Origin of the sequence: Flavobacterium sp. GSP6, assembly GCF_003984855.1 — a bacterium.
In the GTDB taxonomy this organism is placed as follows: domain Bacteria; phylum Bacteroidota; class Bacteroidia; order Flavobacteriales; family Flavobacteriaceae; genus Flavobacterium.
Genome location: NZ_RYDO01000001.1, coordinates 181,513 through 296,855 on the forward strand (window position 1 = coordinate 181,513; position 115,343 = coordinate 296,855).

The following is a 115,343-nucleotide window of genomic DNA, read 5'->3' on the forward strand; positions in this document are numbered from 1 at the left end:
ACCCTATATTTATTTAATTTTTCCTAAAAATTAGACATAAAAAAAACCTCCAAATTGCTTTGAAGGTTTTAGAGGCATTTCTCGAAGCTTCAGGACGGATTCGAACCCTATATTTATTTAATTTTTCCTAAAAATTAGACATAAAAAAAACCTCCAAATTGCTTTGAAGGTTTTAGAGGCATCGTCCGGATTCGAACCGGAGTAGGAGCTTTTGCAGAGCCCAGCCTAGCCACTCGGCCACGACGCCCTGTTGAATGGACGGCAAAAGTACTCAAAAAGTTTAAAGTTTAAAAGTTTAAAGTTTAAAAGTTTTAAAAAATATTTTTAATTTAGCTTCTATATTCTTCCAATTCAATAGTAACTGCTTCAACATCACCACCAATAGGGGGGTTTAGTTTAGAAACCGCCACAATAATTCTGGAAATTTCCGGAATTTTTTCAAAGATTCGCGTTAAGATTCGGTGTGCCACATGTTCTAATAAGTCTGAACGAATCGCCATTTCTTCTACAACGATATGATTTAAGAGCACATAATCCACCGTGTCTTTCAAATCATCTGTGACACTGGATTTTCTCAAATCAGTCTTAACTTCTAAATTTACAATATAGTCTGACCCAATTTTTCCTTCCTCGATCAAGCAACCGTGGTAGGAGTAGGTGCGGATATTTTTAAGTTTTATAATTCCCATTATTTTATTTTTGTGTGTAAAGCGTATAATGTAAAGAGGAATCGCTAATTTTTCAAAGGTTTCTATGGAAACTTTAAACCTTTAACCTCAAACTTTTTTTATCTTTGCTAAAATAAAACAAAAAAATGTCAACTGAAGAAAAATCGCTCCATTTTATAGAACAAATCATTGAAGACAGTTTATCTAACGGTTTTCCTAAAGATAAATTACGTTTTCGTTTTCCGCCGGAGCCTAATGGCTATTTACATATTGGTCATGCTAAATCAATTTGCTTGAATTTTGGTTTAGGATTAAAGTACAATGCACCGGTTAACTTGCGTTTTGATGATACCAATCCTGCTAAAGAAGAGCAGGAATATGTAGACGCCATCAAAGAAGATTTAAAATGGTTGGGATTTAACTGGACCGAGGAATTGTATTCTTCTGATTATTTTCAGCAATTGTATGACTGGGCAATTTTGATGATTAAAAAGGGAAAAGCATATATAGACAGCCAATCCTCGGAAAAGATGGCATTGCAAAAAGGAACGCCAACACAAGCAGGTGTAGATGGGCCTTTCAGAAACCGTACTATAGAAGAAAATCTCATTTTATTTGAAGGAATGAAAAATGGAGATTTTACGGAAGGAAGTCATGTTTTACGTGCGAAAATTGATATGGCATCTACTAATATGTTGATGCGTGATCCATTGATGTATCGTATTTTACACCGTCACCATCACAGGACAGGCAATCAATGGAATATTTATCCAATGTATGATTATGCACACGGAGAAAGCGATTATATCGAGCAAATTTCGCATTCTATTTGTACGCTTGAATTTGTAATGCACCGAGAACTATACAACTGGTTTTTAGCCCAAATTTATGATGATTCAAAAGTACGACCACAACAATATGAATTTGCCCGTTTGAACTTGAACTACACGGTAATGAGCAAACGAAAACTGTTGCAATTAGTACAGGAAAATATTGTAAACGGTTGGGATGATCCTAGAATGCCAACAATTTCAGGATTGCGAAGAAGAGGATATACCGCAGCTTCTATTCGTAAGTTTTGTGATAGTATTGGTGTTGCCAAAAGAGAAAATATAATTGATTTTTCACTTTTGGAATTTTGCCTGCGTGAAGATTTGAATAAAACGGCTCCAAGAGTTATGGCGGTTTTAGATCCTATAAAATTAGTCATCACAAATTATCCGGATGACAAAGAAGAATGGCTTGAAGCCGAAAACAATCAGGAAGATGAAAGTGCAGGATTTAGGAAAGTTCCTTTTTCAAGAGAATTATTTATTGAAAAAGAAGACTTTCTAGAAGAGGCTCCTGCCAAATTTTTCCGATTGAGTTTAGGCAGAGAAGTACGTCTTAAAAACGCCTATATTATTAAAGGAGAGCGTGTTGTAAAAGATGCTGCGGGTAATATTACTGAAATTCATGTAACGTATGATGAAGACAGCAGGAGCGGGAGCGGGAGCGAAGCCAGTCAACGAAAAGTGGCCGGAACCCTGCATTGGGTTTCTATACAACACGCTCTAGAGACGGAAGTTCGGCTCTACGATCGCTTGTTTATCGATGAAGCGCCAGACAGCCACAAAGAGAAAAATTTCTTGGAATTTATGAATCCTGGTTCGTTACAAATTGTAAAAGGATTTGTAGAACCAAGTTTGGCAACGGTACAATCCGGAGATAAATTTCAGTTTCAACGATTGGGTTACTTCAATGTGGATAAAGATTCAACTGAAGGCAAAATTGTTTTTAATAAAACCGTTGGATTAAAAGATGCTTGGGAAGAAAAGGGCAAAAAAGAAGAAAATTTATTGATGAACACGCAAAAAGAAATCAATAAATATGTAAAAGAAAAGGATGAAAACAATGCCAATTTGATTTTAAACAACATTGTGACTAATATAAAAAGTATAGATAATTACAGTTTAATTATTCAGACTATTGTCAAAAATATTAAGAATGATAATAACTCGTTATTGTTTTCTAATTTGATTTTACTGCATTCTGATAAGGTTAATATAAAAGATATTGACGAAGAGTCTTTAACAAAATTATATTCGATGTCATTGAAAAGCCAATTGGCAGCGGTTCGAATTTTAGTTATCGAAAACTTACAAAAGGACGGCGGTAATTTTAGTCTTTTTCAATCACAACTTTCAGAAATGAAAAATAATGAAAAAAACGATAAAGTGCTACAGGTATTAAATGATCTTACATTTTAAGAACATATTGCTAAAATAGATTTTACCAATCAAAAATCCTCTTTTTAGAGGATTTTTGATTGGTATAGTAATTTTTTATAGAAATACTTTTTTTAATATTTTTATCTAATCGGAAACAACATCCATATATTGATTTTAAACGTCTTTTATAGCATAAATAACATCTTTTATAGAATTTAAAAAAACACACAAGAGCTTGCTTTTATTTGCTTTTGGTCTTGTATAATTACACTTTAACGAGTTGTTAACGGGTTGTTGTTTATAAATATGTATCTTTATAAAACGAACGTATAAAAGTAAGAATCATGTCGAATAATACAGGAAATACAGTATTGGCTCTTTTAACAGGTGTAGCTATAGGTGCAGGAGTAGGAATTTTATTCGCTCCGGATAAAGGCTCTAGAACTAGAGAAAAATTTAAAGATGGTTTTGAGGATGCTAAAAATGAATTAAAAAACAGATTTGATAGTGTATCTTTAGAATTGAAAGATAAGTTTTCGCTTGCTAAATACGATCTGGAAGGAACTTATGAGGAGCTAGTGTCTAATATGAGTCACAAGACGGATGATGTCATTTCTTTCTTAGAAGAAAAATTGGCGGAATTAAAATCTCAAAACGCCAAACTTCAAAAGTAATTTTGATTTAATTTAGTATTAAAATCTAAAAATAAGTACATGGCTTTTGAAGAACTAAAAGAAAACACAGAAAACATTCAAGAACAGGCTAAAGAATATTTGGAAGCTACCGCTGCTTATTATAAATTAAGAGGCTTTAAGCTTGCAATGAAATCAACGACAATGATCATAAAAATGTCTTTGATTTTACTTTGCTTTAGTATGGTTTTATTGTTTTGTTCTGTTGCGGCAGCATTTGCTATTGGAATAGCTTTAGATAGTTATGCCTATGGGTTTTTAATAGTTGGTGGAATTTATCTTGTACTGACAATGCTTTTATTTACTATTAAAGATAGAATTATTGAAGGACCTATTTTAGAGAAATTTTCAGAAATCGTTTTTAACGACTAATTTATGGAAACCAAAAAATATTCATCCTATGCTCAAATTGAAAGAGAACTGGAAATTTTAAGGATTGAAAAAGAAATCAGTTATCAAAAATTAGCGTATGGTTTTCAAAAAACAAAAGAGAGTTTAACCCCCTCAAATATTGTGAGTGGTGTCATAGGATCATCCTTAAATGCATTTTCAGGTTCGTACGGATCGCTATTGACCATTGCATTACCATTTGTGATCAAGTGGATAAAAAAAATAAAAAGAGGCTGATGAGCCTCTTTTTTTATGATTTGAATTTAAATTATTCTTCCGTTTCCGGAGCTTCTGGTTTTTCAGGTAATTGATAATCCGTTTTATTTTCTTTTTTAGGATTTGGTTTTCTATTACCTTTTTTCATCATTTCACCCACTTGATTGGAAGCGCTGAAAGAGGCAATCATGTTATTCAGCATGTCACTTCCTGCTTGAGGTGAATTGGGTAATAAAATTAAATTAGAATTAGAATCTGCTCCAATCGCTTGTAGCGTATCATAATGTTGTGTAACCACTATCAATGCTGAAGCTTCTTGGGAGTTGATACCAACTCTGTTCAAAACATCTACACTCTCTACTAAACCTTTAGCAATTTCTCTTCTTTGGTTCGCAATACCTTGTCCTTGTAATCGTTTACTTTCTGCTTCTGCTTCGGCTTTAGCTACAATTCTAATTCTGGAGGCTTCGGCTTCAAATCCCGCAACAGTTTTTTCTCTATCAGCTGCATTAATTCTGTTCATCGCATTTTTCACTTGAATATCCGGATCGATATCTGTTACCAATGTATTGATAATCGTATAACCATACGTAGTCATGGCTTCATTTAATTCTCTTTTTACAGCAATGGCGATATCGTCTTTTCTTTCAAAAACATCATCCAGTTTTAGCTTTGGAACTTCGGCACGAACCACATCAAACACATAAGATGTTATTTGATCGTGTGGATATTCCAGTTTATAAAAAGCATCATAAACGGTTTCTTTGATAACCATAAATTGAACCGAAACTTTTAGTTTCACAAAAACATTGTCTTTGGTTTTTGTTTCAATTATAACGTCTAATTGCTGTATTTTAAGATTAACGCGACCGGCAATTCGGTCTATTAAAGGAATTTTTAGATGTAAACCTGATTGTCTAATGTTTAAAAACCTTCCAAATCGTTCTACTACTGCAGCTGTTTGCTGTTTGACAGTAAAAAAAGAGGAAAGTAAAATAAAAAATCCAACTACTAAGAGTACTATTAATGGAATGTTCATAATGTTTTTTTTAGTTAAATAAATATCCGACAATTTACAAAAAATCTTTAGGTTTGTTCTTGTAAATTTTAAATAATATGAGAAAGATTTTGTTTGCTTTAGCTTGTGTTTTTATTTCAATAAGCACTTTTACCCAATACAAATACCGGGATTCCAATAGAGTAGGTATTATTTTTGGAGAGAATCAATTTACCTTTAACACAAATAATTTTAAACTAAATAAGGACTGGGTTGGAATGCAGAATTTTCTATTCGAGGAAATTTTTATAATAATTGGGATATGGTGTATGTAATTCAGTTTAGCGAAAATAATTTTTCTGTAGCAACAAACAGTTTGTCTTCAGTTAATGAAGATGTAAATTATAAATTAGCATCAGCTCAAGTGTCTTTACAAATGTGTTACAGGCTTATTGAAAATCATTTGAGTATTGAGTTTGGACCCGTGTTACACGGTAAATAGAAAATTAAATACAAATAACACGGAGAAAAACAATGTTATTTGCGGAATAACTTTATTAGCTAAAGATATTAGGGAAATTTCAAATTTTAATTGTTATCCAACTGTTAGAATCACTTTTGGCGTTCGTCATTTTAGAGCTAATGTTTCCTATCAATATGGAGTCAATAATATGCTTTAAAAATGGAACAACAAGAATTTAGGAGTCAACTTCAAAGGAAATCCTGGAATACTAAACGGAAATATGATAATTTATTTGTAAAATTTTACTTGTGAATTGTATAAAATATAAAGCTTCTAGCCTACAAGAGACTAGAAGCTTTATTAGTTTTAAAGAGTAGCAATTGCTTTTTGAATTCTGTTAATCGTTTCGTCTTTTCCTATTACTTCAACGATATCAAATAGGTGAGGACCTTTCAGTGCGCCAACCAAGCTCAATCGAAACGGTTGCATTACTTTTCCCATTCCAATTTCATTTTTTGTCATCCAATCTTTGACAATTGTTTCTGTGTTCATCGAAGTGAAATCGGTGATTTCTTCTATAACAGAAATTAATTCTTGCATCAATGCCGGAGTTTCTGCTTTCCAATTTTTGCTTGCTTTTTCATCATAGGCTGTTGGAGCCACAAAAAAGAAATCGCTCATTTCCCAAAATTCTGAAACGAAATCCGCACGTTCTTTGATTAAAGAAACTATTTTGGTCAACTTTGTCATTTCGAGTGAAGTCGAGAAACCTTTTTCAGCTAAAATAGGAGTATAGGCTTTCGCCAAAGTTGCATCTTCCTGCTTGATTAAATACTGGTGATTGAACCATTTGTTTTTTTCTGGATCAAATTTAGCTCCAGCTTTATGAACTCTGTTCAAGTGAAATGCTTCCACTAATTCTTCCAGCGAGAATAATTCTTTATCTGTTCCATCGTTCCAACCTAATAATGCTAAAAAGTTGATTACGGCTTCCGGGAAAAATCCTTTTTCTCTGTAACCAGATGAAATGCCTTCTGTAGTTTTCCAATCTAATGGAAATACAGGAAATCCCATTTTATCACCGTCACGCTTGGATAATTTTCCGTTCCCAACAGGTTTCATAATCAATGGTAAATGTGCAAATTCCGGTGCTTCCCAACCAAATGCTCTGTACAACAAAACGTGCAAAGGCATTGATGGTAACCATTCTTCACCGCGAATTACATGTGATGTTTCCATTAAATGATCATCCACAATATTAGCCAAATGGTACGTTGGCATTCCGTCGCTTTTGAACAATACTTTATCGTCTAAAAGATTCGTTTCAAATTTCACATCGCCACGAATTATGTCATTCAGATGCAAGGTTTCATTCACTGGAGTTTTAAAACGGATGACATAATGTTCTCCATCAGCAATTCTTTTAGCAGTTTCATCTGCAGAAATCACTAAGGAGGTATCTAGTTTCTCTCTGTTAGTATGATTGTAAATAAAAGTTTTCCCTTGATCTTCTTCTAATTTTCTTGCTGAATCCAATGCTTCGGCTGTATCAAAAGCATAATACGCATTTTCAGAATTGATTAATTCAGCAGCATATTGTTGGTACAATTCTTTTCTTTCGCTTTGACGGTATGGACCAAATTTTTCGTTTTTACCAATAGTCTCATCGGGTGCAATTCCTAACCATTCTAGCGCTTCCATGATATATTCTTCGGCTCCGGGAACAAAACGATTTTGGTCCGTATCTTCAATTCTCAGGAAGAAGACACCATTGTTTTTTTTGGCAAACAAATAATTGAATAATGCGGTACGAACTCCGCCAATATGTAAAGGTCCCGTTGGACTTGGTGCAAAACGCACCCGAACTTGTCTAGACATTGCTGTATTTTTTTTGCAAAGATACAAATTCAAGTAGGCAAACACATCAGTTTTTAAAAGAACCGCAAATCCGCAAATTTATTTTTAGAAAAACTAAATTTTGTATTTTAGGATGTTAATTAGTGCAATTCTACATCAAGTGGTTTATTTAATATAGATTTTTTTATAAAAATTAGCGGATTAGCGGTAAAAACGTTGATTCTGTTTGCCAAGAGACTTCAATCTTTGATTCAGATATTTTGGAATTTGGATAATTGCCAGCATATAAATTATTACTTTTATTGGTTACAACAAACAAAGCATAAATTTTGGAAACTCAGCAATTTATTTATCTAAAATTAGAAGCTTTCATCAGGAAGTTTTATACCAACGAATTGATACGGGGAACTATTTTCTTTGTCGGTTTAGGATTGTTGTATTTCCTTTTTACGCTTTTTGTCGAATATTTTCTTTGGCTCAAGCCAATAGGAAGAACCATTTTATTTTGGACTTTCATTGGAGTAGAAGTCTATTTGCTGTTCCGTTTTATTTTGTTTCCCATTTTTAAATTATTCAAACTTCAAAAAGGAATCGATTACAATCAGGCTTCGGAAATTATTGGAAATCATTTTACGGAAGTGAGTGATAAGTTGACTAATTTCCTGCAATTGGCAGATTCGGATATTCATCAAAGTAAATCGGAGTTGTTAGCTGCTTCGATTGAACAAAAAGCCAATGCATTGCAACCAATCCCTTTTGGGAACGCCATAAATTATAATGTTAACAGGAAATATTTTCCTTTTGCTTTAATTCCAATTTTGTTATTTGCTTTCTTTTATTTTTCTGGAAACAGCAGCATGATTTCTCAAAGTTTGAATAGAGTAGTGCATTTCAATTCGGATTTTTTACCACCGGCTCCTTTTAAATTCGTTGTTTTAAATTCGAATTTACAAACCGAACAAGGAAAGGATTTTATCCTTCGCATTAAAACCGAAGGAAAGATAGCTCCGGAGAATGCAATGATTTTCATTGGCGATGAAAGTTATTTCATGGAATCATTGAAAGCTGGAGAATTTCAATTTAAGATGGCAAAGCCTTCAGGAAATATTTTGTTTCACGTGGAGGGAAATGCTATTTCTTCTCCGGATTATGAATTGAAAGTGATAACCGTTCCTTTGATTGCTAATTTCGAAATGCAATTGAACTTTCCTTCATATTTGAATAAAAAAGCAGAAACTATAAATGGAACTGGAAATGCTGTTTTTCCTGAAGGAACGCGTGTAACTTGGAAAATAGAAACTCAAGCGACCCAAAATATTGCGTGGATGAGCGGAATTTCCAAATCTTCTTTTTCGAAAACAGAAAACTCCTTTATTTTATCTAAAAATATACTTCAAAATACAGATTATCAAATATTTACTTCAAATGATAAGGTAAAAAACCACGAAAAACTCAATTATCAGCTTATGGTTATCAAAGATCAGTTCCCAACGATCAATGTGAACAATACACCGGACAGTTTGAAGATTGCTAAGAACTATGTTTTAGGCCAAATCACGGATGATTATGGTTTGTCTAGACTTCAGATTGTTTATTACGAAATAGAGAAACCACAAACCGCAAAACGTGGAACAATTGCTATTAAGAAAAGTTCTTTTGACCAATTCGTGTTTTCGTTTCCAAGTAATCTTCCGGTGGAGCAAGGGGTTTCTTATGAGTATTATTTTGAAGTTTTTGATAATGATGCGATTCACAATTTTAAAAGTACGAAGTCTTCGGTTTTCTCTAATCGTGTTTCCACAGATGAAGAAAAGGAAGATCAAATTTTGCAGCAGCAAAACGACAACATTAACAGTTTAGAGAAGTCTTTAAAAAACCAGGACAAGCAAATGGCCGATATAGAAAAGTTTCAAAAAACCGGAAAAGAGAAAGAAAATTTGGATTTCAAAGATCAGCAAAAAGTAAATGATTTTATCAAGCGTCAAATGAAACAGGATGAGATGATGAAAGAATTTACAAAAAAAATGAATGACAATTTGGAGCAATTCAAAACGGATAAAAAAGATGAATTAAAAGAAGTGCTTCAAAACCGAATGGACAAATCGGAAAAAGAATTGGAAAAAAACCAAAAGCTTTTAGATGAGTTGAAAGAACTTAACGATAAAATCCAGAATGAAGAGTTGTTGACCAAGTTGGATAATTTTAAACAAAACAGTAAAAACCAGACTAAGAATTTAGAACAGTTGGTAGAGTTGACTAAGAGATTTTATGTTGAAAAGAAAGCGGAACAGTTAGGTGAAAAACTGGACAAGCTTTCTAAAAAACTAGACAAATTATCTGATGATGAAAATGAAAATAAACTGGATAAACAGGAAGATATTAATGCGGAGTTTGATAAAATTCAATTAGATTTAAATGATTTGGAAAAAGAAAATAAGGAATTAAAATCACCATTGGATTTACCAAAAGATGATGCTAAAGAAAAAAGTATTGATGATGATTTAAAGAAAGCTTCTGAGGAATTGAATAAAGATAAAAAGGATAAAGCTAAACCAAACCAAAAAAGTGCTTCAAAAAAGATGAAAGAGATGGCGCAAAAAATGGCGCAAACTTTGGATAAAGGAGATATGGAACAGTTGCAGGAAGATGTTGTCATGTTGCGACAAATCGCAGACAATTTATTAGCTTTTTCTTTGTCACAGGAAGATTTGATGAATCAGTTCAAAAGGCATAAATCAGGGTCTCCAGCGTTCAATAAAAACATAAAACTTCAACAGGATTTAAAGCAACAGTTCAAGCATGTTGACGATAGTTTATTTGCGATGTCCTTGCGTAATCCTAAAATTGCGGAGGATATTACCAAAGAAATTGGTAATGTAGTTTACAACGTCGACAAATCGTTATCCAGTTTAACCGACGCTCAAGTTCCAAAAGGCTTGTCTCACCAACAATATTCGATTTCATCGGCTAACAAACTAGCAGATTTTCTCAGTGACATGCTTTACAATATGCAAATGCAAATGTCAGGAATGGGTTCTTGGAAACCGAAGCCAGGTCAAGGACAAGGAATGCAATTGCCGGATATTATTAAAAAACAAGAAGGTCTTGGCGAGAAAATGAAAGACGGAATTAAGAAAGGAGATAAGTATGGGGACGGTCCAAAAGGGCAAAATGGTAAACAAGGAAATCAAGGAAAACCGGAACAAAAGGGTGAGGGCGGAGAAGGTGATGCACAAGCTATAATGGAAATTTACAAAGAACAAAAGCAATTAAGGGAAGCATTGCAAAACGAATTAAATAAACAAGGATTGGTTGGTAATGGACAAAGCGCTTTGGAACAAATGAAGCAAATTGAAAAGCAATTATTAAACAAAGGTTTTAAGAACGAAACGCTTCAAAAGATATTGAATGTGAAACAGGAATTGTTGAAATTAAATTCCGCTATTCAGCAACAAGGTGAAGAAAACAAACGCCAATCTGAAACCAATAAAAAGGAGTTTAAAAACCCATCTAATGTGCTTCCGGCAGCTTTATTAGATTATTTGAATAGCATAGAAATATTAAATAGACAATCCTTACCTTTACGCTCGAATTTTAATCAAAAAGTTCAAGAATATTTTAATAAAAAATGATCAATTTTAATTACGAAACCGACTTTAATTTAGACAACGAAGAAGCTGTTGTAGCTTGGTTGGAAAATGTTATTACTTCAGAAAACAAGAAAGAAGGAGAGATTAATTACATCTTTTGTGATGATGAGTATCTACATAAAATCAATGTAGAATATTTGAATCATGATACGCTAACAGATATAATTAGTTTTGATTATTCTATGGGTAATGAGTTACACGGTGACATTTTTGTTTCTGTCGAAAGAGTGAAAGACAATGCCGCTGATTTCAATGTCTCTTTTGAGCAAGAATTAAAACGCGTTTTAGTTCACGGAATTTTACATTACTGTGGCTACAAAGACAAAGGAGAGTCGGAGGAGCTTTTAATGCGTAGTAAAGAAGATGAAAAAATCGCTATGTTTTAGGTCAAATAATAGTGTTTTCTTTATTTTAATCTAAAGTGTTTCACGTGGAACATTTAGTTTAGATTTGAAAATTGAGTATGTAATGTTTCACGTGGAACAATAAAATAGATTTCAAAATCACAATCCTTAATACGGATTAAATTATAAAAGATGATGTTTTTAAATGAATATGATGTGATAGTTGTGGGCGCAGGACATGCCGGTTCTGAGGCTGCTGCCGCTGCTGCAAATCTTGGTTCTAAAACCTTACTGGTAACAATGAGTTTGCAGAATATTGCCCAAATGTCATGCAACCCAGCAATGGGTGGAATTGCTAAAGGACAAATTGTACGCGAGATTGATGCGCTTGGGGGGTACTCTGGAATTGTTTCGGATAGAACTGCAATCCAGTTCAAGATGCTAAACAAATCCAAAGGCCCTGCAATGTGGTCTCCGCGTGTTCAAAGTGATCGAATGCGTTTTGCCGAGGAGTGGAGAATGATGCTTGAAGGAACTCCAAATCTTGACTTTTATCAGGAAATGGTGAAAGGTTTGATTATTGAAAACGGAAAAATAAAAGGAATCCGAACTTCGCTAGGAGTAGAGATTCGGTCTAAGTCGGTTGTGTTGACTAATGGAACTTTCCTGAATGGATTGATTCATATTGGCGAAAAACAATTTGGTGGTGGAAGAGCAGGCGAGAGTGCTGCACATGGAATTACTGAAGATTTAGTTGCTGCTGGGTTTCAATCAGGACGAATGAAAACAGGAACGCCTCCAAGAGTTGATGGACGATCTTTAGATTATTCAAAAATGAATGAAGAAAAAGGAGATGCGAAGCCGGATAAATTTTCCTATTCAGATGTGACCTCACCGTTGATTCATCAAAAATCGTGTCATATGACCTATACCTCTCTTGAAGTTCACGATATCTTGAGAGAAGGGTTTGATCGTTCGCCAATGTTTAACGGTAGAATAAAAAGTCTTGGGCCAAGATATTGTCCGTCGATTGAAGATAAAATTAATCGTTTTGCGGATAAAGAAAGACATCAACTGTTTGTAGAACCAGAAGGATGGAATACTTGTGAAGTTTATGTGAATGGATTTTCAACGTCGCTTCCTGAGGATATTCAATTCAAGGCATTGAGTTCTGTTGTAGGATTTGAAAAAGTAAAATTCTTTCGTCCGGGATATGCAATTGAATATGATTATTTCCCGCCGACACAATTGAAGCATACTTTGGAAACAAAACTTATTGAAGGATTGTATTTCGCTGGTCAAATAAACGGAACTACAGGATATGAAGAAGCAGCTTCTCAAGGACTGATGGCCGGAATAAATGCGCATTTGAAAGTGCATGAAAAAGCACCCTTAATTTTAAAAAGAGACGAAGCCTATATCGGAGTTTTAATTGATGATTTAATTACGAAAGGAACTGAAGAACCATACAGAATGTTTACGTCTCGAGCAGAATATAGAACGCTGTTGCGTCAGGACAATGCCGATTTTAGATTAACTCCCATGTCACATGAAATAGGTTTGGCCTCAGAAGCACGTTTGCGCAGAATGGAACACAAACTAAATGAATCCGAAAAAATGGTGGCTTTCTTCAAAGAAACGAGTGTTTCGATTGCGGAAGCAAATCCTGTTTTAGAAGCAAAAGAGACGGCGCTGATTTCGCAAGGGGATAAGATGTTCAAAGTGTTTTCACGTCCGCAAATTGATTTAGAGGACATGATGAAATTCGAGAAAGTAGTAGCTTATGTTGCCGCCAATGATGTGGATCAAGAAATTTTAGAACAAGCCGAAATCCAAGTGAAATATTCTGGTTACATAGAAAAAGAAAGAAATAATGCTGATAAGTTACTTCGTTTAGAAGATGTTAAAATCCCTGAAAATTTTGATTATGATAAAATTAAGTCCATGTCAATTGAGGCCAAACAAAAACTAAGCAAGATTCGTCCTGTTACCATTTCGCAAGCATCAAGAATCAGCGGTGTGTCACCAAGTGATGTTTCGGTGTTGTTGATTTATATGGGACGTTAGGAAGTGATCAGTATTCAGTTTATAGTGATCAGTTTAATTGTCGATTTATACTGAATACCGCCTCTGAACACGGAACACTAAAATTTGTTCCACGTGAAACTACGCTGTGAAGCCTTGGAATTATTAAAGAATCATAAAAATAAATAATTCAGCCCTGAAAGCATTCGTATGTGTTTTCAGGGTTTTGTTTAAAATTAAAAATATAAAAGACTATTAATTAATGAACATTTCAAACCAACAGCCTTTTTTAACCGTTAAAGATTATTCTGTTTCTCAGGAGGTTTTTGACTTGTATCATGACGCCAAATTAGATATGCTGATTACGTCTCCACAACCCAGTTTAGAAAATTTAGGGAAGTATTATGAAAGTGTGGATTACATTTCCCATACAGACGGTAAGCGATCCTTGTTTGAAAAAACGTATCATTTTGTAAAAAGCATCGCGCTAAAAAACAAACTGAATTTAATCAATTCATTGCAATCCAACAAAGGGAGTATTTTAGATATAGGTGCCGGAACAGGGGATTTTTTATATGTTGCCAAAGAAAACGGTTGGCATACCATAGGAGTAGAGCCAAGTGAAAAAGCAAAAGCAATTGCCAAAAAGAAAGGCGTTTCATTTGTTGGCGAAACCAGTGAGTTAGACAATCATTCTTTTGAAGTCATTTCGATGTGGCATGTTTTGGAGCACGTTCCTAATTTGGAAAACCAAATCAAAGAACTTAAACGATTATTAAAACCTAATGGAACTTTAATTATTGCTGTTCCAAATTTTAAATCCTTCGATGCAAAACATTACGGAACGTTTTGGGCCGCTTATGATGTGCCAATTCATTTTTGGCATTTTTCTAAAACGGCTATAAAAATGCTTTTCGAGAAAGAAGAAATGAAATTGGTACAAGTGCTTCCCATGAAATTTGATTCGTTTTATGTTGCTTTGCTTTCGGAAAAATACAAAACCGGAAAAATGAATTATATAAAAGCCTTTTTTGTTGGATTGCAATCAAATTGGGAAGCGAAGAAGAATTCTGAGTATTCCTCACACATTTACATCCTAAAAAACACCTAAAAATCATTTTAAGTGTATTTAAGCGTGTTTTTTAATGAAATCGAAGGTGATTATCGGATTTTTAAACTAATTCGTTTATTTAGAAGATATGAAGCTCGGTTTTAATAGTCATAGATTATGCATTTGTGAATCACAATAATAAAATCTTATATCATAAAAAAGTAGCATTTTTCAAACTTTATGTCAATACTATCTATTTTTTTATATTTTTGTCACCAATACTCAAAACTAGAAATTCATCAAAATGAAATCAAAGATTCACGACACGAGCGTTAGCGAACTGGCAACGCAATACCAAAAAATAAATATTAAAAACATGAGTAAAAAAGCATTAGTAATTATCGCATTATCAATTTCAATTGTTGCTTGTAACAAACCAGCAGAAGTTAAGGAAGTGAAAACTGCTTACGTAGATACTTCTGAATTAATGAAGGAATATACAGAGGCCAAAGATCTTGAAGCAAAATACAAGACAAAAGCAGAAGAAAAAGGAAGACAGCTAGAGGCTGAAATTAATCGATTCAAGCAAGAAGCAGCAGGTTTCCAAGCTCAGGCACAAGCTAACGGGCAGGCTTGGGCACAACAAAAAGGAGCTGAACTGCAAAAAAAAGAACAACAATTGAGCTACGCACAACAAGCGTTGTCTCAGGAATTGCAGCAAGAAAGCGGAAAAGAAATGGATTCTCTGGTGAGTGGTGTGAAAAAATTTATTAAATCCTACGGTAAGGAAAAAGGATATGCCTACATCTATGGAACCGGTGACGCTGCCTCAATTTTATACGCAGAAGATAAATTTGATATCACAAAAGAAATTATCAAAGCCTTGAACGATAAATATAAAGCTCCTGCAAAAACGGAAGAAACAGCAGCGGCTAAAAAATAAATTTTTACTATTAATTCAAAAGATTGCCTTCGTCTATAGTTAGATTGAAGGCTTTTTTTTTGAAGCCATACCCGGTTATCCGCTATAAACGTAGTTCACTGAACTCCAATTGAAATAAAAGTATAGTGAAGTAATCTCTCGTGTAGCAAGTGTTTTTTCTAAATTTCGAGGATTTTCGCTGCTATCCGGGCTAAAAAACAGTCGAATTATAATCGTAAATATTTTCCAATTATTCCAATAGTGTTTTTAATTTTCAATACTTTAGCTTTATATATACACGCCTAATGCAAACCATTTCAGAAGCCGCCGCTTATACAATACGATTCATCAATCAAACTCATCGATCCATTTTCCTGACCGGTAAAGCAGGAACGGGAAAAACCACACTTTTACGGGAAATTATCCAAACCACGCACAAAAATACCGTTGTGGTGGCGCCAACAGGAATTGCCGCGTTAAATGCAGGAGGCGTTACGATTCACTCCATGTTTCAGTTGCCGTTTGGAGGATTTATTCCAGATAATTCATCACCTCAATTTTCCGAAAGTACTAAATTTGAAACCAAAGCTACCTTGCGCAGGCATTTCAAAATGAGTGGTTTGAAGAAATCGGTGATTCGCAATATGGAATTATTGATTATCGATGAAGTCAGTATGCTTCGTGCGGATTTGCTGGATGCGATGGATTATATGATGCAAACAGTACGCAAGCGCAACACTGCTTTTGGAGGTGTTCAAGTCTTATATATTGGTGATTTGTTGCAGTTGCCGCCGGTCATTCGGGACGAAGAATGGCGTACGCTGAAAACCTATTACAAAGGAAAATTCTTTTTTCATTCGCACGTCGTGCAACAAAATCCGCCTTTATACATTGAATTGTCCAAGATTTTTCGCCAGACTGACGATACATTTATTTCGGTTTTGAATAACCTGCGCAACAATGAGATTTCACAGCAGGACATTCAAACCTTAAACCAATATGTAAAACCCGATTTCGATTTAAAAGCAAATAAAGGATACATCACATTAACCACGCACAACAACAAAGCCGATACGATGAACGCGCAGGCTTTACAAGATCTGGAGGGAAAGCTGGTGGTTTATAAACCGGAGATTACCGGAGATTTTCCGGATAAGATATTTCCCGTGGAACAACAATTGCAGTTAAAAGTGGGCGCGCAAATCATGTTTGTAAAAAATGATTTATCCTTTGATAAACACTATTTCAACGGAAAAATGGGCGTTATCAAATCCCTTTCGAGTAAAGAAATTCTGGTTCATTTTCCGGAAGAAAATAAAACTATAGAAGTTGAAAGATATGAATGGCAAAACATTCGATACAAAGTAGACGAAACCACTAAAGAAATTGATGAAGAGGTTTTGGGAACTTTTGTGCACTATCCCATCAAATTAGCATGGGCGATTACGGTGCATAAAAGCCAGGGACTAACCTTTGATAAAGCAGCACTTGATGTTTCGCAAGTTTTTCTACCCGGACAGGCTTATGTGGCATTATCTCGTTTGCGCTCACTAGAAGGGCTTATTTTGCTATCTCCGTTGCGTATGAATGGCATTTCAAACGATCAGGATGTCATGGATTACTCATTAAACAAAGCTTCGGATTCGTTTTTAGAGAATGCCTTGCATTTTGAAACCAAAAATTTCATCCATAACTATCTGACAAACACCTTTGATTGGAACGATTTGGCTCAGGAATGGCGCAATCATAAATTCAGTTATAACGAAAAATCAGAAATTTCAGAGAAATCCAAACACGCTGTTTGGGCCAAAAAGCAAACAGAAATCATTGAACAGCTTTTAGATCCATCCAAAAAATTCATTTCGCAGTTGAATACCCTTTTTGGTCAGGAAACGGTCGATTTGAATCACGTATCGGAACGCATTCAAGCCGCTTTCAGTTATTTCCTAAAACCAATGGACGAGCTGGTTTTTGAAATTCTTTGGAAAATTGAAGAAGTAAAGCGCATCAAAAAAGTAAAAACGTTTTATGATGAATTAATCGTGCTAGAAGAATTGCAAACCAAAGCCGTTTTACGCTTAATGAAGGCCAAATTATTGATAGAAACCGTTGTGGCAGGAGAAGCCATTTCGAAAGAAAAATTGACCTCTTCAGAAATAAAAAATTACATCATCCGCAAGACAGAAGCCATACAAAATCAATTCAAGGAATTAAATATAACCTTGATTGCCGATGATAAAGACATAGAGCGTTATACTTCGAAAAAAGCAAAAACAACGGTACCTAAAAAAACAACGGTGCAGGAAACCTATGAATTGTGGGTCGAAAAGAAATCAATTGCGGATATTGCAACTATCAGAGTGCTGACCAAACAAACGATTTACACCCATTTTGTAAAGCTGATACAAACCAAAGCAGTTTCAATTTCAGAGGTTTTATCGGAGGATAAAATGCAGGATTTAGCAGCTGCTTTTGCAGGATATAAAGAAGAATCACTGAATGCGTTGATGGAGAAATACGGTCATAAATTTTCTTGGGAAGAAGCGAGAATGTACAAAGCGAGTTTGAATTAAATAATAAGAAAGTATTAAAACTAAAAAACCCTATTCGGTACGAATAGGGTTTTTGTTTTATAGTGACTGAATTAATATCCAAGCTTCTGGATTGTGCTTTTCATTGATTTCTTTTTTTGCTTTTTCTGCTTCAGCAAATGTGGCGTAACTGCCATACAAAACCGGAAAATAACCGTTTCGGTTAGGAGCGATTCGCTTGGCATCATATCCTAAGCGATTTAAAATCCGCAGTGTTTTATCCGCATTTTTTTCTTCCCTGTACACTCCGGCCATAATGTGATACGGCATTTTTGCTTCGATAGTCGATTTTACGGATAGTGTAACAGCAGGAACCGGACTTTCGATGAAGAATGTGGCTTGCTGAATTTTATTTTGAACTTGTTTTTGAACGGCAGTTTCTACAAGAATCGTTTCTGAGGCAATTTGATTTTGATACATTGGATAACCAACACTTCCCGCAAGTCCTAATCCTAACACAAAAATAGCGGCGTATTTTAAATATGGATTCGCTGTTCTGGTTTCAGGAACCATAGTGATGGTTGCTTTTTCTTCAATTGCTTCTACTTCTTTTTCGAAGATTGCTCTTTTTACAAGTGGTGAAACAAAGGGAGCCAACCCAAAAGAGCTGGTTAAGTAATTCGTTTGGTCGTATGGAGTGAAAACTATATTTTTATCCGCGTTCAAATGAAGATCACCTAGATTTTTGATAGAAAAAAGTTCGTTTTCTTCTAATGTTTTTTTCCAAGTAAAAACTTCATATTGAATGGCACTAACGGCATATTCATAAGACGTTTTCTCTGCTAAAGCGATATGATTGGCTAATAAACCATCATTGTTTTTCAAATTAGCATTGAAAGCGATCATTTTTTTGGGAGGAGAAAACGAGTTCGTGCTTTCGTTCCGTTTAGCCGATTGAATTTCGGTCAAAAAAGCTCCGAAACCCGGAACGGTTACACATTGATAACGGTATAAAAGCTGCGCGATGTATAGTTCGATTTTCATACTCACAAAGTTATACAACGAAAACAGGTATCAAAATTTTATTTACAATTTTTATTAACAATCCGCATAAAAATTTATACATTTCACCCTCAAATAATTAGCATGAAAGAGCAGGATTTATTTTATTTATTGGCATTGCAAAGAATAGAGGGCGTGGGCGACATCATAGCCAAAAAACTGCTTACCCATTTTGGAACAGCAGAAGCGGTTTTTAATACAAAAGCATCGCAACTCGCTGCTATTGATGGAGTAGGATCTGTTTTGCTGAAAAATTTAAAAGATAAATCAGTTTTCGAAAAAGCGACTCAGGAACTGGAGTTTATAAAAGCAAATGAAATCAATGCGGTTTATTTTCAGGACGAAGAATATCCAGATCGGTTGAAACATTGTATTGACGGACCACTTTTATTATTCACATCTGGAAATATCAATTTAAAAAACAGAAGAATAATCAGCATTGTAGGAACGCGCCAAATTACCTCGTACGGTACTGAATTTTGTAGAAAACTGATCGAAGATTTGGCTCCACTCGATCCTATAATCGTAAGTGGTTTTGCCTACGGTGTCGATATTGTGGCGCATCAATTGGCAATGGAAAATAACCTACAAACCATTGGTGTTGTTGCTCATGGTTTAAACCAAATTTACCCGAAAACCCATAAAAAATATGTGTCGAAAGTCGAACAAAACGGTGGTTTTATGACTGAGTTTTGGAGTTCCTCCAATCCGGATAAAGAAAATTTCGTGCGAAGAAACCGGATCGTTGCAGGAATGTCTGAAGCGACGATTGTAATTGAATCTGCCGATAGAGGCGGATCGTTAATCACTGCAAACATGGCGAATGATTACAATCGTGATGTTTTTGCGGTTCCGGGACGTGTTACAGATAAGTATAGCCAAGGCTGCAACAACCTCATAAAGACTCAAAAAGCAAATGTATTGACTAGTGCCGCTGATTTGGTTTATATTTTGAATTGGGACATTCAGAAGGAATCCAAACCCATACAAAAACAATTGTTTGTAAGCTTAGAGGAAGACGAACAAAAAGTATACGACTACCTCCTTAAAACAGGGAAAGAACTAATGGATATTATTGCTTTGCGCTGTGATTTTCCTATTTATAAAATTTCGGGAATGCTGTTGAATATGGAATTGAAAGGCGTGATACGACCTTTGCCGGGGAAATTGTTTGAGGCGATTTGATTTTAACATATAAGTCATGAAAGCTTTAATAAAATAGTATTAAACTTAAAAAAACTTATATGTTTTAAAAATTGATTGTTTAAACCTCAAATCCTAATTTCTCTCTCACTCTTGCCAAAACTCCATTGGCAACAACAGCTGCTTTTTGAGCACCAATTTTCAGTAAAGCATCTACTTCAGGAAGGTTATTCATGTAATACTTGTATTTTTCTCTTTCGGTTTTGAAAGTTTCTACAATCAACTCAAACAACGCTTGTTTGGCGTGACCGTAACCGTAATTTCCATTTAAGTAATTGGCAGTCATTGTGGCTATTTGTTGTTGATTTGCCAATAATTTATAAATGGCAAACGCATTGCACGTATCCGGATTTTTAGGATCTTCCAGCGGCGTGCTGTCGGTTTCAATGCTCATAACTTGTTTGCGTAAGGACTTATCATCCAAGAATATATTGATAATATTATTAGCTGATTTACTCATTTTTCCGCCGTTAGTTCCGGGAATCAGCATGCTGTCTTCCTGAATTTTTGCTACGGGAAGTACGAAAGTCTCTCCCATTTGGTGGTTGAAACGGGACGCTACATCACGCGTGATTTCAACGTGCTGCAATTGGTCTTTTCCTACGGGTACAAACTCGGCGTCATATAATAAAATATCTGCCGCCATCAACATTGGATACGAAAATAAACCAGCATTGACATCTTCCAGTCTATCCGCTTTGTCTTTGAAAGAATGCGCTAATGTCAAGCGTTGAAAAGGGAAAAAACAACTCAAATACCATGACAATTCGGCTGTTTGCGGCACATCTGATTGTCTGTAGAAAACGACTTTATCTACATTCAAACCACAGGCAAGCCAAGCAGCAGCAGTACTGTAAGTATTTGTTCTTAAAGTTTCGCCGTTTTTTATTTGCGTGATTGAATGCAAATCAGCAATGAAAAGAAACGATTCGTTTTCCGGTTTATTTGATAGTGCTATTGCGGGAATGATTGCACCAAGTAAGTTTCCTAAATGCGGAGTTCCGGTACTTTGAACGCCTGTAAGTATTTTTGCCATTATGATTTTTAACTATTACCGCAAAGTTCGCAAAGTTTTTTATTTTTTACCGCAAATTTGCAAATTATAAAAATCAAGTTACTTTAAATCGTGTTAGTAATTTCTTTTAACCATATCAGACATTTAAGTCAATAAAACCTTGATGGTTAAAGGAAGATATTATAATTGAGCAGTAAATTAGAACTTATAATACTTATATGTTGAAAAACGCAAGAATATTTTTTGAGTATCATAACATCTGATTTCTTACTTTTGAACTTATGAGAGCATTAAAAATTATTTTCTGGGCGCTATGGCGTATATGGTTTTATATTTTGATGACCATTCCTATATTGGTGATGTTTCCTTTTCTGGTGCTGTCTATTTTGACGGAAAACGGGTATCCTTATTTTTTTAAGATGGCTCGTATTTGGGCAAAATTCATTCTTTTTGGCATGGGTTTTCATTATAAAATAGATAGAACACAAGCAATGGAGTACCAAAAAAGTTACATGATTGTTGCGAATCATACCTCCATGGCTGATATTATGCTGATGCTTGTCCTGACAAGAAATCCGTTTGTTTTTGTAGGTAAAAAAGAACTTTCAAAAATTCCGTTGTTTGGCTTTTTCTATAAAAGAACCTGTATTTTGGTGGATAGAAATTCTTCAAAAAGTAAAATGGAAGTCTTTAATCGCGCTCAAAAAAGAATTAATCAAGGACTGAGTATCTGTATTTTTCCAGAAGGTGGCGTTCCATGTGATGAATCAGTCTTGCTGGACACTTTCAAAGATGGTGCTTTCCGATTGGCAATTGAGCATCAAATACCCATTGTTCCCATTACTTTTGGAGACAATAAAAAAAGATTTCCATATGCTTTTTGGGGAGGAAGTCCAGGATTTATGCGGGTAAAAATACATTCTCATGTGGAAACTTTTGGAAAAACAGGGGCAGACAGGAAACAAATTCGCGAAGAAGTACGCGAAATCATTTACGAGCAATTAGTTGCTTTCGACTCTAAATAAATTTTAAAAACTGTAACTGATCCCGGAATACAACTCAATAAATAGCGGTTTAAAGTCTCTAGAGTTGTTTGAAAAAGTATTTATTTGATACTTTACCATAGGTTCAAAATTAATCTGAAATGATTTTACAATTCGGTATTTAAAGCCGGTACTCACATTAGTGCTAAAATGGATTTGCTTCAAATCTGTAAATTTTCTTCGGCATCCGGATAACTACTCGAATGTATCAAGTAAGCTCCTAATAGCTTTTTACAGTCAATAATTTATTGGTCTAACCGCACAATTTTATTCAAGAATTAATTAATAACGACAGGAACTTCTACTTCTTCAAAGATATTTTCTCCATTAGCATTCTCTCCTTTATAAAATTTAAAAATATAAGAACCGGTATTGGTTACATAAAAATTAAAAGAAACCTCTGATGGTGAAGGTATTTGTTGCGTACAAACTTGACTAGTATTCACTGCCGTTTGAATGCCTATGGTTCTTACATTCAAATTTTTGTCATAATAAATCCCTTGAAATAAATGACATTCGGTTGGTCTTGTATATTTTAATTTTATCTCATAGGTATTTCCCAATATGAATTTTTCGGGTAATGTATAGCTATCTATAGGCAGCACTTCAAAGCTATAAGAATCTTGATTGTCATTATCAATGGAACATCCGGTCAAGGTTGTAATGAACAGAATAAAAAGCACAATTTTTTTCATTTATTAATTTTTTAAATTTATACAATTCAGTTTCTTAATTGAATTCTAAGCTGTTTTGCAAAAGATCAAAATTTCAACAAAAGGTTGCGTGTAAAAATAAAAAAATCCGTCTCGTTTTTTAGGTACGAGACGGGTTTTACTTTTTATGCTTCTGCCAATTCTTTTATTCTGGCTTTAATCTTTTCTTCTAATTCATCCGCTAATTCCGGATTGTCTTTAATCAAAGACTTAACAGCATCCCGACCTTGTCCTAATTTAGTTTCACCGTAACTGAACCAAGATCCTGCTTTTTTGATGATTTCAAACTCAACAGCAAGATCAAGAATCTCTCCTGTTTTTGAAATTCCTTCCCCATACATGATGTCAAATTCTGCGATTTTAAATGGCGGAGCGACTTTGTTTTTCACCACTTTTACTTTGGTTCTGTTCCCAAGGACGTTATCTCCATCTTTAATTTGAGTAGAACGACGAATATCCAAACGAATCGAAGCATAAAACTTCAATGCATTTCCTCCCGTTGTAGTTTCTGGATTACCAAACATCACACCAATTTTCTCTCTTAATTGATTAATAAAGAAAACTGTACAGTTTGTTTTACTGATGGTTCCTGTTAATTTACGCAATGCTTGAGACATTAAACGGGCGTGTAATCCCATTTTAGAATCTCCCATTTCGCCTTCAATTTCACTTTTTGGAGTCAAAGCTGCAACCGAGTCAATGACAACAATGTCAATTGCTCCGGAACGAATCAAGTTCTCCGCAATTTCTAACGCTTGTTCTCCATTATCAGGTTGTGATATGATTAAGTTTTCAATATCTACGCCTAATTTCTCCGCATAGTTTCTGTCGAAAGCATGTTCTGCATCAATAAAAGCTGCAATTCCACCTGCTTTTTGAGCTTCAGCAATAGCATGAAGCGTCAATGTGGTTTTTCCAGAAGATTCCGGACCGTATATTTCAATAATTCTACCTCTTGGATAGCCTCCAACTCCTAATGCCAAATCGATTCCTAAAGACCCGGAAGAAATAGTTTCTACTTCTTCAATGGCTTTGTCGCCCATTTTCATTACTGTCCCTTTCCCGTAGGTTTTGTCTAATTTATCAAGCGTAAGTTGTAGCGCTTTTAATTTAGATTCTTTCTCTGAACTCATCTTCTCTTTTACCTTTTCTTTCATCTATTTGTATTGGTTTATAACTGTAAGAAACTGACAGGATGATTACTTATCCCATAATTTCATTTGTATATTGAATATATGTTTTGTAAAAATACTTCTTTTTTGATTTAAAATTTTCTCTTTCAAGAATATTTTAAATCTATTTATCAATTAAAAATAGTCAGTTGTATTTTGCTTCTTACACGAACAATGCTTTTAATTCGGTTGCATCATGGGGGTTCATTTTTCCGGCTAAAACTAAACTCAGCTGTTTGCGTCGCAATGCAGCTTCAAAACGTTGTTTTTCTATTTCGGTTTCCGGAACAATTTGGGGTACTTCAACGGGTCTTCCCGTATCGTCTACTGCTACAAAAGTATAGATCGCTTCATTGGCTTTGGTTTTATTACCGGATTCTCTGTCTTCAACCCAAATGTCAATGAATATTTCCATTGAACTTTTGAAAGCTCTGGAAACTTTAGCCTCAACAGTAACGACACTTCCCAACGGAATGGCTCTGTTGAATGCAACGTGATTTACGGATGCTGTAACTACAATTCTTCGGGAATGTCTGCGTGCCGCTATACTTGCTGCGCGATCCATACGGGCTAATAATTCGCCACCAAAAAGATTGTTCAAAGGATTGGTCTCGCTTGGTAAAACCAAATCAGTTAATATCGTCAGGGATTCTGAAGGGTGTTTTGGTGTCATTTTTTTATTTAAAAAGGAGTTGTTCAAAATAATAAGTTGTAAAGTCTAGTTTAACCAATAAACGGCCAATATTGCAGGGATAAAATAAATAACAATTGTTCTGGCTCCATCATAATCTTTGGCCAATCGCTGTCCGAAAAGCAACATCAACAACGTGATACAAGAGAAAACGGCTCCGTAAAAACCAAAAATCCTTCCGTTATTCACGAACAGTTCCACACAGCCTACTACACATAAAATACCGGAAATTAATTCTAGAATCAAGATATTTAGCAGTGCTAAAGGTACATGGTTTTTTAATGGTGTTTTATCGAAATGACCTTTTAACCATTCGACATTATCTTTCCAATAAAACAATTTGTCGTATCCGGACTGTAGGAAAGTGATGGCCAGGAAAATTAAAATTAAAATAGAAGTAATATTGTTCATTTTTTTATTTTTTGTGAATTAAACGAGTAAGTTTTATTGATAAATCGGTTAAAATAATTTTAGCGTTTCCGTTGCGTTCAATGTGATACATTGCCTCTGAAAGTTCTTTAAAAATATCATTTATGTTGTTGCCATTTACAAAAGGTGCAAAATTCTCCAGTTTGAATTTTTCCACTTGTGGTTCCATGTAGACTAAACTTGGCGTTTGGTAATTGAGCAACAAGGCCTGACGAAACATATCAATACAAAAATGTAAAAACTTTTTTTGGGTTTCTCTTCCCAAACCAGCAATTTGCTCGCTCCACTGGATCAAATCCTGAATGGCAGCGGCGTTTCCTTTTGCTCTAAAAGCCGCACGAACCCAATCGACAAACCATTTTTCAAAAAAAACTGATTCGCTGTCCGGTTGTATTAATTGCAATGCTTTATTGAAATTTCCTTGTGCTTGATGCGCTATTTTTAAAGCTATTTTAGAATCCGTATTTTCTTTTGAAACCAAAGCCTCCGCAATGACAGTTTCACTCAAACCATTAAAATGTAGTACTTGGCAACGGGAACGAATCGTTTGAATAATATCTTCTTCATTTTCTGAAATCAGGATAAAAACCGTTCTGTCTGTAGGTTCTTCCAATAATTTCAGTAATTTATTAGAAGCAGCGATATTCAATTTATCAGCCATCCAAATAATCATTATTTTGTATCCGCCTTCATAAGATTTTAAAGCCAGCGATTTCAAGATTTCCTGCGCATCATCGACCCTAATTTCTCCTTGCTTGTTTTTAACACCTAGCATTTGGTACCAATCAAACAAACTTCCGTACGGATTTTGTTCTATAAACTGTCGCCATTCCGTTATGAAATCAATGCTTTTGGGTTTTGTTTTTACTTCTTCAGTACTGACAGTCGGGTAAATAAAATGCAAATCAGGATGGGAAGTTTTCTGAAATTTCAGGTTGCACGCTTCATTTGAACCGGAATTCTCTCCGTTTTGATTGCTGCAAATGATGTATTGTGCATACGCAATCGCCATGGGTAAAGTGCCACTGCCTTCCGGACCTACGAACAGTTGTGCGTGGGGAATTCTGCCCAAATCAGCACTTTTTGTCAAATGACTTTTGATGTGTTCTTGTCCTAAAATTTCTGAAAATTGCATGAAGCAAAGATAGCAGAAAATGGTGTAGTCTAAAATTTTAGCAGGCAAAGTTTCAGCAGAAGCTAGTTTATAGAAGTGTCAATTTATGTTTTATTTTTAAAATTTAACAGGCCTTTATCTAAAATAATATCTAGATAAATTGATAAATAAAAGCATTATTTATTAATTTACATCGATTTCGTTGCTAAAAATTGATTTTATATGATTTTCTCTAATTTATTAATAATTTAAAAGTTCTATATTTGTTACTCTTTCAAAAAAAATAAACTAAAAAACAGACTGATGAAAACCATAATTGATTTCAATTTTGCAAATAAAAAAGCCATAATTCGGGTTGATTTTAATGTGCCTTTGGACGAAAAGTTCAATGTAACGGATGCCACGCGTATTGAAGCTGCAAAACCTACTATTGACGCGATTCTTGCGCAAGGCGGAAGCGTGATTTTGATGTCGCATTTAGGTCGGCCAAAAGGAGTGGAAGAAAAATACTCTTTGAAACACATTTTGAAAACAACTGCTGAAATTCTTGGAGTTTCGGTTCAGTTCGCTTCAAACTGTATTGGTTCAGAGGCGAAAGCTGCAGCTGAAAAATTGCAGGCTGGAGAAGTTTTATTGTTAGAAAATTTACGTTTTCACAGCGAAGAAGAAGCGGGTGATGTTGCTTTTGCAAAAGAACTGGCGTCACTTGGTGATATTTTTGTAAACGACGCTTTTGGTACAGCGCATAGAGCGCACGCATCGACTACAATTATTGCGCAGTTTTTTCCAAGCGAAAAATGTTTTGGATTATTATTGGCCAAAGAAATAGAAAGCTTGAACAAAGTTTTAAAAAACAGCGAAAAACCAGTAACAGCAGTCCTTGGTGGATCAAAAGTATCTTCTAAAATTACCGTAATCGAGAATATTCTGGATAAAGTAGACCACATGATTATTGGTGGCGGAATGACTTTTACTTTTGTGAAAGCATTAGGCGGTAAAATTGGAGATTCAATTTGTGAAGATGACAAACAAGAATTGGCTTTGGAAATCTTGAGATTAGCCAAAGAAAAAGGAGTTCAAATCCATATTCCGGTTGATGTTGTAGCGGCAAATGCTTTTTCAAATGATGCTCAAACCCAGATTGTGGATGTCAAAGCAATTCCTGACGGGTGGCAAGGATTGGATGCTGGACCAAAATCATTGGAAAACTTCAAAAAAGTAATCATGGATTCTAAAACGATTCTTTGGAACGGTCCATTGGGTGTTTTTGAAATGGAAAATTTTGCTAACGGAACAATTACATTGGGCAACTTTATTGCAGAATCTACTGCAAACGGAGCATTCTCTCTTGTAGGTGGAGGGGATTCAGTGGCAGCTGTAAAACAATTTGGGCTGGAAGATAAAGTGAGTTATGTTTCTACAGGCGGAGGAGCAATGCTGGAAATGCTTGAAGGCAGAGTGTTACCCGGAATTGCAGCTATTTTAGACTAATAAATGCAGTAAAATTAAAATAAAAGCCGTTTGATATCTAAATAGCATTCAAATCAAACAGCTGTTTTATCACATGTATAAAAACCTTAGCGATACCTTATGTATCGCTGAGGTTTTTTTTAAGTTTCACAATTGGATCTTTAAAGTAATTTTACCCACAAACGATTAGAAATTCAGTACCAAGGACTGAAAAATTATATTTTTAACAATATTTAAAGAAAATTTTAGTTTTAACCTCTTAAGTTTGTAAAAATAAGACTTCTAATCATTTGGATTATAGGTCTTTGATCTTTTAAATATGACTATAAAAAATACCACATTATCGTTTTTTCTGTTGCTATCAATTCATTTATTTTCGCAGAAAGCAACTGAAAACAAAGCATTTGAAAAAATTGATGCAAAATTATCCTATTTAGATTCCATTAAGAATTCCTTTGTTGAATATGATCTGGCATCTTGTGTAGACAGTTTATGGATGAATGAAATGACCAACTTAGATTTATATAATGATCTTACAGAAGACATCGAAAATATAAATATAGATGAAAAAGTAGATTATGAGTTACCAACAGCACTGCTGAAAGAAAGATTGGCGGCAATGAATGCAAAATCGCCGTTTAATATTGCGTACAATCAAGGTCTGGAAAACATTATTAAATCATTTTTAAAATACCGAAAAAAATCTTTTGAACGATTAATGGCCACTTCGGAATATTATTTCCCCATGTTTGAGGAGGCTTTGGCCAAACAAAATATTCCCTTGGAGATAAAATATTTAGCCGTTGTGGAATCTGCTTTAAATCCAAAAGCAGTTTCAAAAATGGGAGCAACTGGACTGTGGCAATTTATGTATCAAACCGGAAAACAATATGGGTTGAAAATTGATTCGTATGTGGATGAACGAAGCGATCCCTTAAAAGCTACCGAGGCAGCAGCGCAATATATGACCAATATGTACAAAATATTTGGAGATTGGGATTTGGTTTTGGCCTCTTATAACTCTGGTCCGGGAAATGTTTCCAAAGCTATCAGACGTTCCGGTGGTCAGCAAAATTATTGGAATATCAGGAAAAATCTTCCCAGAGAAACCCAAGGATATGTACCTGCTTTCTTAGCAACCATGTATCTTTATGAATACCATAAGGAACACGGAATCGTGCCCCAGCGGGCTACCATAAAGCATTTTACTACGGATACTATCCTGATCAAGAAGCAAATTACATTCAAGCAAATATCAGATTTACTTGATGTTCCAGTAGTTCAATTGCAGGTTTTAAATCCCTCCTACAAGCTTGATATAATTCCTTTTTATCATGATCAAAATCATTATTTGAGATTGCCACAAGAAAAAATTGCTGTTTTTGCCTCTAATGAAGGTCCGATTTATGCCTATACAGAATACGAATCCAGCAAACGAGAGAAGCCCTATTTTGCCACAAAAACAACACCCAAAAAAGAACGTGAAGATACTGGCAATCAAAGAATAGCGCAATCCCAGACAACCCAGTATTACAAGGTAAAAAAAGGAGATAATCTGGGAGCTATTGCCAGTAAATACAATGTTAGCATTGCTGATTTAAGACAATGGAATGCGCTAAGCAGCAATGTTATCGCGTATGGTAAAAACCTAAAAATTAGTAGCAACGAAGCGGTTGTTTCTAATGAAGTAATAAAGAATTCAGATCCAATACAAGCCCTTTCTGAGAAGCAAGTTGCCGCGTCATTAGAGGCAAACGCAGCTGTAGCATCTACTGAAAGCAAGGCGTATTATATAGTTCAAAAAGGAGATAATTTAGAGCGCATTGCTAAGAAATTTGGCACCTCTCCGTCTACTCTGAAACAATGGAATAAAATTTCCGGGCAGACAATTATTTTAGGGAGTTCTTTGATTGTCGCCAAAGAGGAACCTGTAATAAATACAAATAAAGCAACGATAAGTTACTTTAATAAAAAAATAAATGGTTCCGGATTATCCCAGAAAGAAACCGTTGATTACTATGTAAAAAAAGGGGATTCGTTGTATAGTATATCAAAAAAATATCCAGGCGTAACCATTTCTGACCTGAAAAAATGGAACGGTATTCGCGGGGAAGTACTCAAACCAGGAATGAAACTTAAAATTAACGGATAATAGAATAATCTTATCTAAATTTGGGTTTTATTTTATAATTGAAATACAATGAATAAAGCCCTTCTTTTATTGCTTCTTACTGCCATTTTGCTGGGTTCTTGCAACCAAAAAAAGGATCCCCAACCGCGTGCTACAACAGGAAAAATTAATACTATTTCAGTTATCATAGACGACCAGTTGTGGAATGGTGAGATTGGCGACAGTATTCGAAATAAATTTGCCTCCGCCGTTATAGGATTGCCTGAGGAGGAACCTCTTTTTACGATAAATCAATATCCTACTAAAATTTTAGAAGGATTTATGACGGACAGCCGTACGATTATCGTAGTCAAAAAAGAAGAGCAAAATAAATTTGAAATTAAAAAAAATCAATACGCATCACCCCAAAATGTGTTTCATATTTCCGGAAAAACAAGTGTAGATATTCTAGAAATAATAGCGAAAAATTCGCCAAAAATAATTGAAATTATTAAGGAAACTGAAATTTCCGAAAACCAACGCATTATAAAACAGTCTATTCTTAATCCAAAAATCATCAAGAATAAATTTCAAATTTCGATTAATATTCCTTCTTCATATCAATACGTCCTTCATAAACCGCATTTTATATGGTTAAAAAATGAAATTATAAGCGGCAACACGAGTTTGTTGATTTATCAAGTTCCTATAAATGTCATCACTAAAAAGGATACAGATCTGATCACGAATATTATTAAAATGAGGGATTCTATTGGCAATCTTTACATCAGCGGAAAAGAGAATAATACTGTAATGATTACCGGAGAAAGCTATTCGCCTTATTTTTTTAAGATCAGTCTGGACGGAAAGGAAACGTATGAAACAAAAGGAACTTGGGAATTGAAAAACGATTTTATGTCAGGCCCTTTTATTAATTATGCTATTCTGGATACAGAGCACAACAGGATTTTAGTTTTGGAAGGCTTTTGTTATGCGCCCTCCAAAGAAAAAAGAGACTTAATGCATGAGTTAGAAGCCATCATAAAATCAGTTGAGGTTTTGAAAAAATAGTTTTATTTTCTTTTATTTGCAGTCTAATAAAAACTAAAAAAAATAAAATGTTAAAATGGAGTATAAAGTCGTTTAAGGAACTTTCTGTGGATGAGTTATACGATCTGCTGAGATTGAGAAGCGAGATTTTCGTGGTGGAGCAAAACTGTGTATATCTCGATCTAGATGGAAAGGACAAACTAGCTCTGCATCTTATTGGGGAATTTGAAGGTAAAATTGTAGCGCATTCCAGACTTTTCAAACCAGGAATCAGTTTTGACAATGCCTCAATTGGCCGAGTAACAGTTGATTCAAATTACCGTGACAGAAAATGGGGTCATGACTTAATGCGGGAATCTATTGCAGGAATAGCGCATTATTTTGGCGAAAGCCACATCACTATTGGAGCGCAATTGTACCTAAAGAAATTCTATGAGAGTCATGGTTTTGTGCAAACCAGTGAAATGTATCTCGAAGACGATATTCCGCATATTGAGATGAAAAGTGGGGAACTAAATTTTTAGAATCAGAAACTCAACTCTGCGGTCTAATGCTTCTCCTTGACCTAAGGGAAATTTGTTTCCGTTTCCTATATAATGCATCCTAAGGCTGTTTACGCCTTTATTTATCAAGTATTTATAGACGTTTTTTGCACGGTTCAAGGAAAGCTTGCGTTCTCGGGTTCCCTTATCTATGGCATCCAGGTAATAACTGGGCGTGCAACAAACGTGGCCTCTGATTTCGAATTCCAACGTTTTTTGTTGCTGCAAAAGAACCACAATCTTGTCTAATTCTTTCTTAGATTTCTCCGTTAATGTGCTGCTGCCAAGTGGAAAAAGGATATTTTCCAGATAAATACGGTCGCCTACTTTATGCTTCTTCTGAAACGAATTGTAAATGCCGTTTCCAAAACTGTTTTTCTTGACAAGAAACAAGTCGACTCGCCTGTTTTTAGAACGGGTTTCGGATAGGTTTTCTATCATATCTTTTTTCAGAATCACGCGGCCTTTGCCTTCAATAATGACAATTTTGTTTTTACTGAAACCATTTTGGATAAGTATATTTTGTACCGTAATTACTCTGTTTTTTGATAATTCATAATTATAATCGTTAGCACCCCGGTCATCACAATACCCATAAATTTGTATCGATTCTACTTTTGAGGTATCTGTGTTTTTTATAAAATCGACTATCGTTTGTATTTGGTCGTTATAAAGTGTGAATTTGTCAAATTCAAAATAAACCGTTTCTATAGGTTGCCACTGAGCTGATACGTAGCTCGAAAAAAGTAATAGCACTATGGAGAACGATTTTTTCATTTTAAGATAGACTGATACTCCATATTGGAATTCAAAATAGTAATGGCCCGTTTGATTTCAGAATTATTTTTGATGTAATACTGATACAGCCCTTCCTGATATTGATAGCGTTTAATGATTTCATCGACCATCAGGTTTTTGATTTCTTTTTGGTTTTTGTCCAATAAGGCATTTTCGCTTTTTTGAAGCGCAACACTTAATTGTTGATATTCTACCAGAATAGATTCCTCTAGTTTTTCTTTTTTGGCCATAGCCAAAGTGTTTTTCAAGGCCAATTCCGTTTCCGTGTCAAAGGAGAATTTTTGTGTTTTTAGGAACTGTTTGAACTCTAAATACTCCACATCAGAAATAACAGGAATGCGATTTCCTAAATTTGGATTTTTATAATAATACGTCGTGGCATAGTTAAAAATCCCGTCGTTGTGAAGCAAAGCATTTGCTATCGGACTTAATTTAGTTTCTTCCAGTTCTACATCCGGCTGAATTCCTCCGCCGTCATAAACGGTTCTGCCTTTTCTGGTTTTAAAGGCATTATAGTTTTTCTCCTCTGTTTTTAGAACCATTCCGTTTTTGTTTTTTCGTGAATAATCTAAAGCTTGAATGCATCTTCCGGATGGCGTGTAATAACGAGAAATGGTTACTTTTAGTTGTGTACCGTACGTTAAATCTACCGGTCTTTGCACGAGTCCTTTCCCAAAACTGCGGCTACCCACCACTACAGCACGATCTAAATCTTGAAGTGCGCCAGCCACGATTTCGGATGCTGAAGCGCTGTGACCGTTAACAAGTATTATCAAAGGAATGTCAGTATCTACAGGGTCTTTGGTTGTTTTATATGTGCTGTTGTGTTGCTCTATTTTTGATTTTGTAGTAACAATAATTTCGTTTTTTGGAACAAATAAATTACAAATATTCACGGCTTCATTCAAGAGTCCGCCCGGATTGTCTCGGACATCCAGTATAATGCGTTCGGCACCTTCTTTTTTGAGTTGTTCTAAGGCTTCTTTGGTTTCCAAGGACGCTTTTTTATTAAAATGCGATAATACGATATAGCCGGTCTTGTCGTCTATTTTTGCAAAAAAGGGCACCGATTTGATTTCGACTTCGTCCAGGATAATCTGGGTACTTTGTACTTTTCCTTGTCGGATGTATTTGAGGTCTATTTTGGTGTTTTTGGTACCTTTGAAAAGCTGAGAGGCCTCGTCTTTAAAATCAGACAAAAGGACATCTCCCACTTGAATAATTTCGTCACCGGCTTTAAGGCCAGCTTTGTCGGCGGGAAAATTTTTATAGGGCTCTTTAACGATCAATTTATCTTCTTTTCGAGTCAGTAAAGCGCCTATTCCGGTATATTCTCCAGTGTTGTTTATCTTGAATCGCACTACATCCTGCTCGTTGAAATATACGGTGTATGGGTCTAAATTAACCAGCATTCCTTTGATGGCCTTGTCCATTAATTCTCCAGGATTCGTTTCATCGACATAATTTCGGTTTAATTCCTTGAAAAGGGTCGTGAATATCTCGATTTGCTTGGCGATTTCAAAAAAATCATCTTTGAAGCTGGTTCCAATAAACAGAAATACCGAAGCGACAAGGGGAATTAAGAATTTTTTTTTGAGGAAGCTCATAGGTTTAATTAACTAAATTTGAGACCACTAAAATAACAATAAATCACGAAATAATGATGCAGGACTGAATCTAAAGGTGATTTTGTTTAATTGGGATAGGTGAATTGTTTATATTTCAGAAATAGAATCGCTTTCGGATACTGGTTTTTTAATGTTTTGAGCAACAAATTTCTCAAACAATTGAATGGTTTTGGTATTAATTTCGGCGTACGTCAATCTGTCTTTAGTTTGATAAAAAAACATAAAGGAATAGGGTTGGTCCAGATGGTCAATCAAAAGGTGTTTGTTCAGCCGGTAGGTTTCGCGCAGGACGCGTTTGAAATAATTGCGGTCTACGGCTTTCTTGAAATTCTTTTTGGAAACCGAAACTCCCATTTTTATTTTTTCTCCCGTCCCGAAGTTTCGGGATTCGGGATCGCCAAAAGAGCTGGCTTTATACACCAATCGCAACGGATATTTTGATACTGATTTCCCTTCGGTAAACAATAATCCAATAGTGGTCTTGCTTTTTAGTTTTTCGTTTTTTGAGTAAGTAAAATTCATTTTAATAGAAAAAAGGACATGGATTTTGACTGGCAAAGTTACGATTAAAGGTTGAGTCCATATATTGTTTGGGATTTAAAATCGGGCTAAAAATATATTTCTTACTTTTACGGCAAATTTTTAAAGCATGGAAAAACTAATTTCGTATCCCATATCCGTAATCTATTATTTATGTTTTGGTCTTACCTTGGTTATTTTTCACCCAATTCAATGGGTTTGCTTTCACGTTTTTGGGTATCAAGCTCATAAAATAAGTGTCGATTATTTAAATTTTTTTCTGATTTTGTGCACAAGACTGTTAGGAACATCGTACCGGTTTGAAAATGTGGAAAGCATCCCAAAAAATGTTCCGTTAATTTTCGTGTCCAATCATCAAAGTATGTACGATATTATTGCTATGATTTGGTTTTTTCGCCGATTTCATTGTAAATTTGTCAGTAAAAAAGAATTGGGAAGTGGGATTCCCAGTGTGTCGTTTAATTTACGACATGGTGGTTCTGCTCTTATTGATCGTAGAGACCCCAAGCAAGCCATTCCTGCGATCAAAAATTTGTCTGAATATATTGAAAAACACAATCGTTGCGCAGTTATTTTTCCGGAAGGAACACGAAGCAAGACTGGGAAGCCAAAGGAATTTGCGCAAAGCGGATTCAAAATTTTATGCAAATACGCGCCTTCGGCTTATGTAGTTCCGATAAGCATAAACAATTCTTGGATAATTGTTAAATATGGATTTTTCCCTTTAGGTTTAGGAAATCGCCTTACCTTTGTAGTTCATAAGCCATTAGCGGTTAAAGATTATAATTTTTCTGATTTGATCGAAAAAACAGAAAAAGCAGTTGTTCAAGGAATAAAAATTTAATTTATATATAATGTCAATAAAAAACATTCGATTAGAAGTAATGCAGTTTTTGGAAAAAAACGTAGATAGCTTTGTCGATCAGTATCTGATACCAGTAGAAAAAATATGGCAACCAACGGATTTTTTGCCTAATTCTCAAAGTGATACTTTTTTTGATGAGGTCAAAGAATTGCGTGAAATTGCAAAAGAATTACCCTATGATTTTTGGGTAACTTTAGTAGGTGACACGATTACTGAAGAAGCCTTACCGACCTACGAATCTTGGTTAATGGACGTAGACGGAATAGATAATGTAGAGCGAAACGGTTGGTCCAAATGGATCCGACAATGGACTGGAGAGGAAAATCGTCATGGCGACATGCTCAACAAATATCTGTATTTATCAGGTCGCGTGAATATGCGTGAAGTAGAAATGACTACCCAACACCTCATCAACGATGGTTTTGACATAGGAACCGGAAGAGACCCTTATAAAAACTTTGTTTATACTAGTTTTCAAGAGTTGGCAACCTATGTTTCCCATAACCGAGTAGCGCAAATGGCTAAGAAATATGGGGATAACAAATTGTCTAAAATGTGCAAAATGATTGCGGGTGATGAGATGCGCCACCATCATGCTTACAGTGAGTTTGTAACTCGTATTTTTCAGGTGGATCCTAGCGAAATGATGCTTGCGTTTCAATATATGATGAAAGCAAAAATCGTTATGCCAGCACATTTCTTAAGAGAATCCGGTGAAAAAATAAGTACTGCTTTCGAACAGTTTTCGGATTCGGCACAACGAATCGGGGTGTACACTGCAGCGGATTATGTAGACATTATGCAAAAATTAATTGACAAATGGGAAATTGATAAAATTACAGGCTTAACTGACGAAGCAGAAAAAGCCCGGGATTATTTGATGAAATTACCCGGAAGAATGGCACGAATTTCTGAGCGATTGGTCATTCCGAAAGAATCCCATATTTTCAAATGGGTAGAACCCGCTTTAGTACGATAGCTTTTTGAATGCAAAAATAAAGAATAAAAAAGTTGAATTTTGAAGTTACAGAACTTTGAAATTCAACTTTTTTTTTAAAAGTATATAAAGAATGATAAATGCAGATTTAATTCGAAAAACGATTCTTTTTGTAAAGGAAAAACTAAAAAATGCCGAAGGCGGACACGATTGGTTTCATATTGAAAGAGTGTTTAAAAATTCCGTTTTGATTGCTAGAAAAGAAGCTTGTGATCCCACGGTGGTTCAATTGGGTGCTTTGCTGCATGATATTGCCGATAGTAAGTTTCATGACGGTGACGAAACTGTAGGGCCAAAACTAGCGAGATCATTTTTAGAATCAGAAAATGTTGACGCAGATACCATTATACATGTGGTCAAGATCATTGAAAACATCTCATACAAAGGCGGTAATTTCGAAAAGAAATTCTCCTCAATAGAATTAGATGTGGTTCAGGATGCGGACCGATTAGATGCGATTGGCGCCATTGGAATTGCCAGAACATTCAATTATGGTGGATTTAAAAACAGAGCGATCTACGACCCTAAAATTGCTCCAAATTTCAACATGACCAAGGAAGAATACAAGAAGAATGATTCTCCAACGTTAAATCATTTCTATGAAAAGTTATTGCTTTTGAAAGATAAGATGAATACCGAGACCGGTAAACAAATTGCACAAGAAAGACATCGTTACATGGAAGGATTTCTGGCGCAGTTTTATGCGGAATGGGAAGGGGAGAAGTAAGTAAACAGTGTTCAGTTTTTAGTATTCAGTTTGTTGACGTCCAAATACTGCAACTTTAATTAAAAAAGATCGATTTCAGTCTTGCTTTACACCCAAGCCATGAACTGATTACTAAATTCTGGTCCCTAACCACTATTTTTAAATTTCAGATATTTTTTGGATTACTGGTTTTTTAAATCAAAAATCAGTCCCGATAGTTATCGGGATTAATCAAAAATCTTAAATCGAAATCCCTTTTGCTTTCATTTCCAAGATCACATCCGAAGCATTTTTAAAAGTGGGCGCTTGCTCAATAATAGTTCCTACTCTTTTTTTATTGAGTTTAAAAGTGATGTCGTTCTCCGTTGTAAACAGTAAGGCAGTTAAAAATGGATTGTTCATAAAAGGCGCTAATACCATAAAAGCTTCGTCAATTGTATGAAAACTTTCTATTTCTTCGGTTTTATAACGCGCCGTAACGGAAAGGCTGAATAGGTCACTTTCTGACAAAACGGGACGAACGTAGATGTTTTTCAGTTCGGTGTCACCAATGGTTTTGGCAAGTGTTAGTTTGGCGTAAGTGCCATTTTGGATGCTTTCTTTTACATTTTCCCAGAAAAGTGCAAATACAGGTTGGAAGGACATTGGTTTAATTTTAGATGGTTATATTCCGAAAGAGGATTGCAAAATTAAGTCTTGTCAAGCAGATAATCTGTTTTTTGAGCAAAGATTATTTTAAAGGAACATCATTTATAAACTAAAAAGAGAACCAACGTGGTTCTCTTTTGTTATTATTTCCCCGTAAACACTGCTTTTCTTTTCTCTAAAAATGCAGCTGTTCCTTCTTTAAAATCTTCGGTTCCAAAACATTTTCCAAAAGCTTTTATTTCGGTTTCATAGCCATTTTTTCCTTCTTTAAAATTAGCATTGACGGCTTTTATGGCTTTGCCAATAGCATACGGAGAATTTTTTATTATTTTATGGGCTACACTCACACAGTAATCTAAAAGTTCAGCTTCAGGGACTACGTGATTCACCAGTCCCGTTCTGTAAGCATCTTGCGCTGTTACCATTCCTGCGGTCATAATCATTTCCATTGCGCGTCCTTTTCCTATCAATTGCGGCAAACGTTGCGTTCCTCCGTAACCCGGAATTACACCCAGCGAAACTTCAGGTAATCCCATTTTTGCATTTTCTGAAGCTACTCTGAAATGACACGCCATGGCTAATTCTAATCCGCCGCCCAATGCAAAACCATTAACGGCTGCGATTACGGGTTTTTTTAAATTTTCTATGAAATCAAATAATTTTTCTTGTCCTTCAGCGGCCAATTGCGTTCCTTCTTCAACTGAAAAAGCAGCAAATTCAGAGATATCCGCTCCCGCCACAAAAGCTTTTTCACCGCTTCCCGTTAAAATAATAACACGAATTTCATCATTTTTCCCTAATGTTTTGAAAGCTTTATTCAAATCAGAAATCGTGGCAACATTCAACGCATTTAGTTTTGTAGCACGATTAATGGTAATCGTTGCAATGTTATTTTCGGTTGCAATTAAAAGATTTTCGTAGTTCATAATTGTATTTTTAGGTGTTAATTATTGGAAGCGAAACCGTAAAAGTAGTTCCTTTTCCATATTCAGTTTCAAAGGTAATCGTTCCTTTATAATTTTCGATAATGTTTTTTATAATTCCAAGACCAAGACCCATTCCGCTACTTTTAGTGGTAAATTTTGGTTCGAATATACGGTCAATATCTTTGAGTTGAATCCCAATTCCATTATCGGTAACAGTAATTAATACGTTGTTTGCTGCTTTATGGATACGGAGAACTACTGATTTTTTTTCTTGTTGTTCCGGAATAGACTGAATAGCATTTTTAGCCAGGTTCGTGATAATCCGGATCAGTTGGGTACGGTCAATTTTCGAAATAATTTCAGGAGAATCGCTTTGAAATTCAATGTAGTCTTCATTGAAAATGTCCATCGCAAGTTCTACTACGGCAACAACATTCAAGGTTTCGTTTTGCTGTGCCGGCATTGATGCAAAATTTGAAAACGCAGAGGCAACGGCACTCATGGTGTCAATTTGTTGAATTAAAGTTTCGGAGTAATCGTTCATTTTTTGTTTTACATTGGCATCGTTTGGATCAAATTTTCGTTGAAAACTTTGTACTGTTAATCGCATTGGCGTAAGCGGATTTTTGATTTCATGGGCGACCTGTTTGGCCATTTCGCGCCACGCTTCTTCTCGTTCGCTTTGGGCCAGTTTAATGGCGCTTTTCTCCAGTTTGTCCACCATTCCGTTGTAGGCATTGATCAATAAGTTGATTTCCTTACTGTTTGCTTCCAGAACAATTTTTTCATTTTTTTGATTTAAACTCGTTCCACTTAACTTATCTGATATTGTTTTTAATGATTTTGTAATGTAAGAGGAAAGGAAATAAGCGACAGCAAAAGCAATAATAAGCATAAAAGCATACACCTGTCCCAGACGAATTAGGAAACTTTTTAATTCGTTTTCATAATATCCATCATCTTCTACATAAGGTAAGTTCAATATCCCCAGTGGTTTGAATTTATGATCTTTGATTTGGCTGAAAGCGGAACGGTTCTTTTTGCCATCTATAGTTTTAATATCAACGTATCTTTTTTCGATAGAAGAACGAACTAGTTTTAAAATGTATTTTGGAATAGGAGGCGCCACTATATCCACAGAAAAAGACTCTTTAGAAGACTTTAGTAATTTTCCGTCCAGACCATAGATGTTTATTTCCGCATTATGAATGTGGGCTAATTCATGGATTTTATCTTTAAAAATCAAACTTAAATTGGCAGAATTTAAAGGATATGTAGTGGTAGAGAGTACATAATTGATGTGCTCTTTTACAGAATTCTCATTGCGTTCTAAGCGTTCTTGGTGGTACTCTTTGGCTTCGTTTTTAAATTGAATGATGGATATAGAAGCTAATAAAACAGACGCTATTAATATCAACACAATCATCGAAAGGAAGATTCTGATTCGTAACGAGAGCATTGCTGTTTTGAAGCTTTTGAACATAATTAAGATTGATTTCTTTGTCGAATCCGTTTGTAAAATTTAAAACCCAACATAATTAAAATGGAAAACAAAAAGATTCCAATTACACCATAAATCCAGTTCACTGCATCTTTGACAATGATTAAAAAAACGACTGCAAATAAAATTATGGTCGCACCTTCATTCCACAACCGCATAAAGTTTGAACTGTATTTTATTTCATCATTTTGCAAATGATTGTAAATTTGTTGGCATTTTCCATGGTATAAATAAAGTGCAAAAACAAAGCCAAATTTTACTTGCATATAATCTAACTGAATTAAACTTGGATTCAGATAAAGTAATGAAAAGGCAAATATACTCGCTAAAACAGCCGAAGGCCAAGTGATAATATACCACAAGCGATAGGTCATTATTTTGTATTGTTTTTGCAGAATTTCTTTCTCTGGCGATTGTTTTTGTGCCGCTTCAATTTGGTACACGAATAAGCGTACAATATAAAACAATCCTGCAAACCATGTAATTACAAAGATGAGGTGCAGAGATTTAAGGTAATTATAGTATTCCATCGTTAGTTTGAATCAGTTTTGTATTCATTTCTTTTTTTAGAAAATAGCCAGTTAGTATTGTTGATAAGATATCTGCAATTGGGAATGCAAACCACACTCCAAAAATACCTAAAAAATTTGGTAGAATTAGCACTAACGGAATCAGGAAAAATCCTTGTTTGCTTAAGGTCAAAAGCAATGCTTTTTTTGCCTTTCCCGCCGCTTGAAAATAAGCCGCGCCAATTAACTGAACGGCTATGATTGGCGAAGCCGCAAAAACCCAACGCAACGCTTCCGGAGTTTGATCAATCACGAGTGGATCTGTAGTAAAAACAGCAACGATAGGTTTGGCAAAAATTAGAATAACCACAAAAATAACGGTGGCTAAAAAGGCGGCGTATTTTATCGAAAGCAGCACACTTTCTTTGACTCTTTCATAATTTCCGGCACCGTAATTAAAACCGGCAATTGGCAGAAATCCTTGCGTAATTCCCAGGATAGGAAACAAGGAAAACATCAGCATTCGACTGATAATTCCATAAATAGCAACAGAATGTTCGCCGCCATACGTATATAAAGTATGATTCAGGATGATGGCTAAAATGCTCACAACTCCTTGTCTTGAAAAAGTCACAAAACTCAACTCAGCGATTTCTTTGACAATGGGCATTTTAAATTTAAAATGCTTCATTTTCAGTTGAAGTTCACTTTTGAAAACAAAAAACCAAAGTACAAACAAGAAACAGGTAAAATAGGATATGGCAGTAGCCAAAGCAGCGCCAAACATACCTAAATCTAAGTATTTGATAAAAATAATATCCAATGCAATATTGACAAATGCAGGAATAATCATGGAGACCATCGCAAACTTGGCCTTGCCTTCGGCGCGAATCACGTTGTTTCCCATCATGCAAAGTGCCAAAAACGGAACGCTTATAATTATGGGGATAAAAAATTCTTTTGCGGGTTCCATTATGGCTCCTTTCGCGCCAAAAAGCATTAGCATTTCGTCACTAAAAAAAAGACCAAATACCACAAAAACAGAAGCCAATAAAAAAGTCATCATGATTTGGTTGCCAAATGTTTGAAGTGCTTTTTCCTTGTGACTGGCTCCCAATGCTCTGGAAAGTACAGATCCTCCGCCCACACCAATCGCCATTCCCAGAGAAGAAATCAAAAAGGTGATGGGCAGAACTACGGTTACCGCAGCAATGGCCAAAGAACCAATCCATTGTCCAACAAATATGGTATCAATCAAGATATTAACCGACATGAATAAAATCCCAATAGAAGACGGAACTGCCTGTTTTATCAAGAGTTTTTTAATGTCTTGTGTTCCTAGTTCATCGGCGGTAACAGTCATTTAAGCGTTAATTTTTTCGGAGTCAAGTTTAAGTGATGATGAAGCATTGGACCAGCTTGAAATCCAATTACTTACGGTTTTACACCAGTCGTCACCATCATTTAAACAAGGAATTGCTTTAAAATTTTCTCCTCCGTGAGCCTTAAATTCATGATTGGCTTCCATGGCAATTTCTTCCAAAGTTTCCAAGCAATCCGATACAAAAGCAGGCGTTACAACAGCCAGGTTTTTGATTCCTTTCTCTGGCATTTTGTTTACTTCAACGTCTGTATATGGTGTCAACCATTTGTCTCCGGCTAAGCGCGATTGAAAAGTCTGGCTGTATTTTCCTTCTGGAATTCCCAGCAATTTTACAACTTGTTTGGTCGTTTCATAACATTGATGGCGGTAACAAAACTCATGTGCCGGCGACGGGGTGTTGCAGCATGAACCGTCAATTTTACAATGTGATTTTGTGATATCCGTTTTGCGAATATGACGCTCCGGAATTCCATGGTAGGAGAATAATAAATGATCATAGTCAAAACCTTCTAGATGACCTTTAATGGAATCAGCCAAGTTTTTGAGATAATCTGGTTTGTTGTAAAACGCAGGAACTATCGTGAATTTCATACCCGGAAAATACTTTTTACGGTACTCTTCGGCCAGTTCTATTATTGTGGTGGTAGATGCCATTGCATGTTGCGGGTACAAAGGAAAAAACAACACCTCGGTCACGCCTTTATCATGTAACTCTTGTAAGCCGGACAATAAGGATGGGTTTCCGTAACGCATTGCTAGGGAAACGGGTACATCAACTAATTTTTGTACTTTTTCGTGCATTCTTTTGGAAATAACCACCAGAGGAGACCCTTCGTCCCACCATATTTTTGCGTAAGCGGCAGCAGATTTTTTAGGTCTTGTTTGCAAAATTATACCACGAACTAATAATGCTCGTAACAAAAACGGAACGTCAATTACGTATTTGTCCATTAAAAATTCATCTAAATACGATTTTACATCCTTTGGAGTTGGACTTTCCGGAGAACCTAAATTAACTAATAATACACCTTTCATGTTATCTTTTTTTGTTGGTACAAAAGTAAATAAACTTACTTTTTTATAAATTGCGATTAACTATTTTTTATTTATTGTTTAATATATGAAATCAATTGTTTAGGACATATTTGGATTGATCGACATCAAGTATTTTTTGGGCGTAGTGGCAAATTTTTTCTTAAATGCCGCTATGAAATGGCTTCCGGTGCTGTAGCCAATTTTCAATCCTACTTCGTTTACATTATAGGAGCCGCTATCGAGTAATTTTCGAGCAAAATCCATTTTGTAGTCAAACAGAAAACCATAAACGGTATCGCCATAAATTTGTTTGAAACCCATTTTTAGTTTCTTTAGATTCAGCCCTATTTCATCCGCCAATTCCTGTAATCCGGGTGGTTCAGCCATATTGGCTATGATGATTTCTTTGGCTTTTTTAATTTTCATGACATTGTCCTCATCAATTAGAAACGGACATTGTTCTGCGTTTGGATCTTCAGTTCTATTGAAATACAAACTCAATAATTCGTATCCTTTGCCTTTGTAATACAAGTTTTTTATGGAGGGATGCAAGTTATAATGAAATAATTGCGATAAAACAATCGCCATCGAGGGACTGATATTACCTTCGTTATAATATTTTTTGTCCTTATTATCTGCGCTTAAAAAAGTAATATAATCGGCTTCGGTCGAAAATAAAGCATGGAATTTTTTGATAGAAATAATCACAGAGATTACCCAAGAATTAGGTGCTAACTCCAGATTTAAAGGCAGTTCTTTTTGTGGGTTGTACAGCAACAATGATTTTTCCTCTTTCAGTTCCAAAGCATAATTGCCTTGGTTGAAAATGAATTTCGCTTTTCCTTTGATTCCAAAATGAAACTGAATCAAACCGCTGCCCACTTCCCGTTGCGCATTAAAAGAATCGTTGCTGTCATTCTGAAAGCGAATGAGTGTGAAATCATCCTCAATTTTTATAATTTCCTGAGAACCCATAGCGATATTTTTTTTAAATGAAAATGATATTCATCAAGTTATTTTATTTAGAACCACTTTAAATAAAGTAATTCAAACAACTTGAATTCATTACAAAAGTAGCCTTTTTTGCAGTATTCTGACCATTTGGAATTAAAAAATCACTGAGCGATACAAAAAGAACTTCTAGCGTTACTTTTATAAATACTATAGTGATAATTTTGCCTCACTTTTAGGAAAAGTGCAAATATGGAAAACAATAACACATCAAAGCATCATTATTTTTACTCCGTAGGATTAAGCTATAAAAAAGCAGATGCTGAGATTAGAGGAAAGTTTAGTTTAGATGCCGCAGCAAAAACGCGGGTTTTGGAACAAGCTAAGAATGAAGGAATAGAGAGTTTAATAGTTACTTCTACCTGTAACCGTACAGAGATTTACGGTTATGCGGAACATCCGTTTCAATTGATCAAATTAATCTGCGAGAACAGTCAAGGCTCAGTTGAAGCTTTTCAAAAAGTGGGTTTTGTCTATAAAAATCAAGAAGCCGTCAGCCACATGTTTCGTGTGGGAACGGGTTTAGACAGTCAGATTCTGGGTGATTTTGAAATTATTGCCCAAATAAGAAACTCATTTTCACAATCAAAATCATTGGGCTTAGCCAATGCTTTTATGGAACGATTGGTGAATGCGGTGATTCAAGCCAGTAAAAAAATAAAAACCGATACCGAAATTAGTTCTGGAGCTACTTCGGTTTCTTTTGCTGCGGTTCGTTATATTATTAACAATGTGCAAGACATTGGGAACAAAAATATTCTATTGTTTGGTACTGGAAAAATTGGTAGAAATACGTGTGAAAATTTAGTAAAACACACTAAAAACGAACACATTACACTTATCAACAGAACCAAAGAAAAAGCAGAGAAACTAGCCGGAAAACTGAATCTAATTGTGAAAGATTATTCGGAACTGCATTTGGAACTGCAAAAAGCAGATGTTGTTGTGGTAGCTACCGGCGCACAGAATCCTACTATTGACAAAGCGATTCTGAATTTGAAAAAACCAATATTGATTTTGGATCTATCAATTCCTAAAAATGTAAATGAAAATGTCGAGGAATTAGAAGGTGTTACGCTGATTCACATGGATTATTTGTCACAATTAACAGATGAAACTTTAGAAAATAGAAAAAAACACATTCCCGCTGCTGAAGCCATCATTGAAGAAATCAAAGAAGAATTTACTACGTGGACCAAAGGCAGAAAATTTGCCCCTACTATCAATGCTTTGAAAGCAAAATTGAATGCGATAAAAACATCCGAATTGGATTTTCAAAGCAAGAAAATTTCAAATTTCAACGAAGAACAAGCAGAGATTATCAGCAACAGAATTATCCAAAAAATAACTACACATTTTGCCAACCATTTGAAAGATGATGATACGATGGTGGATGAAAGCATCGATTGGATTGAGAAAGTTTTCAAAATAGGAGCGACTACAAAATAAAATTTACACCATTAAGGAATTAAATTTCATTAAAATAAACCTTTAATTCCTCTTGGTTTGAAAAAATAAAAATGGCAAACAAAACAATACGCATAGGAACCCGAGACAGTGAACTCGCACTCTGGCAAGCCCATACCGTCGAAAAAAAACTAAATGATTTAGGCTATAAAACCGAAATTATAGCGGTAAAATCGCAAGGAGATATTATCCTTGACAAACCACTTTACGAATTAGGAATCACAGGCATTTTTACTAAAACACTTGATATTGCCATGATCAACGGTCAGGTTGATATTGCGGTGCATTCCATGAAAGATGTTCCTACGGCTTTGCCAATAGGAATTGTACAAGCAGCAGTTTTGGAAAGAGCCAATACGTTAGATATCCTAGTGTACAAAGGAACCCTTGATTTTCGTAATGGAGCAGGAACAATTGCCACAGGCAGTTTGCGTCGTCAGGCACAATGGCTCAATAAATACCCCAACCATAAAGTAGTTGATTTACGTGGAAACGTCAATACGAGAATGCAGAAATTGCAGGAAAGCGGTTGGAACGGAGCCGTTTTTGCGGCAGCAGGTTTGGAAAGAATCAACTTGAAACCTTCTAATTATATCGACTTGGATTGGATGATTCCGGCGCCAGCTCAAGGCGCAATGGTGATTGTTGCGATGGCAAAAGATGAATTTTGCAGAGAGGCCGTTTCTGAGTTAAATGATATTGATGCCGAGGTATGTACACACATTGAAAGACAGTTTCTGAAAACACTCGAAGGCGGTTGTACGGCACCAATTGGCGCTTTGGCAGTATTTACAGAAGAGGAAATAGTATTCAAAGGCGTTTTGTTTTCAATTGATGGGAAACAAAAAATCGAAATAGAAAAAATCGTTCCGATGCAGGAATGGAAGAAATTAGGCTTTTATTGTGCCAAAGAAATTTTAGAAAATGGCGGAGCAGAATTGATGACAGCAATTAAAATTAATTTGAAGAAATAATGAGCCAAACAAGCATTTTATCCACCAAAACATTATCGGCAGAACAAAGGCAAGTATTTATTGATGCTAATTTTGATCTTTTGGAACAAGATTTCATCGAAATAAAAAACAACCTTTTCGAACTCAGTACCATCAACAACAACTTAATTTTTAGCAGCCAAAATGCTGTTTTAAGTTTGATAGAACAAAACGGTTGGGAAGTTTTAAAGACTAAACCTGTTTTTTGTGTAGGTATTAAAACCAAAGAATTACTGGAATTGCATGGCTTTACAGTTGATGTGTATTTGGATTATGCCTCTGAATTAGCCGAAATAATCACTTTAATTTACAATAAAGAAAGCTATACTTTTTTGAGCGGAAATTTGCGTAAAGAAACGTTGCCTGAAGCATTAAAAAGTGCCGGAATAATTTTTAATGAAATCGAAGTGTATCAAACAACACCAGCGCCTTTTAAAATATCAGACCAAGAAAATTTTGACGGAATTCTGTTTTTTAGCCCATCTGCCGTTGAAAGTTATTTGACAAATAATAAAATCAAGAATGAAGTTTGTTTTTGCGTAGGCACTACTACAGCAGCAGCATTAGAAACAAAGAAAATTAAAAACATAGTAATTCCCGAAACACCAACTATCGAAGCCGTGATTTTGGAAGTTATTGAATATTATACACCGGAAAGCATCTAGCAATCCGCTAAAATTTAAATACATGATCAAAAACGACCTATTTTTAAGAGCACTAAAAGGAGAAACAGTACAACGTCCGCCAGTTTGGATGATGCGTCAAGCCGGACGGTTTTTGCCGGAATTTATCGCATTGCGTGATAAATATGATTTTTTTACCCGTTGTCAGACTCCGGAATTAGCAGCCGAAATAACGATGATGCCGATTCGCAGAATTGCTCCGGATGCTGCCATTTTGTTTTCAGATATCTTGGTAATTCCGCAAGCCATGGGAATTGAAGTGTTGATGAAAGAAAATTTCGGTCCATTTTTACCAAATCCAATTCGTACGATTCAAGATGTGGAGAAAGTAATTGTACCAGATGTTCATGAAACATTAGGGTACGTTTTTGACGCTATCAAATTGACTAAGGAAATGTTGAATGATGAGGTGCCGTTAATTGGTTTTGCAGGTTCTCCTTGGACAATTATGTGTTATGCTGTTGAAGGGAAAGGTTCTAAAAGTTTTGATATGGCCAAAGGATTTTGTTTCCAACACCCAGAAGCTGCGCATGTTTTATTGCAAAAAATCACTGATACCACGATTTTATATTTGAAAGAAAAAGTGAAATCAGGAGTGGATGCTGTTCAAATTTTTGACTCTTGGGGCGGAATGTTATCTCCAGTTGATTATCAGGAATTCTCTTGGAAATATATCAATCAAATCATTGAAGCTTTGGCTGATGATGCACCGGTTATCGTTTTCGGAAAAGGATGTTGGTTTGCATTGAATGAAATGGGAAAAAGTAGGGCTTCGGCACTTGGTGTAGATTGGACGTGTTCTCCAAGAAATGCAAGATACTTGTCTGGCGGAAACATCACATTACAAGGAAATTTTGATCCTTCCAGATTGTTATCTCCAATTCCGGTTATCAAGAAAATGGTACATGAAATGATTGACGAATTCGGAAAAGACAAATACATCGTGAATTTAGGTCACGGAATTTTACCAAATATTCCTGTGGATCACGCGAAAGCGTTTATTGATGCGGTGAAGGAGTACGGGAAATAGTATACAGTAATTAGTGTTCAGTTTGCAGTCTTTACTACAAGGTTTTTTTAACCTTGTAGGGGTGTTTTGGAAGATAAAGTGTACACCTGGGTATTATTGGGAATTAATTTAGATACTTTTAGTCGCTTTTTAGTCACTTTTATTTTTAAAGCATTATTATTTAGTGGTTTAAAAAAACTAAAAAATAATTTAAACACTTTTAACTTAAAATGAAACAACAATTTTACACCTACATACAAAACCTTCAAGACCAAATCTGTGAAGGATTGGAAGCGGTTGAAGGTCAAGCCAAATTCCGTGAAGACCTTTGGGAACGGCCGGAAGGAGGAGGAGGAAGAACCCGCGTGATCGAAAACGGAAAAGTTTTCGAAAAAGGTGGCGTGAATATTTCGGCAGTTCACGGGAAGTTACCCGAAGCCATGCAAAAAATGTTTAATGTGGGCGAAGCTGATTTTTTTGCCTGTGGATTAAGTTTGGTAATGCATCCAAAAAATCCAATGGTTCCTGCGGTTCATGCCAACTGGCGCTATTTCGAAATGTACGATGATAACGGAAATGTAATTCAGCAATGGTTTGGTGGCGGACAAGATTTAACACCCTATTATCTGTTTGAAGAAGATGCAATTCATTTTCATCAAACCTGTAAAACTGCTTGCGACAAACACAATCCGGAGTTTTATCCAAAATATAAGAAACAATGTGATGCCTATTTCTGGAATGCGCATCGCAATGAAGCACGAGGAATTGGCGGCTTGTTTTTCGATTATTGCAAAGTAACTCCAGAGATGAGTATGCAAGATTGGTTCAATTACGTTTCAGAAGTCGGCAATAGTTTCCTCGAAGCCTATGTTCCAATTGTAGAAAAAAGAAAAGATTTACCCTATACGCCAGAAAATAGAACGTGGCAAGAAATACGCCGCGGTCGTTATGTCGAGTTTAATTTGGTTCATGACAAAGGCACTTTATTTGGACTAAAAACCAACGGAAGAATCGAAAGTATCCTGATGAGTTTGCCACCAAATGTACAATGGGTGTACGATCATCATCCGGAAGCGGGAAGCGAAGAAGAAAAATTAGTTCACGTATTAGAAAACCCAAGAGATTGGCTTTAGATTTATTTTAAATTCTGAATTTTAAATTTTAAATGGGTTTAACTTTAAACTTTTAAACCTGAAACTTTAAACGAAAATATATGTTCCCATTACACAGAGGCAGAAGATTAAGAACAAACGAATCCATAAGGAGTTTAGTTCGTGAAACGAGTTTAAGTCCATCGGATTTTATGTTTCCTATGTTTATAGCTGAAGGCGAAAATGTACAAGTAGAAATTTCTTCCATGCCGGGTATATTCCGTCGTTCGATAGATTTAACTGTAGAAGAAGTCAAAGAAATATTTGCATTGGGCATTCGTGCAGTAAATATTTATGTAAAAGTAAGTGAAAATTTAAAAGACAATACGGGACTGGAAGCGTGGAATCCAAACGGATTGATGCAAAATGCCATACGTGCCATCAAAGCTGCTTGTCCGGAAATGATTGTAATGCCTGATGTGGCTTTGGATCCTTATTCTATTTATGGACATGACGGAATCATTGCAAAAGGTGATATAGAAAACGATTCGACGAATGATGCTTTGGTAAAAATGGCTGTTTCTCATGCGCAGGCCGGAGCCGATTTTGTAGCGCCATCGGACATGATGGACGGACGTGTATTGCGTTTGCGCGAGGGTCTGGATACTGCCGGTTTTCATAACGTAGGCATCATGAGTTATTCGGCTAAATACGCGTCGGCATTTTACGGGCCGTTCCGTGACGCGTTAGACAGCGCTCCTGTTGACGCCACTGAAATTCCAAAAGATAAAAAAACATACCAAATGGATTATGCCAATCGCATTGAAGCCATAAAAGAAGCCTTGTGGGACGTAGAGGAAGGTGCTGATATGGTGATGGTAAAACCGGGAATTGCGTATTTAGATATCGTTCGCGAAGTTAAAAATGCGGTAAATGTGCCGGTAACAGTCTACCACGTTTCGGGTGAATATGCAATGATCAAAGCCGCTGCCGAAAGAGGTTGGCTCGATCACGATAAAATTATGATGGAGCAATTAATGTGTATCAAACGAGCGGGAGCCAGTTTGATTTCGACCTATTTTGCGAAAGAGGCTGCAATACTTCTTAACAAATAGAAATGAAAAAATGTTTAATAATAGTGGTTTTATTGCTTTCCAATAGCATTTTTGCACAAGCGGAAGTAGTTTCTACTTTCATAGAGAAATGGGATAATTCCAAAGATTATTTAGTGGCCGTTGCAGAAGCTATGCCGGAAGATAAATATGATTATAAACCCGCTGAACGTGAAATGTCCTTTAAAGAACAATTATTTCACATACAAGATAACATGAATTGGTTGGGCACAACTTATTTTTCGGAAGAGAAATATGTGAAAAAAGAAGCCGTAAAAGGGCTTTCAAAAGCACAAATAATCCAAGAGATAAAAACCTCTTTTGATGCAGCAAAAAGAGTTGTCCAAAAAACCAATGATGCTGAATTATCCCAAAAAGTTACTTTTTTTGCGGGTCAAAAATCAAAATTGCAAATACTTAATTTGATGCAAGACCATGTTACCCATCACAGAGCACAAATTTTAGTATATTTGAATCTGAATCAAATTCAGCCACCCAAGTATATTGGATGGTAATTCTAGCCACTGAGCCACCTATAATTAAAGAAATTAACATGAGAAAGACATTGTTTTTATTTGCCGTTTTAGCCTTAGCTTCTTGTAAAAAAGAAGAAGCCAAAAAAGAACCTTTATACCCAACCACTACCGAAGAAATTGCTCAAACACCAGAGCAATTGGGAGAAGAAATTTTCAAAGGGAAAGGAAATTGTGTGGCCTGCCATCAGGTTGACAAAAAGGTTATAGGGCCTAGCCTGCAGGATATTGCTAAGATTTATAAAGATAAAAACGCAAGTATCGTAACGTTTTTGAAAGGCGAAGGCGAGCCTATTGTTGATCCTAGCCAGTATGAAGTGATGAAAACAAACTTCGTGGTTACCAAAGCCATGTCTGATGACGAATTGAAAGCCTTGGAAGCATACGTATATTCCAATTTGAAATAATCCTGGCGTTTTTTAGGAGCTACTCCCGCTATCCGCTGTATTCCCGATAAATAAAAACTACGGATAAAAAGCCTTGTTTTTCTAAATCGCGAGATGCCGCTGCTATCGGGGTTAAAATACAAGAACCATTCGTCTCTGCGAATGGTTTTTTTATGCTCAAAACACTTTAAGTGCATTTATTTCTGAACTTTATTACTTCTTTAGGAACAATGTGGGTATTTTTTTTATCTTTAAAATATGGAAACCGCATACATCAAAACGCCATTGGGAATTGCCAAAATCATAGGCGATGAAAGTGGAATATCACGAATTTCAGTCACCGAAGAAGGGTTGTGTTCAAATACAATTCAGGCTGTTTTACAACAAGCCGTTGTACAACTCAACGAATATTTTGAAGGCAAGAGAACCGATTTCGATTTTAAATTAAATCCAAAAGGGACTGAATTCCAACAAAAAGTCTGGAAATCTTTACTGGACATTCCTTATGGGAAAACGAGAACATATCTCGAACAATCCAAAATTTTGGGTGATGTCAAAGCCATTAGAGCCGTTGCATCTGCTAACGGGAAAAATCCGCTTTGGATTGTCGTGCCCTGTCACAGAGTCATTGGAACAGATGGTTCACTAACAGGATATGCAGGCGGATTATGGCGAAAAAAATGGTTATTGGAACATGAGAATCCAACGACGCAACAAAGTTTGTTTTAGTTGTTGATGAATAAATTTGGTATATTCGTTTAAGAAAATCTGTAAAAATCTGTAAAAATCCACGTAAGCTGCGTGCCATCAAATGATAGAAAAAATAAACCTCAATAACATTCTGTTTCTGGACATCGAAACCGTTCCGGAAGCCGAAGATTTCAATGCATTAGATGCTGAAATGCAAGATCTTTGGGAACATAAAACCCAATACCAGCGCAAAGACGAATATACTCCCGAGGATTTCTACGATCGTGCGGGAATTTGGGCCGAGTTTGGGAAAATCGTTTGTATTTCGGTGGGTTATTTTACCATCAAAGGCGATATTCGGAATTTTAGGGTGACTTCTTTTTTTGGTGAAGAAAAGAAACTATTGTTAGATTTTAATACTTTGCTGAATACTCATTTCAACCAGCCGCAACATGTTTTGTGTGGGCACAATGCCAAGGAATTCGATATTCCGTTCCTTGCCCGACGCATGATTATCAACCAAATCGCCATTCCAAACAAACTGAATTTATTTGGAAAAAAACCATGGGAAATCCCCCATTTGGATACCTTGGAATTGTGGAAATTTGGCGATTACAAGCATTTTACTTCTTTGAAATTGATGTGTAAAGTCCTTGGAATCCCTTCTCCAAAAGGCGATATCGACGGTAGCCAGGTAGGACATGTATTTTATGTAGACAAAGATATTGATCGTATTGTAACCTATTGTGAGAAAGACACGATCGCCGTGGCGCAGATTTTCTTGAGATTAAGACGGGAAGAATTATTGATTGAGGACGAAATAATTCATGTGTGATAATTTACCGCCAATTCGCAAATTGGATATTTTGCGAATCGAAATGTTTATTCCTGGTTTATTTTTATTAGCGAATTTACGGTTAAACTTTTTAAATTTTTACATTTACAAAAATTATAGATTATGGTATTGAGTAGATTTTGGTTAGTCATTTTTATTTCAGCAATTGTATTTGTAGTGTTTAGTTTGTTTTCGGGAGACAGTTATACTATTGACCACGTTTTGAATGGAAAGAAAGATGATCCAATTCTGGTTTCGGAGAAATTTGTCGAAGAACTTCCTGCTTTTATTAAAGACAGCATCAAAAAAGCACCAGAACAAACCATGATAATTAATCGTGATACGCTAAATGCGGATACGACTTATGTTTATAAAAACAAAACCGTAAAAATATACAGTGGCGTTCAAAAATCAGATGGTTTACTGCCAACGTGCAAAAGTACTTTGCTTGATTTAGTCCTTCCGTTGATGGCTTACTTGGCCTTTTTCTGTGGATTAATGGAGCTTTTAATCATCTCCGGAGCTTCTGGAAAGTTAGCGAAAGCATTGAGTCCAGTTTTTGTAAAAGTGTTTCCTAGTATTCCTAAAAATCATCCTTCCATTTCCTATATGACCTTAAATTTTGCTGCTAATTTCTTAGGATTAGATTCTGCTGCAACTCCTTTTGGTCTAAAAGCCATGGAGAGTTTACAAGAGATAAATCCTGAGAAAGATAAGGCTAGTGATGCACAAATTATGTTCATGTGTTTGCATGCTTCAGGTCTTACTTTGATTGCAACCTCTATTATAGGGTATCGTGCTGCGGCTAATGCCAGCAATCCGGCGGATGTGATGTTACCTTGTATTATCACTTCTTTTATAGGAACTATTGCAGCATTTCTAATTGTTGGAGTGAAGCAAAAAATCAATTTCAAAAGTGCTTCTCTAGTGATTGTATTGATGGTTTTAATAGCTGCAATTGTTGGTTTGTTGATGTATGTGAACCATTTAGATTTAATCGGGAAAAACTATTTTACGGCTAATCTTTCTGCTTTAATATTAATTGGAATTATTGCTTTTACCCTGATTTTCTCCTTTATAAATGAGAAGAAGTTTACGGTCGCAAGTACTACAGTTTTTGATTCTTTTGTAGTAGGAGCAAACAATGGTGTGAAAACTGGAGTAACTATTTTTCCTTATGTATTGGGAATGTTGGTTGCCATTTCTTTATTTAGAAACAGTGGTTTATTTGAAATTATTAGCAATTGGATCGCTTTTATTTTCTCAAATATGGGTGTTAGCAAGCAAATCACGGATGCCTTACCAGTTGCGTTGCTTCGTCCCTTTAGTTCTGCAGGATCAAGAGGATTTTTGATTGACTCAATGAATACTTTTGGTGCTGATTCCTTAACGGCAAGATTGAGTAGTATTTTTCAATGTAGTGCCGAAAGTACTTTCTATGTGATAGCCGTTTATTTTGGTTCCGTAAATATTAAAAATACGCGTTATGCATTAGGAACGATGCTTATAGTCGATTTGATTTGTGTGATTACGGCTATTTTTGTGGCGACTTGGTTTTTCTAAAAGCTGAATTAAAAGCTGAATTTCCCTGTAAAAATCAAAAACAACTGATTATTTGAGATTTTTGTTTTGAGATTGAAATTACGACAAATGCTATTTTAAAAGTAAGTAAAAACGAATCTTTCTCTTTAATCACCTCTTACAAAAAAACAAAGTGAATTTTGGTTTTAAAATTGATTTTAAAATTGATATAATTAAAAATCATAATACTCAATTTAATTTAAAAACTAGATCCTTTATCTATTCACTATTAGATACTCCATGTTTTTTTTTGAAGTATCTATTTTAAACAAAATTAATTACACAAACATGAAAATAATAATAATCGTAATGGTTTGTATTTACTCTTTGTCGGGATTTTCCCAAACTAAAAAAGACATTATAAATTCAATAGGATTAGATGAAGTAGTTGTAAGTACACAACGATTTGCAAAACCAAAAAGAAAAATTACGCAACAAATTGAAAGTATTTCTAAAAAAGAAATCGAGTTTAATAACTTCCAGTCCAGTGCCGATGTGTTAGGGAATTCGGGGACTTTAGCAGTTCAAAAATCGCAACAGGGCGGCGGAAGCCCTGTTATTAGGGGTTTTGAATCCAGTAGAATTTTATTACTCGTTGATGGAATCCGAATGAATAACTTAATTTACAGAGCTGGACATTTGCAAAACATAATTACTGTTGATAAAAATATGCTTGAAAATGTAGACGTGCTTTTTGGACCATCATCTACTATTCACGGAAGTGATGCGCTTGGCGGAGCCATTTATTTACAAACTAAAATTGCAAAATTGCTTTCCGATACGGAAAACCAAAAGGTTAGCGGAACTGCTTTAACAAATTATAACTCTGCAAACCAAGGAAAATCAGGTCATTTAGATTTCAACTTTGCGGGTCAAAAATGGGGTTACTTAACTTCATTCTCCTATAATGATTATGGGGATTTAAAAATGGGAAAACATAAAAATGGTAGCAATGATTTTTTTGGAGAAAGACCTTTTTATGTGGTAACCAAAGATGGTATTGACATTAAAGTTGCTAATGATGATAAATATGTGCAAAAATTTTCTGGATATAAACAATATGATTTTATGCAAAAAATTATTTTTCAGCAGAATATCAGCACACGACATAGTATAAATTTACAATTTTCTACCACATCAAACATTCCCAGATATGACAGGCTAACTGATTTGAGTTCAAACGGAAAATTTAAATCTGCAGTTTGGAATTATGGTCCACAAAAAAGGTTAATTTCTTCTTATAAATTAGACAAAAAGAAGGTATTCTTAAACAGTGATATGAATTTGGTTGCCAGTTATCAAAACATCGAAGAAAGTAGAATTACCCGTAATTTCGGCAATCCAACGCAAAGTTCAAGGATTGAAAAAGTTTCGATATTTGCCATCAATTCTGATTTTAAAACAAAAATAGGTAATGGTGATTTTATTTATGGCGCCGATGTTTATTATGATAATTTAAATTCTTTAGGAAATAAAAAAAATATTTTAACTAATGCTGAAAGCATTACTGATTCGCGTTATCCAGATGGAAAAAACAATACTTTTAGAGCCGAAGGTTTTGCATCCTACAGCAATGACATTAACAAAACAGCCTCGTGTAATGTAAGTGCTAGGGCTGGTTACACGACTTTGAATAGCGAAATTTTAACCAATTTTCTGAATTTACCTTATACTAGCGTATCACAAAAAAACTTTACCTATAGCGGTGCCGTTGGAATTGTAAATAATGCCAGCGAAAACACAAAAATAGGTTTTAATTTAGCTTCTGCATTTCGAGTTGCAAACATTGATGATTTAGCAAAAATATTCGAATCGGCAGCAGGAACTTTAATTGTACCAAACAAAGATTTGAGGCCTGAAAAATCAGTAACGGCTGATTTGAGCATTACTTTTTGGGAAGGTAAACGTTTTCAGTTTGAAAATATTTTTTATTACACAAGACTGTATGATGCAATAATAACGGGTTCTTTTACGTTAAACGGACAATCTTCGATTGTTTATGAAGGAAAAAACAGTCTCATTCTTGCCAATCAAAATCAAGGAAAAGGAAATATTAGCGGAATTTCCTCTACCTTAAGAAGTTATATCACAAAATCATTCTTGTTTTATGGCACTTTCAATTTTACTCACGGTAGAGTCCAAAATGCGGTGGGTAATTTTCCTTTAGACCATGTTGCTCCATTTTATGGAAAAACAGGTTTTAAATATGAAAGTAAACTAGTAAATTTGGATTTATATATGTTGTATAATGGAAAAAAAGAGTTGAGCAATTACTCGCCTAGTGGAGAAGATAATTTGCAATATGCTCCAAAAAATGGAATGCCTTCTTGGGAAACCTATAATTTGAAAGGATCATTATCTTTAACGGAACAGTTCACTGTTTATTCCGGTATTGAAAATGTTTTAGATATACAATACAGGACTTTTGCCTCTGGAATTAATGCTAGCGGAAGGAGTATTTACCTTGGAGGGAAATACAATTTTTAGAACCTAAATCACTAAATACAAAAAGCCCTAAATTTCATTAAATTGTGGTTTTTTTGTATTTTTAAGACTCGGGCTACTCAATAACCATTTCCGGAATTTCACCTTCTATGATCAAATCCGCCTCAGTAGAAGCAATAATATGCGCTACAGTTACACCCGGTGCGCGTTCCAATAATTTGAAGCCTTGTGGGGCTATTTCTAAAACGGCTAGTTCAGTAACGACTTTTTTAACGCAACCTACCCCCGTTAAAGGCAAGGTACATTTTTTAAGTATTTTAGATTCGCCAGCTTTGTTGACATGCATCATGGCTACAATAATATTCTCGGCAGAAGCCACTAAATCCATTGCCCCACCCATTCCTTTGACCATTTTACCAGGAATTTTCCAGTTGGCAATATCACCATTTTCGGAAACTTCCATTGCACCAAGGATTGTTAAGTCAACATGTTGTCCCCGAATCATTCCAAAACTGAATGCGGAGTCGAAGAAACTGGCTCCAGGCAAAGTAGTTATGGTTTGTTTTCCGGCGTTGATTAAATCAGCGTCTTCATCGCCTTCTAAAGGGAATGGACCCATGCCGAGAATTCCGTTTTCACTTTGAAATTCGACGTCAATTCCTTCTGGGACATAATTAGCAACTAATGTTGGAATCCCGATTCCGAGATTCACATAGTAGTTGTGTTTTAATTCTTTTGCAATGCGTTTTGCAATTTGATTTTTATCTAAAGCCATAATCAGAAAATTTTTCTCACGGTTCTTTGTTCAATTCTTTTTTCATATTTCACACCTTGAAAAATTCTATTTACAAGTATTCCTGGAATATGAATTTCGTTTGGATCTAAACTACCTACAGGCAATAATTCTTCTACTTCGGCGATAGTTATTTTTGCCGCTCCGGCCATACAAGGATTAAAGTTTCGTGCTGTTCCTTTGAAAACTAGGTTGCCGGCTTCATCACCTTTCCATGCTTTTACGATGGCAAAATCAGCTTTGAAAGCGTATTCCATAAGATGCATTTTTCCGTTGAATTCCCGTGCTTCCTTCCCTTCGGCTACTTCAGTTCCATAACCGGCAGGGGTAAAAAAAGCTGGAATTCCTGCTTGTGCCGCACGACATCGTTCTGCAAGAGTTCCTTGCGGGATTAATTCTACATCGAGTTCTCCAGATAGCATTTGACTCTCAAATTCGGCATTTTCACCTACGTAAGAAGAAATCATTTTTTTGATTTGGCGTTTTTGCAAAAGCAATCCAAGGCCAAAATTATCTACTCCTGCATTGTTTGAGATACAGGTTAAATCCGTAGTTTCTTTTTTTACTAATTCGGCGATGGAATTTTCTGGAATACCGCATAATCCGAAACCGCCCAGCATGATGGTCATCCCGTTTTCAATTCCTTGAAGGGCTTTATGTACGTTATTTACTTTTTTGTTAATCATAAAATTGAATGCTAGTTGACGAATTTTAATTTAAAGAAGAACCCAATCTGTTTGTAGTATTAATAACAACAAGATTTAATTTTAAGAACGAATTGCCTAGCCCAGATAGAAGCGACATCCTTTTAGTCTTCTTTTTTAAGGAGACTAAAAGATATAGCGGATGGCTGGATTAGCTCCAGATGAAAATTTTACAATTCAAATTCATCGGTATTTTGTTCAATATTAGTGGTGTCTATTACTTTTGGAGCGGTGTAGCAGTCTACTTTTATGGATAGATTTGCGGGTCTTTCAAAGGATGCTTTGGATACTTTTAGGGCGGGATCTTCGTAACAAAGTTTCATAAAATAACCCCAAACCGGCAGTGCTGCTGTGGCACCTTGTCCGTAAGTTATGCTTTTGAAACGGGCAGAACGGTCCTCGCAACCCACCCAGACTCCAGTTACAAGATTAGGAACCATTCCCATAAACCATCCGTCAGATTGGTTTTGTGTAGTTCCTGTTTTACCTGCAATAGGATTTTTAAATTGATAGGGATATCCTGTCCAGCGTTTGTCTCCGTTTCCGCCGCCGGTGGTGCGCAGACGATCTCCGGACCCGCCTTCCGTAACGCCTTCTAATAATTTGATCACGGCATACGCGATGTCTTTGTTTAAAACATCATGTGATTCAGGGATGGGTTCGTAAATAATTACGCCACCTTTATCTTCGATTCGAGATATAAATTGGGGTTTCATATACACGCCTTGATTGGCAAAGGTGCTGTAAGCAGCAACCATATCTTCGACGGTTATTTCAACGGCTCCCAAAGCAATGGAAGGCTGAAGCGGAATCTCTGATTTGACGCCTAATTTATGGGCTAAATCGACTACAGCTGCCGGACCTACTCGGTCTATTAATTTTGCGGATATAATATTGATGGAATTTGCCAATCCTCGTTTTAGGGTTACCATTCCGCTGTATCTGTTGTTGGAGTTTTTTGGTTCCCAATCTTCGGTAACATTATGACGTCCTTTTCTAATCATAAAAGGGGAATCAATAATGGAATCACAAGGTGACATATTCAATTGCTCTATGGCTGTAGCATAAACAAAAGGCTTGAAAGTGGAACCAACTTGTCTGGCACCTTGCCCTACGTGATCGTATTGAAAATATTTATAATCGATACCCCCAACCCACGCTTTTATATTTCCCGTTTGAGGTTCCATCGCCATGAGTCCGGATTGTAAAAAATGTTTGTAATACCGAATGGAATCCAATGGCGTCATAATAGTGTCTTTTTCTCCCTTCCAAGAGAAGACTCTCATTTTAGTTTTTATGCTAAAGGATGCTATAATTTCTTCGTCCGTTTTTTCCAGTGATTTTAATACCGCCCATCTGTTCGATGATTTCATGGCTTGGCTTAAAATGCGTTGTGTTTCTACAGAAGAGATGTTGACAAATGGCGCATTTTTATTTGTTTTGGATTGCTCGAAAAATTCTTCTTGAAGATTGGCCATGTGCTCCGTTACTGCTTTTTCAGCGTGCAGTTGCATTCTGGAATCAATGGTAGTATAGATTTTTAGACCATCTTTGTAGATGTCATAATCTGAACCATCCGGTTTTTTATTTTCCTCCGCCCATTTTTTTAGGTAGTCTCTTAAATATTCTCTGAAATAGGTTGCTGTTCCGTCTTTGTGCGTTTCTAATTTGAACTTTAATGTGATTGGTAAAGCTTGCAGTCTTTCTTTTTCTTCTTTTGAAATTATTTTTCCTTTTTCTAATTGCAGAAGCACTACATTTCTTCGGTTTATCACTCCTTGTGGATTTCTCACAGGATTGTAAAGACCAGAATTTTTAAACATTCCCACTAATATTGCCGACTCGCTGATGGTTAAGTCCTTTGGTTCTTTAGAAAAATACGTTTTTGCGGCTGAACTAACTCCGACAGAATTGTTTCCAAAATCGTATACATTACAATACATGGCAATAATTTCATTTTTAGTGTATTGTCTTTCTAATCGGATGGCAATAATCCATTCTTTTATTTTTTGTACAATTCTAAAAGGCAGGAATTTAGATCCTTCTCCGTGAAATAATTGTTTGGCTAATTGCTGCGTCAAGGTACTGGCTCCTCCGCTGGTTCCTAAGCTCGAGATGGCTCTCAAAGTACCTCTTCCGTCAATGCCGGAATGCTCATAAAAACGAGCATCTTCCGTTGCGATTAGTGCTTGAACCAAATTTTTTGGCAAGTCAGAATACTTTAATTGAGATCTGTTTTTTTCGAAATATTTCCCTAAAACCACTCCGTCAGCGGATATGATCTCAGTCGCTAAATTAGAATCGGGATTTTCTAAATCTTCAAAAGAGGGCATCGAACCGAAGATTCCCCAGGAAGCAAACAGGAAAAATAAAGCAAGACTTCCTAACCCTACAAAGAATATTTTCCAAAAAATATTTTTGTAATGAGCCATGTCTTTGTCATTATCTTTAGCGGGACTGTTGTTTTTTTTGATAGCCATAATACTATTTTATTCTTTTTTTTCTATTCTAAAACCTACATCTGTAACTCCGTCTAAAGCCGTCACGCCGGGAACTTTGCCGTTTTCTCTGACTGCTTGCTTAATATGAACGGTGTATTTGGATCGAAACCGTACATTTTCCTTATAAAAAAGTTTGCTTTCTTTTATGTCTGAAAATCCATTCCCTAATAGTAATCCCTCCGGATCAGCCATTTGGTATTCGAGCGTGTCTACTTTTGTAAAACCATTAGGTAGTTCTAAAGCTACAATTAAGAACAAATTGTTGTATTGATACGCATTATTCGCTCTCAAATTCACAAACAAATTATAGCGTTTTGTGGAATCTAGTTCTGGTAAATGGAACGTTACAATGCTGTCTTTATGCCACGCACTACCCACAGATTGATAGTCATCAAAAACCCTTTTTTTATCACACGACCAGAATAGAATTACTACCAAAAGAAGTAAAGCGCTATTTTTTATCCACATTTTTAGTAATAATTATAGGTTTTCTTGGCTCCACAGGCTTTTTGTCATTTGGAGTTTGACGGGTATTGTTTGCAGGTTTGTTGCTGTTTGCTACAATTGCATTTTCACCGCCTGGTTTTCGTTTTTTATTTGGTTTTTTCTTCGTTTTGGGTTGATCAAAACGAGTTAAACTTTCTTGTCCCATTGCATTATTGAAGTTTTTCTCTGGTTCTGCAATGATTTCTATTGCAAAATCTTCTAGCGAAGAAACTTTATTTTTCAGTTTGTTTTCAGCGATGATTTCTCGGACTTGATCAATTTTCAATACGTGCCAATTTGCAAAATTATTGGTGTAGGCAAACCACATTAATCCTTTGAAAATATCTTGTTTCTGGCAAATGGCATCTCCTTTTTCCGTTACCAATTTTGTTTCAAAATCCGGGAAGTCTTTCAAAGCATCCATGTACGTATCCAGTTCATAATTCAAACAGCATTTCAATTTTCCGCATTGTCCGGCTAGTTTTTGTGGATTCAAAGATAGTTGTTGGTACCGTGCCGCTGAGGTATTTACACTTCTAAAATCCGTCAGCCAAGTCGAACAACACAATTCTCTTCCGCAAGAACCTATTCCGCCTAAACGAGCTGCTTCCTGACGGAAACCTACTTGTTTCATTTCTATTCGGGTACTGAATTCTTTAGCAAAATCTTTAATTAATGCTCGAAAATCAATTCGGTCATTTGCCGTGTAATAAAACGTAGCTTTTGATCCGTCCCCTTGAAATTCGATATCTGAAATCTTCATTTCCAGTTTTTGAGCAATCGCCAGTTCCCGTGCGCGCACCTTCATTGGCTCTTCTTTTTCCCGTGCCGCAGACCAAATATCAATATCTTTTTGGGATGCTTTTCTATAAATTTTCGGAATTTCGTTGCCCAGGTGATTGGCTCCTTTTTTCTTCATTTGAATTTTAACTAATTCTCCTGTCAAAGTAACAATTCCTATGTCGTGTCCCGGAGAAGCAACAGTAGCCACGATATCGCCCATGCTTAACGTTAATTTCTCTGTATTGCGGTAAAATTCTTTTCTGCCGTTTTTGAAGCGTACTTCCACACAGTCAAAAGGGGCGTCACCATTAGGCAGACTCATATTAGAAAGCCAATCAAAAACCGTCAATTTATTGCAGCTGTCGGTGCCGCAAGTCCCATTATTTTTACAACCTTTAGGTGATCCACCATCAGAAGTTGAACAACTTGTACATGCCATAATTTTATATATAGTGTTGCGACGAGCACAACTTATGTTTTTAAAACGTTTAATGTGTAAAGATAGTATTTTTTAATTTTACGTCACAACGCATAAAAGCACGAATGCCTCATAAATTTTCAATAAAAAAACCCATTACAAATTAGTTTGTAATGGGTTAGTTTTGAATCCCTTCTTATAAAGATATGATGTGTTTTATATCTATTTTGATTTCAAAGATTGCCCCATGAATGTCTTCAACTGTTGAAACGGTTGGCTATAGTTTAATGGCTGTGTGTGTTTAGAACATAGCCTACGGTTTCAACCGTAGGCAACGTAAAGAACAATACATTGTTTTTCAAAGCTTGTCCTATGAATTTCTCCAACCGTTGAAACGGTTGGTTGTAGTTTAATGGTTGTTTGTTTTTTGAACATAGCCCACGGTTTCAACCGCTGGTAACATAAAGAACAACACATTATTTTTCAAAGATTGTCTCATGAATGTCTCCAACCGTTGAAACGGTTGGCTATAGTTTAATAGTTGTGTGTGTTTTGAAGATAGCCACGGTTTTAACCGTTGGCAACGTAAAGAACAATACATTATTTTTCAAAGGTTTTCTCATGAATGTCTCCAACCGTTGAAACGGTTGGCTATAGTTTAATGGCTGTGTGTTTTTTGAACATCGCCTACGGTTTCAACCGTTGGCAACGTAAAGAACAATACATTATTTTTCAAAGATTGTCTCATGAATGTCTCCAACCGTTGAAACGTTTGGCTATAGTTTAATGGTTGTGTGTGTTTAGAATATAGCCCACGGTTTCAACCGTTGGCAACGTAAAGAATAACACATTATTTTTCAAAGATTGTCTCATGAATTTCTCCAACCGTTGAAACGGTTGGCTATAGTTTAATGGTTGTGTGTGTTTTGAAGATAGCCACGGTTTCAAATTTGGCTTAACCCATGTAATTTTATAAATTCGTCAAATTCATCTTGAGAATTTTTCTTTAAATGATGTTGCTTTTGATTCTTTATGTAATTATAAACGGATTCTAATTGAGATTCACTAACGGAATAAGCGGCATAACCTGTTTGCCAAGCAAATTTTTCAATCATTAAATTTTCTCCATTTATAGAATGTGACGAGCTCCCTTTAATTTGTTTTATTACATCTGCAATTGATTTTTGTGGATTTAATAAAAATAAGGCGTGAATATGATCTGGCATTCCATTAATGATTCGTACGGGACATCCCAATTCAATTAATTCTTGTCTGATATAGTCGTATACTTGTTTCTCTATTGAAAAGTCAATTAATTCACCTCTGTTTTTGGTTGCCCAAACAGCATGAATCCATAATTTATTAAAGGAATGTGGCATACAATTAGTTTTAAATTTCCACTAATCTACAACTTTATATAATTTATCTGACAATCGAATCCGGAATGGCAATTTAAAAGTACAAGTATCTCCAGAAACTGCTTTTTCTTGTGCTAAATCGTTCACCAGCATTTCTTCAATAATTACTATTTGTTCTCCGGTTGTAGCTCCTTTAATCAGAATCGTATCACCAATTTTGATTTCGTTTTCTTCAATTAGAAACTGACCAATACTTGGTTTTGGATAAAAGTGAGTTCCTTTTCCAATGTATTGTTTTTTGATCTTTATTTCTTTTTTGAGAACGGTAGCTACTCTGCGAGCAATTTTTGACTCAGCCAATTCACTAAGATTCGGAACTCCTGCTAATGGATCTTGATTATTTTTGAAAGTCAAAACGTCTGATTTCCCTTTTTTGAAGATCTTATTTCCGTTTTTAATTCCTCGTCTAATAGCTTTCTGTTCTTCTTCCGGCAAATGAATTATAGTTACACATTCAGCAGAACAACAGTTTTCCATTTTTCCCTTGCAAGAGTCACATTGAATAAAAAGTAAATGACAACCTTCGTTCACGCAATTGGTATGTACGTCACAAGGTGCGCCACATTGATGGCATTGCGAAACAATATCGTCTGTAATTCTTTCGCCCAAGCGATGATCAAACACGAAGTTTTTTCCAATGAATTTACTTTCTAAACCTTCTGCTTTTACCTGGCGGGTGTATTCAATAATTCCGCCTTCAAGTTGGTACACGTTTTCAAAACCTTTATGTTTGAAATAAGCACTGGCTTTTTCGCAGCGAATTCCTCCGGTGCAATACATCAATAGTTTTTTGTCTTGTTTGTGTTCCGTAAGCTGCTCTTCGATAATGGGTAATGATTCCCGAAAAGTATCCACATCTGGTTTGATAGCTTTGGTGAAATGTCCAATTTCACTTTCGTAATGATTTCGCATATCGACTACAATCGTGTTTGGATCTTCGAGAAGTTCGTTGAATTCCCTTGCTTTTAGGTGAATTCCAATATTCGTCACATCAAAAGTTTCATCGACTAAACCGTCAGCCACAATCTTATCACGGACTTTTACGGTGAGTTTCAAGAACGAATGATCGTCTTGTTCTACGGCAATATTTAATCGGATTCCTTTCATAAAATCGTAGACCTCGATGGAATCTTTGAATGCATAGAAATGATCCGCAGGCAATGATAATTGGGCGTTGATTCCCTCACTGGCTACATAAATCCGACCCAAAACTTCAAGTGAGTTCCACGCCAGAAATAATTCGTTACGAAATTGTGTTGGATTTGAGATTTGCGCATAAGCATAGAAAGACAAAGTAAGACGTTGTTTTCCGGCATCATCAATCATGATGGCTCTTTCCTCTGCGCTTAATGTGTTATACAGTTGCATGCTATAAACAGTTTTAAGTTGAGAAATATATTTTTTGCAAAAGTAAACAAAAAGGTTAAGAGAGGCAAAGTTTTGAAGGGACTAAGGTTCATAATCAATAACAAGGCATACTTAATTTACGGTAATGTCTTGATTATTTAATTTTTTAGGAGCTCTTCCTGCTGTTCACTATATCTGTTGTGGCGAACCCCGCCACAACAGGATGCCGTTTCCATCTGGGCTAGGACATTAGTGACAAATAGAATGTTTAGTTTTCCAAAATCGTAATTATCGCTATGAGCCAAACGAAAGGATTCGTGCGGGTGCGGGGAATCGATTATTTTTCAATTAATTTTTTGGAAGGCTATATTTTTGGTCTTTCAGTATTGCTATAATCGCATCTGATATTTCAAAAACTTTTCCGTTAAAGTTGTTGTTTAATAGAATTACTGTAAATTTCTCATCAATATCCGAAACTAAAATTGCTTCATAATTCCCGGATCTTCCATCATGTAAATGCTCAATTAAATTTTCGCCTTTAAATTTTGCTTTTCCCAAAGCGGATTGAGTTTCTTGCAAATCAAATTGTTGACCTATTTCGTAAAGTGATTTTTTATTGATTATTTTTTTTGAATGAAGACAATTTGCCCATTTCAGTAAATCAAAGGTTGTTAAGTAAGTACCACCGGTTATTGGTAAGTCGGTTTTGTCCGAAACTAAATTATTATTAAATCCTTTAGCTATGTTTTCTACATTTTCAAAAGGTGTCATAATAGAAAAATTCATTTTACAAGGTTTGAAGATGAATTTTTCTACATAAGTTTTATAAGACATTCCAGTTAATCGTTCAACAATAAAGTGTCTTAAAAAAACATTATTGTTGTTATAATCGTAATTTGTTCTTGGTTTAAAGTCAAGTGAGTTGATTAATTTTAAACCATCAAAAATATCTTTATCATTTTTAATCCCCGCCCATTTGACATTAGGTATCCCACTTGTATATTGCAATAAATCTATAATTGAAACTTCATTTGCCCATTTTTGTAATTCCGGAATGAATTTAGAAATCTTATCGGTCAATTTTAATTTGCCTTGTTCTTGTAACTGCAGTAAAGCAACTGCACTAAATTCTTTTGTGATAGAGCCAATATTGAATCTATAATTGGTAGTTAATTTATTGGTTTTTGTTGCATCAGTAAATCCGAATGAAGCGTTGTATAATATTTTATTATTTTTTGAAACAAGTACATTTCCATTAAAAACTCCAATTTGGTTTGACCATTTCATTAGAGAGTCAATTTTAACTATTTTTCTTTTTTGAGAAAATGCATTATTTGTCAAAAGTAAGAGAATAGTGAAAATTGAGAATAGCTGTTTGTAATATTTCATAATTTATTTTTTGTCGTTTTTTAATATTATTGATTAACATTGGCCTAACTATTTAATCTTATCAAAGATACACCTCTTTTTCTATCCTAAATTTTTCTAGCCCAGATAGTAGTAAAAATCCTTTTTTATCCGCTTTTTAGCGGAAAAAAAGATTGTAACTAATAGCTGGAAAAAGCTCCAAATAAAAAAATCGTACAAAGTTCATCTAATTTATAAATAAAAAACCCTTTCAGAGTTTAAAACTCTGAAAGGGTTAATGTATTCTATAATAGAATTTTTAGCAATACTCGTTAAATGCGTCTTTCAAGTTTTCAGCAATTAGTTCTGCTGGGCGACCTTCAATGTGGTGACGCTCTAGCATGTGCACTAATTCTCCGTTTTTGAACAAAGCCATACTTGGCGATGATGGAGGAAAAGGGAACATGTGTTGTCTTGCGGCATCAACTGCATCTTTGTCAACTCCTGCGAAAACAGTGATTAAATGGTTTGGTTTCTTAGCGCCATCCAAACTCATTTTTGCCCCGGGACGTGCGTTTCTGGCAGCACAACCACAAACCGAATTTACAACTACAAGCGTTGTTCCTTCTAATTTCATTGCGTTTTCTACTGCTTCAGCACTATGTAAATCTTGAAAACCTGCAGCGGTTAATTCCTCTTGCATTGGTTTTACCATTTCTTGTGGATACATATTTTTTTTATTTTAAATCAATACTAATTTTGAATTGCAAAGTTACAAAGTTTACAATCAAGTATAGGAGTTGAATTATAAAGTTTTGTTATAGTTTGATTTCTATTTAGTTGCTTTTGAAGCCACATGAAAAATAGCTTTTATAAATAGCATTTTGGGACATTTTAGAATAACGGTAATGTCCTCAATAAAAGAAGTTTCCTCATCCAGAAATTTAAAAATCAAAGTTGGATTTCCTTTTTTGAACATCGAAGAAAAGATAGAAGAACCCAATTCATTTTTTCGGTCTAAGATGTCTAACAGAAGTAAATCGTAAAACCAGAATTTAGTGCTTTTATGAAACTTAGTAAAGTCGGTTTCCCTTTGTAGAAAGGCAACCAATTCTGTTGATTTTTTATCCGAATTTTTGAAAGTATAGCCCGTACTAGCTTTCGTCCAACCACCAGAAGTTCCTATATTGATTACGTTTTTAGTATTCGCTTTCCAAAAAGGATAACACGTCATAGGAATGCTACCTTGCTCTTTTTCGACGATTTCATAGTTTGTAATCCCAAGTTTTTCGATGTATTGCTGGATTTCGTTTTCGTATTCTTCGGTCTTCAAATGGTGGTGCGAAAACAAGGTGTATTCCAGTAAAGCTTCAGTTTTGGAAGTGGGCAACACATACATAAAACGGGTATTCCCTTTTTGTTCCACTGAAAAATCCATGAAAGTAGCTTGATCGGGATTGAAAACAGGCTGTTCACTTTTGATAAACCAACCAATAAAATGCTGCTGCAGCAAAGGATATTTGGTCTGGCTTGCTGCTTTTTGTTTGTTGTAAATACTATTAAACAATTTCGAGCATGAAAAGGATTCGCTTTCGGTTTGTACCATAATTATGGTTTCGGATTCTTTGATTTCCAAAACTTTCTGGTTGATGAACGTGATGTTTTCTTGTTTTGAAAGCAGATCAAATACCCGATTATAGAAATCCAGCCCTTTAACCATATTGTAGCGGTAGGGTTTCAGGTCTAAATCCCGGTGAAAATCTGCATTGGCAAACAAAGCCGAATCCCATTTCTTGGAAATGGATTGTTCCCAAACCGAATCACTAGTTTTCCAAAAACACCAGGTTCTGTCGTTGGTTTTTTTGGTATTTTCATCCAATAACAAAATACTTTTATCTCGGAATTTACCAGATTGGACCATTTTATACACGGTCATCAAAGCCGATAATCCTGCGCCGGTAAAGATGTAATCGAAGTGTTTCATTTGAGAATTTGACATTTCCATCAAAAATAGACAATTTTATTCTTTTAGTTTGGCTAAAATCAGCTTAAATTCTTTTGGGTTTAAGTAGCCGTAGTGCTGAAAAATAATCTCATTTTCACTGTTCAAAACACACAAAACAGGAAAGTTCAGTTGCTTGTTGACTGTTCCTAATGCGAGGGCCAGTTCATGTATTCCGGAGTTGTTTCCCGTGGGTCGGAATTGAAAACTAGTTTTGTTAAAAATAACCGTTCGCTTTTCCTCGGCATTAAAATCAATAAAATAGAAATTAGAATTGAGCTGGGTAATAATTTCCTTGTTTTTAAAAGTGGTGTTTTTCATGGCATGACAAAATTGGCACCAATCGGTTTGAATAAAAACTATCGTTTTTCTCTTTTTGTTATTTTGCAAACTGTCAATTTGTTCAAACGAAACCGAATGCAACTGCGCAAATCCAGCGGGAATCGCACAGCATAAAAGCAACAGTATGAAAAGTTTTTTTCTCATTATCTCAAGGTATATCGGATTCCGAAAAAACTTCTGATTCCTTGGTTCGGTCCATATACATACGTCGTGTCAAAGGTTAGTCCATAGGGATTTTGGGGAGTGGCCTGCGCTTGTCCGCTTGTGTCGTACGTTACATTTTTATCAAATGGATCATTTGTTCGTGCAATTAAAAACGGATTATTTTGTTTAGGCAAAAAGTTCAACAGGTTTTTAATTCCGGCATAGAATTCAAAAGCTTTTAAACCAGAATACGTGCATTGAATGTTTTGCAAACTGTACCAAGGTGATTCTGGAGCACGGGGATCTAAAGCGCTTAAAAGTGGGAGTCGCATAGGGCTGTATAGATTTCCGGTGTAATCAATATTTAAATCGATAGCTTGAATTTTATAGGAAACACTCCAAGTTGCTGTAAATTTTTCGGTTAGAAAAGGTGTTTCTTTTAGGCCATTTTGAACGTTTTTGTTGTCTAACAAAGAAGCACCGGTGATAATTTTTAATCCATTAGGAAAATTGAAATCGACATTCATACTGATTCCTTGACTTATCGCATAACCATTGATGTTGTCATAAATGATTTGGTTGGGATCAGTAACATAATCCGAAACAATTTTATTACTGAATCTGGTATGGAAAAAGGAAGTTTCAATGCCAATAAAGGTTCCGTTATCAAAATTTATTTTCTTAATATAATTCAAATTGGCGTTTATCGATTGCTCGGGCTTTAGGTTGTTTGCAATTATAACTTCGCGAGCGCCAGTCAAGGCAGCATGATCTTCGGTGAATAGATTTACGACTCTAAAACCGGTTCCGGCGTTCAGTCGAATAATATTATTATCGTTCAATTTCCATTTATAGGCAATTCTTGGCGTCAAGATACTTCCGTGAAACGAGTTGTAATCGTAACGCAGTCCCAAGAGTATCTTGTGTTTTTCGGTAAATGTAATTTCGTCCTGAACAAAAATTCCCGGCAGCCAGGTTTTCTCGGGATTGTTATTTCCCTGTTTTAATGTTGCCGGTGTATTGTCATCGTAATAATTGTATCGGGTAGCAATTCCGGTTAGTAAATCATTCCTCCCTGTTTTCTTGTCCCAAGTTAGTTGTACAAAACCAATTTTTTGATTGGCAATATAACTGGTTGTCCCGTAGCGACTGTCTTGAAAATGTACATTTCCTGAAAAGGAAAGCATTAGTTTTTCCTGAAAAGGCAATTGGTAACTTCCTATTAGTTCCGCTCGTTTTGTATAAATGCTTTCGCCATAGATCTCGTCTCCGCCACGGTGTTTTTTCTCCCAACGCACATCGCCGCCAAAACGGTCTTCATAAACCCCACGCGCCGCAATAGTGAACAAACGGTTTTCTTTTCTGTTGAAAGTCCATTTTTGAAAAAGGGAAATTCGGTCTGAAAGGGTAACATCGGTAAAATTGTCGCCATCGTTGTCTATTTTTTGATTGTAGCTAAAATAATTTAAACCTAGAAGTGCCGTAGCTTTCTGTCCAACATTGAGTTTTACTCCTAAATCAACATTAGTTTCCAACCAAGAAGTAGAAAACACATCTGCGGAGAATAGGGGAGCGTTTGTTGGATTTTTGGTAATAATATTAATCAAACCTCCAACCGCCTCACTACCGTATAAAGACGAAGCGGGACCTTTTACGATTTCAATTCGTTCGACCAGTGAATTCGGAATTCCAGATAATCCGTACACCGTGGATAAACTGCTCACGATGGGCATTCCGTCAATTAGAACTAAAGTATACGGACCTTCAAGCCCATTAATATGAATGTCGCCCGTATTGCAAACGCCACAATTAAGCTGTGGTCTAACACCATTTACATTCTGTAATGCTTCATAAATACTGGCCGTTGGATTTTTCTTGAAAAATATTGGGGAATAAACCTCGACAGGAACGGGACTTTCCAGTCTTTTTACGGGTTTTAAAGTTCCGGAAACCACAACTTCGTTAAGTTGGTTTTCATTATTTGAAAGTTCCAAATCCAGAATAGTGTTTTCATTAATTTTGACCGTTATATTCTTTTTTAAAGTTTGAAAACCTTCTGCAACAATTTGTATTTTGTAATTCCCTTCAGCAATATTCGCTATACTGTAATTTCCTAAACTATCCGTTTGGGTGGCGTATTTTGTTCCAATTAAAAAAACTCGAGCCTCCGAAACCCCTTTTTTTTCTGATGAAATAAATCCAGAAAGATTTGTTTTTTCTTGGCTGTAGCCAAAGTGAAACATAAGGAAAACTAATAATGAACATAATTTTTTCACAATGCTTAAATTAAATTTAGGCAAAACTAAAAATTATATTTTGCAAAACCAATTTTTTAATTACATTTGTATCAATAACTTAATTGGTTTAGTGAGAAGTCTTCAAGAAGAAATCAATAAATTGATTTGTATTAAAATTTAAAAAGAGTATTCAAAAAACATAGCATGACCTTTTCAGAAGAAAATTATCTCAAGACCATTTACCACCTTACGGCTGTTTCAGAGGTGGATATCAGCACCAATGCGATTGCCGAAAAAATAGAAATCAAGGCGTCATCCGTTACCGATATGCTCAAGAAACTCGCCGAAAAAGAGTTAGTCAACTACATCAAATACCAAGGTGTTTCCCTTACTGATCAGGGACAATTAGCCGCTAAAATGATTGTTCGAAAGCACCGGCTTTGGGAAACTTTTTTAGTTGAAAAATTAGATTTTTCATGGGATGAAGTGCATGATCTTGCGGAACAATTGGAACACATCAAATCTGAAAAACTCATCAATAAGTTAGATGATTTTCTGGGAAATCCCACTGAAGATCCACATGGAGATCCGATTCCGGATGCTAACGGAAGAATTATAAAAGTAGACAAACAACTGCTTTCTGAATTCGAGAAAAACCAAATCGGGATTTGTGTGGGTGTCAAAGATACATCTTCTGATTTTTTAAAATATTTAGACAAACAAGAAATCGCTTTGGGTTCCCAAATTGAAATTATCGAAAAGGAAAGTTTTGATTCCTCTTTGAGAATTCGGGTTGGAACAAAAGAAATAACGGTTTCAAATAAAATAGCCAGTAATATATACATCAAATAATTATGTTTCAATCTGTAGTAGATTATTTTACGAGTATCGACCCAATATTAGCCGCTTTGTATGCGAGTTTATTCACTTGGTTTCTTACGGCTTTAGGAGCCTCGTTTGTTTTTTTGTTTAAAACCATGAACCGGACGGTACTGGACGGAATGCTCGGATTTACCGGGGGCGTAATGGTTGCTGCAAGTTTTTGGAGTTTATTGGCTCCAGCTATAGAAATGACCGGCGGCGAAGGTTTTCAAAAAGTGATTCCCGCAGCTTTTGGTTTTTTTCTTGGTGCCTTGTTTATTTTTGGGATTGATAAAGTATTGCCACATCTTCACATTAATTTTAAAGTTACGGAGGGAATTAAATCGCCTTGGCAGCGTACTACATTACTGGTTTCGGCAATTACACTGCACAATATACCTGAAGGATTGGCCGTAGGGGTTCTTTTTGGGGGAGTGGCTGCCGGGATTCCGGAGGCTTCCATTGCGGGAGCTGTTACCTTGGCCATTGGTATTGGAATTCAGAATTTCCCCGAAGGTATTGCCGTGGCCATGCCGTTGCGGCGTATGGGAATGAGTAGAAGAAAAAGCTTTATGTACGGACAATCATCAGCTTTGGTAGAACCTGTTGCTGCTGTTTTAGGCGCTTTTGCAGTCACGTTTTTTACCCCAATTTTACCGTACGCTTTGGCTTTTGCAGCAGGCGCAATGATTTTTGTAGTTGTGGAAGAAGTGATACCGGAAACGCAACAGGATAAAAATACCGATATTGCCACACTGGGATTTGTTGGCGGATTTATAGTGATGATGGTTCTGGATGTGGCTTTGGGATAGGGTTTTTAATTTTTGCCATTTGTTATTAAAAAGAAGCGTAGCTTTATCTTTTAAACCGCGTTTATGAAAAAGTCAGTAGTATTCCTTTGTATGATTATCAGCAGTGCAGTTTTGGCGCAAATCCCAAAATCCCAAAAGGTCAAATACAGTACAATACATCAGAAAATATGCCCCAATCAAAAAGGATTTCAGTTGGTTCTAAAATCGATTTCTTCTGATTCCCGTTGTCCGGAAGGGGTTACTTGTATTTGGGAAGGGGAAGTTTCGGGAGTCGTTTCTGTTTACAAAGATTCAAAATTAATTGAAAACAAGATATTGGTTTTTTCGATGAAAAACGAAAAAGAAAATAAAGAGTGGTTTTCTAAATATTTGCCTAAAAAGCAAAAAAACATAAAAAACTATAGTGTTCTTCCGTATCCAAAAGAAGGTGTCAAAATCAACCCGAGTGAATACTATGTGAAAATTGGGTATTTAAAATAACTTTTTATATCACTACTGAATGACTGCATATCACTATAGCAAAATGAAAAATATTTTCATTGGGATTAAATATATATAACTTAAATATCAGATTTTTGTTAAAATTATGATGGTCTAATCGCATACGGATTACTAATTCATAATAGTACCATAATTTCAATTTTTGTAGGGATAAAACTAAAATCATGTTCAAAGTCAAATTAGATACAAGTTCAAATTTGAAAACATTTTCTAAAACATACAAACGTAAACAGTTGATATTGAGTCTAAAAATTCATTCTATTAAAGTATCGTACTTTTTTTATATTTTAAAGAAAGCACAGACTTATTGTTTTTTAAGATAGTTCAGACTACTACCAAACATTTTACATGGGCTCTTTTTTAACGTTTAAATACGAAATAAAATTTTAATGGCAGCCGCAATCACCACCACTGCCACAATTTTTATCTGATTTTTTCTTTTTGAGGAAGAATTTTTTAATCAAAAAAGCAAGTGCTATTCCAAGGGCAAAAAAAGCTAAAATTTCTTGAATATCCATATTGTAAAAATAAGAAAAAGCAACCAAAAGAGGTTGCTTTTTTGAGTTAAACTAATGAGAAAGTTTTTTACAACTGTGCCATAATTCCAAAATTGATGTTAAAAGGCATTCCGGGTCTTAATCCTGCAGGAACTCTTGAAACGGCATACTTTTCATTCATTAAATTAATGATATTCGACATCAGGCTCACTTTTTGACTAAGGTGGTATCTTGCTGAGAAATCTACAATAAAATTATTGTTTACTTTGTTTTGGGACGGAATAGTTCCCGTTCCTGCCAATGTTCTAAACGCATCTACATATTTTCCACTGATGGCCAAATTGAATTTTTCTGTTTCGAAAGCGGCAGTCAGAGCAAATTGATTTTTGGCGATGTACGGAATCTCATCTCCACGTGTTACATTTCCCCATATTGGGCTGTTAAAGTCACTATTTAATTTCGTATCCGTCAAAGTATAGGAAAAGCTAAGCGGTAGTTTATATCCTTTTTCTGAATTTTTCAGGATTTCATACGTGGCCAAAAATTCAATTCCCTTTACGATTGCTGCACCTGCATTGAATAAATCTCCAGTTCCAGTTCCGCCACCGGACATGTTATCCGAACCTTGTAAATTAGAAAAATCATTGTAATAGCCAATCAATTCTCCGTAAAAGGCATTTTTTTGAAAGCGAAAACCCAGTTCTGAGTTGATACTGTTTTCGGCATCTTCTCCAACTTTAGCGCCCGGAGGAGAAAACCCTTTGTGAACACTCGTAAACACATTGTAATCTTCATTTATTTTATACAGAATTCCCATTCCCGGTATCCAAACATCAGAACGGTTATTTGCATTTACGATATTTGTACCGGTTCTTGTAATATCGTTGCTCCCGTAATTAATCGATTCTAAATTGATATTTTCATATCGGACTCCTGGCGAGAACGTAAATTTGTCATAGGTAATCGTATAAAGCACATGAGCGGCAATTGCTTCGGCGTAGGTAATCCTATTTGCATCTGTGCCTGGAGTTCCGTTTGAAGTTCTATTCATCACTCCATTTTGTATGGCGTATCCGTCAACCCATTGAAAGCGATCTTCATAATCTTCGTGGTAGCGAAATCCAAAATCAAAATCGTGTTTCAGCGCTCCTGTTGCAAAATTATAATTGGCTACTGATTGGATTCCTTTGGCCTCGTACATCCGATTGTTGGCTTTAACTAATAAAGCATTATCAGCAGTGTTATTAGCTCCTGTTAAAGCTAAATATTCCGCATTATACTTTATTGGATCAATTAATATAGAATTGATTCCTACTTTTGTAGTTCCAAGTTTTAAGGCATCAAGTTTATACCAATTTCTGGCAAAATCATTCTTGTAGGCCTTTGTGGTGATGTTGAAATTTTTTGAGGGTTGAATAAAATGGGTCAACATGATTTGTTTGTGCTCCGTATCAAGATAATCTTCATTTGATCCGGCATACCTTCTGTAAGGACTCTTGTTGTAATCGTCTTCGGTCAAACCAAGGTAAGTTTCATTGGCAAAATCTTCGCCAAACTGGACTTTAGCGGTTAAGGATTGAAAGATTTTGGCATCGAGATCCGTATTAATTCTAAATTTAGCAACATAATCATTTCCCTGAAAACCGGTGTTTTTAGAACTGTTGTCTATTTTTTTAAATCCGTCTGAATTTCGGTTGTTGTATTCTAAAACGTAACCAAAATTTTTGCGTTCATCTCCAATATTTACGTATGTTTTTTTGGTATTGAAACTACCAATGCTGGCTACAACTCGGGCTTTGAAACGATTTGGGATTTGAGTAGAAACCATATTGATGGCGCCGCCGGTAGTATAAGGACCGTATTGTATTTGACTTCCTCCTTTTACAATTTCGAAAGACTGCATTCTGTTTACTGTTGGGAAATAATACGCGGCAGGAGCGGCATAAGGAGCAGGTGCTATTAGAACGCCATCCTCCATTAGTGTAATTTTACTCGAACGATCTGGGCTGGTTCCTCTCATACCAATATTTGGGCGGAGTCCAAACCCTTCTTCTTCCTGAATATTGATGCCGGGAACGGTTCTTAGAATCCTGGAAACATCATCATAATTAAAGGTTTTTAATTCTTTTGGAGAGATAAAATATGTTGATCCGGCTTTATTTTTGGCTTTAAATTTACTTCCAATGATCGCATCGGTGGTAATAATAACTTCGTTTAAACTTTCAATACTATCTTTTTGAGTTTTTGTAAGTTCCTTTTCTTGTGCAAACAAAACGGACGTAATTAATAGCGAGCCGATAATTATAATATTTTTCATTTTTATTTAGATTAATTCTACACTGCAAATGTAGAACCTAAATCTTATTTAGACAAATTAAAAATAATAAAAATTTGACATTTTAACTTTTGTTGACATATAAGTAATGAGATTAAAATAATGTCGTATTTGTTTTTAACTCAACCTCAGTCTTTATTGAAGGTTTGACATTATAATATGTGACAATATATCGTTCCTATTACTTAGTTCTCATAAAGGAATTAAATTTATGAGTCTTAAAAGCATGTATAACCAAGTGCTTTATCCTATTTTGCTTGATCTTCTTAATTTCTTTTGCTGCTAATTCGCAAATTGTTTGTCCAACTTGGAGTTATTTAATAAGTAATCAAATCGCACGGTAAAAGGCTAAGATCTGCATTTTAATTTTTTTAAATTTTAGCTTTTTTCACTCACACTCATACGAGTGATTTTAAAACCATTGTAGTGTGTGATTACTTTAAAATTTGGTATGCAATTAAAGCAACAACATACGCAAATCCGGACATAAAGATCAATTGTCCTGCCGGCCATTTCCAGGAATTGGTTTCTTTTTTAGTAACGGCGAGTGTACTGGCGCATTGCAAAGCAAAAGCATAAAAAAGTAATAGTGATATTCCGGAAGCAAAATTAAAAACCTTTTCTCCGGTAACCGGATTAATCTCGGCAGCCATTTTATTTTTAATAGTGACTTCATTATCGCTACCACCCACACTGTAAATAGTGGCTAATGTTCCCACAAAAACCTCCCTGGCGGCAAAGGAACTGATGATGGCAATTCCTATTTTCCAGTCGTAACCCAGAGGAGAAATAGCAGGTTCAATGGCTTTTCCCATGATTCCGATATAAGAGTTTTCCAGTTTTTGGGAGGCCACTGCATTCTCAAATTCAGCTTCAGGCAACGGATTATTTTTGGTGTTTTCAGTGACAATGGTTTCTGCATCATTGAATTTTTCTCCTGGTCCGTACGAAGCTAAGAACCATAAAACTATAGAAATAGCCAGTATGATTTTTCCGGCACCAAAAACAAAGGCTTTTGTTTTTTCGATCACATTAATACCTACGTTTTTGAAAAGCGGTAATTTATAATTGGGCATTTCTACCACAAAGTATGTTTTTCCTTTTATTTTAAGGATTTTATTCAAAATGTACGCTGAAAAAATAGCCGTTCCAAAACCCAAAAGATACAACAGCATCAAGGTCATTCCTTGCATGTTCAGAAAACCCAAAACACGAGTATCCGGAATTACCAGAGCAATGATTATGGCATAAACAGGTAATCTGGCGGAGCAGGTCGTGAATGGGGTGACCAGGATGGTGATCAATCGTTCTTTCCAGTTTTCAATGTTTCGGGTTGCCATAATTGCCGGAATCGCACAGGCCGTACCGGAAATAAGTGGGACTACACTTTTCCCTGATAATCCAAATTTACGCATAATTTTATCCATCAGGAAAACAACTCGGCTCATGTAACCGCTTTCTTCAAGAATTGAAATAAACATAAATAGGAAAGCAATTTGAGGGATGAAGATCAAAATACCTCCAATTCCAGGAATTATTCCCTGCGAAATTAGATTGGTTAAAACGCCGGCCGGTAATTGCTCGGCAGCAAGAGCGCTTATTGTAGCAAAGGTACCGTCAATGAAATCCATTGGAATTTTAGACCATTCGAAAATAGATTGAAAAATAACAAACAAAATCATGAAGAAAATCACATAACCCCAAATCTTGTGAGTCAGGACGCGATCCAGTTTGCTGCGAAAATCTTTAGCAATTGTCTCATCGACTTTTAATCCTGTTTTCAAGACGTCATTGATGAATTGGTAGCGTTTTATGGTTTCTTTTTGTTGCAAACGCTTTAGATCCGAATGCGATTTAGTAAATGAATTTCGGATTTCATTTCGGTCTAAATTCAGGAAATTGACGTCTTGAGTAATGACCAGCCATAATTTATACAAGAGCTGGTTGGGAAATGTTTTTCTTAAAGTATTAAAATATTCCGGATCAATGCTTGAGGCATTCAAGCAGGGTTCATTCGAAAGGGATTTGTAGTTGACTATCAATTTTTTTAGTTCATCAATTCCAAAACCTTTTCTCGAACTGATCAGCGCAATTTTTGTTTTTAAGTGCGCTTCAAGATACGGAATATCCAGCGTAATTCCTTTGAATTTCATTCTATCGGCCATGTTGATGACTAATATGGTTGGAATTTCAAGGTCTTTTATTTGGGTAAAAAGTAATAAATTTCGTTTTAGATTCTCCACATCCGTAACTACAAGGGCTACATCAGGGTATAATTTATCGTTTTTATTCAGTAATAATTCAATGACAACGTTTTCATCAATCGAACTGGCATTTAGGCTGTAGGTTCCCGGTAAATCCAAGATATTAGCCTTGATGTTATTGGGTAATTTGCAAAAACCCATCTTTTTTTCAACGGTAATTCCAGGGTAATTCCCTACTTGTTGATTCAAACCCGTCAATTGATTAAAAACAGAGGTTTTTCCGGTGTTAGGATTTCCAATTAAAGCAACATTGATATTTTGATTGGTCATTATAAATTGGTTTTTAGTATTTCAACTTCAATCTCACGGGCAGTTTCCAATCGGATAGCAACGTGTGAACCATTGATGTTTAAATATAAAGGATCGCCAAAAGGAGCAATTTGAAGTAATTCTACCAGATTGCCCGGTAAGCAACCCATTTCCAATAATTTTAATGGAACTGTATCAATGTCAAAGTCTTTTATAATGGCCTTTTCGCCTTTTTTGAGAGAATTTATCGTTGTTTGCAAATCTTATTTAGATTGAATTAAGATTGCAAAAATACACATTTTAATACAAATAAAAATGATAAATATCACATTTAAACCTTAATTAAGACAAAAAAAATGCATGGATTGGGATGGGATTTATCAGAAAAGGCGAAGAAATTAAAGGTCAATTAATCTTATTCGGCACTCAAAAAACGAATGTCGTCGATTAATCGTTTCATGTCTTCTTTGTTAGTACCGTCATAAAACCCACGAACTCTTTTTTTAGTATCTACCAATACAAAATTTTCCGTGTGAACCATGTCGTATAATTCGCTTGGTTCTCCCAGTTTAACGGCCAAATACGATTTTCTGGCCATCTCATAAATTTCTTTTTTATCGCCGGTGACTAAATTCCATTTTGAGGCATCTACCTTATATTTTTTGGCGTAAGCCTTCAAAACCGGAACGCTGTCCGTCTCTGGAAAAACAGTATGCGACAATAACTTCACCTTGGGATCATTGGCAAAAACTTTCTGGATATCCGATAAATTGGTGCTCATTTTTGGACAAATGGAGCCGCAAGTGGTAAAGAAAAAATCAGCCACATATATTTTTCCTTCATAGTCTTTTTGGGTGATGGTTTTTCCGTTTTGGTTGACAAACGAAAAATCAGCAATGGTATGGTATTTACTTTTATACTGAATCGTACTGTCTACTAATTCCGGATTTACATCAGAAGGATTAAAAATAGGAAGTGTTTTTTTTGGCTTTAAGGCCGAATAAAATAAGGATAAAACGACTGCAGAAAAAACCAGGAAGACGCCTAAAAAGATTCGGTATTTTTTTAAAATTCGTAACATAATGTTATTTTAATACAAAAATACGAAAACGAAATTTGTTTTTAATTCAAATTAACACAATCTTATTGGGATAAAATTTAACAAGAAGTTAAAAGTTTTATTGATAGCTTTGTAAAACTAACTAAATATATATTAAAAATGAAAAAGAACATCAATAAGCAGTTGCTTTTTGTGATTCCTGCAATCATGGGTTTTACGGTAAGTCAAGCCCAGAACACAGCCGTGGCGAAAGAGCCAGGAATCAATGTGAACCACATGGACAAGAATGTACAACCCAACAATGATTTTTTTCGCTATGTGAATGGAACATGGTTGGATAATACAGAAATTCCAGCTGATAGAACCCGTTGGGGAAGTTTTGATGAATTGCGTCAAAAAACAGATGCCGATGCTTTGGCAATCTTGAAGGAAGCCACTAAGAATCCGAGTTATAAATCAAATACTGATCAAGGGAAAGCCGTTAATTTATACCAGTCGATATTAGATACCATAGGAAGAAATAAGCTTGGGATAGCGCCTTTAAGGCCGTATTTGACAAAAATAAACGCAGTTAAAAATGCGAAAGACCTAGAGGCATTATTAATTGAAATGGAGCCAATTGGCGGTATTGGATTTGTGGGAGCCAGTGTAGGCACTGATGCAAAGAACAGCAATAGAAATGTAATTAATGTAGGATTGGGTAGCGTAGGTTTGCCAGACAGAGATTATTATGTTTCTGAAGATGCCGACTCTAAAGAAAAACGAGCTAAATACGTGCTTCACGTTGCTAAAATGTTACAGTACCTTGGTGATACTCCGGTAGTTGCTAAAGCGAATGCCGAAAAAATCCTGGCACTTGAAATCGCCATGTCTAAACCAAGATTGGATAGAGTAGAAAGAAGAGACCGTCGTAAATCATACAACCCAATGACGGTTAAAGATTTACAAAAACTGACGCCTTCAATCAACTGGGATAATTATTTCACAAAAATAGGATTGCCTAAAGTGGATTCCTTGATAGTGTCGCAGCCTAAATATATGACTGCTTTAGAAACAATTTTCAAAGAAAATAAAGTAGAAGACTGGAAAGCATACATGCGTTGGACTTTATTAAACAGAGCATCAAGTCAATTGTCAACTACTATTGAAGACGCAAACTGGGAGTTTTACGGAAAAACCCTGACGGGCGCTGTAAGTCAAAGACCACGTGACGAAAGAGCACTTCAAACCATCAACGGAACGGTTGGAGAAGCGTTAGGAAAATTATATGTAGAGAAAATGTTTCCGGCTGAAGCCAAAGCCAAAGCGGAAAAAATGATCAAAAATATATTTCTTGCTTTCGAAAACCGAATCAATAATTTGCCTTGGATGTCTACAGAAACTAAGGTAAGTGCACTTGCTAAACTGCATAAATCAAGAATAAAAATTGGATATCCAGACAAATGGAAAGATTATTCAGCCTTGACCATTAAAAGTCCAAAAGAAGGCGGAACGTATTTTGATAATGTTAAAAACTTGGCAAAATGGCGTTTTGAAGAAAACATAGCTGAATTGAACAAGCCAGTCGATAAAGAAAAATGGGGCATGTCTCCACAAACGGTGAACGCCTATTTCAACCCATCAAATAATGAAATTGTATTTCCAGCAGCTATTTTGCAACCGCCTTTTTATAATTATCAAGCAGATGAAGCCGTAAATTATGGTGGAATTGGAGCCGTTATCGGGCATGAAATTTCACATGGGTTTGATGATTCGGGATCGCGTTACAATGCTGACGGAAACTTAGTAGATTGGTGGACCGCTGAAGATTTGAAACAATTCTCTGCTTTAACAGGAGCGCTTGCAGCTCAATACAGCGCTTTGCAACCTATTCCAGGAACTTTTGTAGATGGTAAATTCACGCTTGGTGAAAACATTGGAGATTTAGGAGGCGTAAATGCCGCTTATGATGGTTTGCAATTGTACCTGAAAGCAAACGGAAACCCGGGATTAATCGATGGATATACTCCGGAACAACGGTTCTTTATTTCCTGGTCAACGATCTGGCGTTCCAAAATGCGTGATGAAGCCTTGAAAAACCAAGTGAAAACAGATCCGCATTCTCCAGGAATGTACCGTGCGTATGTGCCTTTGCAAAATATTGATACGTTTTATCAAGCCTTTGATATTAAAGAAAATGATGGAATGTACATTGCTCCAGAAAAGAGAGTAAAAATCTGGTAGAAATTATTCACGAGAGTATGATCCTGATGTGATTTCTCCTTAGTCGAATGACACAGATACGTAGCTTCAGTCCAGAAAAAAATACAGGTATAAAAATTATCTTGTAGTATGAAAAAGTCCCATTTGCCTGAGCAAATGGGACTTTTTTTATTCTGTTTTGATACTGTTTTTTCGGGTTCTTCTCAGCGAATAATTCACCAGATACAAGCCAAATAAGGTGACGCCACCTCCTACGGCTATGGCAGTATTGAGGGTTTCCCCAAAGATTATTGCGCCTAAAATCACGGCAATAATTGGGTTGATATAGGAATACACACTACTGATCTCCGCAGGAAGATTTTGAAGAGCATAAATAAAGGCAATGAAAGTAAGTATGGAACCAAAAACAACTAAATAAGCGATAGACCACCAGGAAGCAGCAGGAATTTCACTTAATTTGACGGAAATTCCAGTTGCGCCAGTGTAGGCGAAAACTAAAATACTAGAAATAAACATTTGCAGTCCCAAACTAAAATACGGATTAAAAGTGGCTGCTTTTTTCTTCGTGTACAAGGTGCCAAAAGCCCAAGTTAAAGTAGAAATTATGGAAATGATTATTCCAAATCTGAAACTAGGAATCAAAAAATCACTCAGGTGGTCGTAAAAAATCACACAAACCCCACTGAAACTGATAATCAAACCCACAACTGATACTCTGGATAATCGTTCGCCTCTAAAAAAAGTAATGATCACAATCCATAAAGGGACGCAAGCACCAATAATTGCGCCTAGACCACTACTGATATACTTGACGCCCCAAGTGCTTAATCCGTTGCTTAAAACAAAATTAAGAATGCTTAGAATGATGATCGTTTTCCATTGTTTTCCCTTTGGCCAAGGCGCCTTTTTAAATAAAAAATAGGAAATATACAGGAATCCTCCTAAAAATTGTCTGATGGCGACAAGTTGTAAGGCGGGCATGTGTTTCACGCCCTCTTTAGAAGCAATCCAGGTAGTTCCCCAAAAAAAACTGACCCAACACAAAGCCAAAATTGGCAGTCCAATAGTGTCTATTTTGGACGAAACGGCATTCTTAATTTTAGTTCTCACATTACAAATTTGGTTTCGTAAAAGTATACTTTAAAACCGTTTCTATGCGAGCACTCAAAATTATTTTTCCAGTTGAATTTTCTTCAGAATTAAATTTTGGCAAAGCTAAATCCAGATCCTTCGCTTTTTGGGTGTAGTACTGTTCTCGAGAAGGATGAAATGGAGCCACTGCATTGAAGGTTTCATTCCATGAATCCGTTTCAATAATTTTTTCAATGATTCCAATACAATCGTCTTGATGAATTAAGTTAATGGTTGCATTAGGGTTGTCAAGATTTTCTCTGCCGGCCAAGAATTTTACAGGATGGCGGTCCTGGCCAATTAATCCGCCAAAACGCAATACCGTCGTTTTAAAATGACTGTTGTTTTGCAAAAGCTGTTCTGTTTCCAGTAATTGTTTGCCGCTTTCCGTATCCGGTTTTGGGATAGTTTCTTCAGTAACAAAAATAGCTTCATCATTATAAACAGATGTCGAACTGATGAAAAGTACGTTTTCAATAGAAGATTTTTCGATAGATGGAATCATATTTCTAATCTTGGCAACAAAGTTTTCTTGCGCTAAACCACGAAGTTTTGGTGGGACATCAATGATTAAAATTTTAGAATTTTCCAGAAAATCAGAAAGGTTTCCTTTGGTTTTATTTTCTGAAAGCGCAATTAAGAAAGGAGCGATTCCGGCATTTTTCAATACGTCTAATTTCGCTGTAGAAGTCGTCGAGCCCTTCACGGAAAATCCTTTTGAAAGGAAGGCTTTCGCCAAAGGCAAACCCAGCCATCCGCAACCCAGAACACTAATTTTTGTCATTTTCGTTTTTTGTAATCAATCGTAATTTTCAAATTTATATGCGGTTACAATTGGTGGCCGTGCATTCTCATAAATTTAAATTTATTCAAGGTCATAAAATGTGACCTTAAAGAAATTCCATCATAATTTTTTCAAACTGTCTTTCACTACTGCTAAACTATCTTTTACAACAGGATTTGTTACAGTAGTATTCAAAGTATTCACAACAACCGGACTCGCTTTTATTTTTTGCCTAATGACAACCGCATCGTTCAAAACAAAAGGGGTTGGCATCATCCAGTTTTCTCTTTTCGTGATTTCAAATAAAGGATTTGAAAGTAGGTCAAAAGAACTTTCTAACAGTTCCATGTTGAACGCAGTTGCAGCATTAAAACTAAACTGCAATTCTAAAGGGGCGTTTCCTACCACATAATAACTCAATATCTTCTTTCCTTTTCGCTGGTAAATTGAATTTTTCCGACCTAGTGTAGTCACGCCATTCGCTTTTAAATTATGAAGTATCATTTTTTCATTGGCAAAAATGTCATAGCGATTAACGTTTCTGTTCGGGGAAATTTTTATTTTGACATGTCTTTGATTTCCTATAATTCGGTCTTCCAGAAATGCGATAGTTGGTTTCGGAATCGCTTTTTTAGGAGCTTTGGCAGCATAGGTAAAACCAGAATTGTATTTGCTAAACAACGGAATTTCGTTCAAATTGGTTGCCTTTTTCGGGTTTACACCCAAATAGCCTGTGGTCCAGGAATCGAGATTAGTGTCATACGTGGCCCAATTGGCTTGATCTGTGTCCGCATTATAGAGGTATAATAAACTATTTGACTTCGCTTTTCCGGGTTTGTATCCCGACTCTAAATGCGCTTTCGCAAAAAAGCCAATGGAAAGCAAAAGCAGGAGTATAGACCAGATTCCCTTTTTGGCGAAAGCCCCAAAAATAGGCAGCAATAATCCGAATAGCAATACGGTAAGAAGGGCACTTCCAAACAATACCTTTAGTCCCAAACCGATAGGAAACATTTGGATAAAAGGAGCTATAATGATCAAAGCAGGAATGCTAAAAATAAGATTTAATGTTTCGCTTGATTTTTGAGTCACAATGAAAACCCCAAAAAGGAATAGACCAAAGTACACCGGAATAATCAAGAATCCAGCTCCCGGTAACATAAAAGCTATGATGGCATTAATCACAATCCAAATAAATAATGGCGCTACATAATGATTGATGTTGACTTTACGACATGAAAATAAATGATAAAAGACCATGCTTATTGCTAAAGCCAGCAGTACGAAAGCAGCTATGTAAGCATGTCCGTTATAGGTAAATCCGTTCAGCAAATCCGTGTATTGAGGATAGACGAGCAGCAATCCTTTCCATCCAAAAAAGGTAATTATTCCCGTTGCCGTCAGGGAACCAAACAGCGGAATGAATCCTTTTACAATTTCTCGGGCTGATATAAGGCGTTTGGCTCTTCCTATAAATAATAGCGAAAGAAACAACGCTAAAGCGAGTAGAACCATAGGCAAAACCCAACTGAAAGGATAGCTTATAAAAGTGTATGGAATGGTAAAATAGACATACTCTTCACTGGATTGCACCGCATTTAAATCCGTATTGGAAAAATAATTTAACAACGGCATTAAATATGAACCCTGATGAGCCAGCGTATTTTTGTTTAAATGCTGGATGTCATCCTGAGCGGTATGGTAGTTAAAATGGTCGTCAATAAATGCAAAGTTATAGCCCTGAATATCGCCTTGTTCCCTAAAAACGGTCAAATCAGTGTCGTTGGGTAACATTTTATAAATACTGTACATCAAGGAATTAGATACTGGAAAAGTCGCTTTTGCAGCAGCAAACTCTTTTACTAATCCTGCATTTCCATTGTTAGTTTCCATCAGCATGTAGCTGGGGCCGGAAGAACCACGGGCTTCAAAGTTGAGTACCAGTCCCACTTGTTTTGCCCATTGATGTTGGGTTACAAAAAGTGCAGCACCATTAAGTCCTAACTCTTCTGCATCCGAAAACAGAATAATAATATCGTTTTTATGCGGGGTTTTATTGTATAAAAAAGCCCGAACACTTTCCAGAATTGTAGCTACACCGGAACCCGCATCACTAGCTCCGGGCGAGTAGGAATGGGGTGCGCTGTCATAGTGTGAAAGCAACAACAAGGCTTTGGAACTATTAGAACCTTTGATACGAGCCAAGATGTTTTTTGATTGTACAAGATTTCCCCAGTCACTTAGCGTATAGCCGGTTTGAACAGAAGTCTGCAGTCCTAACTTTTTTAGCTCTTTCAGGAGGTAATTTGCGACCACATCATGATTGTCGGAGCCTACATAATGAGGTTTTTTTGAAATGGATTTGATGTGATTCAAAGCCCTTTGGGTCGAAAACTCAGTAAGGGACCCTTGATCATTGGAAGTCCATTGCGGCATCATCGTAAAGTAGATTAACGCTAGGGTTACTGAAATAAACAAACCGGCAAAAATGGAGAAATAATCTTTTTTCATGGTAAGTAAGTGGATTTGGATGCGGTGTTAAATGTCTTTTTTGACTAGCATGTAATACTCATTGTCTAAAACTAAATACCCCTGATCGTACAGGAAATAGTAAGTATTTCCTGTTTTGGTTCGCAGAATATTAGTAAAAAATTCAAAATCAAAACCTTTGCTTAATAATTTTGCGCGGGTGGTTTTTGATTTTCCATCGGGATTAAGTTCAATTAGAATGCGGTAATTTTTACGCAACTTATTGTTGATGTTGCGCATAAAATTAGTGCTGTCTTTGTTCATTTTATTGTTGTAGGCGTTGCGACATCCGTCACTGCAAAACTTTTTATCTTCACGGCCTACAATTTTCTCTTCACATTCTAAGCAGGTTTTTGTCATGGATTTATTTTTTTGATATCGTATAAATCAGTTCTACGGTCTTTTAGAATGCGTACGCTACCGTGCTCGTGAAGCTCTTTCAGTAAATCTAAATCTACGTCAACAATGAGTGTCATCTCGGTATTTGGGGTTGCTTCGGCTTTGATTCCATTACTTGGAAAAGCAAAATCAGAAGGTGTAAATACTGCTGATTGCGCATATTGAATATCCATGTTGTTTACCTTTGGTAGATTTCCTACACATCCTGCTATGGCTACATAACATTCGTTTTCAATCGCTCTGGCTTGTGCGCAATGTTTGACTCTGGTATAGGCGTTTTGAGTATCTGTTAAGAACGGTACAAATAAAATATTCATGCCTTCATCTGCCATTAATCTAGAGAGTTCCGGAAATTCAACATCATAACAAATCATGATGCCTATTTTACCACAATCGGTATCAAAGGTCTTAATTTGTGATCCTCCGGTCATCCCCCAGTGCTGTACTTCGTTTGGAGTAACATGAATTTTGGCATACATTTCTGAAGTTCCGTCTCTCTTGCACAGAAAACCCACATTGTAAAGCGTGCCATTTTCTAAATGAGGCATACTTCCTGTAATAATGTTGATGTTGTACGAAATGGCTAGCTCCTGAAAGCGTTTGCGAACAGGCTCTGAATGTTTGGCTAATTCCCGTATGGCTTCTGCCTCGGACAAATGATTGTAATCCGCCATCAACGGAGCGGTAAAGAGTTCTGGAAAGAGTGCAAAATCACTGCCATACCCGGAAACGACATCAACAAAAAATTCACATTGTTCAAACAAAGCTTCCAGATTGTTCAGTTGGCGCATCTGCCACTGAACGAGTCCCAGGCGGATGCCACTTTTCTTGAGGTTTATTAATTTAGGGCTTTCGTCGTAATAAATATTATTCCATTCTAGTAAAACGGCAAATTCTTTAGAATCGGTATCGCCTTCCAGATAGTTTTTCATGACCCGGATTACGTGAAAATCATTGCTCAGCTGAAAAGAAAGCACAGGGTCGTGTAGCTCTTTTCTTTTTACTTTTTCGATATAATTTTTAGGAGTGAGGGTTTTGGCGTGTTGCCCATAATTTGGAATCCTGCCGGCAAAAACAATTGCTTTCAAATTCAATTGTTCACATAGTTCTTTACGGGCGTCATACAAACGTCTTCCCAAGCGGAGTCCTCTGTAGTTTGGATGAATAAACACATCTATTCCATACAAGACATCCCCTTGTGGATTGTGGGTCGAAAAGGTATATTTTCCTGTTATATCAGAATAATTATGGTTTTTGTCTACTAAGCTTTCATCCACAATTAGCGATAATGCAGAGCCTACAACTTTGCCGTCTACTAAGATTACGAGTTGGCCTTCCGGAAAAATGCTCAATAATTTTTCAATATGATGTTCTCTCCAATAGGAACCAACCATTTCCGGATACGATTCTACCATTGATTTTTTGAGCTCTTTATAGTCTTCAATCGCTAGATTTCGTAACTCTACTTTGTTTATTTTGGCTTGCATGAAATAATGATTTTATCAAATATAGCTAAAATTTACCAATTACAAACGGTTACAAATAGTTACAACCGAAAGTAAATAGTTAACAACCGATTACCTTTTAACAATGATCGCATCTTTGCCCTGTTGATTTGAAAGACCAATTCAACAAACATACACTAACATTTAAATAGTATACGCCATGAGCACATTAAGAAACAAAGTACAGTTAATTGGACATGTAGGAAATGATCCGGAAATTAAATCATTTGACGGAGGAAAAAAACTAGCTAATTTTTCGTTAGCTACAAATGAAAGCTACAAAAACGACAAAGGAGAAAAAGTAGAAGAAACCCAATGGCACAAACTCGTTGCTTGGGGAAAAACGGCTGAAATCATAGAGAAATATGTTACCAAAGGAAAAGAAATTGCCATTGAAGGAAAATTAACCCATAGAAGTTATGACGATAAAAATGGAGAAAAACGTTACATCACTGAAGTTGTCGTTGATGATGTTTTGCTTTTAGGGAAATAGGTTTTTCAAGACTAAGCAATAAAATAATGCCCTCTGTATCAGAGGGCATTTATGTTTTGAATCAGGATACTTTTTTTAATAAATCAAACAACGGACACCGCTTACAGCGATTGTCTTCCCCTTTTTTGAATTTTTTGCAACATTTAGATTTGCAGTTTTCTGCAATCTTAATGGTTTTAAGGATTTCTTTTTGATTTTTTTTCTTTTCCTTTTTTTTCTTTTCCAATTTTTATAAAGAATTAAAAACTAAGGCAAATGTATGTTATTTTTATCTGTTCTAAATAAATTTTAACATTTAAATAGCAGGTTTGACAAGCGCCACTTGTTGTAAGTCTCTGTCAAATAAGTATAAACCGCCTTTGTCATCTCCTATTAAGTTGATTTTGTCCAAAATAGATTTTGCGGTCGCTTCTTCCTCAATTTGCTCGGCAACATACCATTGCAGAAAGTTATGTGTGGCATAATCTTTTTCAGAGAAAGTGATGTGTACCAACTCATTTATCGAATCCGAAACAAAAATTTCATGTTTATAAAGTTCCTCAAACATATCTTTGAAGGTTTCATAAGTAGTTTTTGGGGCTTTTAAGTCCGTTATTTTTGCATGGCTACCACGTTCATTTACATACTTGATTAATTTGAGCATGTGCAGGCGCTCTTCGTCAGATTGGGCAAACATGAATTGAGCAATTCCTTCCAGTCCGCTCACTTCAGCCCAACACGCCATAGAAAGGTAGGTTTGCGAGGATTCTGCTTCAATGCGAATCTGTTTGTTTAGGGCAATTTCAATATTTTTAGATAGCATAATTTTAGTTTTTAGTAAAGTTAAAAAAAATAAGTCACTACTGATTCATCAATTCCTGAAAACAATCCACAAATTGTCCCAGATGAAAACCGTCCATTAATCCATGATGTACATGAACAGACATGGGCATGGTTCTTTTGCCACTAGGGGAGACTTTCATTTTGCCAAAAGATATTTTTGGACAGCTGTCCGGAAAGGAAAAACTTCTAGCATGGGATAAAGAGGAAAAATCCAGCCACGGAATTGCTGAAAAATGGATCACGTCATCCTCCTCAAAGGTTCGGGTAAAAAGTCCTGTTGTGGTTTGAATGCGGGCAATCTCTGTAGCGGAGGTCGTTTTGAAAACTGCAAAATCAGCATTGTATTCGATTAAAGAAAATCCGAAAGTGCCGTCCTCCCGACCAATTGTAGCTGAAGCATTAATTTGGTCACAAATATATATTTGGTCCTCTGAAACTCGATACTTAAAAGATTCAATGGTATTTACCGCTACTAATGTTTGGTGTAAATAATAATTAAAAAAAGAAGAATTTAGTGCTTTTGCAGCTGCATAAGCTTTCGTACAATCAATTTTGACTGTGGCTCCAAAAAAAGGTTCTTCAAATTGTCTAAAAAAATGAAAATGTTCTTTTCTGGGCCAATTTTCTATATCTAAAAGGGTTCTCAAAATGAAGGGATTTTATTTAAAGTTCAAAAGTACAGCTATTCTTTGTGAATAGTTAGGAGTTAGTTGATTCTCTATTCTAAAATGGAACAGTTAGATAAGGTGTAGTTCTAAAAAAAGCCCTAAAGAAATTTTCCTTTAGGGCTTTTTTATAAGTAAGTATGAAGCTTATTTTACGGAGAACGTAACTCTTCTAACTAATTTTCTTGCATTTACTGAATTTTTATCTACAGAGGTATCTTCACCGTTTGCAACAACATTCAATCTTGATGCATCAATGTTAGCTTTTACCAATGTAGTTTTAACATGGTTAGCTCTTGCTGTAGATAATTTATCATTGTAAGCAGATCCTCCTAATTCATCAGCATGACCAATAATGTCTACTGAAGCAGAAGGATTGTCTCTCAAGTATGTTAAAATAAAACTAGTAGCTTCTGTAGATACGTCAGTTGGTCTTGATTGATCAAAGTTAAAATAAACAGCAACATAACCACCATTAATTAAACTTTTGATCAATTCATTATCGTAAATAACAGTACTGTCACCTGTTTTGCTCGCATAATTTTTCATTATAAAAGCTTCTGTTTCATCAGGAACATTGTTGTTATTTTTATCAATTGATCTTCCTTTTGTGTCAACCAAAGCTCCTGCAGGGGTATTTTCTTCTTGATCTAAATAATTAGCTACGCCATCTCCATCCGTATCCAGCATTTTATTTTCGATAGCCATAAATCTTGTATCAATTGCATCAAATTTACCTTCGTGATCGATAACCCAGTCCGCATGTTTTTCGTTTTTACCTAAGTAAACTGTTAAACCTACTGTACCATTAAAAAGAATCCCTGAGAAACCTCTGGCATCACGAGTACTTGCACCATCAAAAGCGGCATCTTGCGCAGCATTAAGAATAGTTGTGAAATCTCCCGTTAGAGCAATTCTGTTTGATAGTTTAATTTGACCTGTAACACCGGCCATAAAGTTACCCATTCTGTCTTTCAACGCCGAATTTTGGTCTTCTAATTGTGCTAAACCAAAACCTGCATGACCCAATAAACCAAGAGTGTTTGTCCATGTTTCAAAATTCATGATTCTTCCTAAATTAGCGACGGCTTGAATATCTGCTCTGTAATATTTAGTGTCAAAATCAATTGAATTGTTTTTGCCTTGGAAGCTGTTGTATCCAATGTCAGCCTTTAAACCAAATTTGTTGTTGAACATATATCGAACTCCAAGATCAGCAACAAAAGGACTAGGTGTAGAGGTGAAATAACCAGCAGTCATTGGTCTTTGTGTTTTATTAACACCGCCTGCTAATTCAACAGACCATTTGTTGTAATCGTTTTCAGTATTTTTCTGAGGTTCTGTTTGAGCGCTTAAAGTTGTAATCGCTGAAGCAAAAACTAACGTAAGTATGATTTTTTTCATCATATAAAAATTTAAAGTTTTTACAAACCTACAGTACAAAAATGGAGGATAGCCGGTAAAGAGTAAATTATATAAGGATTCGTTCCAATTGTAATAAACAATGTACTAAAACGGGCGTTTTTTAAATGTTTTAAAGCATTTTTGATGCCTCAAAATAGGTATTTATATGCTGAATTTGTATCTTTTTTACTTAAAAAAGAGGTTTAGAGGGGCTAAATTTAAGCCAGAACAGATCCGACAAATGCACTCGCATACTCTAATTTGAGCCAATTGGATTGGTGGATTTATCGTAATTCCAATCGTTTTAAAACGTCTGTTATTTTTTTGAAAGCAATGAAATTTTCGTGTTCTATTTTATGGTCAATTTTTTCATGTGCCCAAGTGGTATGAAACGGAATGTGAACGGCATGTCCGCCAATGGCTAAAACCGGAAGTATATCTGATTTTAAGGAATTGCCAATCATAAAAAATTCCGAAGGTTGTATTTCCAATCGTTTGATGAGATCGGAATAATCTTTTTCCTGTTTGTCTGACATCACTTCTATATGGTGAAAATAATGTCCCAAACCAGAATTGTGCAATTTTCGGCGTTGGTCTAATAAATCGCCTTTGGTAGCTACAACCAATTTGTATTTTCCGTTCAATGCGTCTAAAGTTTCTTGAACACCATCCAATAAAACGATAGGTTTCTCCAGCAATTCTTTTCCATATTGAATAATTTTTTCGATTATTTCAATAGGAATGGTATTATTCGAAATATTCATCGCGGCTTCAATCATCGAAAGAATATAGCCTTTGATTCCGTAGCCGTATAATTTCAGATTGTCAATTTCGACCTTGAAAAGTTCTTTAGAAATTCCCTGATGCGATAAATAATCTTCCATCAAACCGCAGAATTTTTTCTCCGTTTCATCAAAATAGGTTTCGTTGATCCATAAGGTATCATCGGCATCGAAGGCAATTACTTTTAAGCTCATATTTTTTTATTTACCGCGAATTCGCTAATTAAGTAAGTCGAAAGTTTAAAAGTCGTAAAGTCAAAAGAATTAACTTTAAGTAAAACAGCTTAAAATCAGATTGTTACATAATTTCATCCTGATTTTAAAATACGACATTATACCATGGTTATTACTTAATATATTTAAGATTACATATTAATTAGCAAATTTGCGGTTGTTTTTTCTTAATTTATAGTCTCTCCATTGGCAACGCCATCGGTATCCGGGTTTACAAAAACCAGTTTCCCTTCGGCATTAGTGGTCATCAATATCATGCCCTGACTTTCTACGCCACGAAGGTTTCTTGGAGCCAAATTCACTAAAACAGTAACTTTTTTCCCTATTATATCTTCGGGCTTAAAACTCTCCGCAATTCCTGAAACAATGGTGCGTACGTCAATTCCGGTATCTATTTTCAAAATCAAAAGCTTGTTCGCTTTTGGCATTTTTTCTGCTTCCAAGATTGTTCCCGTACGGATATCCATTTTGGCAAAATCCTCAAATTGAATTGTTTCTTTCTGTGGTTCGGCTACTTTATTCTCTGCTTTGTTAGCCGTTTTAGTCGCCTCTAATTTGTCAATTTGTTTCTGTATTTCCTCGTCTTCAATTTTGGCAAACAATAATTCCGCTTCTCCAATTTGGTGACCAGCTGGAATCAAATCAGAGTTTTGAGCAACAGTATTCCAATTCAAAGGACTTTTTATTTTTAGAATTCTTGATAATTTTGTAGCTGTAAACGGCAAGAAGGGTTCGCAAAGTGAACTCAACGCAGCCGCAATTTGCAACGCAACGTACATTTGTGTCTGCACGCGCTCCGGATTGTCTTTGATTACTTTCCAGGGTTCTTCGTCGGCTAAATATTTATTTCCTAAACGAGCCACATTCATCAACTCGCTCAACGCTTCCCGGAATCTGTAACGCTCCAGAGAACTTGAAATCACCGCTGGATACGCTTTCAATTCCGTCAAAGTAGCTTCGTCCACTTCCGAAAGTTCATTTGGAGTAGGTACAATTCCGTTGTAATATTTATTGGTTAAAACTACCACGCGATTAATGAAATTTCCGTAAATCGCCACCAATTCATTATTGTTTCTCGCCTGAAAATCTTTCCAGGTAAAATCATTGTCTTTTGTTTCCGGTGCATTTGAGGTCAACGCATAACGCAACACGTCTTGCTGATTCGGGAATTCTTCCAAATATTCGTGCAGCCAAACCGCCCAGTTTTTTGAAGTCGATAATTTATTTCCTTCCAAATTTAAGAACTCATTTGCAGGCACATTGTCCGGCAAAATATAGCTTCCTTCGGCTTTCAACATCGCTGGGAAAATAATGCAATGGAAAACAATATTGTCTTTCCCTATAAAATGAACTAGTTTCGTGTCTTTATCTTTCCAGTATGGTTCCCAATCTTTTCCTTCGCGCAAAGCCCATTCTTTTGTAGAAGAAATGTAGCCAATAGGCGCATCAAACCACACGTATAATTTTTTTCCTTCGGCACCTTCAACAGGAACGTCAATTCCCCAGTCCAAGTCACGAGTTACTGCACGAGGCTCTAAACCACCGTCAATCCATGATTTTACTTGTCCGTAAACATTCGGTTTCCAGTCGTTTTTATGTCCAACAAGAATCCATTCTTTCAGGAAATCTTCATAACGATCCAAAGGCAAAAACCAGTGTTTCGTTGCTTTCATAATTGGCGTTTCGCCTGTAATGGTCGATTTTGGATTAATCAAATCCGTAGCATTCAACGTAGAGCCACATTTTTCGCATTGATCGCCGTAGGCTTCTTCGTTGCCACATTTTGGACACGTTCCCACCACAAAACGGTCTGCCAAAAATTGATCCGCTTTTGCATCATACAATTGCTCGGTCACTTCCTCAATAAAATCACCTTTATCATACAGCTTTTTAAAAAATTCCGAAGCCGTATCATGATGGATTTTAGCCGAAGTTCTGGAATAATTATCAAATGAAATTCCAAAATCAGAGAATGATTTACGTATAATTCCGTCATATTTATCGATTACTTCCTGTGGTGTAATACCTTCTTTTTTAGCTTTCATCGAAATCGCCACGCCGTGCTCGTCACTTCCGCAAACAAACAAAACGTCTCTCCCCTGCAATCTTAAATATCTGGAATATATGTCCGAAGGTACGTAGACACCCGCCAAATGGCCAATGTGAATTGGGCCGTTCGTATAAGGCAATGCCGCTGTAATTGTATATCTTTTTGGATTCTGTATCATGATTCTATTTTATTGAGCACAAAAATAAGCAATCCAATTTTTATTTGGAGCTATTTCCCACTATCCCTTGCAAATATATTCACGGAACGTCGCAGGAAATAAAAGTTAAGATAAGTAATTGTTCTGTTTTTAAGATAAAATAGAATAGATTTACAACTATAGGGGATTAAAACTATAGTGTGTATCCGATTTTATTTTGCCTACCGATAACAAGGAACCTCAAAAGAAGATCATTTGGATAGAATTCTGAGATCTATAAAAGGGTTTGTTTTATAAAAAACAGATTTTGGATCCAAAGAACAAAATAAAAGTAGCAATGTTTAGTATTTGACGTTAAATCAATATATTTGTAAATAATATAACAATTTTTAATAAAAAAGTTACAATGATAACAATAGCAGATCAATTCGGAATCAAAGACGCCCTAAAGCAATTAGGGATTGAGGAGGTAAATGAAGGAACATCAACAGGAGCAGCTAATTTTGCCAATGGAAAAATCATCGAAAGTTATTCACCAGCAGATGGGACTTTAATTGGAAAAGTAAAAACGTCTTCTAAGGAAGACTATGAAAAAGCAATGCAAAAAGCTTCGGAAGCATTTTTAGAATGGCGTATGGTTCCAGCTCCTAAAAGAGGGGATATCGTTCGCCAGATGGGAGATGAATTAAGAAAATTCAAAGAGCCTTTAGGAAAACTAGTTTCTTATGAAATGGGAAAAAGTCTTCAAGAAGGATATGGCGAAGTACAGGAAATGATTGATATCTGTGATTTTGCGGTGGGATTATCCCGTCAATTGTACGGATTAACCATGCACTCTGAAAGACCTTTGCACCGGATGTATGAGCAATACCATCCAATAGGAACGGTTGGAATCATTTCAGCGTTTAACTTTCCGGTAGCAGTTTGGAGTTGGAACGCTATGATTGCTTGGGTTTGCGGTGATGTTGCCATCTGGAAGCCAAGTTCAAAAGTACCTTTATGTGGAATTGCTTGTCAGAACATCATTAAAACAGTGTTAAAAAGAAATAACGTTCCTGAAGGCGTTAGTTGTTTAGTAACAGGAAATGAATCCGGAGACTTAATCAATAATGATAAGAGAATTTCGCTGGTTTCTTTTACAGGATCAACTAGAATAGGTCGTCACGTATCAAAAACTGTTGCCGAACGTTTTGGAAATACTATCCTTGAATTAGGAGGGAACAATGCTATTATCGTTTCGGAACACGCGGATATCAGTATGGTATTAGTCGGAGCGGTTTTTGGAGCGGTAGGAACAGCAGGACAGCGTTGTACCTCAACCAGACGTTTAATCATTCACGAAAGTGTATATGACAAAACGATCAGCGTGTTGAAAAATGCGTACGGACAATTGCAAATAGGAAATCCATTGGATGAGAATAATCACGTAGGACCGCTGATCGATAAAGGTGCTGTTCAGGAATATTTGAATGCGATTGAAAGCGCTAAAAAAGAAGGTGGAAAAATTATTGTTGAAGGTGGTTTGGTTGAAGGCGAAGGATATGAAAGTGGTTGTTATGTAAGACCATGTATCATTGAAGCTGAAAACCATTTTAACATTGTGCAAACAGAAACTTTTGCTCCTATTTTATATGTAATGAAATACAGCACGATTGAAGAAGCGATTGCGTTGCAAAACGGAGTTCCACAAGGACTTTCTTCTTCTATTTTTACAAACAGCATGAGAGAAATGGAATTGTTCCTTTCTCAATCGGGTTCTGATTGTGGAATTGCCAACGTAAATATTGGTACTTCAGGAGCTGAAATTGGTGGTGCTTTTGGAGGGGAAAAAGAAACTGGCGGCGGACGTGAATCGGGTTCTGATGCATGGAAAGCCTACATGAGAAGACAAACTAATACTATCAATTACGGAACCCAATTGCCATTGGCACAAGGAATAAAATTTGACTTGTAACCCCAAAATAGAATTAACTAAAAAAGGCAATTTGAATATTTCAAATTGCCTTTTTTAGTATTACAAATTCCTTGTAAACTTATTAAAAAACACGCACAATAATCTTTGTGATGTAATCTAACCCGTCATACACATCGAAAAAAACAAACCCTTTTCTACAGCAATAATAAAATCCAAAGTGCCCAGACAAATATATTTGACTTAGACGATTTTTTTTTGTTTTTTAAAGCTTGTGCAAGTGTTAATGTGGCAGTAATAGATCACTTTTAAACACAGGTTTAAAAAAATAGGACATCTAATTTCTTCCTTTTTCGTCAAAATACAATTGGTTCAAAGGTTCACTTTGCCAAAACTCCTTGGTGTCAACATCCATAATAGTCAATGGTCCTTTGAAGGCTGCTCCGGTATCTACATTCCAAACATTTGCCTTTTGAACGGGAGTCGTTTCACCTATTCGGGTGACAGGCGTGTGACCAATATAGATTTCATTATATAAAGTAAAGCGTTTTGGGTAAAACGCATGGTCGGTTTTCATTGTCGTGTCTAATGCCAAGGCCGTTTCCCATAAGGTTCTGTCCCAATAGAAAAGCCCGGGAAAATATTCAAAGTCAACACCATTCATATTCGTAAAACCGGCATGGACAAAAAGCCGTTGTTGCTCGTCCAGATGAAAATTTTCTAATGATTTCAGGAATTCAATGTGTTTTTTCTTGGTTTCTAAGCCAACCGTTTCGTAGGCTAAAACAGTTGCTTCTCCACCATGTTTGTGCCAAAGCAGATTGTCTTTGCTTTCGCCGAGCCATTCCAGCAATAAATCATCATGGTTCCCACGGATGCAGATGCAGTTTTGTTTGGTTTTCAGAGCAATGATAAAATCTAGTACTTGAGGCGATTGACTCCAGCCATCGACGTAATCTCCCAGAAAAATCAGGGTGTCGTTTTTAGTAACATTGGCTCTTTCCATAATTTGGTGCAATGCTCGCAAACCACCGTGGATATCGCCTATAACAAGTGTTCTCATGTACGGGTTGTTCATTTATTAGTCTAAAAACAGCAAGAAATACGAGCTGTCTTTCAAGGTATAAAATTAAGTAAAAGAGTGGTGAAGTACTACTTTTTAACTTATTTTTTTAACTAAAGTTAAAGGAGCTCTTTTTTAAAAATTCTGATTTTTATTGCAAATAACAGGGCTAAATTCCTCAAATCTCATTTTAAAGTAAAACTTAAAATATCACTACTTTAGGGGTTTATTTTACTTTTCAGGACATTTTAAAAATAAATAAATCAACAAAAAATTACTGCACATCATATTTCATCTTTCTCAAAATTCGCAACGCTTCCTTAAACGATAAATACACGTGGTTGAAAGGTTTCAACAGTACTTTGGCATCTATTAGCTTTTGTTTGGCTTCTTCAAAACCGTTGAGGTAGCAAATCATAAATGTTGAGGGTAAATTCTCTAAATCTTTTTCTTCTCGTTTGCTTAATGAAAGTCCTTTTTGGAGTTTGTTCAGCAAAGTAATATTGGCATTATAAATATGGAACAGCATTTTCTTGTTGAATTCCGGTGGTTGAAAAAGCATCTCTCTCTCAATTTTATAATAGCCATTGTCGTGAAAATGAATCGTTTGTTTTTCTAAAGGATAATAACTCGTTTTATCATTCAGACCCAAAGGAACATACTCAATAATGGTAAAAGTATCTTCGTCAAAAGTGATTTCGACCACATCCTGAGCCGAATAAAACAGCTTGATTTGTTCGTTGATCAATTCAATATCCACGCGGGATAAATACGTTTTATCACGGGATTTTTTTGCAATTCCTGCCCAGCAAATCACAAATAACTCCTTGAATACTTTATACTTTGGCGACATGTCTTTGTGGCGTAAATTCATAAAATCAATCACGCCATCAAGTGTGTATTCAATGCTGTTTCGGGAGTTGTTTTCAATGCCAATTACGGTTTCCGTATTCTGATAATTCTTTTCAATTTCGCCTTCAACCGGTGTCGTGTTGCTGCCTCTTCGGATAAAAATACTGTTGGCAGGAATCGTGTGAATTCCTTTTTTGAAATAGGAGGTGTTGCTTTTTGGCTTGATTGTTACCAGTCCGATAACCTTGTCCTTTGGTAGATTTGGAAAAGGTATATTTTCATATTGAATTTTGGGTGGATTCTCCAGATAGGCATTCACTAAATTCTGAATCCGACTGTCATCAAAAAAATCATCCCCCACAATAGTATTGTCTTGGTCTTCAACCCCCACTACAATATAGGAGTTATTCATAGGGTTTGAATTGGACAGCGCGCAAATGTGTTTGAGAAACTTGGCTTTTCCTTCCCGTGTATGCAAATTTAACTGGCGCTTTTTGTCATAAAAACTACTTTCATCATTGTGAGCAAGCAGGTTTTTAATAAGAATGCGTTTGTTGATCATTGGTACTGTTTATTATGTATTTTTTTTTTCAGTGTTGTAAAGACATATTTGTTGATCCTATTTTGATCCTTTTCTATCAGAATATTTTAATAAACTACCGCTAATTCGCAGATTTTAAAATTAATTAGAAAATCTGCGAATTAGCGGTTGCATTTTTACCTGTTGCATTTTTTGTTTATTCCCTTTTATAAATATAATGATAACTCGATGTATTGTAGTGTTTTATAATAAATAATGGGGATAATCAATTCCTTTTTAAAATAGTAGCAGCGGCTTGTGCGGTTGGCAACACCATCAAATCGGCAATATTTACATGGTACGGTCTGGAAACTACAAAGTGAATAATGTCAGCAATGTCTTCAGGATGTAATGGCTCAAAACCTTTGTATACATTGGCGGCTCTGTCTGTATCGCCTTTGAAACGCACTTCACTGAATTCTGTTTCCACGGCACCGGGATGAATGGCTCCCACCCGGATTCCATAAGGATTCAAGTCCATTCGCATAGCTTGGTTTAAGGCATCAACAGCATGTTTGGAAGCACAATAGACGTTTCCGTTTGGATATACTTCTTTTCCGGCTATGGACCCAATGTTGATAATATGACCTGATTTTCGTTCGATCATTTGTGGGATTATGGCTTTTGAGACATACAAAAGTCCTTTTACATTGATGTCAATCATGGCATCCCAGTCGTCTAAATCTCCTTTTTGAATGGGGTCTAAACCATGTGCATTTCCGGCATTATTAATCAAAACATCAATTGTAGCAAAGACTTCCGGAATAGAATTGATGCTTTCGAAAACCGCTTTTTTATCTCGAACGTCAAAAGACAACGTATGCACTTTGGTAAATGCTGAAAGCTCCTTTTTGAGTTCAGTCAATCGGTCCTCACGGCGTCCGCAAAGAATAATCTGATAGTTATTTTTAGCTAATATTTGTGCTGTTGCTTTACCAATTCCGCTGGTGGCTCCGGTCACTAAGGCTGTTTTAGTCATGAAATTTTTTTCTTTTTTGATTCTAAAGTTGTTGAGTTGAATAGGGATTCTAGGCTACATTTGTTCCCATACTTGCTGCCCAAATAGCAAACCAATCTTCTTTGTCTAATTCTAATTCAACGGCTTTCATCAAGGATTGGATTCGGGCTACATTTACCGTTCCGGCAATAGGAATTACTTGAGCAGGGTGTTTTAAAATCCAGGACAGCAAAATCGAGTCGGAGCCTAAATGGTATTTTGAAACTAAGGTCGCCAATAATTTTTTTAAGCGATGGGTTTGCGGAATATCTTTTCTGAAAACAGATCCAAGTGGATTCCAAGACATAGGCCGAATGTTATTGGCCTGCATATAATCAAAACTTCCATCCACCATAGGTTCGAAATTAGTGGCCGAAAATTGGACTTGATTGTACAAGACTTCTGTTTTTTGACCAATTAATTCGGTTTGTGTAGAAGTGAAATTAGAAACTCCAAAATCGATGATCTTCCCTTCTGATTTTAGCTTCAAAACGGCTTCGGCAATTTCATCCGGCTGCATCAAAGGACTGGGTCTGTGTAGTAAAAGCACGTCTAAATAATCGGTATGCAGGTTTTTTAAGGAGTTTTCAACGGACCAGATGATGTACTCTTTTGAATATTCATAATGTTTGATCGTATTGTTCCGGTTTTCGGTCACCATTTGGATTCCGCATTTGGATATCAATTGCATTTTTTCCCGGTCAATACTGCTGGCTGCAAATGCTTTTCCAAAATCAGACTCGGTGGTGTAATCCCCGTAGATATCAGCATGGTCAAAAGTGGTGATTTTATTTTCTAAACACACATTAATCATGTTTTCCATTTCTTTGGTATTGAGATTTTTATCCCAAATCCCCCAGTTCATGACGCCTGCTACAATGGGTGATAATTTAGTTTTATTCATGTTTTTTATTTTTTATTAAAATGCGTAAATCTTCAAATTCGAAATATATTTTCCAAAGTTCTTAAAAATATAAAAATTGTATCATAATTCGGCCTTAAAATTAAGTCTTTTGTCGAAGTTTTAACCATTTTTTAACATCTTACTTCTAAAAAAAAATTCAATTTGCACCTTCAAAACGACGGCATTAAATTCAAGGTTTTAAAAATAATAAAATGGAAGAAAATACAGCGGCTTTAGACATCAGAGCAATCAATGAAAAAATTGAAAGAGAGAGTGCTTTTATAGACCTTCTCACAATGGAAATGAACAAGGTTATTGTAGGTCAAAAGCACATGGTGGAGCGTTTGTTGATTGGACTTTTGGGTCAGGGTCATATTTTATTAGAAGGAGTTCCCGGATTAGCAAAAACATTAGCGATCAATACGCTTTCACAAGCCGTACATGGTTCTTTCAGCAGAATACAATTTACGCCGGATTTATTGCCTGCGGATGTTGTGGGAACAATGATTTACAATATTAAGCAAAATGAGTTTTCGATAAAAAAAGGACCAATTTTTGCTAATTTCGTCCTTGCGGATGAGATAAATCGTGCACCTGCCAAAGTACAATCCGCCTTACTGGAAGCCATGCAGGAAAAGCAAGTAACTATTGGAGACACTACTTTCAAACTAGACCGTCCATTCTTGGTTTTGGCTACTCAAAATCCTATTGAACAAGAAGGAACGTACCAATTGCCTGAAGCCCAGGTGGATCGTTTTATGTTGAAAACGGTTATTGATTACCCAAAAATGGAAGACGAACGTTTGATTGTTCGCCAGAACCTGAAAGGGAGTTATGAAAAAGTTAATCCAGTAGTTTCAGTAGAGCAAATCTTGCGCGCACAGGAAGCCGTTCGGGAAGTATACATGGATGAAAAAATAGAGAAATACATTCTGGATATCGTTTTTGCCACACGGTACCCGGAGAAATACAAATTGGCTGATTTGAAACCGTTAATCAGTTTTGGAGCATCTCCTCGAGGAAGCATCAATTTAGCAAATGCTGCAAAATGTTACGCTTTTATCAAACGTCGCGGTTATGTAATTCCAGAAGATGTTCGGGCGGTAGTGCATGATGTATTGCGTCACAGAATTGGTGTTACCTACGAAGCAGAAGCCGAAAACATTACTTCGGTTGATATTATTAACAAAATTGTAAACGAAATAGAAGTACCATAAAAGTGAATAGTAAAAAGTGAATAGTAATTAGCCTTTTTTGGTTGCTACTCACCACTCACTTCTCACTAATTACCAAAGAAATGGATACAAAAGATCTCTTAAAAAAAGTACGAAAAATAGAAATCAAAACCCGAAGATTGAGCGATCACATCTTTTCGGGGGAATACCACACATCTTTTAAAGGGCGCGGAATGACGTTCAGCGAGGTGCGTCAATACCAGTTTGGAGATGATATTCGTGCTATTGATTGGAATGTTACGGCGCGATATAATGAAGCGCACGTAAAAGTGTTTGAGGAAGAACGGGAATTGACCATGATGTTGATGGTGGATATATCAGGATCAGAAAGTTTTGGTTCGAAAAATCAATTCAAGAAAGATATTGTTACGGAGATTGCGGCAACAATGGCTTTTTCAGCCACACAAAACAATGATAAAATAGGTTTAATTTTGTTTTCTGACGCAATCGAATTGTATATTCCGCCAAAAAAGGGAAGATCGCATGTATTGCGCATCATCAGGGAATTGATCGAATTTCAGCCCAAAAGCCGTAAAACAGATCTTGCCCAAGCCTTAAAATTTTTATCGGGAACCCAGAAAAAGAAAGCTATTGTGTTTGTAATTTCTGATTTCATGTCGGAAGAGTATGAACATACATTAAAAATAGCCTCTAAAAAACACGATATAACTGGGATTCGCGTGTACGACATTCGGGAAGAAAAAATGCCGAATTTAGGGATGGTTTCTATGCTTGATGCCGAAACCGGAGCAATTGAATTGATAAATACCAGCTCGAAAGCAGTGCGAATGAATTATGAAAAACAGTACCATAATAAAGTAACCTATTTTAAAGAAACATTCAGTAAATCAGGTTCAGGTGTGGTAAACACAAGAGTTGATGAAAGTTATGTGACTAAATTGCTGAGTTATTTTAAATCGAGATAAGGGTTCAATAATAAAAGATGAAAAAACAATTATACCTACTATTGCTGCTTTCTACGGCTGTTTTTGCACAACAAAAGCAAGTAGTCACAAGTATTGATACAATTAAAAATAAAATTGGTGCCGAATTTAAATTATCCATAAAAACTACTGTTGACACTTCGTCTAAGGTCATTTTTCCAAACTTAAAAAACCTTGGCGCTTTAGAGGTGATTCAGTCGTATCCTATTGATACGGTCAAAATGGACGGCCGTTATGAATTAATCAAGAAATACGGGTTGACCCAATTTGATTCTGGCAGATATGTGGTTCCAAGTATCAAGATTTTTATCAACAGCAAACCGTTTTTTACGGATTCGCTTTTGGTTGAGGTAGCGAATGTTCAAGTGGATACTTTGAAACAAAAAATGTACGACATCAAGGACATTGCTCCTGCGGATAATTCAATTGGGGATTGGTGGAAATACCTGCTGATTGTTGCTTTGATTGGTGGTATAGGAGCGTGTATTTATTGGTTTATTAAAAAACGACAAGAGAAAAAACTACACAAAGAAATTTATAAAACGCCTATAGAAAGAGCGACTAGTTTGCTGGATTCTTTGGAGAAAAAAGAACTTTGGCAAAAAGGAGAAGTCAAGGCCTATTACAGTGAATTGACTGATATTGCCCGAAATTATATTGAAGAAGCCATAGAAATTCCAGCTATGGAAAGTACTACATCAGAGCTGATTCTTGGACTTAGAGCGGCTTCTGTCAAAAAGAAAATGACGCTTTCGAAGGAAATTATCGATAATCTGGAGCGTGTTTTGAAACAAGCCGATTTAGTGAAATTTGCCAAATCGAAACCATTGGATTTTGAAATAACCGAAGACCGAAATAAAATTCAAAAAGCAATTTTAACCCTGGACAGCTCCATTCCGCTGGAAGTTCCAGAAGCAGAAGAGATACTGTTGAATGAAGCACAAAGACAAAAACAAATTCAAATTCAGTTGCGCAAACAAAGAAATAAACGGATTCTTACGGCCAGCGCTATTGTACTTTTTTTATTGGCAGCGACCACCACTTTTTTTATTGTTACCAAAGGGTTTAGTTATGTGAAAGACAATATCATTGGTCATCCTACAAAAGAATTATTAGAAGGCGAATGGGTAAAAAGTGAATATGGAAATCCAGGAATTATCATAGAAACACCAAAAGTACTCAAGAGAATAGATCTGACTAAAACGCTTCCTAAAAATGGAATGGCATTGATTAAAGAGATGCAATCGTTTGTGTATGGTAGTGTTTTAGATCGTTTTTATGTGATGGTTTCTACGTTAAAATTCAAAGCAGAAACGCAAATTGATTTGGCTAAATCGATGGACGGGATATTGCAATCATTAGAATCCCAAGGAGCTCAAAATATGATTGTTAAACAAGAAGAATTTGAAACCAAAGAAGGGGTCAAAGGGATTAAAGCCTACGGCACTTTTTCCCAAGTTGATGGCGGTGATACGACAGGTGTAAAAATGTACTATGAAGCAGTATTGTTCAGTCAGGAAGGTGGATTACAACAAATTTTACTTTTTCATGAAGAAGGAGATACCTATGGCAATGAAATCTCAGAACGAGTTTTGAACTCGGTCGAATTAAAACAAGCAAGTAAATAATGGATAAAATAACTTTTTTGAACCCAGAATTTTTTTGGCTGTTTCTACTGATTCCAGTTGTGATTGCCTGGTTGCTTTGGACAAAAAACGAACAGATCGCAACATTAAAAATTAGTTCTATAGCAGGATTTAAAGGCGCAGAGTCGTATTTGACAAAGTTAAAGCCACTGTTGAATGTATTCCGGGTTTTGGCATTGTGTTCTTTAATTGTTGCCATGGCCAGGCCAAGAACGGTGGATGTAAGCAGTAGAACAAAAACAACTAAAGGAATTGATATTGTTATGGCAATAGATGTTTCTGGAAGTATGCTGGCCAAAGATTTGAAACCAAACCGAATGGAAGCATTGAAAAGAGTCGCAGCTGATTTTGTTGAAGAACGACCAAATGACAGAATAGGATTAGTGGTGTATGCCTCGGAAGCGTACACAAAAACACCGGTGACCAGCGATAAAGCAGTAATCCTGAATGCGATTAGCAGTATAAAATACGATACTGTTTTGCAGGACGGAACCGGAATCGGGATGGGATTAGCCACTGCCGTAAACCGATTAAAAGACAGTAAAGCCAAAAGTAAAGTCATTATTCTTTTGACAGATGGTGTGAATAATGCTGGATTCATTGAGCCGGAAACAGCCTCAGACATCGCCAAGCAATATGGAATAAAAATATACACAGTAGGAATTGGAACTAACGGAATGGCCATGTTTCCCTATAAAATAGCACCTAATGGAACGTTTTTATTCCAAATGATGAAAGTGGAAATCGACGAACAATTAATGAAAAGTATTGCCAGAAAAACGGACGGAAAATATTTTAGAGCCACCAGCAATAGCAAGCTGGCCGAAATTTATGCCTCCATCAATAAACTGGAAACTACAGAAATAGAAGAACTAAAATTCTATGATTACGATGAAAAATTCAGGCCTTTTATATGGTTTGCCGGTTTTTTGTTGTTGCTGGAAGTAGGACTAAGGAATACAGTTTTTAAAAGCTTTATATAAAACCCCCACCCCAGCCTCCCCGAAGGGAAGGGAGCACGAACTGGAATATTGGAATTAGAATGACCAAGTTTAGAATTTTGATTTAGGGTAAAAATCTAAGATCAAAATTCATAAATCTAAAATTAAAAATGGAATTAGACGAAAAAAAATATTTATACCTTCTTTTTATACTGCCTCTTTTAGTGTTGGTTTTTCTGGCCAATTTATATTGGAAAAGAAAGAAACAGCGCGAGTTTGGAGATTTAGAAATGGTAAAAAAATTAAGTCCGGAAAGTTCCGTTTTTAAGCCAGTATTAAAAATAGTCGTGCTGATTTTAGCTTTTCTTGGGCTGATTTTTGCTTTGGTAAACCCAAAGATTGGCACCAAGATGGAAACCGTAAAACGGGAAGGGATTGACATTGTTTTTGCAATGGATGTTTCTAAAAGTATGCTGGCCGAAGATGTTGCGCCCAATCGATTGGACAAAAGCAAGCAAATTGTCTCACAAATCATCAACCAGTTAGGAAGCGATAGGATAGGTATTGTGGCGTATGCCGGAAGTGCTTTTCCGGTATTGCCCATCACTACGGATTACAGCGTTGCAAAAATGTTTTTGCAAAGCATGAATACTGATATGGTTTCCTCCGTAGGAACATCGTTCAACGAGGCAATCAAATTATCGTCAACCTATTTTGATGATAAAAAAACGAGTAAGTTATTGATCATGATTTCGGATGGTGAAGACCATAATGAAGGTGCTGAAGAAGCGGCTGAAGAAGCCAATAAGTTGGGAATTAAAATTATTACAATTGGTGTTGGAACTGAAAAAGGAGGTACAATCCCATTGAAAAGAAATGGAATTATTGAAGGTTTCAAGAAAGACAATAACAACCAAGTGGTTATAACGAAGTTGGTTCCAGAAAGTCTGACAGCGATTGCTAAAGCCACAAAAGGGGGTTATGTAAACGGAAATAATACCAAAGAAGTGCTTGAATATGTGAAAAATGCATTGAATAATATTCAAAAAACCGAATTTGAAGCGACGGAAATGGCGGATTTTCAATCGCAATTTCAATGGTTTTTGGGCTTTGCCTTCTTGCTGTTATTTGTGGATGTCTTTCTGTTGGAGAGAAAAACAAGCTGGGTTAAGAAATTGAATTTATTTAACGAAAATAAATAATTATTTCCTAAAGGTTCTTAACCTTCTGGATTTATAGATACAATAAATGAAAAGATTTAAAATTATCATAATTGCTTTTTTAATGATTGCTTTCTGCGGAACGGCCGGTTTGTACGCACAACAAAAAGACCGAATTTTGCCTAAAGCAAATGCAGAATATGCGGAAAACAAATTCGCAGAGGCAGAGGCTAATTACAGAATTTCGGATTCAAAATTCCCTAATAGTACCGCTGCGTCCTTCAATCTTGGAAATAGTATTTACAAGCAAAAGCAGTCTGGAGAAGCCAAATTTGCGTACGCCAAAGCATTTAAAAATTCAAAAACGAGACCTCAAAAACACAGAGCCCTGCATAATTTGGGAAACGTATTCATGAATGAAAAGGATTATACTCAGGCGGTAGAAGCGTATAAAAACGCCTTGCGAAATGACCCAACCGATGAGGAAACCCGTTATAATTTTGCTTTGGCCAAAAAAATGCTGAAAGACAATCCGCCAAAGGATGACAAGAAAAAAGACGACAAGAAAGATAAAGATAAAGACAAGAAAGACGATAAAAAGGACGATAAGAAAGACAAAAAAGAGGAAGATAAAAAAGACGATAAAGGTGATCAGGACAAAGATAAAAATGAGCCAAAACCCAATGAAAATGGGGAGCCAAAACCAGCACCTGGAGGTATCTCCAAGCAGCGTCTGGAAAATTTACTAGATGCTGTAAATAGAGAAGAAAAGAAGGTTCAGGATAAGGTGAATGCCCAGAAAGTAAAAGGAAAACCAGTTAAAACGGAGAAGGATTGGTAGATTTTACTAAGATAACGATAAATTTTGAAGATATAATCAAATCGAAAATGAGATATTCAATTTTAATAATTCTTGTATTCTTCATTAGTTGTAACGCTATAAATTTAAATGAAGAAGAAAAAAATAATTTAGAAATTGATCTCGAAAAAATGGTGAAAACAGATCAAATAGCTGCAAATAATGCCTCACCGCCAAAACAATATGAACAATTATCTAAAGAAAAGTGGTTGCTTTTTAAAGATAGTGTTTATACAAATCACAAAATAAGAATTGAAAAAATATTTAATAGGGTCGGTTTTTTAGGTTTTGATAAAGTTGGGAAAGAAGGAGCAAAAGATTTTTGGTTACTTACACAGCATTCCGACAAATATCCCAATTTTCAAAAAAAGGTATTAAAAAAAATGAAAATTGAGGTTAGAAATAATAATGCAAACCCACAAAATTACGCCTATTTATATGATAGAGTGCAATTAAATATTGGAAAAAAACAGTTGTATGCGACTCAATTGGAATATAATAACATTGGTCAAGCAATACCAAAAAGTTTAGAAGATAGTGTGAATATTGATTTTAGAAGGGATGAGTATAAGCTTGAAAATTTAAGAGAATATTTAAATTTTATGACGGAAATGCATTTTGAAATGAATAAGCAACATTTTATTGATAAAGGTATAACGAAGCCCAATTTTTATAAATAATATACTTGTCAAGTAATTTGGACTTACATCAATTAGACAGTTTGAAAATGAAAAAATATATAGCAGCAATCGTTTTATTGGTGTGCAGCTCCCTTAATGCTCAGGTTCAGTTTGAGGCCAAAGTCAGCAAAAGTACGTTGGGCTTAAATGAGAGGTTGCGTATTGATTTTATGATGAATGTAGATGGGGATAATTTTGTGAAGCCTTCATTTGAAGGATTTAGAATTGTTGCCGGGCCCAGCCAGCAAGTAAGTCAGTCCTGGGTAAACGGGAGAAGTTCTTTTGAGAAAGTCTATTCATATATTCTTTTGCCAAATCAAAAAGGAACCTTGGTTATCAAGCAGGCAGCCATAGAGTTTAATGGTCAAATTTATAAGACAGCACCAGTAAAAATCAATGTTACTGAGGCTACGCAACAACCCAGAGATCCAAACGATTCACAAGTGTCTGCGGATGAAAACTTATATCTTGTTGCCGATGTGTCTAAAACAAATCCGTACATCAACGAACCCATTACGGTCGTGTACAAATTGTATTTTGCAAATATTGGCATCTCAAATTTAGGAGAACTGACCAAGCCAAAATACAATGATTTTTGGAGTCAAAATATTGAAATAAAACAGCTTGCTGCCGAAGAGGGGATGTTTAAAGGCCAAAATTATCGCTATATCGTGCTAAAAAAAGTAGTGCTATATCCGCAAAAATCAGGAAAACTTAAGATCGAGCCCCTATCATTAGCAGTTGATGTGCAGTTACCAACGAACCAAAGGGATATGTTTGGTCGAATGGTACTAACGGAAACGACCCAAAGAGTTTCGGCCGGAGCCAAAACCATTACCGTTAAACCACTACCCGAGTCTGGAAAACCAGAAAATTTTACCGGAGCGGTTGGAAGTTTCGACTTCAAAGTCACACCGTCTAAAACCGATTTAAAAAACGGAGAAAGTCTGGATCTTGTTGTCAGCGTAACCGGAAAAGGGAATCTAAAATTGTTCAGTTTGCCAAAACCAGTTGTGCCAAATGCGCTGGAAATGTATGATGCCGTTCACAGCGAAGACATCAGTACACCACTTTCCGGTATGAGCGGAAAAATGTCAGACAGTTATACTATAATTCCGCAATACAGAGGAAATTATCCGGTAAAACCAATGCTGTTTTCTTATTTTGATTTGGATTCCCGTACGTATAAAACACTCCGTTCTCCAGAGATTATGATCCATATTCTTGATGGCCCTTCTCCGGCAGATTCTTCTGCTACAGCTGGAAATAAAAATAAAATTGCAGCGGTTGAAGAATTTAAAACGATCAAGTCAAAAACCAATCTGGTTACCATTGATAAAGAGGATTTCTATGGATCGAATTTGTTTATTGGATTGTTAGTACTGCCTTTTTTATTGGTTCCAATAATTGTGTTATTCAAAAAGAAAAAGGAAGCTATGGATGGCGATATTTCCGGAAACAGAATCCGAATGAATAATAGACTGGCCAAGAAATATTTATCAGTGGCCAAGAAACAAATCAATAACAAAGAACTGTTTTACATTGCACTGGAGAAAGCGATGCATAATTTCCTGAAGGCAAAATTACACATTGAAACCTCTGAAATGAGCAAGAATAATATTCAGGAATTATTGTTGTCCCGAAATGCAAAACCAGAAGCTGTAAACGATTTTATTGCGCTTACTGAAAATTGTGAAGTGGCTCGTTATGCACCTTCATCCAGTGTTACAATACAACAGGATTTTGATAAAGCAGTTTATATCATCGCTGCGTTGGAAAAACAGATTGCTTAATAAAAGTACTAAAATTAATTTTTGAGTAAATACACTTTGAGCCTTTGTGCCCTCGTTGCAAAAAAAGATAATGATGAAAAATATACTATACATACTTTTACTTTCAACTCAGTTTTTCTTTGCCCAAAACGGCTTTGAAAAAGGGAATGCGTATTATGAAAAGGCAAAGTACACTGAAGCCGTGGCTGCCTATGAAAGTGTTTTGAAAGCCCAGCAGTACTCTTCGGAATTGTATTTTAATTTAGGAAATGCCTATTATAAATTGAATCAGGTTGCGCCTTCGATCTACAATTATGAAAAAGCATTAGTGCTCAATCCAAACGATCAAGGAAGTATTAACAACCTGAAATTCGCTCAAAAAAGAACAATTGATGAAATTAAAGTAATCCCAAAAGTAGGTTTTGCAAAATTAGTTCGTGATTTCACGGGAATTTATCATTATAATACCTGGGGATGGGTTTCTGTAGGATTGGCTGCCGCTTTTTTGTTGTTTTTTATCGGGTACTATTTTTTACAAAGAACACTTCCTAAACGGATTTTCTTTTTTGGAATGTTTCTGGCTGTTTTTCTTTTACTAATGACGCTGGTCGCAGCTATTATTGAGAAAAGTCATTTTGATACCGAAAAACCAGCCATTGTTTTTGCCGAAATGGTGAATGTGAAAAGCGAACCCAGAAATGGTGGTAAATCTATTTTTGTGCTGCATGAAGGAACTAAAGTTTATGTGAAGGAAGTCATCGAAAAATGGAAAAAAGTGCAACTAACGGATGGAACCGAAGGCTGGATAGAGAGCAGTGCAATTAAGGAAGTGAAATAATAGTTCACGGTTTCAAATTGTCCAGTTTCTTTATTTATAGCAGAAACAGGGCGGTTTTCATGGTAATTAAACTGACCGCCACCATATTTAAAATCAGTTTCAAAATTGCAAATTCTACAGTTGGCATTTAATATTTGTCCCATGTTTTTATATTGAAACTTTAAAAACATAATCACCCCATGACATAAGTATTATTGCGATTAAATGCCCAATTTACTCTGAAGCTTAGTAAGAATTTAATGCAGAAATAAATACAGTAAATTATGAAAAATTGTTTTCCATTTAATTTGGTTAATTTTACCATCATGAACTAATAAAACTGTCCCTTTCGTAAGTTTTATAGATTGACTTTCTGTAATTTCAGAGTTTATAAAAACGCTATCACCTTTTGATATCTCCCAGTAATTTTTTTGATGTACTGTAATTTCTGTTTCAGAAGAAGTTTTGTAAATGTTAACTGTAAAAATTTGTATTATTGTATTGTTTTTGACTTCATATATTTTTTTTTCGTTGCTTATTTGATATGAGCCGTCTTTAATAACCTCATTGTTTATAGATACTTTATTTCCAATTTCTACTTCTGCTAAATAATATGATCTTTCTATTTCAAAAATTTTGCCATCAACAAGTTTTTGCTCAACAATAAATAATTTTTCCCGACGAATGTTATTCAAATAATTTCCAATATCTAAATCTGGAATTACATTTTCATTTGCTAAAGTGAAAAGCTTAATGCCTGTTTTGCACGAAATCGCAAGCTGGGGTAATTCAAATCAAGCAAAAAAGATTATTGCAAAAATGGTAAAGTAGAAAATTGTAATGGCTGAAAAAAATAAGAATTCATTAATTTTTGTTTAGAATCTCTTAATTATGGTAAAAGTATTTGATCTAATATCTCAAGATTCAAGGCCTATAAGTCTATTGCATCATAAACCAAAACTTTCTCCCAAAGATGGGAACAGTTTTTTACAAAATCCTGATGAATAGGGTGGTCCTGATATATTTTTTGACCCGCTTCATCATCAAAAAACAACAGCTCTGAAACGTCCCAAGAAGTGTCTACTACTTCCCGTTTTTCCGTAGAAGCTAATATACCCAAATGAAATTGGCGAACCGTTGGAATTGCTGCTAAAGTTTTCAAGCCGGAAATCAATTGCTGTTTATCTTCTTCCGATTGGGGGTTCTTTAACCAAAAAAACACATGGTGTATTAAATTTTTTTCATTGGAGTGTTTTGTGAATCCAAAAGCACCTGCAATACCTACTAAAGCTGCCGAACCAATAAACTGTCTTCGTATCATCTGATTAATTTTAAATGTAAATATCTAAATTAAAAATAGAATAGGATCACTATTTATCTCAAATTTTAAAGGAGAAGGACTGCTGTTTTTGAAACAGAACGGTTTTTGCAAAACAAGATAGTTTTTCTCATTAATCATCATGAAGCCCGGCTTTCACTAAAGCCTTAAAACAAAAAAGACCTTACATTGCTGTAAAGTCTTTTTAAAAAGCTCCTCTCTTGGGCTCGCCCCTCGGGACAGATTAGCAGTTAAATCTCGACTGCGCTCCATTTGACAAGATTGATACGATCTAATTATTTTATTTCCTTATCTAAAATAATGGCAGGAATTTGCTGTTTCATTACAAAAGCATTAAATTTCTTGACATCGTTATCCACGATATCTTTTATTTTCTGGAGTTCGGCATCTATTTTTACAGCTAAATCTTCATAAACAACATAAGCATTTCGGGTTGGTTTTGATTCCGATGACGAAATATTGGATCCTAATCCAGCCATTTTATCGTTCAATTGAATTGGGAAAGCTAACACATCTTGTGGTGCTTTAGCTTTTGGCTGCATTAATGATGACTCAATTTTATCCAAGTTTTCCAGAGTCGATTTCGTCATTTTTTTCATTTGATTGACTGCCACAGTATCTTTTACAGTTGCTATGTATCCATTAATTTGCGTGCGTATTTTTCGCAATTGGTTAATCGCGAGATGAGCTTCATTGACTTTTTTATTTACTTTTTGGTGCAAGTCAAATTGCTCTTTTAAATCAGCATCACTCGTGGTCATTCGAGGATCAAGTTTGATTTCAACAGCTGCCTCTGCAATAATGGTTTTGTCTTCAATTAACCGAACAATATAAGATCCCGGTACTACTTTTGCGCCAGTACCAGATCCTGCCCACATTACATTAGTTCCGTCAACTGCAGTTGCATTTGGATAGCGCATGTTCCATACAAATGAATTCATACCTGCTTTTGCGGTGATGAAACCCGCTTGCTCTTTTTTTGGATCTTGATAAAATTCCTTGGAAATTTTCATGGGTTCACCCTTCATGTCTTTGGTTGAAGAGTAGGTATTTATCGTATCTCCTTTGAGTGTTAGAAACTGTAATTTTATCTCAGTTGAAGGTTTCTTTTTGAAAAAGTAACGTACAATTACTCCATTTGGGGCATTAGTTCCTGAACTCATGTCATCGCTTTGTCCGCCTTGCATTCTATAAGCAGGACGCGGTTTGAAAAGGTGTTTGTCTCCTTTTACTGTTTTGTCTTTTATTTCATAAAGCGGTGTAATATCATCTAATACCCAAAAAGATCGGCCGTGGGTTGCAACGATTAAATCCTTTTCTCTTTTTTGAATTTGTAAATCTCTAATAGGAGTAACCGGTAAATTCAAGTTTAGTTTTTGCCAAGAATCTCCATCGTTGAAAGAAACATAAACGCCTCGCTCAGTTCCAGCAAACAGTAATCCGGGTTTGTTAGGATCTTCACGCAATACTCTGCAATATTCATCAGATGGAATTCCATTGGTTATTTTAGTCCAACTTTTTCCATAATCAACCGTTTTGAACATATACGGTGTACGATCGCCGTACATGTATTTATTGGCTGTTAAATATGCTTTTCCTTTTTCGTGTTCTGAAGTGTGAATCATACTAATCAAAGAAAAGTCAGGTAATACTGTTGTTGGTAATGAGATATTCTCCCATTTTGCCCCATTGTTTTTAGTGATATGTACTAAACCGTCATCAGATCCGGTCCAAATTACCCCTTTTTCTAGCGGTGATTCTGAGAGGGTGAATATGGTAGCGTATACTTCCGCTCCTGTTTGATCCTTAGTTATTGGTCCGCCCGTTTCTCCTGTAGTTTTTGGATCATTTCGGGATAAATCAGGACTTATAATTTCAAATGAATGACCTTGATCTTCCGTCACGTGTACTACCTGAGAGGTAACATACATTCTTTTTGGGTTGTGAGGCGAAAAAACAATTGGGTACGTCCATTGAAAACGGTATTTTTTAGCACTAGAAGGAGCCCCAATATTCGATTCTGGATACGGAGAGATATCTTTTCCTTGGCCTGTTTTTTTGTTGTAAGAACTCAATTGACCGTCGTACTCGCCACCGTATGTAATGTCAGCATTCGTTGGATCTGCCTCGATGTATCCTGCTTCGCCACCCGCAACGGCGTACCAAGATTCAGGACCTATACTATTGCCACTAGTTCTAGAAGCAATCCGAATGGAAGAATTGTCCTGCTGAGCTCCATAGATATTATACGGAAATTCATTGTCTACTGATACATGATAAAATTGAGCGGTTGGTGTGTCTAATTCCGTGAAGGTTTCTCCACCGTTGAAGGTTACTTCTCCACCACCATCATCGCCAATTATAAAGTTATCTGGGTTTAAA

102 protein-coding genes and 1 tRNA gene (1 of these 103 running past the window's edge) are annotated in these 115,343 nt (G+C 35.8%); 48 read left to right on the top strand and 55 right to left on the bottom strand.

Annotated features, from left to right (window positions below):
• Positions 1 to 176: 176 nt before the first annotated feature.
• Both EKM03_RS00825 and folB read right to left on the bottom strand, forming a co-directional pair.
• Positions 177 to 247, bottom strand: a tRNA-Cys gene (locus tag EKM03_RS00825).
• A gap of 82 nt (positions 248 to 329) precedes the next feature.
• On the bottom strand, positions 330 to 689 hold the full coding sequence (gene folB, locus EKM03_RS00830; protein ID WP_126739713.1) for a dihydroneopterin aldolase: 360 nt from the start codon (positions 687 to 689) through the stop codon (positions 330 to 332).
• A gap of 125 nt (positions 690 to 814) precedes the next feature.
• Between folB and EKM03_RS00835 the strand changes: the two genes are divergently transcribed.
• The 4 genes from EKM03_RS00835 to EKM03_RS00850 all read left to right on the top strand — a co-directional run bounded on the left by EKM03_RS00835 (position 815) and on the right by EKM03_RS00850 (position 4,197).
• Entirely contained in the window at positions 815 to 2,917 is a 2,103-nt protein-coding gene (locus EKM03_RS00835; RefSeq protein WP_126739714.1) for a glutamine--tRNA ligase/YqeY domain fusion protein, read from the top strand.
• Between the two features lie 305 nt (positions 2,918 to 3,222).
• Complete coding sequence (locus EKM03_RS00840; protein WP_126457756.1) at positions 3,223 to 3,552, top strand: YtxH domain-containing protein; 330 nt, start codon at positions 3,223 to 3,225, stop codon at positions 3,550 to 3,552.
• Positions 3,553 to 3,591: 39 nt separating this feature from the next.
• On the top strand, positions 3,592 to 3,942 hold the full coding sequence (locus tag EKM03_RS00845) for a competence protein (protein ID WP_126739715.1): 351 nt from the start codon (positions 3,592 to 3,594) through the stop codon (positions 3,940 to 3,942).
• Between the two features lie 3 nt (positions 3,943 to 3,945).
• A complete protein-coding gene (locus tag EKM03_RS00850) occupies positions 3,946 to 4,197 on the top strand; it encodes a DUF6327 family protein (protein ID WP_126457755.1) in 252 nt (83 codons plus the stop codon).
• A 31-nt stretch (positions 4,198 to 4,228) separates the two neighbouring features.
• On the opposite strand, the gene EKM03_RS00855 is transcribed toward EKM03_RS00850, so the two are convergent.
• Complete coding sequence (locus EKM03_RS00855) at positions 4,229 to 5,215, bottom strand: SPFH domain-containing protein (protein WP_126457754.1); 987 nt, start codon at positions 5,213 to 5,215, stop codon at positions 4,229 to 4,231.
• 280 nt (positions 5,216 to 5,495) lie between these two features.
• Between EKM03_RS00855 and EKM03_RS15145 the strand changes: the two genes are divergently transcribed.
• Entirely contained in the window at positions 5,496 to 5,675 is a 180-nt protein-coding gene (locus EKM03_RS15145; RefSeq protein WP_231507448.1) for a hypothetical protein, read from the top strand.
• 327 nt (positions 5,676 to 6,002) lie between these two features.
• On the opposite strand, the gene gltX is transcribed toward EKM03_RS15145, so the two are convergent.
• Positions 6,003 to 7,514 (bottom strand): glutamate--tRNA ligase, encoded by a 1,512-nt coding sequence (gene gltX / locus EKM03_RS00865; protein WP_126739716.1) that lies wholly within the window; start codon positions 7,512 to 7,514, stop codon positions 6,003 to 6,005.
• A 308-nt stretch (positions 7,515 to 7,822) separates the two neighbouring features.
• Between gltX and EKM03_RS00870 the strand changes: the two genes are divergently transcribed.
• The 6 genes from EKM03_RS00870 to EKM03_RS00895 all read left to right on the top strand — a co-directional run bounded on the left by EKM03_RS00870 (position 7,823) and on the right by EKM03_RS00895 (position 18,058).
• A complete protein-coding gene (locus tag EKM03_RS00870; RefSeq protein ID WP_126739717.1) occupies positions 7,823 to 11,125 on the top strand; it encodes a hypothetical protein in 3,303 nt (1,100 codons plus the stop codon).
• Positions 11,122 to 11,529, top strand: a complete 408-nt coding sequence (ybeY, locus tag EKM03_RS00875) for an rRNA maturation RNase YbeY (RefSeq protein WP_126457751.1) — start codon at positions 11,122 to 11,124, stop codon at positions 11,527 to 11,529. Before EKM03_RS00870 ends, ybeY begins: the two co-directional genes overlap by 4 nt.
• 153 nt (positions 11,530 to 11,682) lie before the next feature.
• Complete coding sequence (gene mnmG / locus EKM03_RS00880; RefSeq protein WP_126457750.1) at positions 11,683 to 13,554, top strand: tRNA uridine-5-carboxymethylaminomethyl(34) synthesis enzyme MnmG; 1,872 nt, start codon at positions 11,683 to 11,685, stop codon at positions 13,552 to 13,554.
• 220 nt (positions 13,555 to 13,774) lie between these two features.
• Complete coding sequence (locus EKM03_RS00885; RefSeq protein ID WP_126739718.1) at positions 13,775 to 14,623, top strand: bifunctional 2-polyprenyl-6-hydroxyphenol methylase/3-demethylubiquinol 3-O-methyltransferase UbiG; 849 nt, start codon at positions 13,775 to 13,777, stop codon at positions 14,621 to 14,623.
• 316 nt (positions 14,624 to 14,939) lie between these two features.
• Positions 14,940 to 15,506 carry an OmpH family outer membrane protein gene (locus EKM03_RS00890; protein ID WP_126553165.1) on the top strand — a complete coding sequence of 189 codons (567 nt, stop codon included), beginning with the start codon at positions 14,940 to 14,942 and terminating at the stop codon, positions 15,504 to 15,506.
• A gap of 284 nt (positions 15,507 to 15,790) precedes the next feature.
• Complete coding sequence (locus EKM03_RS00895; RefSeq protein ID WP_126577115.1) at positions 15,791 to 18,058, top strand: helix-turn-helix domain-containing protein; 2,268 nt, start codon at positions 15,791 to 15,793, stop codon at positions 18,056 to 18,058.
• Positions 18,059 to 18,115: 57 nt separating this feature from the next.
• On the opposite strand, the gene EKM03_RS00900 is transcribed toward EKM03_RS00895, so the two are convergent.
• Complete coding sequence (locus tag EKM03_RS00900) at positions 18,116 to 19,060, bottom strand: SPOR domain-containing protein (protein WP_126739719.1); 945 nt, start codon at positions 19,058 to 19,060, stop codon at positions 18,116 to 18,118.
• A gap of 102 nt (positions 19,061 to 19,162) precedes the next feature.
• On the opposite strand from EKM03_RS00900, the gene dprA reads away from it, so the two are divergent.
• On the top strand, positions 19,163 to 20,263 hold the full coding sequence (gene dprA, locus EKM03_RS00905; protein WP_126457746.1) for a DNA-processing protein DprA: 1,101 nt from the start codon (positions 19,163 to 19,165) through the stop codon (positions 20,261 to 20,263).
• Positions 20,264 to 20,342: 79 nt separating this feature from the next.
• On the opposite strand, the gene trpS is transcribed toward dprA, so the two are convergent.
• Positions 20,343 to 21,317, bottom strand: a complete 975-nt coding sequence (gene trpS, locus EKM03_RS00910) for a tryptophan--tRNA ligase (protein WP_126457745.1) — start codon at positions 21,315 to 21,317, stop codon at positions 20,343 to 20,345.
• Between the two features lie 260 nt (positions 21,318 to 21,577).
• Here trpS and EKM03_RS00915 point away from each other — a divergent pair, with 260 nt between their 5' ends.
• Positions 21,578 to 22,321 carry a 1-acyl-sn-glycerol-3-phosphate acyltransferase gene (locus EKM03_RS00915; RefSeq protein ID WP_126563542.1) on the top strand — a complete coding sequence of 248 codons (744 nt, stop codon included), beginning with the start codon at positions 21,578 to 21,580 and terminating at the stop codon, positions 22,319 to 22,321.
• A gap of 296 nt (positions 22,322 to 22,617) precedes the next feature.
• Here the strand turns inward: EKM03_RS00915 and EKM03_RS00920 are convergent, their stop codons facing one another.
• The 5 genes from EKM03_RS00920 to EKM03_RS00940 all read right to left on the bottom strand — a co-directional run bounded on the left by EKM03_RS00920 (position 22,618) and on the right by EKM03_RS00940 (position 26,479).
• Complete coding sequence (locus tag EKM03_RS00920; RefSeq protein ID WP_126457743.1) at positions 22,618 to 23,034, bottom strand: membrane lipoprotein lipid attachment site-containing protein; 417 nt, start codon at positions 23,032 to 23,034, stop codon at positions 22,618 to 22,620.
• Between the two features lie 143 nt (positions 23,035 to 23,177).
• Complete coding sequence (gene recA / locus EKM03_RS00925) at positions 23,178 to 24,185, bottom strand: recombinase RecA (RefSeq protein ID WP_126452335.1); 1,008 nt, start codon at positions 24,183 to 24,185, stop codon at positions 23,178 to 23,180.
• 202 nt (positions 24,186 to 24,387) lie between these two features.
• Positions 24,388 to 24,897, bottom strand: a complete 510-nt coding sequence (locus EKM03_RS00930) for an acyl-CoA thioesterase (protein ID WP_126452284.1) — start codon at positions 24,895 to 24,897, stop codon at positions 24,388 to 24,390.
• 45 nt (positions 24,898 to 24,942) lie between these two features.
• Entirely contained in the window at positions 24,943 to 25,326 is a 384-nt protein-coding gene (locus tag EKM03_RS00935; protein WP_126739720.1) for a DoxX family membrane protein, read from the bottom strand.
• 4 nt (positions 25,327 to 25,330) lie between these two features.
• Positions 25,331 to 26,479 carry a DNA polymerase III subunit delta' gene (locus tag EKM03_RS00940; protein ID WP_126561376.1) on the bottom strand — a complete coding sequence of 383 codons (1,149 nt, stop codon included), beginning with the start codon at positions 26,477 to 26,479 and terminating at the stop codon, positions 25,331 to 25,333.
• Positions 26,480 to 26,761: 282 nt separating this feature from the next.
• Between EKM03_RS00940 and pgk the strand changes: the two genes are divergently transcribed.
• From pgk to EKM03_RS00960, 4 genes are all read left to right on the top strand, one after another.
• Positions 26,762 to 27,949 carry a phosphoglycerate kinase gene (gene pgk, locus EKM03_RS00945; RefSeq protein WP_126739721.1) on the top strand — a complete coding sequence of 396 codons (1,188 nt, stop codon included), beginning with the start codon at positions 26,762 to 26,764 and terminating at the stop codon, positions 27,947 to 27,949.
• 298 nt (positions 27,950 to 28,247) lie between these two features.
• The gene (locus EKM03_RS00950; protein ID WP_126552805.1) at positions 28,248 to 30,080 is read left to right on the top strand and encodes a LysM peptidoglycan-binding domain-containing protein; all 1,833 of its coding nucleotides are present in this window, start codon (positions 28,248 to 28,250) and stop codon (positions 30,078 to 30,080) included.
• 48 nt (positions 30,081 to 30,128) lie between these two features.
• On the top strand, positions 30,129 to 31,109 hold the full coding sequence (locus EKM03_RS00955) for a DUF4837 family protein (RefSeq protein WP_126457738.1): 981 nt from the start codon (positions 30,129 to 30,131) through the stop codon (positions 31,107 to 31,109).
• Between the two features lie 47 nt (positions 31,110 to 31,156).
• Complete coding sequence (locus tag EKM03_RS00960; RefSeq protein WP_126739722.1) at positions 31,157 to 31,612, top strand: GNAT family N-acetyltransferase; 456 nt, start codon at positions 31,157 to 31,159, stop codon at positions 31,610 to 31,612.
• Here EKM03_RS00960 and EKM03_RS00965 read toward each other — a convergent pair.
• The 3 genes from EKM03_RS00965 to rnpA form a co-directional block, all read right to left on the bottom strand.
• The gene (locus EKM03_RS00965; protein ID WP_126457736.1) at positions 31,601 to 32,407 is read right to left on the bottom strand and encodes an OmpA family protein; all 807 of its coding nucleotides are present in this window, start codon (positions 32,405 to 32,407) and stop codon (positions 31,601 to 31,603) included. The genes EKM03_RS00960 and EKM03_RS00965 overlap by 12 nt on opposite strands.
• Positions 32,404 to 34,035, bottom strand: a complete 1,632-nt coding sequence (locus tag EKM03_RS00970; protein ID WP_126457735.1) for a S41 family peptidase — start codon at positions 34,033 to 34,035, stop codon at positions 32,404 to 32,406. The genes EKM03_RS00965 and EKM03_RS00970 overlap by 4 nt, the downstream gene beginning before the upstream one ends.
• Before the next feature lie 108 nt (positions 34,036 to 34,143).
• On the bottom strand, positions 34,144 to 34,578 hold the full coding sequence (gene rnpA / locus EKM03_RS00975; protein WP_126457734.1) for a ribonuclease P protein component: 435 nt from the start codon (positions 34,576 to 34,578) through the stop codon (positions 34,144 to 34,146).
• Between the two features lie 127 nt (positions 34,579 to 34,705).
• On the opposite strand from rnpA, the gene EKM03_RS00980 reads away from it, so the two are divergent.
• The 3 genes from EKM03_RS00980 (at position 34,706) to EKM03_RS00990 (ending at position 37,185) form a co-directional block, all read left to right on the top strand.
• Positions 34,706 to 35,440, top strand: coding sequence for a 1-acyl-sn-glycerol-3-phosphate acyltransferase (locus EKM03_RS00980; protein ID WP_126457733.1), 735 nt, complete (start codon positions 34,706 to 34,708; stop codon positions 35,438 to 35,440).
• Positions 35,441 to 35,450: 10 nt separating this feature from the next.
• Positions 35,451 to 36,440, top strand: a complete 990-nt coding sequence (locus tag EKM03_RS00985; protein WP_126457732.1) for an acyl-ACP desaturase — start codon at positions 35,451 to 35,453, stop codon at positions 36,438 to 36,440.
• A gap of 91 nt (positions 36,441 to 36,531) precedes the next feature.
• The gene (locus EKM03_RS00990; RefSeq protein WP_126739723.1) at positions 36,532 to 37,185 is read left to right on the top strand and encodes an HD domain-containing protein; all 654 of its coding nucleotides are present in this window, start codon (positions 36,532 to 36,534) and stop codon (positions 37,183 to 37,185) included.
• 219 nt (positions 37,186 to 37,404) lie between these two features.
• Here EKM03_RS00990 and EKM03_RS00995 read toward each other — a convergent pair whose 3' ends face one another.
• The 7 genes from EKM03_RS00995 to EKM03_RS01025 all read right to left on the bottom strand — a co-directional run bounded on the left by EKM03_RS00995 (position 37,405) and on the right by EKM03_RS01025 (position 44,142).
• Positions 37,405 to 37,809 (bottom strand): hypothetical protein, encoded by a 405-nt coding sequence (locus tag EKM03_RS00995; protein WP_126739724.1) that lies wholly within the window; start codon positions 37,807 to 37,809, stop codon positions 37,405 to 37,407.
• 146 nt (positions 37,810 to 37,955) lie between these two features.
• Entirely contained in the window at positions 37,956 to 38,738 is a 783-nt protein-coding gene (locus tag EKM03_RS01000; RefSeq protein WP_126457729.1) for an enoyl-CoA hydratase/isomerase family protein, read from the bottom strand.
• A 10-nt stretch (positions 38,739 to 38,748) separates the two neighbouring features.
• Positions 38,749 to 40,164 (bottom strand): ATP-binding protein, encoded by a 1,416-nt coding sequence (locus EKM03_RS01005; protein WP_126459053.1) that lies wholly within the window; start codon positions 40,162 to 40,164, stop codon positions 38,749 to 38,751.
• 59 nt (positions 40,165 to 40,223) lie between these two features.
• Positions 40,224 to 40,769 carry a CopD family protein gene (locus tag EKM03_RS01010; protein WP_126563547.1) on the bottom strand — a complete coding sequence of 182 codons (546 nt, stop codon included), beginning with the start codon at positions 40,767 to 40,769 and terminating at the stop codon, positions 40,224 to 40,226.
• Positions 40,756 to 42,111, bottom strand: coding sequence for an MATE family efflux transporter (locus tag EKM03_RS01015; RefSeq protein ID WP_126563548.1), 1,356 nt, complete (start codon positions 42,109 to 42,111; stop codon positions 40,756 to 40,758). The genes EKM03_RS01010 and EKM03_RS01015 overlap by 14 nt, the downstream gene beginning before the upstream one ends.
• Positions 42,112 to 43,167 carry a ferrochelatase gene (gene hemH / locus EKM03_RS01020; RefSeq protein ID WP_126457726.1) on the bottom strand — a complete coding sequence of 352 codons (1,056 nt, stop codon included), beginning with the start codon at positions 43,165 to 43,167 and terminating at the stop codon, positions 42,112 to 42,114. It lies immediately after the preceding gene.
• A 99-nt stretch (positions 43,168 to 43,266) separates the two neighbouring features.
• The gene (locus EKM03_RS01025; RefSeq protein ID WP_126457725.1) at positions 43,267 to 44,142 is read right to left on the bottom strand and encodes an AraC family transcriptional regulator; all 876 of its coding nucleotides are present in this window, start codon (positions 44,140 to 44,142) and stop codon (positions 43,267 to 43,269) included.
• A 228-nt stretch (positions 44,143 to 44,370) separates the two neighbouring features.
• Between EKM03_RS01025 and hemA the strand changes: the two genes are divergently transcribed.
• The 12 genes from hemA to EKM03_RS01085 all read left to right on the top strand — a co-directional run bounded on the left by hemA (position 44,371) and on the right by EKM03_RS01085 (position 57,044).
• The gene (gene hemA / locus EKM03_RS01030) at positions 44,371 to 45,627 is read left to right on the top strand and encodes a glutamyl-tRNA reductase (RefSeq protein ID WP_126452248.1); all 1,257 of its coding nucleotides are present in this window, start codon (positions 44,371 to 44,373) and stop codon (positions 45,625 to 45,627) included.
• Between the two features lie 71 nt (positions 45,628 to 45,698).
• Entirely contained in the window at positions 45,699 to 46,619 is a 921-nt protein-coding gene (gene hemC, locus EKM03_RS01035) for a hydroxymethylbilane synthase (RefSeq protein WP_126561385.1), read from the top strand.
• The gene (locus tag EKM03_RS01040) at positions 46,619 to 47,302 is read left to right on the top strand and encodes a uroporphyrinogen-III synthase (RefSeq protein WP_126739725.1); all 684 of its coding nucleotides are present in this window, start codon (positions 46,619 to 46,621) and stop codon (positions 47,300 to 47,302) included. The genes hemC and EKM03_RS01040 overlap by 1 nt, the downstream gene beginning before the upstream one ends.
• A 22-nt stretch (positions 47,303 to 47,324) precedes the next feature.
• Positions 47,325 to 48,350: a uroporphyrinogen decarboxylase gene (hemE, locus tag EKM03_RS01045; RefSeq protein ID WP_126739726.1), complete on the top strand. Its 1,026-nt coding sequence runs from the start codon at positions 47,325 to 47,327 to the stop codon at positions 48,348 to 48,350.
• A gap of 209 nt (positions 48,351 to 48,559) precedes the next feature.
• Positions 48,560 to 49,462 (top strand): oxygen-dependent coproporphyrinogen oxidase, encoded by a 903-nt coding sequence (hemF, locus tag EKM03_RS01050; RefSeq protein ID WP_126739727.1) that lies wholly within the window; start codon positions 48,560 to 48,562, stop codon positions 49,460 to 49,462.
• Between the two features lie 80 nt (positions 49,463 to 49,542).
• Positions 49,543 to 50,535 (top strand): porphobilinogen synthase, encoded by a 993-nt coding sequence (gene hemB / locus EKM03_RS01055; RefSeq protein ID WP_126563551.1) that lies wholly within the window; start codon positions 49,543 to 49,545, stop codon positions 50,533 to 50,535.
• 2 nt (positions 50,536 to 50,537) lie between these two features.
• Positions 50,538 to 51,047 carry a DinB family protein gene (locus tag EKM03_RS01060; protein ID WP_126563552.1) on the top strand — a complete coding sequence of 170 codons (510 nt, stop codon included), beginning with the start codon at positions 50,538 to 50,540 and terminating at the stop codon, positions 51,045 to 51,047.
• A gap of 38 nt (positions 51,048 to 51,085) precedes the next feature.
• Positions 51,086 to 51,472 carry a c-type cytochrome gene (locus tag EKM03_RS01065; RefSeq protein ID WP_126457718.1) on the top strand — a complete coding sequence of 129 codons (387 nt, stop codon included), beginning with the start codon at positions 51,086 to 51,088 and terminating at the stop codon, positions 51,470 to 51,472.
• Positions 51,473 to 51,709: 237 nt separating this feature from the next.
• Positions 51,710 to 52,180, top strand: a complete 471-nt coding sequence (locus EKM03_RS01070; protein WP_126457717.1) for a methylated-DNA--[protein]-cysteine S-methyltransferase — start codon at positions 51,710 to 51,712, stop codon at positions 52,178 to 52,180.
• A gap of 82 nt (positions 52,181 to 52,262) precedes the next feature.
• Positions 52,263 to 52,976 carry a 3'-5' exonuclease gene (locus EKM03_RS01075; RefSeq protein WP_126577119.1) on the top strand — a complete coding sequence of 238 codons (714 nt, stop codon included), beginning with the start codon at positions 52,263 to 52,265 and terminating at the stop codon, positions 52,974 to 52,976.
• A gap of 123 nt (positions 52,977 to 53,099) precedes the next feature.
• Positions 53,100 to 54,539, top strand: a complete 1,440-nt coding sequence (locus EKM03_RS01080) for a nucleoside recognition domain-containing protein (RefSeq protein WP_126739728.1) — start codon at positions 53,100 to 53,102, stop codon at positions 54,537 to 54,539.
• A 306-nt stretch (positions 54,540 to 54,845) separates the two neighbouring features.
• Positions 54,846 to 57,044, top strand: a complete 2,199-nt coding sequence (locus tag EKM03_RS01085; protein WP_158616361.1) for a TonB-dependent siderophore receptor — start codon at positions 54,846 to 54,848, stop codon at positions 57,042 to 57,044.
• Positions 57,045 to 57,117: 73 nt separating this feature from the next.
• On the opposite strand, the gene EKM03_RS01090 is transcribed toward EKM03_RS01085, so the two are convergent.
• The 5 genes from EKM03_RS01090 to EKM03_RS01110 all read right to left on the bottom strand — a co-directional run bounded on the left by EKM03_RS01090 (position 57,118) and on the right by EKM03_RS01110 (position 62,708).
• Complete coding sequence (locus EKM03_RS01090) at positions 57,118 to 57,777, bottom strand: CoA transferase subunit B (RefSeq protein ID WP_126739730.1); 660 nt, start codon at positions 57,775 to 57,777, stop codon at positions 57,118 to 57,120.
• 2 nt (positions 57,778 to 57,779) lie between these two features.
• Positions 57,780 to 58,481: a CoA transferase subunit A gene (locus tag EKM03_RS01095; protein WP_126457709.1), complete on the bottom strand. Its 702-nt coding sequence runs from the start codon at positions 58,479 to 58,481 to the stop codon at positions 57,780 to 57,782.
• Positions 58,482 to 58,669: 188 nt separating this feature from the next.
• Positions 58,670 to 60,979 carry a penicillin-binding protein 1A gene (locus EKM03_RS01100; RefSeq protein ID WP_126739731.1) on the bottom strand — a complete coding sequence of 770 codons (2,310 nt, stop codon included), beginning with the start codon at positions 60,977 to 60,979 and terminating at the stop codon, positions 58,670 to 58,672.
• Positions 60,980 to 60,988: 9 nt separating this feature from the next.
• The gene (locus tag EKM03_RS01105) at positions 60,989 to 61,468 is read right to left on the bottom strand and encodes a gliding motility lipoprotein GldH (protein ID WP_126457707.1); all 480 of its coding nucleotides are present in this window, start codon (positions 61,466 to 61,468) and stop codon (positions 60,989 to 60,991) included.
• A complete protein-coding gene (locus EKM03_RS01110) occupies positions 61,452 to 62,708 on the bottom strand; it encodes a regulatory iron-sulfur-containing complex subunit RicT (RefSeq protein WP_126457706.1) in 1,257 nt (418 codons plus the stop codon). The genes EKM03_RS01105 and EKM03_RS01110 overlap by 17 nt, the downstream gene beginning before the upstream one ends.
• Before the next feature lie 604 nt (positions 62,709 to 63,312).
• Between EKM03_RS01110 and EKM03_RS14940 the strand changes: the two genes are divergently transcribed.
• Complete coding sequence (locus EKM03_RS14940) at positions 63,313 to 63,474, top strand: hypothetical protein (protein ID WP_156063281.1); 162 nt, start codon at positions 63,313 to 63,315, stop codon at positions 63,472 to 63,474.
• 157 nt (positions 63,475 to 63,631) lie between these two features.
• Here EKM03_RS14940 and tnpA read toward each other — a convergent pair whose 3' ends face one another.
• The 7 genes from tnpA to EKM03_RS01145 form a co-directional block, all read right to left on the bottom strand.
• Positions 63,632 to 64,066, bottom strand: coding sequence for an IS200/IS605 family transposase (gene tnpA / locus EKM03_RS01115; RefSeq protein ID WP_126563558.1), 435 nt, complete (start codon positions 64,064 to 64,066; stop codon positions 63,632 to 63,634).
• Between the two features lie 21 nt (positions 64,067 to 64,087).
• Entirely contained in the window at positions 64,088 to 65,473 is a 1,386-nt protein-coding gene (locus tag EKM03_RS01120; RefSeq protein ID WP_126567788.1) for a rhodanese-related sulfurtransferase, read from the bottom strand.
• Between the two features lie 327 nt (positions 65,474 to 65,800).
• A complete protein-coding gene (locus EKM03_RS01125) occupies positions 65,801 to 66,739 on the bottom strand; it encodes a serine hydrolase (protein ID WP_233584041.1) in 939 nt (312 codons plus the stop codon).
• A 379-nt stretch (positions 66,740 to 67,118) separates the two neighbouring features.
• Positions 67,119 to 67,529: a BrxA/BrxB family bacilliredoxin gene (locus EKM03_RS01130; RefSeq protein WP_126739732.1), complete on the bottom strand. Its 411-nt coding sequence runs from the start codon at positions 67,527 to 67,529 to the stop codon at positions 67,119 to 67,121.
• Positions 67,530 to 67,631: 102 nt separating this feature from the next.
• Complete coding sequence (locus tag EKM03_RS01135) at positions 67,632 to 68,783, bottom strand: lycopene cyclase family protein (protein WP_126739733.1); 1,152 nt, start codon at positions 68,781 to 68,783, stop codon at positions 67,632 to 67,634.
• A 36-nt stretch (positions 68,784 to 68,819) separates the two neighbouring features.
• On the bottom strand, positions 68,820 to 69,287 hold the full coding sequence (locus EKM03_RS01140; RefSeq protein WP_126739734.1) for a thioredoxin family protein: 468 nt from the start codon (positions 69,285 to 69,287) through the stop codon (positions 68,820 to 68,822).
• Positions 69,287 to 71,530, bottom strand: coding sequence for a TonB-dependent receptor (locus tag EKM03_RS01145; protein WP_126739796.1), 2,244 nt, complete (start codon positions 71,528 to 71,530; stop codon positions 69,287 to 69,289). The genes EKM03_RS01140 and EKM03_RS01145 overlap by 1 nt, the downstream gene beginning before the upstream one ends.
• Before the next feature lie 198 nt (positions 71,531 to 71,728).
• On the opposite strand from EKM03_RS01145, the gene EKM03_RS01150 reads away from it, so the two are divergent.
• From EKM03_RS01150 to EKM03_RS01160, 3 genes are all read left to right on the top strand, one after another.
• Positions 71,729 to 72,376: a metal-dependent transcriptional regulator gene (locus EKM03_RS01150; protein ID WP_126457701.1), complete on the top strand. Its 648-nt coding sequence runs from the start codon at positions 71,729 to 71,731 to the stop codon at positions 72,374 to 72,376.
• Positions 72,377 to 72,378: 2 nt separating this feature from the next.
• On the top strand, positions 72,379 to 73,197 hold the full coding sequence (locus tag EKM03_RS01155; RefSeq protein WP_126457700.1) for a ZIP family metal transporter: 819 nt from the start codon (positions 72,379 to 72,381) through the stop codon (positions 73,195 to 73,197).
• A gap of 63 nt (positions 73,198 to 73,260) precedes the next feature.
• Positions 73,261 to 73,677 carry a hypothetical protein gene (locus EKM03_RS01160; RefSeq protein ID WP_126457699.1) on the top strand — a complete coding sequence of 139 codons (417 nt, stop codon included), beginning with the start codon at positions 73,261 to 73,263 and terminating at the stop codon, positions 73,675 to 73,677.
• 407 nt (positions 73,678 to 74,084) lie between these two features.
• Here the strand turns inward: EKM03_RS01160 and EKM03_RS01165 are convergent, their stop codons facing one another.
• The 5 genes from EKM03_RS01165 to EKM03_RS01185 all read right to left on the bottom strand — a co-directional run bounded on the left by EKM03_RS01165 (position 74,085) and on the right by EKM03_RS01185 (position 80,124).
• Positions 74,085 to 74,216, bottom strand: a complete 132-nt coding sequence (locus EKM03_RS01165; RefSeq protein WP_126457698.1) for a FeoB-associated Cys-rich membrane protein — start codon at positions 74,214 to 74,216, stop codon at positions 74,085 to 74,087.
• A gap of 67 nt (positions 74,217 to 74,283) precedes the next feature.
• Entirely contained in the window at positions 74,284 to 76,512 is a 2,229-nt protein-coding gene (locus EKM03_RS01170; RefSeq protein WP_126457697.1) for a TonB-dependent receptor domain-containing protein, read from the bottom strand.
• A 452-nt stretch (positions 76,513 to 76,964) separates the two neighbouring features.
• Positions 76,965 to 79,064 carry a ferrous iron transport protein B gene (feoB, locus tag EKM03_RS01175; protein ID WP_126457696.1) on the bottom strand — a complete coding sequence of 700 codons (2,100 nt, stop codon included), beginning with the start codon at positions 79,062 to 79,064 and terminating at the stop codon, positions 76,965 to 76,967.
• Positions 79,064 to 79,303, bottom strand: coding sequence for a FeoA family protein (locus EKM03_RS01180; RefSeq protein WP_126457695.1), 240 nt, complete (start codon positions 79,301 to 79,303; stop codon positions 79,064 to 79,066). Before EKM03_RS01180 ends, feoB begins: the two co-directional genes overlap by 1 nt.
• 155 nt (positions 79,304 to 79,458) lie before the next feature.
• Complete coding sequence (locus EKM03_RS01185; RefSeq protein ID WP_126457694.1) at positions 79,459 to 80,124, bottom strand: SCO family protein; 666 nt, start codon at positions 80,122 to 80,124, stop codon at positions 79,459 to 79,461.
• A 138-nt stretch (positions 80,125 to 80,262) separates the two neighbouring features.
• Here EKM03_RS01185 and EKM03_RS01190 point away from each other — a divergent pair, with 138 nt between their 5' ends.
• Positions 80,263 to 82,326: a M13 family metallopeptidase gene (locus EKM03_RS01190; protein WP_126457693.1), complete on the top strand. Its 2,064-nt coding sequence runs from the start codon at positions 80,263 to 80,265 to the stop codon at positions 82,324 to 82,326.
• Between the two features lie 147 nt (positions 82,327 to 82,473).
• On the opposite strand, the gene EKM03_RS01195 is transcribed toward EKM03_RS01190, so the two are convergent.
• The 5 genes from EKM03_RS01195 to EKM03_RS01215 all read right to left on the bottom strand — a co-directional run bounded on the left by EKM03_RS01195 (position 82,474) and on the right by EKM03_RS01215 (position 88,635).
• Positions 82,474 to 83,415: a DMT family transporter gene (locus EKM03_RS01195; RefSeq protein ID WP_233579252.1), complete on the bottom strand. Its 942-nt coding sequence runs from the start codon at positions 83,413 to 83,415 to the stop codon at positions 82,474 to 82,476.
• 1 nt (position 83,416) lies between these two features.
• Positions 83,417 to 84,220, bottom strand: coding sequence for an SDR family oxidoreductase (locus tag EKM03_RS01200; protein WP_126457692.1), 804 nt, complete (start codon positions 84,218 to 84,220; stop codon positions 83,417 to 83,419).
• A 120-nt stretch (positions 84,221 to 84,340) separates the two neighbouring features.
• Positions 84,341 to 86,731 (bottom strand): M28 family peptidase, encoded by a 2,391-nt coding sequence (locus EKM03_RS01205; protein WP_317125128.1) that lies wholly within the window; start codon positions 86,729 to 86,731, stop codon positions 84,341 to 84,343.
• A 27-nt stretch (positions 86,732 to 86,758) separates the two neighbouring features.
• Complete coding sequence (locus EKM03_RS01210; protein ID WP_126452170.1) at positions 86,759 to 87,109, bottom strand: hypothetical protein; 351 nt, start codon at positions 87,107 to 87,109, stop codon at positions 86,759 to 86,761.
• Positions 87,106 to 88,635 (bottom strand): bifunctional GNAT family N-acetyltransferase/carbon-nitrogen hydrolase family protein, encoded by a 1,530-nt coding sequence (locus EKM03_RS01215; protein ID WP_126739735.1) that lies wholly within the window; start codon positions 88,633 to 88,635, stop codon positions 87,106 to 87,108. Before EKM03_RS01215 ends, EKM03_RS01210 begins: the two co-directional genes overlap by 4 nt.
• A gap of 178 nt (positions 88,636 to 88,813) precedes the next feature.
• Between EKM03_RS01215 and EKM03_RS01220 the strand changes: the two genes are divergently transcribed.
• A complete protein-coding gene (locus EKM03_RS01220) occupies positions 88,814 to 89,146 on the top strand; it encodes a single-stranded DNA-binding protein (RefSeq protein ID WP_126452160.1) in 333 nt (110 codons plus the stop codon).
• A 295-nt stretch (positions 89,147 to 89,441) separates the two neighbouring features.
• On the opposite strand, the gene EKM03_RS01225 is transcribed toward EKM03_RS01220, so the two are convergent.
• The 5 genes from EKM03_RS01225 to metG all read right to left on the bottom strand — a co-directional run bounded on the left by EKM03_RS01225 (position 89,442) and on the right by metG (position 95,281).
• Positions 89,442 to 89,948 carry a ferritin gene (locus tag EKM03_RS01225; protein ID WP_126457689.1) on the bottom strand — a complete coding sequence of 169 codons (507 nt, stop codon included), beginning with the start codon at positions 89,946 to 89,948 and terminating at the stop codon, positions 89,442 to 89,444.
• 37 nt (positions 89,949 to 89,985) lie between these two features.
• Complete coding sequence (locus tag EKM03_RS01230; RefSeq protein ID WP_126739736.1) at positions 89,986 to 90,615, bottom strand: chloramphenicol acetyltransferase; 630 nt, start codon at positions 90,613 to 90,615, stop codon at positions 89,986 to 89,988.
• 165 nt (positions 90,616 to 90,780) lie between these two features.
• Positions 90,781 to 92,037 carry an OmpA family protein gene (locus EKM03_RS01235; protein ID WP_126739737.1) on the bottom strand — a complete coding sequence of 419 codons (1,257 nt, stop codon included), beginning with the start codon at positions 92,035 to 92,037 and terminating at the stop codon, positions 90,781 to 90,783.
• Positions 92,038 to 92,321: 284 nt separating this feature from the next.
• Positions 92,322 to 93,014 carry an HAD family hydrolase gene (locus EKM03_RS01240; RefSeq protein WP_126457686.1) on the bottom strand — a complete coding sequence of 231 codons (693 nt, stop codon included), beginning with the start codon at positions 93,012 to 93,014 and terminating at the stop codon, positions 92,322 to 92,324.
• A 206-nt stretch (positions 93,015 to 93,220) separates the two neighbouring features.
• On the bottom strand, positions 93,221 to 95,281 hold the full coding sequence (gene metG, locus EKM03_RS01245) for a methionine--tRNA ligase (protein ID WP_126576686.1): 2,061 nt from the start codon (positions 95,279 to 95,281) through the stop codon (positions 93,221 to 93,223).
• Positions 95,282 to 95,666: 385 nt separating this feature from the next.
• On the opposite strand from metG, the gene EKM03_RS01250 reads away from it, so the two are divergent.
• Positions 95,667 to 97,214 carry an aldehyde dehydrogenase family protein gene (locus EKM03_RS01250; protein ID WP_126452148.1) on the top strand — a complete coding sequence of 516 codons (1,548 nt, stop codon included), beginning with the start codon at positions 95,667 to 95,669 and terminating at the stop codon, positions 97,212 to 97,214.
• 295 nt (positions 97,215 to 97,509) lie between these two features.
• Here the strand turns inward: EKM03_RS01250 and EKM03_RS01255 are convergent, their stop codons facing one another.
• From EKM03_RS01255 to EKM03_RS01270, 4 genes are all read right to left on the bottom strand, one after another.
• Positions 97,510 to 98,235 (bottom strand): metallophosphoesterase family protein, encoded by a 726-nt coding sequence (locus EKM03_RS01255; protein ID WP_126452327.1) that lies wholly within the window; start codon positions 98,233 to 98,235, stop codon positions 97,510 to 97,512.
• 274 nt (positions 98,236 to 98,509) lie between these two features.
• On the bottom strand, positions 98,510 to 99,649 hold the full coding sequence (locus EKM03_RS01260; RefSeq protein ID WP_126457683.1) for an ATP-binding protein: 1,140 nt from the start codon (positions 99,647 to 99,649) through the stop codon (positions 98,510 to 98,512).
• Between the two features lie 244 nt (positions 99,650 to 99,893).
• A complete protein-coding gene (locus tag EKM03_RS01265; RefSeq protein ID WP_126457682.1) occupies positions 99,894 to 100,646 on the bottom strand; it encodes an SDR family NAD(P)-dependent oxidoreductase in 753 nt (250 codons plus the stop codon).
• 49 nt (positions 100,647 to 100,695) lie between these two features.
• Positions 100,696 to 101,568: an aldo/keto reductase family oxidoreductase gene (locus EKM03_RS01270; RefSeq protein WP_126452142.1), complete on the bottom strand. Its 873-nt coding sequence runs from the start codon at positions 101,566 to 101,568 to the stop codon at positions 100,696 to 100,698.
• A gap of 212 nt (positions 101,569 to 101,780) precedes the next feature.
• Here EKM03_RS01270 and EKM03_RS01275 point away from each other — a divergent pair, with 212 nt between their 5' ends.
• The 9 genes from EKM03_RS01275 to EKM03_RS01315 all read left to right on the top strand — a co-directional run bounded on the left by EKM03_RS01275 (position 101,781) and on the right by EKM03_RS01315 (position 111,643).
• Positions 101,781 to 102,785 carry a MoxR family ATPase gene (locus EKM03_RS01275; RefSeq protein ID WP_126452140.1) on the top strand — a complete coding sequence of 335 codons (1,005 nt, stop codon included), beginning with the start codon at positions 101,781 to 101,783 and terminating at the stop codon, positions 102,783 to 102,785.
• 80 nt (positions 102,786 to 102,865) lie between these two features.
• Positions 102,866 to 103,729, top strand: a complete 864-nt coding sequence (locus EKM03_RS01280; RefSeq protein WP_126457681.1) for a DUF58 domain-containing protein — start codon at positions 102,866 to 102,868, stop codon at positions 103,727 to 103,729.
• 17 nt (positions 103,730 to 103,746) lie between these two features.
• The gene (locus tag EKM03_RS01285) at positions 103,747 to 105,375 is read left to right on the top strand and encodes a hypothetical protein (protein ID WP_126739738.1); all 1,629 of its coding nucleotides are present in this window, start codon (positions 103,747 to 103,749) and stop codon (positions 105,373 to 105,375) included.
• Positions 105,375 to 106,376, top strand: a complete 1,002-nt coding sequence (locus EKM03_RS01290; RefSeq protein WP_126739739.1) for a VWA domain-containing protein — start codon at positions 105,375 to 105,377, stop codon at positions 106,374 to 106,376. The genes EKM03_RS01285 and EKM03_RS01290 overlap by 1 nt, the downstream gene beginning before the upstream one ends.
• Positions 106,377 to 106,504: 128 nt before the next feature.
• Positions 106,505 to 107,536, top strand: coding sequence for a VWA domain-containing protein (locus EKM03_RS01295; protein WP_126554062.1), 1,032 nt, complete (start codon positions 106,505 to 106,507; stop codon positions 107,534 to 107,536).
• 46 nt (positions 107,537 to 107,582) lie between these two features.
• Entirely contained in the window at positions 107,583 to 108,335 is a 753-nt protein-coding gene (locus EKM03_RS01300) for a tetratricopeptide repeat protein (protein ID WP_126561407.1), read from the top strand.
• Positions 108,336 to 108,382: 47 nt separating this feature from the next.
• Positions 108,383 to 109,033, top strand: coding sequence for a DUF6624 domain-containing protein (locus EKM03_RS01305; RefSeq protein ID WP_126561408.1), 651 nt, complete (start codon positions 108,383 to 108,385; stop codon positions 109,031 to 109,033).
• A 47-nt stretch (positions 109,034 to 109,080) separates the two neighbouring features.
• Positions 109,081 to 110,826, top strand: coding sequence for a BatD family protein (locus tag EKM03_RS01310; RefSeq protein WP_126561409.1), 1,746 nt, complete (start codon positions 109,081 to 109,083; stop codon positions 110,824 to 110,826).
• A 73-nt stretch (positions 110,827 to 110,899) separates the two neighbouring features.
• Positions 110,900 to 111,643 carry a tetratricopeptide repeat protein gene (locus EKM03_RS01315; RefSeq protein ID WP_126739740.1) on the top strand — a complete coding sequence of 248 codons (744 nt, stop codon included), beginning with the start codon at positions 110,900 to 110,902 and terminating at the stop codon, positions 111,641 to 111,643.
• 236 nt (positions 111,644 to 111,879) lie between these two features.
• On the opposite strand, the gene EKM03_RS01320 is transcribed toward EKM03_RS01315, so the two are convergent.
• The 3 genes from EKM03_RS01320 to EKM03_RS01330 all read right to left on the bottom strand — a co-directional run.
• Positions 111,880 to 112,317 carry a hypothetical protein gene (locus EKM03_RS01320; RefSeq protein WP_126561411.1) on the bottom strand — a complete coding sequence of 146 codons (438 nt, stop codon included), beginning with the start codon at positions 112,315 to 112,317 and terminating at the stop codon, positions 111,880 to 111,882.
• A 236-nt stretch (positions 112,318 to 112,553) separates the two neighbouring features.
• On the bottom strand, positions 112,554 to 112,943 hold the full coding sequence (locus tag EKM03_RS01325; RefSeq protein WP_126561412.1) for a Dabb family protein: 390 nt from the start codon (positions 112,941 to 112,943) through the stop codon (positions 112,554 to 112,556).
• 293 nt (positions 112,944 to 113,236) lie between these two features.
• A protein-coding gene (locus EKM03_RS01330) for a glycosyl hydrolase (RefSeq protein ID WP_126739741.1) crosses the window boundary here: on the bottom strand, positions 113,237 to 115,343 show its 3' portion. The gene runs 1,115 nt beyond the window's last position; the window shows 2,107 of its 3,222 coding nt (coding positions 1,116–3,222); its start codon lies beyond the right edge, outside the window; its stop codon occupies positions 113,237 to 113,239.

Coding starts and splice junctions, on each gene's coding strand:
- folB (WP_126739713.1), bottom strand. CDS start 689: ATGGGAATTATAAAACTTAAAAATATCCGCACCTACTCCTACCACGGT.
- EKM03_RS00835 (WP_126739714.1), top strand. CDS start 815: ATGTCAACTGAAGAAAAATCGCTCCATTTTATAGAACAAATCATTGAA.
- EKM03_RS00840 (WP_126457756.1), top strand. CDS start 3,223: ATGTCGAATAATACAGGAAATACAGTATTGGCTCTTTTAACAGGTGTA.
- EKM03_RS00845 (WP_126739715.1), top strand. CDS start 3,592: ATGGCTTTTGAAGAACTAAAAGAAAACACAGAAAACATTCAAGAACAG.
- EKM03_RS00850 (WP_126457755.1), top strand. CDS start 3,946: ATGGAAACCAAAAAATATTCATCCTATGCTCAAATTGAAAGAGAACTG.
- EKM03_RS00855 (WP_126457754.1), bottom strand. CDS start 5,215: ATGAACATTCCATTAATAGTACTCTTAGTAGTTGGATTTTTTATTTTA.
- EKM03_RS15145 (WP_231507448.1), top strand. CDS start 5,496: ATGGTGTATGTAATTCAGTTTAGCGAAAATAATTTTTCTGTAGCAACA.
- gltX (WP_126739716.1), bottom strand. CDS start 7,514: ATGTCTAGACAAGTTCGGGTGCGTTTTGCACCAAGTCCAACGGGACCT.
- ybeY (WP_126457751.1), top strand. CDS start 11,122: ATGATCAATTTTAATTACGAAACCGACTTTAATTTAGACAACGAAGAA.
- mnmG (WP_126457750.1), top strand. CDS start 11,683: ATGTTTTTAAATGAATATGATGTGATAGTTGTGGGCGCAGGACATGCC.
- EKM03_RS00885 (WP_126739718.1), top strand. CDS start 13,775: ATGAACATTTCAAACCAACAGCCTTTTTTAACCGTTAAAGATTATTCT.
- EKM03_RS00890 (WP_126553165.1), top strand. CDS start 14,940: ATGAGTAAAAAAGCATTAGTAATTATCGCATTATCAATTTCAATTGTT.
- EKM03_RS00895 (WP_126577115.1), top strand. CDS start 15,791: ATGCAAACCATTTCAGAAGCCGCCGCTTATACAATACGATTCATCAAT.
- EKM03_RS00900 (WP_126739719.1), bottom strand. CDS start 19,060: ATGAAAATCGAACTATACATCGCGCAGCTTTTATACCGTTATCAATGT.
- dprA (WP_126457746.1), top strand. CDS start 19,163: ATGAAAGAGCAGGATTTATTTTATTTATTGGCATTGCAAAGAATAGAG.
- trpS (WP_126457745.1), bottom strand. CDS start 21,317: ATGGCAAAAATACTTACAGGCGTTCAAAGTACCGGAACTCCGCATTTA.
- EKM03_RS00915 (WP_126563542.1), top strand. CDS start 21,578: ATGAGAGCATTAAAAATTATTTTCTGGGCGCTATGGCGTATATGGTTT.
- EKM03_RS00920 (WP_126457743.1), bottom strand. CDS start 23,034: ATGAAAAAAATTGTGCTTTTTATTCTGTTCATTACAACCTTGACCGGA.
- recA (WP_126452335.1), bottom strand. CDS start 24,185: ATGAGTTCAGAGAAAGAATCTAAATTAAAAGCGCTACAACTTACGCTT.
- EKM03_RS00930 (WP_126452284.1), bottom strand. CDS start 24,897: ATGACACCAAAACACCCTTCAGAATCCCTGACGATATTAACTGATTTG.
- EKM03_RS00935 (WP_126739720.1), bottom strand. CDS start 25,326: ATGAACAATATTACTTCTATTTTAATTTTAATTTTCCTGGCCATCACT.
- EKM03_RS00940 (WP_126561376.1), bottom strand. CDS start 26,479: ATGCAATTTTCAGAAATTTTAGGACAAGAACACATCAAAAGTCATTTG.
- pgk (WP_126739721.1), top strand. CDS start 26,762: ATGAAAACCATAATTGATTTCAATTTTGCAAATAAAAAAGCCATAATT.
- EKM03_RS00950 (WP_126552805.1), top strand. CDS start 28,248: ATGACTATAAAAAATACCACATTATCGTTTTTTCTGTTGCTATCAATT.
- EKM03_RS00955 (WP_126457738.1), top strand. CDS start 30,129: ATGAATAAAGCCCTTCTTTTATTGCTTCTTACTGCCATTTTGCTGGGT.
- EKM03_RS00960 (WP_126739722.1), top strand. CDS start 31,157: ATGTTAAAATGGAGTATAAAGTCGTTTAAGGAACTTTCTGTGGATGAG.
- EKM03_RS00965 (WP_126457736.1), bottom strand. CDS start 32,407: ATGAAAAAATCGTTCTCCATAGTGCTATTACTTTTTTCGAGCTACGTA.
- EKM03_RS00970 (WP_126457735.1), bottom strand. CDS start 34,035: ATGAGCTTCCTCAAAAAAAAATTCTTAATTCCCCTTGTCGCTTCGGTA.
- rnpA (WP_126457734.1), bottom strand. CDS start 34,578: ATGAATTTTACTTACTCAAAAAACGAAAAACTAAAAAGCAAGACCACT.
- EKM03_RS00980 (WP_126457733.1), top strand. CDS start 34,706: ATGGAAAAACTAATTTCGTATCCCATATCCGTAATCTATTATTTATGT.
- EKM03_RS00985 (WP_126457732.1), top strand. CDS start 35,451: ATGTCAATAAAAAACATTCGATTAGAAGTAATGCAGTTTTTGGAAAAA.
- EKM03_RS00990 (WP_126739723.1), top strand. CDS start 36,532: ATGATAAATGCAGATTTAATTCGAAAAACGATTCTTTTTGTAAAGGAA.
- EKM03_RS00995 (WP_126739724.1), bottom strand. CDS start 37,809: ATGTCCTTCCAACCTGTATTTGCACTTTTCTGGGAAAATGTAAAAGAA.
- EKM03_RS01000 (WP_126457729.1), bottom strand. CDS start 38,738: ATGAACTACGAAAATCTTTTAATTGCAACCGAAAATAACATTGCAACG.
- EKM03_RS01005 (WP_126459053.1), bottom strand. CDS start 40,164: ATGATTGTGTTGATATTAATAGCGTCTGTTTTATTAGCTTCTATATCC.
- EKM03_RS01010 (WP_126563547.1), bottom strand. CDS start 40,769: ATGGAATACTATAATTACCTTAAATCTCTGCACCTCATCTTTGTAATT.
- EKM03_RS01015 (WP_126563548.1), bottom strand. CDS start 42,111: ATGACTGTTACCGCCGATGAACTAGGAACACAAGACATTAAAAAACTC.
- hemH (WP_126457726.1), bottom strand. CDS start 43,167: ATGAAAGGTGTATTATTAGTTAATTTAGGTTCTCCGGAAAGTCCAACT.
- EKM03_RS01025 (WP_126457725.1), bottom strand. CDS start 44,142: ATGGGTTCTCAGGAAATTATAAAAATTGAGGATGATTTCACACTCATT.
- hemA (WP_126452248.1), top strand. CDS start 44,371: ATGGAAAACAATAACACATCAAAGCATCATTATTTTTACTCCGTAGGA.
- hemC (WP_126561385.1), top strand. CDS start 45,699: ATGGCAAACAAAACAATACGCATAGGAACCCGAGACAGTGAACTCGCA.
- EKM03_RS01040 (WP_126739725.1), top strand. CDS start 46,619: ATGAGCCAAACAAGCATTTTATCCACCAAAACATTATCGGCAGAACAA.
- hemE (WP_126739726.1), top strand. CDS start 47,325: ATGATCAAAAACGACCTATTTTTAAGAGCACTAAAAGGAGAAACAGTA.
- hemF (WP_126739727.1), top strand. CDS start 48,560: ATGAAACAACAATTTTACACCTACATACAAAACCTTCAAGACCAAATC.
- hemB (WP_126563551.1), top strand. CDS start 49,543: ATGTTCCCATTACACAGAGGCAGAAGATTAAGAACAAACGAATCCATA.
- EKM03_RS01060 (WP_126563552.1), top strand. CDS start 50,538: ATGAAAAAATGTTTAATAATAGTGGTTTTATTGCTTTCCAATAGCATT.
- EKM03_RS01065 (WP_126457718.1), top strand. CDS start 51,086: ATGAGAAAGACATTGTTTTTATTTGCCGTTTTAGCCTTAGCTTCTTGT.
- EKM03_RS01070 (WP_126457717.1), top strand. CDS start 51,710: ATGGAAACCGCATACATCAAAACGCCATTGGGAATTGCCAAAATCATA.
- EKM03_RS01075 (WP_126577119.1), top strand. CDS start 52,263: ATGATAGAAAAAATAAACCTCAATAACATTCTGTTTCTGGACATCGAA.
- EKM03_RS01080 (WP_126739728.1), top strand. CDS start 53,100: ATGGTATTGAGTAGATTTTGGTTAGTCATTTTTATTTCAGCAATTGTA.
- EKM03_RS01085 (WP_158616361.1), top strand. CDS start 54,846: ATGAAAATAATAATAATCGTAATGGTTTGTATTTACTCTTTGTCGGGA.
- EKM03_RS01090 (WP_126739730.1), bottom strand. CDS start 57,777: ATGGCTTTAGATAAAAATCAAATTGCAAAACGCATTGCAAAAGAATTA.
- EKM03_RS01095 (WP_126457709.1), bottom strand. CDS start 58,481: ATGATTAACAAAAAAGTAAATAACGTACATAAAGCCCTTCAAGGAATT.
- EKM03_RS01100 (WP_126739731.1), bottom strand. CDS start 60,979: ATGGCTATCAAAAAAAACAACAGTCCCGCTAAAGATAATGACAAAGAC.
- EKM03_RS01105 (WP_126457707.1), bottom strand. CDS start 61,468: ATGTGGATAAAAAATAGCGCTTTACTTCTTTTGGTAGTAATTCTATTC.
- EKM03_RS01110 (WP_126457706.1), bottom strand. CDS start 62,708: ATGGCATGTACAAGTTGTTCAACTTCTGATGGTGGATCACCTAAAGGT.
- EKM03_RS14940 (WP_156063281.1), top strand. CDS start 63,313: ATGTCTCCAACCGTTGAAACGGTTGGCTATAGTTTAATGGCTGTGTGT.
- tnpA (WP_126563558.1), bottom strand. CDS start 64,066: ATGCCACATTCCTTTAATAAATTATGGATTCATGCTGTTTGGGCAACC.
- EKM03_RS01120 (WP_126567788.1), bottom strand. CDS start 65,473: ATGCAACTGTATAACACATTAAGCGCAGAGGAAAGAGCCATCATGATT.
- EKM03_RS01125 (WP_233584041.1), bottom strand. CDS start 66,739: ATGAAATGGTCAAACCAAATTGGAGTTTTTAATGGAAATGTACTTGTT.
- EKM03_RS01130 (WP_126739732.1), bottom strand. CDS start 67,529: ATGTATCCACAAGAAATGGTAAAACCAATGCAAGAGGAATTAACCGCT.
- EKM03_RS01135 (WP_126739733.1), bottom strand. CDS start 68,783: ATGAAACACTTCGATTACATCTTTACCGGCGCAGGATTATCGGCTTTG.
- EKM03_RS01140 (WP_126739734.1), bottom strand. CDS start 69,287: ATGAGAAAAAAACTTTTCATACTGTTGCTTTTATGCTGTGCGATTCCC.
- EKM03_RS01145 (WP_126739796.1), bottom strand. CDS start 71,530: ATGTTTCACTTTGGCTACAGCCAAGAAAAAACAAATCTTTCTGGATTT.
- EKM03_RS01150 (WP_126457701.1), top strand. CDS start 71,729: ATGACCTTTTCAGAAGAAAATTATCTCAAGACCATTTACCACCTTACG.
- EKM03_RS01155 (WP_126457700.1), top strand. CDS start 72,379: ATGTTTCAATCTGTAGTAGATTATTTTACGAGTATCGACCCAATATTA.
- EKM03_RS01160 (WP_126457699.1), top strand. CDS start 73,261: ATGAAAAAGTCAGTAGTATTCCTTTGTATGATTATCAGCAGTGCAGTT.
- EKM03_RS01165 (WP_126457698.1), bottom strand. CDS start 74,216: ATGGATATTCAAGAAATTTTAGCTTTTTTTGCCCTTGGAATAGCACTT.
- EKM03_RS01170 (WP_126457697.1), bottom strand. CDS start 76,512: ATGAAAAATATTATAATTATCGGCTCGCTATTAATTACGTCCGTTTTG.
- feoB (WP_126457696.1), bottom strand. CDS start 79,064: ATGACCAATCAAAATATCAATGTTGCTTTAATTGGAAATCCTAACACC.
- EKM03_RS01185 (WP_126457694.1), bottom strand. CDS start 80,124: ATGTTACGAATTTTAAAAAAATACCGAATCTTTTTAGGCGTCTTCCTG.
- EKM03_RS01190 (WP_126457693.1), top strand. CDS start 80,263: ATGAAAAAGAACATCAATAAGCAGTTGCTTTTTGTGATTCCTGCAATC.
- EKM03_RS01200 (WP_126457692.1), bottom strand. CDS start 84,220: ATGACAAAAATTAGTGTTCTGGGTTGCGGATGGCTGGGTTTGCCTTTG.
- EKM03_RS01205 (WP_317125128.1), bottom strand. CDS start 86,731: ATGAAAAAAGATTATTTCTCCATTTTTGCCGGTTTGTTTATTTCAGTA.
- EKM03_RS01210 (WP_126452170.1), bottom strand. CDS start 87,109: ATGACAAAAACCTGCTTAGAATGTGAAGAGAAAATTGTAGGCCGTGAA.
- EKM03_RS01215 (WP_126739735.1), bottom strand. CDS start 88,635: ATGCAAGCCAAAATAAACAAAGTAGAGTTACGAAATCTAGCGATTGAA.
- EKM03_RS01220 (WP_126452160.1), top strand. CDS start 88,814: ATGAGCACATTAAGAAACAAAGTACAGTTAATTGGACATGTAGGAAAT.
- EKM03_RS01225 (WP_126457689.1), bottom strand. CDS start 89,948: ATGCTATCTAAAAATATTGAAATTGCCCTAAACAAACAGATTCGCATT.
- EKM03_RS01235 (WP_126739737.1), bottom strand. CDS start 92,037: ATGAAAAAAATCATACTTACGTTAGTTTTTGCTTCAGCGATTACAACT.
- EKM03_RS01240 (WP_126457686.1), bottom strand. CDS start 93,014: ATGAGCTTAAAAGTAATTGCCTTCGATGCCGATGATACCTTATGGATC.
- metG (WP_126576686.1), bottom strand. CDS start 95,281: ATGATACAGAATCCAAAAAGATATACAATTACAGCGGCATTGCCTTAT.
- EKM03_RS01250 (WP_126452148.1), top strand. CDS start 95,667: ATGATAACAATAGCAGATCAATTCGGAATCAAAGACGCCCTAAAGCAA.
- EKM03_RS01255 (WP_126452327.1), bottom strand. CDS start 98,235: ATGAGAACACTTGTTATAGGCGATATCCACGGTGGTTTGCGAGCATTG.
- EKM03_RS01260 (WP_126457683.1), bottom strand. CDS start 99,649: ATGATCAACAAACGCATTCTTATTAAAAACCTGCTTGCTCACAATGAT.
- EKM03_RS01265 (WP_126457682.1), bottom strand. CDS start 100,646: ATGACTAAAACAGCCTTAGTGACCGGAGCCACCAGCGGAATTGGTAAA.
- EKM03_RS01270 (WP_126452142.1), bottom strand. CDS start 101,568: ATGAATAAAACTAAATTATCACCCATTGTAGCAGGCGTCATGAACTGG.
- EKM03_RS01275 (WP_126452140.1), top strand. CDS start 101,781: ATGGAAGAAAATACAGCGGCTTTAGACATCAGAGCAATCAATGAAAAA.
- EKM03_RS01280 (WP_126457681.1), top strand. CDS start 102,866: ATGGATACAAAAGATCTCTTAAAAAAAGTACGAAAAATAGAAATCAAA.
- EKM03_RS01285 (WP_126739738.1), top strand. CDS start 103,747: ATGAAAAAACAATTATACCTACTATTGCTGCTTTCTACGGCTGTTTTT.
- EKM03_RS01290 (WP_126739739.1), top strand. CDS start 105,375: ATGGATAAAATAACTTTTTTGAACCCAGAATTTTTTTGGCTGTTTCTA.
- EKM03_RS01295 (WP_126554062.1), top strand. CDS start 106,505: ATGGAATTAGACGAAAAAAAATATTTATACCTTCTTTTTATACTGCCT.
- EKM03_RS01300 (WP_126561407.1), top strand. CDS start 107,583: ATGAAAAGATTTAAAATTATCATAATTGCTTTTTTAATGATTGCTTTC.
- EKM03_RS01305 (WP_126561408.1), top strand. CDS start 108,383: ATGAGATATTCAATTTTAATAATTCTTGTATTCTTCATTAGTTGTAAC.
- EKM03_RS01310 (WP_126561409.1), top strand. CDS start 109,081: ATGAAAAAATATATAGCAGCAATCGTTTTATTGGTGTGCAGCTCCCTT.
- EKM03_RS01315 (WP_126739740.1), top strand. CDS start 110,900: ATGAAAAATATACTATACATACTTTTACTTTCAACTCAGTTTTTCTTT.
- EKM03_RS01325 (WP_126561412.1), bottom strand. CDS start 112,943: ATGATACGAAGACAGTTTATTGGTTCGGCAGCTTTAGTAGGTATTGCA.